Origin of the sequence: Pseudoduganella namucuonensis (genome assembly GCF_900116645.1) — a bacterium.
Classification (GTDB): Bacteria; Pseudomonadota; Gammaproteobacteria; order Burkholderiales; family Burkholderiaceae_D; genus Rugamonas; species Rugamonas namucuonensis.
Genome location: NZ_FPBO01000007.1, coordinates 170,258 through 257,395, shown reverse-complemented (window position 1 = coordinate 257,395; position 87,138 = coordinate 170,258). Strand labels below are relative to the sequence as shown.

At 67.3% G+C, this 87,138-nt stretch carries 92 protein-coding genes and 1 tRNA gene (1 of these 93 running past the window's edge); 55 read left to right on the top strand and 38 right to left on the bottom strand.

Going from position 1 to position 87,138, the window contains the following annotated elements; translation table 11 throughout:
- A partial coding sequence (locus tag BM436_RS10555; RefSeq protein WP_143133060.1) for an AMP-binding protein occupies nt 1-1,063 on the top strand: 1,063 nt, incomplete at its 5' end.
- A gap of 87 nt (nt 1,064-1,150) precedes the next feature.
- Nucleotides 1,151-1,241 (top strand) — tRNA-Ser (locus BM436_RS10550).
- 309 nt (nt 1,242-1,550) lie between these two features.
- Here BM436_RS10550 and BM436_RS10545 read toward each other — a convergent pair.
- Complete coding sequence (locus BM436_RS10545) at nt 1,551-1,865, bottom strand: hypothetical protein (protein ID WP_093555459.1); 315 nt, start codon at nt 1,863-1,865, stop codon at nt 1,551-1,553.
- 172 nt (nt 1,866-2,037) lie between these two features.
- Here BM436_RS10545 and BM436_RS10540 point away from each other — a divergent pair, with 172 nt between their 5' ends.
- Both BM436_RS10540 and BM436_RS10535 read left to right on the top strand, forming a co-directional pair.
- A complete protein-coding gene (locus BM436_RS10540) occupies nt 2,038-2,334 on the top strand; it encodes a type II toxin-antitoxin system MqsR family toxin (protein WP_093555458.1) in 297 nt (98 codons plus the stop codon).
- Between the two features lie 2 nt (nt 2,335-2,336).
- Complete coding sequence (locus BM436_RS10535; RefSeq protein WP_093555457.1) at nt 2,337-2,738, top strand: type II toxin-antitoxin system MqsA family antitoxin; 402 nt, start codon at nt 2,337-2,339, stop codon at nt 2,736-2,738.
- 57 nt (nt 2,739-2,795) lie between these two features.
- Here BM436_RS10535 and BM436_RS10530 read toward each other — a convergent pair whose 3' ends face one another.
- A complete protein-coding gene (locus BM436_RS10530) occupies nt 2,796-3,134 on the bottom strand; it encodes an AMP-binding enzyme (protein WP_093555456.1) in 339 nt (112 codons plus the stop codon).
- Between BM436_RS10530 and BM436_RS10525 the strand changes: the two genes are divergently transcribed.
- From BM436_RS10525 to BM436_RS10515, 3 genes are read left to right on the top strand one after another with little or no spacing between them, the layout of a single operon-like run.
- Nucleotides 3,124-3,726: a TonB-dependent receptor domain-containing protein gene (locus BM436_RS10525; RefSeq protein WP_093555455.1), complete on the top strand. Its 603-nt coding sequence runs from the start codon at nt 3,124-3,126 to the stop codon at nt 3,724-3,726. The genes BM436_RS10530 and BM436_RS10525 overlap by 11 nt on opposite strands.
- A gap of 31 nt (nt 3,727-3,757) precedes the next feature.
- On the top strand, nt 3,758-4,006 hold the full coding sequence (locus tag BM436_RS10520) for a hypothetical protein (RefSeq protein WP_093555454.1): 249 nt from the start codon (nt 3,758-3,760) through the stop codon (nt 4,004-4,006).
- Between the two features lie 19 nt (nt 4,007-4,025).
- Nucleotides 4,026-4,283 carry a biopolymer transporter ExbD gene (locus BM436_RS10515; RefSeq protein ID WP_093555453.1) on the top strand — a complete coding sequence of 86 codons (258 nt, stop codon included), beginning with the start codon at nt 4,026-4,028 and terminating at the stop codon, nt 4,281-4,283.
- 56 nt (nt 4,284-4,339) lie between these two features.
- Here the strand turns inward: BM436_RS10515 and BM436_RS10510 are convergent, their stop codons facing one another.
- The gene (locus BM436_RS10510; RefSeq protein ID WP_229489848.1) at nt 4,340-4,840 is read right to left on the bottom strand and encodes a septal ring lytic transglycosylase RlpA family protein; all 501 of its coding nucleotides are present in this window, start codon (nt 4,838-4,840) and stop codon (nt 4,340-4,342) included.
- Between the two features lie 168 nt (nt 4,841-5,008).
- Here BM436_RS10510 and BM436_RS10505 point away from each other — a divergent pair, with 168 nt between their 5' ends.
- Nucleotides 5,009-5,395, top strand: coding sequence for a cupin domain-containing protein (locus BM436_RS10505; RefSeq protein ID WP_093555451.1), 387 nt, complete (start codon nt 5,009-5,011; stop codon nt 5,393-5,395).
- A gap of 36 nt (nt 5,396-5,431) precedes the next feature.
- Here the strand turns inward: BM436_RS10505 and xth are convergent, their stop codons facing one another.
- A complete protein-coding gene (gene xth / locus BM436_RS10500) occupies nt 5,432-6,253 on the bottom strand; it encodes an exodeoxyribonuclease III (protein ID WP_093555450.1) in 822 nt (273 codons plus the stop codon).
- A gap of 98 nt (nt 6,254-6,351) precedes the next feature.
- On the opposite strand from xth, the gene BM436_RS10495 reads away from it, so the two are divergent.
- From BM436_RS10495 to BM436_RS10480, 4 genes are read left to right on the top strand one after another with little or no spacing between them, the layout of a single operon-like run.
- Nucleotides 6,352-7,011, top strand: coding sequence for a LemA family protein (locus BM436_RS10495; RefSeq protein WP_371859631.1), 660 nt, complete (start codon nt 6,352-6,354; stop codon nt 7,009-7,011).
- Nucleotide 7,012: 1 nt separating this feature from the next.
- A complete protein-coding gene (locus tag BM436_RS10490) occupies nt 7,013-7,918 on the top strand; it encodes a TPM domain-containing protein (RefSeq protein ID WP_093555448.1) in 906 nt (301 codons plus the stop codon).
- Nucleotides 7,919-7,920: 2 nt separating this feature from the next.
- Entirely contained in the window at nt 7,921-8,418 is a 498-nt protein-coding gene (locus tag BM436_RS10485; RefSeq protein WP_093555447.1) for a TPM domain-containing protein, read from the top strand.
- A gap of 38 nt (nt 8,419-8,456) precedes the next feature.
- The gene (locus BM436_RS10480) at nt 8,457-8,801 is read left to right on the top strand and encodes a hypothetical protein (protein ID WP_093555446.1); all 345 of its coding nucleotides are present in this window, start codon (nt 8,457-8,459) and stop codon (nt 8,799-8,801) included.
- On the opposite strand, the gene BM436_RS10475 is transcribed toward BM436_RS10480, so the two are convergent.
- Nucleotides 8,778-9,410: an acyl carrier protein phosphodiesterase gene (locus BM436_RS10475; protein WP_093555445.1), complete on the bottom strand. Its 633-nt coding sequence runs from the start codon at nt 9,408-9,410 to the stop codon at nt 8,778-8,780. The genes BM436_RS10480 and BM436_RS10475 overlap by 24 nt on opposite strands.
- Nucleotides 9,411-9,535: 125 nt before the next feature.
- Between BM436_RS10475 and BM436_RS10470 the strand changes: the two genes are divergently transcribed.
- The 3 genes from BM436_RS10470 to BM436_RS10460 all read left to right on the top strand — a co-directional run bounded on the left by BM436_RS10470 (nt 9,536) and on the right by BM436_RS10460 (nt 12,209).
- Nucleotides 9,536-9,946, top strand: a complete 411-nt coding sequence (locus BM436_RS10470; RefSeq protein WP_093555444.1) for a ribbon-helix-helix domain-containing protein — start codon at nt 9,536-9,538, stop codon at nt 9,944-9,946.
- Nucleotides 9,947-9,956: 10 nt separating this feature from the next.
- Nucleotides 9,957-11,405 (top strand): extracellular catalytic domain type 1 short-chain-length polyhydroxyalkanoate depolymerase, encoded by a 1,449-nt coding sequence (locus tag BM436_RS10465; RefSeq protein WP_307665038.1) that lies wholly within the window; start codon nt 9,957-9,959, stop codon nt 11,403-11,405.
- A gap of 66 nt (nt 11,406-11,471) precedes the next feature.
- Nucleotides 11,472-12,209 (top strand): metallophosphoesterase family protein, encoded by a 738-nt coding sequence (locus BM436_RS10460; protein ID WP_093555443.1) that lies wholly within the window; start codon nt 11,472-11,474, stop codon nt 12,207-12,209.
- A gap of 14 nt (nt 12,210-12,223) precedes the next feature.
- Here the strand turns inward: BM436_RS10460 and BM436_RS10455 are convergent, their stop codons facing one another.
- Nucleotides 12,224-13,024 carry an alpha/beta fold hydrolase gene (locus BM436_RS10455; RefSeq protein WP_093555442.1) on the bottom strand — a complete coding sequence of 267 codons (801 nt, stop codon included), beginning with the start codon at nt 13,022-13,024 and terminating at the stop codon, nt 12,224-12,226.
- Between the two features lie 104 nt (nt 13,025-13,128).
- Between BM436_RS10455 and BM436_RS10450 the strand changes: the two genes are divergently transcribed.
- Nucleotides 13,129-13,851, top strand: coding sequence for a transporter substrate-binding domain-containing protein (locus BM436_RS10450; RefSeq protein WP_093555484.1), 723 nt, complete (start codon nt 13,129-13,131; stop codon nt 13,849-13,851).
- A 99-nt stretch (nt 13,852-13,950) separates the two neighbouring features.
- On the opposite strand, the gene BM436_RS10445 is transcribed toward BM436_RS10450, so the two are convergent.
- Together BM436_RS10445 and BM436_RS10440 are read right to left on the bottom strand one after the other, a co-directional pair.
- The gene (locus BM436_RS10445) at nt 13,951-15,498 is read right to left on the bottom strand and encodes a DUF4214 domain-containing protein (RefSeq protein WP_093555441.1); all 1,548 of its coding nucleotides are present in this window, start codon (nt 15,496-15,498) and stop codon (nt 13,951-13,953) included.
- Between the two features lie 129 nt (nt 15,499-15,627).
- Nucleotides 15,628-17,781, bottom strand: a complete 2,154-nt coding sequence (locus BM436_RS10440; RefSeq protein ID WP_093555440.1) for an ATP-dependent helicase — start codon at nt 17,779-17,781, stop codon at nt 15,628-15,630.
- Nucleotides 17,782-17,894: 113 nt separating this feature from the next.
- Between BM436_RS10440 and BM436_RS10435 the strand changes: the two genes are divergently transcribed.
- Entirely contained in the window at nt 17,895-19,379 is a 1,485-nt protein-coding gene (locus BM436_RS10435; protein ID WP_093555439.1) for an ATP-binding protein, read from the top strand.
- Between the two features lie 33 nt (nt 19,380-19,412).
- Here the strand turns inward: BM436_RS10435 and gluQRS are convergent, their stop codons facing one another.
- A complete protein-coding gene (gene gluQRS, locus BM436_RS10430) occupies nt 19,413-20,399 on the bottom strand; it encodes a tRNA glutamyl-Q(34) synthetase GluQRS (RefSeq protein ID WP_093555438.1) in 987 nt (328 codons plus the stop codon).
- Nucleotides 20,400-20,601: 202 nt separating this feature from the next.
- Between gluQRS and BM436_RS10425 the strand changes: the two genes are divergently transcribed.
- From BM436_RS10425 to BM436_RS10415, 3 genes are all read left to right on the top strand, one after another.
- The gene (locus tag BM436_RS10425) at nt 20,602-22,239 is read left to right on the top strand and encodes a M28 family peptidase (protein WP_093555437.1); all 1,638 of its coding nucleotides are present in this window, start codon (nt 20,602-20,604) and stop codon (nt 22,237-22,239) included.
- Between the two features lie 183 nt (nt 22,240-22,422).
- Entirely contained in the window at nt 22,423-23,571 is a 1,149-nt protein-coding gene (locus BM436_RS10420) for an acyltransferase family protein (RefSeq protein WP_093555436.1), read from the top strand.
- A 61-nt stretch (nt 23,572-23,632) separates the two neighbouring features.
- Complete coding sequence (locus BM436_RS10415; RefSeq protein ID WP_093555435.1) at nt 23,633-24,064, top strand: hypothetical protein; 432 nt, start codon at nt 23,633-23,635, stop codon at nt 24,062-24,064.
- Between the two features lie 21 nt (nt 24,065-24,085).
- On the opposite strand, the gene BM436_RS10410 is transcribed toward BM436_RS10415, so the two are convergent.
- Nucleotides 24,086-24,448, bottom strand: coding sequence for a VOC family protein (locus tag BM436_RS10410; protein ID WP_093555434.1), 363 nt, complete (start codon nt 24,446-24,448; stop codon nt 24,086-24,088).
- A gap of 40 nt (nt 24,449-24,488) precedes the next feature.
- Nucleotides 24,489-25,223 carry a DUF4386 domain-containing protein gene (locus BM436_RS10405; RefSeq protein ID WP_093555433.1) on the bottom strand — a complete coding sequence of 245 codons (735 nt, stop codon included), beginning with the start codon at nt 25,221-25,223 and terminating at the stop codon, nt 24,489-24,491.
- Nucleotides 25,224-25,378: 155 nt separating this feature from the next.
- Here BM436_RS10405 and BM436_RS10400 point away from each other — a divergent pair, with 155 nt between their 5' ends.
- Nucleotides 25,379-25,807, top strand: a complete 429-nt coding sequence (locus tag BM436_RS10400) for a hypothetical protein (RefSeq protein ID WP_093555432.1) — start codon at nt 25,379-25,381, stop codon at nt 25,805-25,807.
- Nucleotides 25,808-25,831: 24 nt separating this feature from the next.
- Here BM436_RS10400 and BM436_RS10395 read toward each other — a convergent pair whose 3' ends face one another.
- The 4 genes from BM436_RS10395 to BM436_RS10380 form a co-directional block, all read right to left on the bottom strand.
- The gene (locus tag BM436_RS10395) at nt 25,832-26,821 is read right to left on the bottom strand and encodes an AraC family transcriptional regulator (protein ID WP_093555431.1); all 990 of its coding nucleotides are present in this window, start codon (nt 26,819-26,821) and stop codon (nt 25,832-25,834) included.
- Nucleotides 26,822-27,131: 310 nt separating this feature from the next.
- Nucleotides 27,132-27,773: a hydrolase gene (locus BM436_RS10390; RefSeq protein WP_093555430.1), complete on the bottom strand. Its 642-nt coding sequence runs from the start codon at nt 27,771-27,773 to the stop codon at nt 27,132-27,134.
- 108 nt (nt 27,774-27,881) lie between these two features.
- The gene (locus tag BM436_RS10385; protein ID WP_093555483.1) at nt 27,882-29,054 is read right to left on the bottom strand and encodes an MFS transporter; all 1,173 of its coding nucleotides are present in this window, start codon (nt 29,052-29,054) and stop codon (nt 27,882-27,884) included.
- Nucleotides 29,055-29,166: 112 nt separating this feature from the next.
- Nucleotides 29,167-30,162, bottom strand: a complete 996-nt coding sequence (locus BM436_RS10380) for an LLM class flavin-dependent oxidoreductase (RefSeq protein ID WP_093555429.1) — start codon at nt 30,160-30,162, stop codon at nt 29,167-29,169.
- Nucleotides 30,163-30,245: 83 nt separating this feature from the next.
- Between BM436_RS10380 and BM436_RS10375 the strand changes: the two genes are divergently transcribed.
- The 3 genes from BM436_RS10375 (at nt 30,246) to BM436_RS10365 (ending at nt 33,637) form a co-directional block, all read left to right on the top strand.
- Entirely contained in the window at nt 30,246-30,977 is a 732-nt protein-coding gene (locus BM436_RS10375; protein ID WP_143133058.1) for a substrate-binding periplasmic protein, read from the top strand.
- A 7-nt stretch (nt 30,978-30,984) separates the two neighbouring features.
- Entirely contained in the window at nt 30,985-32,496 is a 1,512-nt protein-coding gene (locus BM436_RS10370) for a dipeptidase (protein ID WP_093555427.1), read from the top strand.
- Nucleotides 32,497-32,758: 262 nt separating this feature from the next.
- Nucleotides 32,759-33,637 (top strand): TraB/GumN family protein, encoded by an 879-nt coding sequence (locus BM436_RS10365; RefSeq protein WP_229489846.1) that lies wholly within the window; start codon nt 32,759-32,761, stop codon nt 33,635-33,637.
- 11 nt (nt 33,638-33,648) lie between these two features.
- On the opposite strand, the gene BM436_RS10360 is transcribed toward BM436_RS10365, so the two are convergent.
- From BM436_RS10360 to BM436_RS10350, 3 genes are all read right to left on the bottom strand, one after another.
- Complete coding sequence (locus BM436_RS10360) at nt 33,649-34,164, bottom strand: hypothetical protein (protein WP_229489844.1); 516 nt, start codon at nt 34,162-34,164, stop codon at nt 33,649-33,651.
- Between the two features lie 354 nt (nt 34,165-34,518).
- The gene (locus tag BM436_RS10355) at nt 34,519-34,914 is read right to left on the bottom strand and encodes a VanZ family protein (RefSeq protein ID WP_093555425.1); all 396 of its coding nucleotides are present in this window, start codon (nt 34,912-34,914) and stop codon (nt 34,519-34,521) included.
- A 331-nt stretch (nt 34,915-35,245) separates the two neighbouring features.
- The gene (locus BM436_RS10350; RefSeq protein WP_093555424.1) at nt 35,246-36,010 is read right to left on the bottom strand and encodes an SDR family NAD(P)-dependent oxidoreductase; all 765 of its coding nucleotides are present in this window, start codon (nt 36,008-36,010) and stop codon (nt 35,246-35,248) included.
- Between the two features lie 94 nt (nt 36,011-36,104).
- Between BM436_RS10350 and pyrF the strand changes: the two genes are divergently transcribed.
- A complete protein-coding gene (gene pyrF, locus BM436_RS10345; protein WP_093555423.1) occupies nt 36,105-36,932 on the top strand; it encodes an orotidine-5'-phosphate decarboxylase in 828 nt (275 codons plus the stop codon).
- On the opposite strand, the gene sbcB is transcribed toward pyrF, so the two are convergent.
- Nucleotides 36,926-38,374 carry an exodeoxyribonuclease I gene (sbcB, locus tag BM436_RS10340; RefSeq protein ID WP_093555422.1) on the bottom strand — a complete coding sequence of 483 codons (1,449 nt, stop codon included), beginning with the start codon at nt 38,372-38,374 and terminating at the stop codon, nt 36,926-36,928. The genes pyrF and sbcB overlap by 7 nt on opposite strands.
- A gap of 88 nt (nt 38,375-38,462) precedes the next feature.
- Between sbcB and BM436_RS10335 the strand changes: the two genes are divergently transcribed.
- On the top strand, nt 38,463-39,035 hold the full coding sequence (locus BM436_RS10335) for a DUF5610 domain-containing protein (protein WP_177307097.1): 573 nt from the start codon (nt 38,463-38,465) through the stop codon (nt 39,033-39,035).
- Here the strand turns inward: BM436_RS10335 and BM436_RS10330 are convergent.
- Entirely contained in the window at nt 39,032-40,012 is a 981-nt protein-coding gene (locus tag BM436_RS10330; RefSeq protein ID WP_093555421.1) for a GGDEF domain-containing protein, read from the bottom strand. The genes BM436_RS10335 and BM436_RS10330 overlap by 4 nt on opposite strands.
- Before the next feature lie 110 nt (nt 40,013-40,122).
- On the opposite strand from BM436_RS10330, the gene BM436_RS10325 reads away from it, so the two are divergent.
- On the top strand, nt 40,123-40,902 hold the full coding sequence (locus BM436_RS10325) for a helical backbone metal receptor (protein WP_093555420.1): 780 nt from the start codon (nt 40,123-40,125) through the stop codon (nt 40,900-40,902).
- A gap of 42 nt (nt 40,903-40,944) precedes the next feature.
- Here BM436_RS10325 and BM436_RS10320 read toward each other — a convergent pair whose 3' ends face one another.
- The 3 genes from BM436_RS10320 to BM436_RS10310 all read right to left on the bottom strand — a co-directional run bounded on the left by BM436_RS10320 (nt 40,945) and on the right by BM436_RS10310 (nt 43,907).
- Nucleotides 40,945-41,310 (bottom strand): HPF/RaiA family ribosome-associated protein, encoded by a 366-nt coding sequence (locus tag BM436_RS10320; RefSeq protein WP_093555481.1) that lies wholly within the window; start codon nt 41,308-41,310, stop codon nt 40,945-40,947.
- Nucleotides 41,311-41,468: 158 nt separating this feature from the next.
- The gene (locus tag BM436_RS10315; protein ID WP_093555419.1) at nt 41,469-42,746 is read right to left on the bottom strand and encodes an MFS transporter; all 1,278 of its coding nucleotides are present in this window, start codon (nt 42,744-42,746) and stop codon (nt 41,469-41,471) included.
- A 135-nt stretch (nt 42,747-42,881) separates the two neighbouring features.
- A complete protein-coding gene (locus BM436_RS10310) occupies nt 42,882-43,907 on the bottom strand; it encodes a CDP-6-deoxy-delta-3,4-glucoseen reductase (RefSeq protein ID WP_093555418.1) in 1,026 nt (341 codons plus the stop codon).
- A gap of 12 nt (nt 43,908-43,919) precedes the next feature.
- Between BM436_RS10310 and BM436_RS10305 the strand changes: the two genes are divergently transcribed.
- From BM436_RS10305 to BM436_RS10295, 3 genes are all read left to right on the top strand, one after another.
- Nucleotides 43,920-44,825, top strand: coding sequence for an SDR family oxidoreductase (locus BM436_RS10305; protein ID WP_093555417.1), 906 nt, complete (start codon nt 43,920-43,922; stop codon nt 44,823-44,825).
- A gap of 33 nt (nt 44,826-44,858) precedes the next feature.
- The gene (locus BM436_RS10300) at nt 44,859-45,113 is read left to right on the top strand and encodes a hypothetical protein (RefSeq protein ID WP_093555416.1); all 255 of its coding nucleotides are present in this window, start codon (nt 44,859-44,861) and stop codon (nt 45,111-45,113) included.
- Between the two features lie 248 nt (nt 45,114-45,361).
- The gene (locus BM436_RS10295; RefSeq protein ID WP_093555415.1) at nt 45,362-45,601 is read left to right on the top strand and encodes a hypothetical protein; all 240 of its coding nucleotides are present in this window, start codon (nt 45,362-45,364) and stop codon (nt 45,599-45,601) included.
- A gap of 74 nt (nt 45,602-45,675) precedes the next feature.
- Here BM436_RS10295 and BM436_RS10290 read toward each other — a convergent pair whose 3' ends face one another.
- The 4 genes from BM436_RS10290 to BM436_RS10275 all read right to left on the bottom strand — a co-directional run bounded on the left by BM436_RS10290 (nt 45,676) and on the right by BM436_RS10275 (nt 51,292).
- Entirely contained in the window at nt 45,676-46,455 is a 780-nt protein-coding gene (locus BM436_RS10290) for a glycine-rich domain-containing protein (protein WP_093555414.1), read from the bottom strand.
- Nucleotides 46,456-46,615: 160 nt separating this feature from the next.
- Nucleotides 46,616-47,407, bottom strand: a complete 792-nt coding sequence (locus BM436_RS37010) for a glycine-rich domain-containing protein (RefSeq protein WP_093555413.1) — start codon at nt 47,405-47,407, stop codon at nt 46,616-46,618.
- A 135-nt stretch (nt 47,408-47,542) separates the two neighbouring features.
- On the bottom strand, nt 47,543-49,366 hold the full coding sequence (locus BM436_RS10280) for a sensor histidine kinase (protein ID WP_093555412.1): 1,824 nt from the start codon (nt 49,364-49,366) through the stop codon (nt 47,543-47,545).
- A 153-nt stretch (nt 49,367-49,519) separates the two neighbouring features.
- Nucleotides 49,520-51,292: a glutamine--tRNA ligase/YqeY domain fusion protein gene (locus BM436_RS10275; RefSeq protein WP_093555411.1), complete on the bottom strand. Its 1,773-nt coding sequence runs from the start codon at nt 51,290-51,292 to the stop codon at nt 49,520-49,522.
- Between the two features lie 134 nt (nt 51,293-51,426).
- Between BM436_RS10275 and BM436_RS10270 the strand changes: the two genes are divergently transcribed.
- The 4 genes from BM436_RS10270 to BM436_RS10255 are packed head-to-tail and all read left to right on the top strand — an operon-like array spanning nt 51,427 to nt 53,922.
- Nucleotides 51,427-51,720, top strand: a complete 294-nt coding sequence (locus tag BM436_RS10270) for a DnaJ domain-containing protein (RefSeq protein WP_093555410.1) — start codon at nt 51,427-51,429, stop codon at nt 51,718-51,720.
- A 53-nt stretch (nt 51,721-51,773) separates the two neighbouring features.
- A complete protein-coding gene (locus BM436_RS10265; protein WP_093555409.1) occupies nt 51,774-52,280 on the top strand; it encodes a hypothetical protein in 507 nt (168 codons plus the stop codon).
- A complete protein-coding gene (locus BM436_RS10260; RefSeq protein ID WP_093555408.1) occupies nt 52,280-53,050 on the top strand; it encodes a hypothetical protein in 771 nt (256 codons plus the stop codon). Before BM436_RS10265 ends, BM436_RS10260 begins: the two co-directional genes overlap by 1 nt.
- Nucleotides 53,050-53,922 (top strand): hypothetical protein, encoded by an 873-nt coding sequence (locus tag BM436_RS10255; RefSeq protein WP_093555407.1) that lies wholly within the window; start codon nt 53,050-53,052, stop codon nt 53,920-53,922. The genes BM436_RS10260 and BM436_RS10255 overlap by 1 nt, the downstream gene beginning before the upstream one ends.
- On the opposite strand, the gene BM436_RS10250 is transcribed toward BM436_RS10255, so the two are convergent.
- Nucleotides 53,913-54,845: a LysR substrate-binding domain-containing protein gene (locus BM436_RS10250; protein WP_093555406.1), complete on the bottom strand. Its 933-nt coding sequence runs from the start codon at nt 54,843-54,845 to the stop codon at nt 53,913-53,915. The two genes, BM436_RS10255 and BM436_RS10250, sit on opposite strands and share 10 nt — an antisense overlap.
- A gap of 96 nt (nt 54,846-54,941) precedes the next feature.
- Here BM436_RS10250 and BM436_RS10245 point away from each other — a divergent pair, with 96 nt between their 5' ends.
- Nucleotides 54,942-56,162 carry an MFS transporter gene (locus BM436_RS10245; RefSeq protein ID WP_093555405.1) on the top strand — a complete coding sequence of 407 codons (1,221 nt, stop codon included), beginning with the start codon at nt 54,942-54,944 and terminating at the stop codon, nt 56,160-56,162.
- Between the two features lie 6 nt (nt 56,163-56,168).
- On the opposite strand, the gene BM436_RS10240 is transcribed toward BM436_RS10245, so the two are convergent.
- Nucleotides 56,169-56,825, bottom strand: a complete 657-nt coding sequence (locus BM436_RS10240) for a hypothetical protein (RefSeq protein WP_093555404.1) — start codon at nt 56,823-56,825, stop codon at nt 56,169-56,171.
- A gap of 212 nt (nt 56,826-57,037) precedes the next feature.
- Here BM436_RS10240 and BM436_RS10235 point away from each other — a divergent pair, with 212 nt between their 5' ends.
- The 9 genes from BM436_RS10235 to BM436_RS10195 all read left to right on the top strand — a co-directional run bounded on the left by BM436_RS10235 (nt 57,038) and on the right by BM436_RS10195 (nt 66,551).
- On the top strand, nt 57,038-57,364 hold the full coding sequence (locus tag BM436_RS10235) for a hypothetical protein (RefSeq protein ID WP_093555403.1): 327 nt from the start codon (nt 57,038-57,040) through the stop codon (nt 57,362-57,364).
- 388 nt (nt 57,365-57,752) lie between these two features.
- Nucleotides 57,753-58,505, top strand: a complete 753-nt coding sequence (gene ugpQ, locus BM436_RS10230) for a glycerophosphodiester phosphodiesterase (protein WP_093555402.1) — start codon at nt 57,753-57,755, stop codon at nt 58,503-58,505.
- A 79-nt stretch (nt 58,506-58,584) separates the two neighbouring features.
- Entirely contained in the window at nt 58,585-61,194 is a 2,610-nt protein-coding gene (gene alaS / locus BM436_RS10225; protein WP_093555401.1) for an alanine--tRNA ligase, read from the top strand.
- A 199-nt stretch (nt 61,195-61,393) separates the two neighbouring features.
- The gene (locus tag BM436_RS10220; protein WP_093555400.1) at nt 61,394-61,621 is read left to right on the top strand and encodes a sulfurtransferase TusA family protein; all 228 of its coding nucleotides are present in this window, start codon (nt 61,394-61,396) and stop codon (nt 61,619-61,621) included.
- 271 nt (nt 61,622-61,892) lie between these two features.
- Entirely contained in the window at nt 61,893-62,642 is a 750-nt protein-coding gene (locus BM436_RS10215; protein WP_093555399.1) for an electron transfer flavoprotein subunit beta/FixA family protein, read from the top strand.
- 36 nt (nt 62,643-62,678) lie between these two features.
- Nucleotides 62,679-63,611 (top strand): electron transfer flavoprotein subunit alpha/FixB family protein, encoded by a 933-nt coding sequence (locus BM436_RS10210; RefSeq protein ID WP_093555398.1) that lies wholly within the window; start codon nt 62,679-62,681, stop codon nt 63,609-63,611.
- A 123-nt stretch (nt 63,612-63,734) separates the two neighbouring features.
- Nucleotides 63,735-65,525: an acyl-CoA dehydrogenase gene (locus BM436_RS10205; protein WP_093555480.1), complete on the top strand. Its 1,791-nt coding sequence runs from the start codon at nt 63,735-63,737 to the stop codon at nt 65,523-65,525.
- 98 nt (nt 65,526-65,623) lie between these two features.
- A complete protein-coding gene (locus tag BM436_RS10200; RefSeq protein WP_093555397.1) occupies nt 65,624-66,244 on the top strand; it encodes a LysE family translocator in 621 nt (206 codons plus the stop codon).
- 58 nt (nt 66,245-66,302) lie between these two features.
- On the top strand, nt 66,303-66,551 hold the full coding sequence (locus BM436_RS10195) for a type II toxin-antitoxin system CcdA family antitoxin (protein WP_093555396.1): 249 nt from the start codon (nt 66,303-66,305) through the stop codon (nt 66,549-66,551).
- A 28-nt stretch (nt 66,552-66,579) separates the two neighbouring features.
- Here BM436_RS10195 and BM436_RS10190 read toward each other — a convergent pair whose 3' ends face one another.
- From BM436_RS10190 to BM436_RS10175, 4 genes are read right to left on the bottom strand one after another with little or no spacing between them, the layout of a single operon-like run.
- Nucleotides 66,580-67,176 (bottom strand): glycine zipper 2TM domain-containing protein, encoded by a 597-nt coding sequence (locus BM436_RS10190; RefSeq protein WP_093555395.1) that lies wholly within the window; start codon nt 67,174-67,176, stop codon nt 66,580-66,582.
- Nucleotides 67,177-67,232: 56 nt separating this feature from the next.
- A complete protein-coding gene (locus BM436_RS10185) occupies nt 67,233-68,543 on the bottom strand; it encodes a GGDEF domain-containing protein (RefSeq protein WP_093555394.1) in 1,311 nt (436 codons plus the stop codon).
- A complete protein-coding gene (locus tag BM436_RS10180) occupies nt 68,540-69,376 on the bottom strand; it encodes a TIGR02285 family protein (protein ID WP_093555393.1) in 837 nt (278 codons plus the stop codon). The genes BM436_RS10185 and BM436_RS10180 overlap by 4 nt, the downstream gene beginning before the upstream one ends.
- 30 nt (nt 69,377-69,406) lie before the next feature.
- Complete coding sequence (locus BM436_RS10175) at nt 69,407-69,823, bottom strand: NINE protein (RefSeq protein ID WP_093555392.1); 417 nt, start codon at nt 69,821-69,823, stop codon at nt 69,407-69,409.
- Nucleotides 69,824-70,041: 218 nt separating this feature from the next.
- Here BM436_RS10175 and rpsP point away from each other — a divergent pair, with 218 nt between their 5' ends.
- From rpsP to BM436_RS10140, 7 genes are all read left to right on the top strand, one after another.
- The gene (rpsP, locus tag BM436_RS10170) at nt 70,042-70,287 is read left to right on the top strand and encodes a 30S ribosomal protein S16 (RefSeq protein WP_093555391.1); all 246 of its coding nucleotides are present in this window, start codon (nt 70,042-70,044) and stop codon (nt 70,285-70,287) included.
- A 39-nt stretch (nt 70,288-70,326) separates the two neighbouring features.
- A complete protein-coding gene (gene rimM / locus BM436_RS10165; RefSeq protein WP_177307099.1) occupies nt 70,327-70,854 on the top strand; it encodes a ribosome maturation factor RimM in 528 nt (175 codons plus the stop codon).
- Between the two features lie 30 nt (nt 70,855-70,884).
- The gene (gene trmD / locus BM436_RS10160; RefSeq protein WP_093555478.1) at nt 70,885-71,655 is read left to right on the top strand and encodes a tRNA (guanosine(37)-N1)-methyltransferase TrmD; all 771 of its coding nucleotides are present in this window, start codon (nt 70,885-70,887) and stop codon (nt 71,653-71,655) included.
- A gap of 77 nt (nt 71,656-71,732) precedes the next feature.
- Nucleotides 71,733-72,119 (top strand): 50S ribosomal protein L19, encoded by a 387-nt coding sequence (gene rplS / locus BM436_RS10155; protein ID WP_093555390.1) that lies wholly within the window; start codon nt 71,733-71,735, stop codon nt 72,117-72,119.
- Nucleotides 72,120-72,187: 68 nt separating this feature from the next.
- Complete coding sequence (locus BM436_RS10150; RefSeq protein WP_093555477.1) at nt 72,188-72,850, top strand: CoA pyrophosphatase; 663 nt, start codon at nt 72,188-72,190, stop codon at nt 72,848-72,850.
- Nucleotides 72,851-72,923: 73 nt separating this feature from the next.
- On the top strand, nt 72,924-73,883 hold the full coding sequence (locus BM436_RS10145) for a CobD/CbiB family protein (RefSeq protein ID WP_093555389.1): 960 nt from the start codon (nt 72,924-72,926) through the stop codon (nt 73,881-73,883).
- A gap of 190 nt (nt 73,884-74,073) precedes the next feature.
- The gene (locus BM436_RS10140; protein ID WP_093555388.1) at nt 74,074-74,418 is read left to right on the top strand and encodes a DUF3579 domain-containing protein; all 345 of its coding nucleotides are present in this window, start codon (nt 74,074-74,076) and stop codon (nt 74,416-74,418) included.
- Nucleotides 74,419-74,435: 17 nt separating this feature from the next.
- On the opposite strand, the gene BM436_RS10135 is transcribed toward BM436_RS10140, so the two are convergent.
- A complete protein-coding gene (locus BM436_RS10135) occupies nt 74,436-75,074 on the bottom strand; it encodes a hypothetical protein (RefSeq protein WP_143133056.1) in 639 nt (212 codons plus the stop codon).
- A gap of 114 nt (nt 75,075-75,188) precedes the next feature.
- Here BM436_RS10135 and BM436_RS10130 point away from each other — a divergent pair, with 114 nt between their 5' ends.
- Nucleotides 75,189-77,936, top strand: a complete 2,748-nt coding sequence (locus BM436_RS10130; protein WP_093555386.1) for a M16 family metallopeptidase — start codon at nt 75,189-75,191, stop codon at nt 77,934-77,936.
- Here BM436_RS10130 and BM436_RS10125 read toward each other — a convergent pair whose 3' ends face one another.
- Nucleotides 77,937-78,677, bottom strand: coding sequence for a GntR family transcriptional regulator (locus BM436_RS10125; protein WP_093555385.1), 741 nt, complete (start codon nt 78,675-78,677; stop codon nt 77,937-77,939).
- A 375-nt stretch (nt 78,678-79,052) separates the two neighbouring features.
- Between BM436_RS10125 and BM436_RS10120 the strand changes: the two genes are divergently transcribed.
- The 3 genes from BM436_RS10120 (at nt 79,053) to BM436_RS10110 (ending at nt 83,769) form a co-directional block, all read left to right on the top strand.
- The gene (locus BM436_RS10120) at nt 79,053-81,851 is read left to right on the top strand and encodes a TonB-dependent receptor (RefSeq protein ID WP_093555384.1); all 2,799 of its coding nucleotides are present in this window, start codon (nt 79,053-79,055) and stop codon (nt 81,849-81,851) included.
- 61 nt (nt 81,852-81,912) lie between these two features.
- The gene (locus BM436_RS10115; RefSeq protein ID WP_229489842.1) at nt 81,913-82,761 is read left to right on the top strand and encodes a cupin-like domain-containing protein; all 849 of its coding nucleotides are present in this window, start codon (nt 81,913-81,915) and stop codon (nt 82,759-82,761) included.
- On the top strand, nt 82,762-83,769 hold the full coding sequence (locus tag BM436_RS10110) for a glycoside hydrolase family 18 protein (RefSeq protein ID WP_093555383.1): 1,008 nt from the start codon (nt 82,762-82,764) through the stop codon (nt 83,767-83,769).
- A 16-nt stretch (nt 83,770-83,785) separates the two neighbouring features.
- Here BM436_RS10110 and BM436_RS10105 read toward each other — a convergent pair whose 3' ends face one another.
- The 3 genes from BM436_RS10105 to BM436_RS10095 all read right to left on the bottom strand — a co-directional run.
- The gene (locus BM436_RS10105) at nt 83,786-84,979 is read right to left on the bottom strand and encodes a DUF5009 domain-containing protein (protein ID WP_093555382.1); all 1,194 of its coding nucleotides are present in this window, start codon (nt 84,977-84,979) and stop codon (nt 83,786-83,788) included.
- A 147-nt stretch (nt 84,980-85,126) separates the two neighbouring features.
- Nucleotides 85,127-86,446, bottom strand: coding sequence for a tetratricopeptide repeat protein (locus tag BM436_RS10100; protein WP_093555381.1), 1,320 nt, complete (start codon nt 86,444-86,446; stop codon nt 85,127-85,129).
- Nucleotides 86,447-86,537: 91 nt separating this feature from the next.
- Nucleotides 86,538-87,138, bottom strand: partial view of an ABC transporter ATP-binding protein gene (locus BM436_RS10095; RefSeq protein ID WP_093555380.1) — the 3' portion only. 518 nt of this gene lie beyond the right edge of the window; only the last 601 of its 1,119 coding nucleotides appear in the window; its start codon lies off the right edge, out of view; its stop codon occupies nt 86,538-86,540.

The window sequence follows — 87,138 nt, the reverse complement described above, 5'->3', positions numbered from 1 at the left end:
CTGGTGCACCGCCGACATCGGCTGGGTCACGGGCCACACCTACATCGCCTACGGCCCGACGGCGGTGGGCGCCACGCAGATCGTGTTCGAAGGCATCCCCACGTACCCGAACGCCGGCCGCTTCTGGGAAACGGTCGCCAAGCACAAGGTCAACATCTTCTACACCGCGCCGACCGCGATCCGCTCGCTGATCAAGGCCGCCGACGTCGACCCGAAAGTGCATCCGAAGAATTACGACCTGTTGTCGCTGCGCCTGCTGGGCACGGTGGGCGAGCCGATCAATCCAGAGGCGTGGGTCTGGTACTACAAGAACGTCGGCAATGAGAAGTGCCCGATCGTCGACACCTTCTGGCAGACCGAGACCGGCGGCCACATGATCACCCCGCTGCCGGGCGTGACGCCCATGGTTCCGGGTTCCTGCACGCTGCCGCTGCCCGGCATCATGACGGCGATCGTCGACGAGGCCGGCCAGGACGTGCCGAACGGGCAGGGCGGCATCCTGGTGGTGAAGCGCCCATGGCCGTCGATGATCCGCACCATCTGGAACAACCCCGAGCGCTTCAAGACCAGCTACTTCCCCGAGGAGCTGGGCGGCAAGTACTACCTGGCCGGGGACGGCGCCATCCGCAACAAGGACACCGGCTACTTCACCATCACCGGCCGCATCGACGACGTGCTGAACGTGTCGGGCCACCGCATGGGCACGATGGAGATCGAATCGGCGCTGGTGGCGAACCCGCTGGTGGCCGAGGCCGCCGTGGTGGGCAAGCCGGACGAGACCACCGGCGAATCGATCTGCGCCTTCGTGGTGCTGAAGCAGGCGCGTCCGACCGGCGACGAGGCCAAGCGGCTGGCGTTGGAGCTGCGCAACTGGGTGGCCAAAGAGATCGGCCCGATCGCCAAGCCGAAAGAGATCCGTTTCGGCGACAACCTGCCGAAGACGCGCAGCGGCAAGATCATGCGGCGTTTGCTGAGGGTGTTGGCCAAAGGCGAGACGATTACGCAGGATGTGAGCACGTTGGAGAATCCGGCGATTCTGGAGCAGCTCAAAGAAGCATCGTGAACGTAAGAGGGAAGGGGCGCAAAAAACATTGGTACTTCTGAGAATCTTTGCTACAATGTGCGCCTCTTGCAGCGATGCGAGAGAACTGGAGAGGTGGATGAGTGGTTGAAGTCGCACGCCTGGAAAGCGTGTATAGGTTCATAGCCTATCGGGGGTTCGAATCCCCCTCTCTCCGCCAGAATGAAAAAAGGCCGCCCTCGGGCGGCTTTTTTGCATTCTGACGGAGAGAAGCAAGGCCCCTGCGGGCCTTGCGCGGGGGATTCGAAGGGCTTCCCCTACCGGGGAAGCCCTCTCCGAATCGTCAGATTGCTGCCGCTGCGCGGCAGCCCCGCGCGCCGAGGGCGCGCGATCGTATCCTCATTTCAAGTCCGAGGCGGCTCATCCAAAGTCGCCAAGCTAGCAATCCGTGATTGCGTCCGAAGTCCCGGTATTTCTGAAGTTTTTTACACGAAATCAGAAAGAATGCATTCCCGCTGCGCTTTCGAAGTCACTCCTGATCCTGCGCAACCTGCCCCGCCAACAGCTTGCTCAGACCAACAGCAATCAAGTAATGCGTCCCCGCCCACAGCACGAAGCATAATCCCCAGCCTACAGAACTAGGCATGCAAACGATCGAATAGCAAGCCTCCAACCTAAGCACCAGCGCTGGCCAAATCGTGGCGATTTCTATGAAAAGCCAGTTAAATTTAAACGCATTCCAGGCCAGCACGGCGTGCCCCGCTAGCAGCCCAACGAAAAAGAAGCACTTCAACACCCTAGTAGCGCCACCAGCACCCATGAGAACCCCTTTGGCGAAAGCCATACTGTTTCGGAAGGCTAACTGTGAGGCGTTCCCATACTTGGTTGTTGTGTTCGCGCAAAGTGGGTCCTCATCCCACGCTTAACTCCTGTCAACGTCCCATCCAAATCAGCCTCTTACAGTACGCCAGCAATCCTAACTGTACTTGTGAAAAATAACCTAGTAGGTTAAATTCATGGAAAAGCCAAAGGCGCACTACAAATTGTCGTCAGTAAGGGCGTTGGTTGAAACCGGCCACGTGCGAGTCACAAAGGTTGCCCGAGAAGGTGGCGCGGCGATGGGGTTTGATCTGGATGGCTTGTTGGCCGTGGTGAAGGGTTTGCGAACCTCGGACTTCTACAAAAGCATGACCACCCACGCAGACCATCGGGTATGGCAAGACGTATATCGTCCTGCAACGCCGCTCGGCGCCGTGTACCTGAAACTGACAGTGGTGGAGGATGTGCTCATCGTGTCTTTCAAGGAGCTATAACCATGAACTGTCCTATCTGCGGCGCAGCCGAGCTGGTGCATGACACCCGCGACATCAGCTACGCGTACAAAGGCGAGACCACGGTGCTGCCACAGGTCACAGGCGACTTTTGCCCCGCATGCGGCGAGTCTCTGCTGGGTGTCGATGAGTCACGCCGGACCATGGACTTGATGTTGGAATTTAACAAGCGGGTCAACTCCGCCGTTGTCGATCCGGCGTTCATTGTTCGTGTGCGCAAGAAGCTTCAACTCGACCAGCGCGAGGCGGCAGAGATATTTGGTGGTGGCGTCAACGCGTTTTCGCGATACGAGACTGGAAAAACCAAGCCACCGGTGGCACTGGTGAAGTTGCTGAAGGTGCTAGACCGTCATCCCCATCTGCTCGAAGAAGTCAGGGCGGAGTGACGGCGCAAGTTGACTACGCCCCCACGCCGACAGCCTTCAAGCATATCGTCCTGGCCGTCACCCCACCAGCTTCAACTCCGCCTTCCGAACCTTCTCCGAAGCGGTCTTCGGCAAGCCGCTCATGAACTCCACGTACCTCGGCTGCGCGAACCGCGGCATCTTCCGGCCCGCGTGCTCGGCGATCTCCTGCGCGGACAGCTCGGCCAGCATGATCTCGTCCTCGCCGCCTTCGATGCTCGATGGTACCCGCGAACGCGGCGATCTCCCCGATGCCGTCCACAGGGCGCGCAGACCGTGCTCGCGGTCCCGGTCGCCAGGCGGCTGCGCGATCACGAAGGCGCTGATCGCCCCCAGCGTGTTGGTGATCGTCGCGCCGCACCCGCGTATGTCCTGCAACGAGGACGACGCCGAGAACCGCTACGACACCCGCGCCGACCAGTACATGGTGACGGGCCGCGCGCAGCGGGTCGTCAACCAAGGCACCACGCTGATGGCCGAATACCAGATCGATCTTGCCCTGTCGGTCAAGTCGATCACGGCCCACCGCAAATCGTCGTCGTACGCGCCTATCGATTTCGATTCGCTCAACACGCCGCTGTTCCAGGCGCCGGGCATCCACGGCGACGACCAGACAAGCCAGGAATTCCAGCCCACCTACAGCGGTTCGACGCTGCAGGGCGTGGCCGGCGTGTTCTACATGAAGGCGAGGGTGTTCAACGAGTTCGACGTGCTGTACGGCGCGCCGACCGGTCCCCTGTCGTTGTACACCCTCGGGGATATAGACAGCGAGACCTGGGCGGCGTTCGCCGACGTCAGCTATAACGTGTCCGATACCTTCAACATCAACGTCGGCGGGCGCTATACCGATGACGGGCGCCGCGCGCGCATCTCAATTCCGATGCGAGTCTGTCGGAGACTCGGATTTCGACGCGATAGTGTTGCGTCCGGATGGCGCGGCGGCATTGACGCCCCCCGGCCGCGCCAGTAAGCTCGCTGGTTCACCAACTCAACGAATCGATATGCACTTCGCGACAATACTCAGCCTGGTCGGCGCAACCATGTGCATCGGCGTCTACACCTTGCAGCGCAGGTGGCTGATGGCCGCGGCCTGGGTCTTCTTTGGCGCCTACATCCTGTTCGACAAGGTGGTCCGCGTCCCCGGCATGCCGGCGTGGCTGGTTGAATCGTTTGTCGTCGCGTGGTTTGTGCTGGCCTTGGGCGGTGTCGTCCAAATGTTTCGCCAGCGACGAGCCGCGGCCGCGAAGTAGCTGAATCGGCGAGCGCGCATTGTCATCCGCCCCGGACATCGTCCTCATCCAGATCACCAGGGACGGCCACGTCCTGCTCAACGAGGTGGCGATGGACGACCTGGACCGCTTGCTCGCCCATCTGGAAGCCGCCGCGCTGCGCGTCCCCCTGCCTGAAGTCCATATTTGCACCGAAAACGGCGTGCCGTTCAGGCCGGTGGGCAACGTGATCCACCGGGTCGTCCGCGCCGGCCTGAACGACCGCATCAAATTCCTCGACTGGCAACGCGCCGGATAACGCGGCGCTGACGTGCCCCACTGCGCCCCCTTTTTGGTTTCCGGCTTCAGCGGCTGCTATTTCTTCGCGCGTGGCGGTTCCTCGTCGTCGGGTTTGGGTAAGTGCAGGGGCGTCACTTTCACCTTGGCCACGCCTTCCTTCCTGATGTCCAGGTCCTTCGCGGTTTGCGGGGAGACATCGATGATGCGCCCGCCGACGTAGGGGCCGCGATCGGTGATGACGACGACATCGGTCTTGCCGCTTTCAACGGTGGTCACCTTGGCCGTGGTGCCGAGCGGCAGGGTCTTGCTGGCCGCGTGGTTGCTGTCGGGTTTCATTCTTTCGCCGTTCGCCATTTTCTTGCCGTAGAACTTGCGGCCGTAGACGGACGCCTTGCCGGTCCTGGTCTTCCCGGACCGGTCGAGATGGGACTTGTGGCTCTTGCCGGCGGAAGCGGTCTTGCCCTTGTGGCGCGCCGGCGAATCGGGCGCGGCGCCGGCCTGCGCCGCCAGGAACAACGACAAGACCAGGCCGCACCACAGCCGGGTCGTCGTCATGGTTACAGGCAAAATCCTCATGGCTTGCTCCTGCTGTTGGGACACCGCATTACGCTAGGCGCCTCGGAAAACGTCGTCGGTGCGTTCGCCAACATAGGGGCGGTTCGCCACAGTCGTGGAAGGCGCGCCCGAAGACATGACCCTTATACAATATCCAGAGGGACGACACCCTTAACAGGAGATCACAGCATGTCAGGCTACAGCATTAACATCGAGGAAAAGACGCTTGCCGGTAACAACTTCCGCGAGGTGCTCTACACCACCAAGCGCAGCCAGCTGGTCATCATGACCCTGCGGCCGGGCGAGGAGATCGGCATGGAACACCACGATGGCCACGACCAGTTCATCCGTGTCGAAGCGGGCGAGGGCGTGGCGATCCTGGACGGCGAGAAGCACCCGCTGGAGGACGGCACCGCCGTGGTGATCCCGGCCGGCACCGAGCACAACGTCATCAACACGTCCACCACGGAGCCGATGCGGCTCTACACCCTGTACACGCCGCCGGAGCATCCGGACGGCATCGTCCACAAGACCAAGGCGGAGGCGGACGAGTACGAGAAGCGGCACGGGCATTAAGGGCGGGCCGGCGGCGGCCCGCGCGGCGCCTTCGCGTCAGGATGCCTTTTTGCTCCGCCGTTTGGCGGGAGCGGCGGCCACGCCGTCCAGGTCCAGCTCGATCCACGTGGGCGCGTGGTCGCTGGGTTTCTCCCGGCCGCGCACCTCCCGGTCCACGCCGGCCGCCCTCAGCGTCTCCGCTAGCGCCGGGCTGAGCAGCAGGTGGTCGATGCGCAGCCCCGCGTCGCGCCCGTACGCGTTGCGGAAGTAATCCCAGAACGTGTAGATGCGTTCGTCCGGATGCATGGCGCGCAGCGCGTCGCACCACCCCTGCGCCACCAGGCGGTGGAAGGCCGCGCGCGTCTCGGGCCGGAACAGCGCGTCGTCCACCCAGCGCTCCGGCTTGTAGACGTCGATATCGGTCGGCATCACGTTGAAGTCGCCCGCCAGCACCACCGGCGCGCCGGTCGCCAGCAGTTCCTCGGCGCGCAGGATCAGCCGCTCGAACCATTTGAGCTTGTAGTCGAACTTGGGACCGGGCGCGGGATTGCCGTTGGGCAGGTACAGGCAGGCGACCACCACGCCGTTGACCACCGCTTCGATATAGCGGCTCTGGGCATCCTCCGGGTCGCCAGGCAGCCCGCGTCCCACCTCCAGCGGCGCCTCGCCGCGCGCCAGGATCGCCACGCCGTTCCAGCTCTTTTGCCCGTGCCAGATGGCCTGGTAGCCGATCTCGTTCAGCGCCGCCTCGGGAAACTTTTCCTGCGGCGCCTTCAACTCCTGCAGGCAGGCGACGTCCGGCTGCTTTTCCCCCAGCCATTGCAGCAGCGCGGGCAGGCGGCTGGTGATGCCGTTGACGTTGAACGTGGCGATAAGCATGTTTTTCTCCGCAGCGTGTAGGTCGCCCTATTTGACCTCAGAGCGCCGGACACCGCCGCACGGCTGCCCGCGCCCTCGTATGCGCCACCGGATGAGACATGCGTATAGACTGGCCCCATCCAAAACGGCTCGGAGGACGTATGCGTAGAATCGGGATACTCATGATGCTGGCGGCGACGCTGCTGCTGAGCGGCTGCGGCTACAACACGCTGCAGTCCGGCGATGAGCAGGTCAAGGCCAACTGGTCGGAAGTGGTGAACCAGTATCAGCGCCGCGCGGACCTGATCCCCAACCTGGTCAACACGGTGAAGGGCTACGCCAGCCACGAGAAGGAAGTGCTGACGCAGGTGGCCGAGGCGCGCTCCAAGGCCAGCTCCATCCAGATCACGCCCGAACTGGTGAACGACCCGGCGGCCTTCGCCCGCTTCCAGGAGGCGCAGGGGCAGTTGTCCGGCGCGCTGTCTCGCCTGCTGGCGGTCAGCGAGAACTATCCACAGCTCAAGGCGGACGCCGGCTTCCGCGACCTGCAGGCGCAGCTCGAGGGCACCGAGAACCGCATCGCCGTGGCGCGCAACCGCTACATCAAGTCGGTGCAGGACTACAACGTGGTGGTGCGCTCTTTCCCCACCAACCTGGTGGCGATGATGTTCGGCCACAAGGTGAAGCCCAACTTCACGGTGGAGAACGAGAAAGCCATCTCCGCACCGCCCGCCGTGAATTTCGACTCGCCGCCCAAGCCGCAGCCGGCGGGAAAATAACATGGCGACCATCAGGCTCTGGCTGTTCGGCCTGCTGCTGGTGTGCGCGCAGTGCGCCCAGTGCGTGCTGGCGCAGGCCCAGGTGCCCGTGCCGGACCTGTCGCGCCCGGTCACCGATCTCGCGTCGACGCTCACCGCCGAGCAGGCGGCGCAGCTGGAGGCCAGCCTGCGCGCCTTCGAGCAGCGCAAGGGCAGCCAGGTGGCCGTGCTGATCGTGCCGACCACGCAGCCCGAGGCCATCGAGCAGTTCGCCATCCGCGTCGCCGAGAAGTGGAAGATCGGCCGCAAGAAGGTGGACGACGGCGCCATCCTCATCGTGGCCAAGGACGACCGCGCGCTGCGCATCGAGGTCGGCTACGGGCTGGAGGGCGCGCTCAACGACGCCACCAGCAAGCGCATCATCGAAGAGACCATCCTGCCGCGCTTCCGCAAGAACGATTATCACGGCGGCATCGCGGCGGGCCTGGACAGCATGATGAAGGTGATCGAGGGCGAGCCCTTGCCGGCCGCCGCGAGCGCGCCGCGCGCCAGGGAAGAGGGCGGGATCGGCGGGATGCTGCCGGTGGCGCTGGTGGCGGCCGTGGTGCTGGGCGGCGTGCTGCGCGCGGTGCTGGGCCGGGTGGCCGGCGCGGCCATCACCGGCGGCGTGATCGGGGTCGGCGCATGGCTGATCGCCGGCGCGGTCACGGCGGCGCTGCTGGCCGGCGGCATCGCCTTCCTGTTCACGCTGTTCGGCGGCGGCCGCATGGGCGGCCTGGGCGGCATCGCGATGGGCCGCGGCCACAGCGGGGGCTTCGGGGGTGGAGGCTTCGGAGGCGGTGGCTTCGGAGGTGGAGGCGGCGGTGGTGGCGGCTGGAGCGGCGGTGGCGGCGGCTTTGGCGGCGGTGGCGCGTCGGGGAGGTGGTAGCGATGGACATAGGACGGCTCATCAAGCATTTGCTCACCACGCGCGTCACGGTCAGGCGGCGCTTTCCGATGTCGTCGCTGGAGGCCATCAAGGCGGCGATCACCGAGTCCGAGCGCGGCCACCGCGGCGAAATCCGCTTCGCCATCGAACCCGCGCTGGAACCCATGCAGGTGCTGCGCGGCATGGCGCCGCGCGAGCGCGCGGTGGAGGTCTTCTCCGAACTGGGCGTGTGGGACACGGAGGAAAACAGCGGCGTGCTGATCTACGTGCTGTACGCCGACCACGCGATTGAAATCGTGGCCGACCGCGGCATCCACGCCAGTTCGGGCGTCAGCGCCTGGGAGCGCATCGCCAGCGACATGGAACGCGCGTTCGCGGCCGGCGACTACGAGGCGGGCGCCTTGCGCGGTATCGCCGCCGTGTCGGAGGAGCTGCGGCGCCACGTCCCGCGCGACGGCGGCGGTGTGGACGAATTGCCGGACGAGGTCACGCTGCTTTAAGGGGACGCTGTCGGGGGAAAGGCGGCTAGAATGCCTGCATGAAAACGAAACAACCCACATTCCCCGGGGCGATGACGGCGCGCGGCGCCGTGCTGGCCGTGCTGCTCTCCAACGAGGACCAGGCGGGCGCGGACCCGCTGCAAGGGCGGGTGTCGCTGGCCGCCATCGTCAGGCAATTGAAGCGCAAATACAACTGGCCCATCGAGTCGGGCAGCTACCCCGCCAACGCGGGCGACGGGCGCGCCACCTGGGTCACCGTCTACAGCCTGGCGCCCGAGGTGATCGCCGCCGCGATGGAGGCGGGCGGCCACGACTGGATGGAGAGCCGTCGCGTCGCCAAGGCGGCCAAGCGCCGCGCGCTATCGAAGATCCGTCACGATTGAGGCCGGCGTCCCGGTCGAACCGGCCAGGGCCGCGCGCCGCTCCAGTGAGAACCGGACCAGTTCCGGGAAGAACAGGTCGAAGCCCCTGTCGATGGCGGCGCGATGCTCGCGCAGGTCGAGCAATCCCTCGCGCAGCAGGTGGCCGTTCCTGCTCAGGCGCTGCGAAATGCGCGCCACCGTCATTTCCACCCCCTCGATGTCCTCATAGGCTGACAGCCAGTCCTGCGCGATGATGCGCGGCGCGATGTCGCGCAGGCGCTCGGGCAGCAGCGCGTCGTGCTCGGCCAGCGCCCGGTAGAAGCGCGCGATCAGTTCCTTGCGCGGCGTGTCGCTGTAGGCGTTCCAGTGCCTGGTGAGCAGATGGTCGTAATACACGTCCAGCACGATGCCGGCGTAGCGCCGCCGGCCGTCGCCGAACAGTTGCACCGCCGACCTCACCACCGGATGGGCGTCCGTGTAGCTGTCGATATTGCGGTGCAGGGTGATTTCCCGCGCCACCTCGCCCGGATACTTGCCGCCGACATCGGCCTTCACGAAGTCGCCCAGCATGGCGCCCACCATGGCTGGGCCGCTTTGGCGGGCGAGGAAGATGTGCGCGAGATAGTTCATGCGGGGATTCTATCCGGTATCACTGTTCGATGTTGCGCCCTTGTTTTTTCTTTTATGTCCTCCATATACCATCCATGTGGATGGTGTTAGGATGGTCCCATACACCGAACCAGCAAATAAAAACGATGACGACCGAGATCAAACTGAAAACAAGCGACACCGAGAAAATCACCATCAACCTGGGTCCGGTGGATCTGGGCCAGGTGGATTTACTGGTGCAGCAAGGCTTCTACGCCAATCGCAGCGACCTGATCCGCACTGCGATCCGCAACCAGCTCAACACCCACGCGGATGTGGTGCGGCAGGCGGTGGCCTTGAACGAGTTTGTGCTCGGCGTGCAAACCTACACGCGCAGGCAGCTGGAGGCCTTGCGCGACGCGGGCACCGTGCTGAACATCCGCGTGCTGGGTCTCGCCACGATCGCGCCGGACGTTCCGGCCGAGCTGGCGCTGGCCACCATTGAATCAGTCTCCGTGCTGGGCGCCTTTCACGCCAGCACCGCAGTCAAAGCCGCCCTCAAGGGGCGCATACATTAGGGCTTTTATCATGAAGATCGATACCGAATTCCTGGCCAAGATGCAGCAAGCCACCAAGACACTGATGAGCGGCGACGCCGCCGCCGCCACCGCCGCCATCCAGCGCGCGCTGGCCGGGCAAGCAGTGGACGAACCGGAGCCGGCGGCGCAAGGCCCGTCCCCCGCGATGCGCGACCTGAATCCCGCGCCCGGCTACGCCCAGGCGCGCGGCTGGACCAAGGCGGGCCGCGCGGCCGCCGCCGACGAGGCCGTCCCCGGCGCCGCGCGCCGCGCGGCATCCGGCGCCGCACCTTACGCCTCACCGGGCGCCGCGCCCCACGCCGCACCCGGCACCGCGAACGGCGCGGGTTCCGCCACGCCCGCCGGAGACGCCGCGGCGGACTCCGCCGGCGCGTCCAGCGGCCACGCGGACAGCCCCGCGCGCGCAAAGCTGCCCCGCTTCGCGGCCGAGCTTCTTGAAAAACTGGGCGTGCCCGCCAACTTCGAAGGCATGGGCGCGGACTTCAAGATGCCGGACCTGGACCTGTCGAAGTTCGACATGCCCGACTTCGACCTGCCCGGCGGTGTGCGTCCCGCGCCCGAGATCACGCTGCCGGACGGCGCGCGCTACCTGGGCGGCAGCTACGGTAACCAGGCCGGCACGCGCAGCTACAAGCTGTACATCCCCAGCGGCTACACGGGCCAGCCGATGCCGCTGGTGGTGATGCTGCACGGTTGCACGCAGAATCCGGACGACTTCGCCGTCGGCACGCAGATGAACGTGGTCGCGGAGGAGCGCCAGTGCCTGGTGGTGTACCCGGCGCAAACGCAGCAGGCCAACAGCTCGCGCTGCTGGAACTGGTTCAACGCCAAGGACCAGCGGCGCGACGAGGGCGAACCCTCCATCATCGCCGGCATCGCCCGCAAGGTCATGGATGAGTACGCCGTGGACCCGGCGCAGGTGACGGTGGCGGGCCTCTCCGCCGGCGGCGCGATGGCCGTGATCGTCGGCTCGCTGTACCCGGACCTGTTCTCGGCCGTGGGCGTGCACTCCGGCCTGCCGTTCGCCGTGGCCAAGGACCTGCCATCGGCCTTGCAGGCCATGAAGGGCGGCGGCAAGGGCAAGGGCAAGCGGCCCGGCGGCGGCCAGCCCATCATCGTCTTCCACGGCGACAAGGACGCCACCGTCCATCCCGTCAATGGCGAGCAGGTGTTCAAGCAGGGCCTGGCGGGCAAGGACGGCAGCGCCTCGCGCGACAAGGGCAGCGTGCCGGGCGGCCACCACTACACGCGCACCAGCCACAGCCACGCGGACGGCACGCCGCTGGGCGAACACTGGGTGATCCATGGCGCCGGCCACGCCTGGGCCGGCGGCAGCGCCAGCGGCAGCTACACCGACTCGCGAGGGCCGGACGCCAGCCGCGAGATGATGCGCTTCTTCAGCACCGTGGCGGCGGGTCGCAAGGACCAGCCCCAGTAAGCCGGCGTGGCCGCCGAGTGGTGAGGTAAGATGACGCGATGGCAATCAGACCAAAAAGGCAAGCTGATGAAAATCGCGATACTCTCGGACATACACGGCAACCTGGGCGCGCTGGAGGCGGTGCTGGCCGACATCGCGCGGCGCGGGGCGGACGTCACCGTCAACCTGGGCGACATCCTGTCCGGCCCGCTGCGTCCCTGCGACACGGCGCAGCGCCTGATGCCGCTGAACCTGCCCACCATCGCGGGCAACCACGAGCGGCAGATCCTGGAGCACGCGCCGGAGAGGATGGGCGCCTCCGATCTCTACGCGCACGCCGAGATCACGGAGGAGCAGCGCGAGTGGATACGCGGCCTGCCCGCGGCCCTGCGCCTTTCCGACGAGGTGCTGATGGTGCACGGCACGCCGGACAACGACCTGGTCTATTTCCTGGAGACGGTGGAGCCGGGCGGCATGCGTCCCGCCACGCACGAGGAGGCGCTGCGGCGCGCCGGCGCCGCCGAGGCGGAGCTGATCCTGTGCGGCCACACCCACGTGCCGCGCGTGATGCAACTGAACGACGGCCGGCTGATCGTCAACCCCGGCAGCGTGGGCCTGCAGGCCTACGACGACGAGCATCCGCACCCGCACAAGGTTGAGAACCACACGCCGCACGCGCGCTACGCGATCGCCGAGCGCGACGGCGAGGGCTGGCGGGTGGAACTGATCGCCGTGCCCTACGACTGGCGCGCCGCCAGCGCCATCGCCGCCCGCAACGGCCGCCCGGACTGGGCCTATGCCCTGCAGACCGGCCGCATGCCGTAGCGCGCCCGGACTGGTCAGGCGTCGACTTCCTCGCCGACCAGGAAGCTGGCGATCAGCGGGTTGACGATGGCGGCGTGGGTGAGCGGGGCCATGTGGCCGCCACGGGTCGCGACGGCGGCGGCGTTCGGCAGCGCGGCGGCCAGGCGCTCGGCCACGCGCCGCGTGGACAGCGGGCTGGCCAGGCCGGACAGCACCAGCGCCGGCATGTCCAGTTCCGCCATGTCGGCCAGCGTGGCCGGTTCGGCCAGCAGGGCCTCGAAGTCCAGTTTCACCTTGTCGATCTGCGCCGCGAAGCGCCGCCGCTGCGCTTCCGGCAGGGCGTCGAACGCGCCGGGGCGGTTCCAGTAGTCGATGAAGGTGCGCGCCGCGTCCATGCCGCGGGCGGCGCCGTGGATGCCGGCCACCACGGCCTCGATCTCGACGCGCGCGGCGTCGTCCTTCTCCAGCAGGTGGAAGGCCACCGGCTCGTACACCGCCAGCGACAGCACGCGCGGGCGCATCTGGCGCGCCAGGCGCAGCGCCGTGGCGCCGCCGTAGGAGTGGCCGACCAGGTGGTAGGGCTCGTCGGGCGCGAGCCGGCCGGCGATGGCGGCGTTCACCGCGTCCACCTCGTGGCCCAGCGTGAAGCCGCCCCCGGCGCCGGCGGCGTCGGCCGGGAAGGGCGATGTGCCGTAGCCGAGCAGGTCGACGGCGATGAAGCGGAAGCCGGCGCCGTGTTGCGCGATCAGCTCGGACCACTGGCCCTTGGAACTCATGGAACTGTGCAGCAGAACCACGGCGGGCGGGGCGGTGGCGGGTGTGGAGTGGGTGGTCATTGTGTGGCTAAATTGCAAAGGCGAACCCGCGATTATAGGCGAGCTTTCCCGCGCGGGTTACTATATTCAAGTTGATAACGTTCCGCGCCGACTCCGCCGCCGCCATGAAAAGATCCGTGCTCCTGGTCATGTCCGGTCTGCTGGCCGCCTCCTGCTGCAAGGCGCAGGAGACCATCATCGTCACCTACAGCCCCCGCCCGCCCTACCATACGCCCGCGCCGGACGGATCGCCCGTCGGCCTCACGGGCACGCCGGCGGCCGCCGCCTTCCAGGCCGCCGGCATCGCGGTCACGTGGGCGATACTGCCGACCAACCGCCAACTGGCGATGGTCAAGGACAGGCGGGCGCGCAGTTGCTCCATCGGCTGGTTCCGCACGCCCGGGCGCGAACGCTACGCCAAGTTCACCAAGCCGATCTACCGCGACAAGGCGTGGCTGGTGCTGGCGCGCGCGGACTACAACGTGCCGGACGGCGTCACGCTGGAGCTCATGCTGCAGAGCCCGGCCGCGCACTTGCTGGTGAAGGACAACTTTTCCTACGGCCCGGAGATCGACGCCATGCTGGCGCGGCTGCGGCCGTCCACGGCCGTTTCCACCGGCGGCACCGAGCAGATGCTGCAGTCGCTGCGCGCCGGCGCGGCGGACTTCCTGTTCATTTCGGAGGACGAGGGCGGCTATCTGATGGCGCAGGGCGGCGAGCGGGCCAAGCGGTTCAAGCTGCTGCGCCCGGGCGGCATGCCGCGCGGCGAGGAGCGCCACATCATGTGCGGCATGTCGGTGCCGGACGAGGTGATCGCCCAGCTGAACAAGGCGATCACCTTCAAATGAGCCGCCCGCGCAGGCCGCGCTTCTAATGCCCACCGTTTCCAGCGAGCCACCACCGCGGCACCATCGCCAGACGGCGAGTGGCATCGGGCGAGGGGTTGCTTAGAAAATGGCGTCGTTGGGGGCGAGGCCCACCAGGGCGGCGAAGGCGTGGCCGCCGTTGGCCGCCGCGATGGCCGCGTCGTCGTCGTGGGTGGCGGGGGCGATGTCCTTGATCCGCGTGGCGGCGGTGGCCGCCAGCAGCGCCGAGCCGGTGTACAAGGGCAGCAGCGCGCCGGCCGTGTCGGCCGCCATGGCGGCGGCCAGCTTGGCCACCAGCTCGCCCTGCGCCAGCGCGGCGGCCTGCCCCATCCGCGCCAGGGGGGCGTAGACGCCGGCGTCGACCCGGTCCATGCCCAGCTCCACGTTGGCGGCGCTGGCCTCCAGCAGCGAGCCGAAGGCGAGGGTGGAGGCGGCGCCCAGCTTGGCGTGGGCGGCCGTCAGCGCCGCGTTGTCGGCCAGCTTGACGGCGCGGGCCAGCAGCGCGCCAAGGGTGCCGCCGTTGTCGAGGTCGAAGGCGCCGGCGGCCACCGAGGCCGCCACCGCGCCCAGCGCGGCCTTGCCGGCCGCCAGGACGGCGAGCTGGCCCTCGCCCCCGGCCAGCGCCACCAGGGTGCGGGCGATGGCGGTCTGGACGATGTCGAGGTTGATGGAGGCTGCCTGCAGATGCTGCGCCCGCAGTTGCTCGGCCGAGCCGGGCAGGGCGTCGAAGGCCGCCGTCAGCGGCGCCGCCGCCAGCGCGTCCACGCCGGCCAGGTCGAGCGCGGCGGCGATGCGGGCGTTGGCGTCCGCCGCGCCCAGGCCCAGCGCGTCCAGCTCCTCGTACAGCGAGGCCAGCGGCGAGGCGGCGGTGGTCCCGCCCCCCACGCGCAGCATGCCCTGGTAGGCCAGCCCGGTCGTCGTGTCGACGCCGCCGGTGACGTAGTAGTCCGCCGCCGGGATGTCCGGCACCCAGCCGCCGCCGGCGGCGTGAATGAAGTTGCCGTACTCGTTGCTTTCGATGCTGGAGGCGACGCCGCCGTGGGTGATGTCCGCCCCTTGCAGATAGCCGGTGCCCTGCAGGTTCACGACCAGCGCCTTGCCGGGGGCGTGCGGGAAGTTGAATTGGCTGATCAGGTCGTTAATGCTGTCGCGCATGCCGGACACGGGCGTGTGGTCGGTCACCATCGCCAGGCCGGCCCGCATGAAGGAGAGGTCGGTGTTGCCGGCGTAGATCGCCTCGAATCCGGGCAGTTCGGTGACCAGCTGGCCGAACGCGTCGCAGTAGGCCAGCTTGTTGGCCAGCACGGTCGCGTCCCGCCCCTGCGCCCCGCCCAGCAGCGCCGGCGCGACGCGGCCGATCTCGATCGCGCCGCTGTCGACCTGCTTGCTCCAGTAAGCCACCCCGGCCGGATCGCCGGCGCGGCCGAACAGGTTGTGGTACAGCGCCTTGACGACGTCGGTGGTGGATTTGCCGGCGTACTGGTCGGCGTATTCCCGCGACGCCGCGAACGCGCCGCTGATGGCGTCGATCGACGCGTCGACCTTGACCCAATAGGCCAGTCCGACCGGCTCGGGTGGACGGCCGAAGTAGGCGATGTAGAGTTGCTGGATGTCGGCGGTGCGTGTCATGTGGTGTCCTCCCCTTGCAATGGTGGCAATTGTAGGAGGGACACCGTGAGCGAAATGTGAGCGCCGTCACATTCCCGAGTGGCTAGCATGATGGCCGGCGCGGCCGCGCCGCGTTGGCCCGCCTTGCGCCTAGTTCCTCAGCCAGCGGCGGAACGGTTCCAGGTCCGCGCCCGGTTCCACATACCAGGCCTTGCGCGGCCAGTCGAACTTGGCGCCCAGCGCCTTCACCTGCTGCGCCTCGTGGATGCCGGCGCTCAGGTAGTAGCGCGTGGGCGCGAGCGCGGCGCCGGCCGCCTCGTTGCGGGCGATGGCCTGCTCGGCGCCCGCCGCCGTCGCCGCCAGCCGCATGCGCGCGATGTAGGCGCTGCGCAGCTCCGGCTGTTCGGGCGAGAGCAGCGTGAGGCGCGCCTTGGCGCGCGTGGCCGCCACGTAGAACAGGTTCTCCTCCTCGCCCTTGTCGGCCAGCTGGCTGGGGAACTCGCCGGCCTCCAGGAAGGGCAGGATCACGTGGTCGAATTCCTTGCCCTTGGCGTTGGCGGCGCAGTCGATGGTGACGAAGTCCTTTTCCCGCTTGCGGCCGGCGAAGGCCTCGGCCGCGTTCAGGGCCTGCCAGAACTCGGCCAGCGTCTGGCCCGAGGCCGCCGCCGCCGCGATGAAGCCGGCCACCGATTTCGACACCACGCTGGCCTCGTAGGGCCGCACGAAGATGCGCTTGGCCGCCTGCTCCAGGTCCATCTGCGCGCAGATGGCGCGCAGCGGCACGTCGGCCGGCGCGGCCGGGTCCACGCCGGCCGCGTAGTCGATGGCGGCGGCGATCAGGCCGCGCGCGCCGCCGCCGCGCTGCTCGCCGCCGGCCTCGCCGTCGATGTAGAGTTTGTGGAAGTCGTTGATCAACTGCGGATGCTTGGCCACCTCGCGCTTGGCCGACTCCAGCCGCTCGGGGCCGAGCGGTAGTTCGCCGAACACGGCCAGCGCCTCGACGATGGCGGCGCGCACCTCCAGCGACTTCACCGAGGCCAGGTCGCGCAGGGCGATGGCGATCATCCCGCGCAGGAACAGGATCTCGTCGCGCTGCAGGTAGCCGGCCATGGCCGGGGTGCGATAGCCGATCTTGGCCTGCATCAGCGCGTTCTCGACGGCGATCGACTGGTGCCGGTCGCGCAGCAGGATGGCGCAGCCCTCCAGCGGGAAGCCGTCGCGCTTCCACGCCTTCACCGCCTCCACCACGCGCTCGCCGCAGCCGGCGCCGGCGCCGTAGTGCGCCTGCCGGATCTCGGTGTGCAGCGGCAGGCTCGATTCCACCGGCTTGTCCTTCAGCTCGCGCATGGCGTAGGCCAGGTGCGGGCCGTGGCGCCAGGTGTGGGTCAGCGGGTAGCGCTTCACGCCGGGATAGACCTGCGCGAAGCGGCGCTCCATGAACTCCTCGCTGGCCCCCAGCTTGGAGTGGATCACCTGGTCGACGTCGCCGGCGCCCACGAAGTAGCAGGTGGGGCGCGCGATCAGCGCGTTCAGGATGCGGAAGGCGGCCTCGTTCAGGTCGTGCAGCTCGTCGCACACCACCACCCGGTAGCCGGGCAGCGCGTCGGCGCTTTCCGGCGCCTGCGACAGCTGGCAGGCCAGATCGTAGGTGGCGTCGTAGGGGCCGCGGAACTGCACCTCCTCGTCGCCGCCCTTGCGCAACGTTTCGTACTCCAGCGTGGCCAGGTAGTCCACCAGCGGCGTCTTCAGCAGCTCGGCCGCCTCCTCGACGCCGATGTATTCGGCGTCCACGCCGTCCAGCGCCATGGTGGCCTTGAGCGTGAGCTGGATGTCGAGGAACTGGCTGAGCGCGATGTTGTGGGTGCGGATGTCCAGGTACTCCACCTTGCCCGTGTAGCGCTCGGCCACCCGCTCCAGCGCCCGCAGCGCGCAGGGCTTGAGCTGGCGCGCCTGCTCCACGCGCTCGGCCGCGCCGCCCTCGAGGCGCGCCAGCGCGGCGGTGGCGAAGTCCTCGAAGGTGGCCACCTCGACCCGGGCGGCGCTGGCGTAGGGGATGCCCACGTCCAGCAGGCGCTGGCGCATCACGTCGCGCGCCTCCGGCGTGAAGGTCAGCGCCAGGATCTGCTCGGGCGCCAGCTTGTGCGCCAGCGCCTCGCCGATGCGCAGCGCCAAGGTGGTGGTCTTGGCCGCCCCGGCGTTGGCCGCCACCAGCGCCACCTTGTTCTGGGCCTGCTGGATGGCGGTCTGTTCCGGCGTGGGGATCAGGCCTTGCGGGGTGAAGCGGGGGCGGTTGGGTTCGTTCATGCGGGGCGTCCTGTCTGCGAACCCGCATTATGCACGCCGGCGCGCGTTCCAGCCGAATCCCGTATCAATTGATACAATCGGGCCTGACACCGCTGTTGCAATGAAAGGCTAGTATGTTTTACGAGGCGACTGAGTCCCCCGAACCGGTGCTGGCGTTTTCGTCGTTCCGGTTCTATCCGACGCGGCGCATGCTGTATGACGAGGGGCGGCCGATCCGGCTGGGCAGCCGCGCCATCGACATCCTGCATGTGCTGCTGGAGCGCGCGGGCGAGACCGTCACCAAGGACCAGTTGATCGCCCGCGCCTGGCCCGACACCATCGTCGAGGAGGGCAACCTGCGGGTGCACGTGGCCGCGCTGCGCAAGACGCTGGGCGGGCGCCACATCGAAAGCGTGGTGGGGCGGGGCTACTGCTTCACCGCGCCGGTGGTGCGCGGCGGAGCCGGCGCGCCGCCGTCCACGCCGCCCGGCGGGGACGCCGCCCAGGTGGTCTACCTGCCGCAGGGCGAGGGCCTGCCGCCGCAACCCACGCGCGTGTTCGGCCGCGAACACACGGTGGCCGCGCTGGCCGAGCAGTTGGCCGAACGGCGCTTCGTCACCATCACCGGCACGGGCGGCATCGGCAAGACCACGGTGGCGCTGGCCACGGCCGAACACATGCAGCCACAGTGGCGGCAGGGCGTGGTGTTCGTCGACCTGGCGCCGCTGACGGACGCGTCCCAGGTGCCGCGGGCCTTGGCCGCCGCGCTGGTGATGGAAAACCCCGAGCGGGCCGACCTGGCGGCAATCATCGGCGCGCTGCGCAGCCACCACCTGTTGCTGATACTGGACAGCTGCGAACACCTGCTGGAGCCGGTGTCGCTGCTGGCCGAGCGGATGCTGCAGGGCGCCCAGGGCGTGCGCCTGCTGGCCACCAGCCGCGAGCCGCTGCGGGCCGAGGGCGAGTGGGTGCACCGCCTGCAGGTGCTGGAGCAGCCGCCCGAATCCGGCGCGGCCGGCATGACGCTGGCGCGGGCGCTGGCGTATCCCGCGGCGCAGCTGTTCGCCGAGCGCGTGCAGGCCAGCGCGGCGGGCGTGCGGCTGGACGACGCCGACGTGCCGCAGATTGTCGAGATCTGCCGCCGGCTGGACGGCATCCCGCTGGCGATCGAGCTGGCGGCGGCGCGCGTGGAGCTGTTCGGCGTGCGCGGCCTGGCCGTGCGGCTGGACGATTGCTGCCAACTGCTCAAGGGCGGACGGCGCACCGCCAAGGCCCGGCACCGCACGCTGGAGGCCACGCTGGACTGGAGCTACGCGCTGCTGGGCGAGCGGGAACGCAGGATGCTGCACCGCCTGTCCGTGTTCCGCCGCCGCTTCACGCTGGAGGAGGCGCTGCACATCGGCGCGGACCACGGCGGCGGGATGGAGGCGGCGATGGAACAGGCGATGGAGGCCTTGTCCAACCTGGTCAGCAAATCGATGCTGGCGACGGTGGCCGACACCGGCGCGGCGCGCTACCGGCTGCTGGAGACCACGCGCGCCTACGCGGCCGCCAAGCTGGCCGAAAGCGGCGAGCACGACGCCGTGCTGGCGCGCTACGCGGCGCTGATGGGCGCGTAGGGCGCTCAGGGCGCGTAGGGGCGAATAGGGCGGTTAGGGCGCCGCGCCGGGCGCAGCGTCGGGCGCCGCATTGGGCGGCGCAGCGGGCGTCTCGTCGCGCGCCGCGCCGCGCATGGCGCCGCGCGCGGCCAGCATCCGCGCCCACGCCGGCACGGCCTGGCGCCAGAACTCGTCGATGCTATCGGCCCGCGGGTCCAGCCCCAGGAAGCGCGCGGCGGGCAGCAGCGCCGATCTCAGCAGGCTCGCGGCCGGCGCGCCGTCGTCGAAGGCCTGCGCGCCGGTCTGCTTGGACAGCTTCTCGCCGTCCGCGTTGACCACCACGGGCACGTGCAGATAGGCCGGCAGCGGCAGGCCGAGCAGGCGCTGCAGGTAGATCTGGCGCGGCGTCGAGTCGAGCAGGTCCGCGCCGCGCACGATGTCGGTGACGCCCTGCGCGCCGTCGTCCACCACCACCGCCAACTGGTAGGCCCAGAAGCCGTCCGCGCGGCGCACCACGTAGTCGCCCACCTCGGCGGTCAGGTCCTGGCACACCCGGCCATGCCAGCGGTCCTCGAAGCAGATCACGCAATGCGGCTCCAGCGGCGTGCGCAGGCGCAGCGCGCGCGCCGCCTTGCCCGGCGCCAAGCCCCCGCGGCAGGTGCCCGGATACACCAGCGCCGAGCCGCCGCCCTGTCCCTGGCGCAGCTGCGAATCCTGGATCTCCTTGCGCGAGCAGGCGCACGGGTAGATCGCGTCGCCCAGCCGTTCCAGGGCCGCCTCGTACAGCGCGGTGCGTCGCGTCTGCCAAGTCACCTCGCCGTCCCATTGCATGCCGCACCTCAGCAACGAGGCCAGGATGTGCTGGTCGACGCCGGCCACGTTGCGGTCGCGGTCCAGGTCCTCCACGCGCACCAGCCACCGGCCGTGGCGGGCCTTGGCGTCCAGGTAGCTGGCCATGGCCGCGACCAGCGAGCCAATGTGCAGGGGACCGGTGGGGGAGGGCGCGAAACGGCCGACGTAGGGAGTGCGGGGAGGCGTCATCCGCAGAGTATCCCCGAGCCGCGCCCGGCGCGTCAACCGCGAGGCGGGCTGAGCCCCATTTGGGGCCTGGCCCCAAATGGGGCTCGGCTCGCCTCGGCGATGTTGCGGCGCGCAATGGTGGCGGCGCCGAGTTCGCATACAATGTTCGCGCGGCAAAACCGCGTCACCTATCCTCGAATTACACTTTTCGTAACAGGACACCATGCAGAAAATGTTCCCCACCCTGATCGCGACCGCACTGGCCACCAGCCTGGCGTTCGCCTTCCCAGCGCACGCGGCAGGCGGCACCACCGCCAAGGGCGCGCCCAAAGTCCAGGAAGCGCCCCTGCGCGCCCACCTCGCCTTCCTCGCCAGCGACCTGCTGGAAGGCCGCGGCACCGGCCAGCGCGGCGGCGACCTGACCGTCGCCTACATCGAAACCCAGGCGCTGGCCGCCGGCCTGAAACCGGTGTCTGGCAATAGCTACCGCCAGGCCGTGAGGATCGCCGGCGTGAAGTCGCAGCCGGCCGAGAGCTCGCTGCGCCTGGAGGCCAACGGCGCCGCGCTGCCGGCCGCCTTCGGCAAGGACTGGGTGTGGGCGCCGGGCGACGCGAAGGCCGTCCACAGCCTGAACGCGGACCTGGTGTTCGTTGGCTACGGCATCACCGCGTCGGAGGAGGGCTGGAACGACTTCAAGGGCCAGGACCTGAAGGGCAAGGTGCTGGTCATGATGGTGAACGATCCGCAGCCGACCGCCGAGGCGCCGAACCGCTTCGGCGGCAAGTCGCTGACCTATTACGGCCGCTGGACCTACAAGTTCGAGGAGGCCGCCCGCCAGGGCGCGGCCGGCGTGCTGCTGATCCACACCACGCCGACCGCCTCCTACGGCTGGAGCGTGATCCAGAACAGCTGGGACGGCGTGGAACGCTTCCAGCTGGCGCAGGGCAAGCTGGGCACCGCGCTGCAGGGCTGGATGACCGAGGACGCCGCGCGCGCCCTGTTCAAGGCCGGCGGCCAGGACCTGGACGCGCTGCGCGCCGCCGCCGAGCGCAAGGACTTCCAGCCGGTGCCGCTGAAGGCCAGGGTGGCCGGCGAGATGAAGGCCGCCGTGCGCAACCTGGAGCAGTTCAACGTGGCCGGCGTGGTGCCGGGCACCGATCCCAAGCTGAAGGATGAAGTGGTGATCTACAGCGCGCACTGGGACCACCTGGGCAAGCAGGGCACCGAGGGAGATACCATCTTCAACGGCGCCGTCGACAACGCCTCCGGCGTGGCCGCGCTGCTGGCGATGGCCAAGGAGGCCTCGGCCAGCCCGGCCAAGCGCAGCCAGATGTTCCTGTGGGTGGCGGCCGAGGAGCAGGGCCTGCTGGGCAGCGCCGCCTACGCCACCGCGCCGCTGTGGCCGCTGGCCAAGACCGCCGCCAACCTGAACCTGGACAGCCTGAACTACGTGGGCCTGACCAGCGACATCGGCACCCAGGGCAGCGAGCGCACGGACCTGGGCAGGATGGCCGAGGCCACCGCCAAGGCCATGAACATGACCATCTCGGTGGCGGCGCCCGACTTGGCCGGCGGCTACTTCCGCAGCGACCACTTCAGCTTCGCCAAGGTGGGCGTGCCGGCGTTCTCGATCGACGCGGGCAAGGAATACCTAGGCGACAAGGCCGCCGCGAAGGTGAAGACCGACGCCTACGCCAAGAAGTACCACCAGGTGACGGACGAATACGATCCGAGCTGGGACCTGTCCGGCATGACGCAGCAGGCGCAGTTCACGCTGAACCTGGGCCGCATGGTCGCCGACGCGCCCAGGATGCCCGAGTGGAAGGCCGGCGACGCCTTCGGCAAGGCCCGCGCCAAGTAATCCCACCCGGGGACAGACCCGCGACCGGCGTCCCGTGCCATTGCCGCGGCATCTGGCGCGCAGGGTCTGTCCCCGGTTTTAAGTCGCTGTTTTTTGGGGCTCTAATACCACTTCTAGTACCAGTTCACAGTATCATCTGGGGTCGCGCGTCGCTGGGTACGCGCCAGAAATAGGGACTCCGCATTGAAATCCGCACGCCTCGCCTCCTTGGACGCCTTCCGCGGCTTCACCATCGCCGCCATGCTGCTGGTGAACAATCCGGGCGACTGGGACCACCTGTATTCGCAACTGGCGCACGCCAAATGGAACGGCTGGACCTTCACCGACTGGATCTTCCCCTTCTTCCTCTTCATCGGCGGCATCTCCATGGCGTTCTCGCTGGGCCGCCAGGCCGACGCCGGCGCGGACAAGGGCGCCTTGCTGCATAAGCTGTTCAAGCGCGCGGCGCTGATTTTCCTGATCGGCCTCCTGCTCAACCTGTTCCCCCAGTTCGACCTGTCCACCGTGCGCATTCCGGGCGTGCTGCAGCGCATCGCGCTGTGCACCGCGCTGGCCGCGCCGCTGGTGGTCTACTTCACGTGGCGCCAGCTGATCGCGTGGATCGTGGGCCTGCTGGCCTTCTACAGCGCCGCGATGCTGCTGGTGCCGGTGCCGGACGCGCACGGCGTGGTTGGCGCCGGCGTGCTCGAACCGGGCCGCGACTTCGGCTCATGGCTGGACCGCCAGTTCCTCGGCGGCCATATGTGGGCCGCCGCCAGGACCTGGGACCCGGAAGGGCTGTTCACCACCATCCCCGCGCTGTGCAGCCAGTTGATTGGCGTGCTGACCGGTCGCTGGCTGCTGGCGCCGCGCAACAAGGCGGGGCAGACGGTGTGGATGCAGCTGGCCGGCCTGGCCTTCCTGCTGGCGGGCGCGATGCTGGACGTGGTCCTCATGCCGATCAACAAATGCCTGTGGAGCGTGTCCTACTGCCTGCTCATGAGCGGCTGGGCGCTGCTGATGTTCTCCGTCTTTTACTGGCTGCTGGACGCCAATCCGTCCCGCTGGCTGCGCGCCAGGGCGCAGTCGGCGATGCTGTTCTTCACCATCTACGGCATGAACGCGCTGTTCCTGTTCGCGCTGTCCGGACTGGTGGCGAAGACGCTGATGTTCACCCAGGTGGCGGGAACCGGCGACGCCCCGCGCTCGCTGGGCGCCGTCCTCTACGCCCCGCTCGAGGCGCTGCCCCTGCAGCCGGAGGCCGCGTCGCTGCTGCACGCGCTGCTGTTCAACGCGGCGATGTTCGCCATCGCCTGGTTCATGTGGCGGCGCCGCTGGTTTGTGAAGGTGTGATGGATTTGCGCGCCCTGTTCCCAGTGGGTATAGTCGGACATTCCCAAGACCGTGAAGAACAATGAACACAGAACGTAACAACTACCTGATCGCCGGCGCGGCGTTGAGCGGCTTCGCGGCGCTGCTGCACTTGGGCTGCGTCGTCTTCGGCGCGCCATGGTACCGCTTTCTGGGCGCGGGCGAGCGCGTGGCGCGGATGGACCTGGCGGGGCACTGGCTGCCCACCGCGATGGCGCTGGCCATGGCTTGCCTGTTGTCGGTGTGGGCGCTGTACGCGCTGTCCGGCGCGGGCGTGATCCGCAAGCTGCCCTATGTGCGGCTGGCGCTGTGCTTCATCACCGCCATCTACTTTCTGCGCGGCCTGGCGTTCCCGCCGCTGATACTGGTCTTCCCCGACAACAGCACGGCGTTCTGGCTGGCGAGTTCCGCCATCTGCGTGCTGTTCGGCGTGGTGCACCTGCTTGGCCTCAAACAGGCGTGGTGGAAGCTGTAGCAGGTCCCTCGCGCGGCCCCTTCAGCCCGCCGCCGGCCACTGGCGGAACACGATGCAGACGCCGGTCTTGTCCAGCACCGCGAACTCGAGCGCGCCCCATGGCCTTTGCGTGACGCGGGGGACGTTGGGATGCAGCATGTCAGGGCGTCTGGCCGCGATGTCCTTGTGGATCTCCTCGATGGTGTCGGTTTCTATCGCGATCTCCGGCCGGTCCTTGGCCGCGTATTCGGGGCTTTCCATGACATAGGCCTTGGCGCCGTCCCTGCCGACCACCGCCAGCCCGCCGTCGTGGTGGAGGATCTCGAATCCCAGGCAGTTCACGAACAGGTCGAGCCCCTCGTCCATGTGGTCGAAGAATACTTTGGGTATCAACTTCAGCATCATTTGCGTTTCTCCTGGTAGGGGCTGTTCGGGATTGTAGTGCTTATGGGACGTCGGCGCGCCGCTCCGACACCCGCCGCCAACCCGCCACGTCGACGCCCTTGGCAAGCAGCCACAAGGACAAGGCCAGCTCGGCCACGAAGGGTGGCAGCAGGATGGCGGGGAAAATGGCGCGCGCGAGGGCGGGCGCGAGCAGCATGGCGAAGCTGTTGATCAGATAGCATAGCCCCGCCAGCGCCATCAGCACGCCCAGCGCCTTCGGCAGGTAGCCGCTAAGGAAGATCAGATAGCCGCGCGCGAGACAGGCGCAGCCGAAGAAAACGAGGCCGATGCCGAAGCCAAAGGCGTGCATCCTGATCGCCACGTAGGAGAGGGCTTGCAGCTGCTCCGGCGTGAACGCCTTCAGGTAGGCGGCCTCGCCCAGCAGGAAAAGCGGCGCCAGCAGGACGAGTTTGTTGACGGCCAGGACGGCGGTCTGCACCGCCTGGGCCGCGGTCGCGAACAGCGCGAGGCCGCGGCCTACGGGTCTGAGCAACAAATACAGCAGCACCAGCACCGGCACGTCCAGGACGTGCATCAGCAGGTCCCCCGCGATGCCGGCGCGCCACAGCGCCTCCGAGGAGTGGATGTTGGCCGCGGTGGCCGCCGCGTCGCCGGACACGACGACGGTCCCGCGCACCGCCAGTTCCCCGCACACGCCGAGGGCGACGATGCCCAGATAAGCGGCGCCGCAGAGGCGGGCGTAAAGCTGCGGGGAGGGTGCGGCGGCGGCGGTCATCGTCCGGTGGCTGGTAGTTGACGGAATGGCAAATACTAGCACGGCTTTTGCAGCGCGGAAATGCAAATGCCCGCTTCGACACCGGCCGGTAGAATAGCTCAGCAGTTAAGACCCGGTGCTTGGACCCGGCAGTTTGATCCCACAAGGAGAAAAATATGCGTACACATTGCTTCAAATTGGCGATGCTCGCGGTGGCGGTATTGGCGGCGGGCTGCGCGTCCGTCCCGCAGTCCCAGCAATCGCAGGCCCAGCAGCAGGAGGAGGCGCCGCCGCCGAAGAACCCCGAGTTCGTCGGCGAAATGGCGAAGTTCAACGCGCAGTTCCCGAACGACAAGGCGACCCAGTACGAGGACGTCTCCATCGCCTTCAACAACAAGAACAAGCTCGACGAGAAGGGCGGCTGCCACGACAAATCCAAGCACCCGGTCACCATCATCCTGGTGCTGGACGCCAGCGGCAAGGTGGCCAGTTCGCTGACCGACGTGGAGAACGCGAAGGCCGCCTGCTTCCGCAATTCCTACGCCTCGGTGCAGTTCCCGCGCCCCCCGGTCGCGCCCTACCGCAAGGCCATCCTGCTGAGGTGAGCGCGCCCGCCGGGCTGTTCCCGCTCAGCGTTTCGTTGTGATCCCGTTTGAACCATCCCAGGCGCCGTCCGTCAGGCGCTCGCGCCGCGGCGCGTGGTTGAGGATGTCGGACGGGGTCATGCCGAACCAGCGCTTGCAGGCGCGGTAGAAGGCGCTCGGCTCGGAGAATCCCAGCTGGAAGGTCAGCATCTTCAGCGACAGCTCGCCGGCGGCCAGCGACTGGCGCGCCAGCTCGCGCCGGGTGTCGTCGACCAGCGCGGTGAAGCTGGTGCCTTCCTCGGCCAGGCGGCGCTGCAGCGTGCGTTCGCTCATCATCATGTGGGCGGCCACGTCCTCGCGGTGCGGCGGGCCTTTCGGCAGCATCAGCGCCACCATGCTTTGCACGCGCGCGGTGATGGTGGGCGGCTGGGCCGTGGCCAGGCCGGCCAGCACGCCGTTGCCGCGGTAGTCCGGCAGCGCCGCCACCAGGTCGGTGTCGGCGAACTCCATCACGTTGTGCGGGCGGTTGAAACGCACCGGGCAGCCGAAGGTCTCGGCGTACAGCGCGGCGTTGGCCGGCTCGGGGAAGGCGTATTCGAGCAGCACCGGCGAGGCGTCGTCGCGGCCGGCGGCGCAGCGCAGGCTGCGCAGCAGCACGCACCAGACGAAGTCGTAGCGCTGCCGCGGCACCTCGCGCTGCAAGCCGGGCAGCACCAGCCCGACCCGGGTGTGGCCGTGGCAGCGTTCGATGGTGCTCTGCACGGTGGGCGAGACCAGCATGATGTGGCCCATTACGCCCAGCCAGCCGAGGCGGTGCGGGGAGGAGATCTTCAGGCCGATCAGCGGGTCGCCCGAGTGCTCGACCAGCAGCGTCCACAGGTGGCTCAGCTTGTCCGACAGTTCCAGCGGCTCGCAGGCCAGGCCGTCGCCCTCGTCCAGGCCGGCGAGCTGGAACAGGGACTCGGCCTCCACGCCGGAGTTGGCCAGGCGCGACTTCACGCCGCGCACCAGATGCAAGGCGGATGAATAGCTCATGCGACGCCCCCGTTCATGGCGTGCCCCGCCGCGCGCCCCGTATGCGTTCGAATCATTTCCCATGTCTCCAATACGAACGATCGTGCTATTTTTATTCGGACCGTTCTTGATCTTTTTGTAATTTATTAACGCATGATTTGCGTTTCGGCAGCAGCAAAAAAAATAGAGTGGTTCCTCTATCGTGCGGCGGTGAAACGCATGCTAGCGCGACACGGGGGCGTGGTCGACTTGGAGGGGGAGGTGGGGACGGCCGCGCGTCCGGCGGCGCGGCTGTCCCTGGGGACGCGATGCGGCGCTTGGCGCCCGGTGCTTAGTGGCCGCCCTCGTTGGCGTGTTCGCCCAGGATCTGCTTGGCGTAGCGGATGCCGATGCCGTAGGCCGAGTGCGCCTTGAAGATCTCCATGCAGCCGTCGTAGGTCTCGCCGCGGGCCCAGTCGCGCTGCAGTTCGCACATCCATTGCAGCGAGTTGGTCGGCGTGGCGCCGGCCTGGATCATGCGCTGGATGGCGCGGTCGTGCGCCTCCACCGTGGTGTCGCCGCAGGCGTCCACCGGCACGAAGATCTCATAGCCCTCGGCCAGCATCTGCAGGGTCGGGAAGGTCACGCACACCTCGGTCCACAGGCCCGCGATGATCACGCGCTTGCGGCCGGTGGCCTTGATGGCGTCCTTGAAGGCCTGGTCTTCCCACGAATTCATCGAGGTGCGGTCGATCGGCTTCTGGTCCGGGAACACGGACTGGATCTCCGGGATCAGGTGGCCGCTGAAGGACTCGGCGGCGATGGTGGTGAGGATGGTCGGCACGCCGAACAGCTTGGCCGACTTGGCCAGGATCTGCGCGTTGTGCAGGATGGTGGTGCGCTCGTGAGACATGGTGCCGAACAGCATTTGCGGCTGGTGGTCGATCAGCGCCAGCACGCAGTCTTGCGGGGTCAGCAGGGTGTTGTAGGACATGGTTCTCTCCGTTTCAAAATAAGGGCTGGTCAACGGGGGAACTTTGACACTTTTACACCATTTCCGCGTCTGCTATAAGGCCAGCCGCCGCTCTGGCAAAGGAGGGAGTCAGCGCGCCCGCGCGCGCGCTCCCTTGCCGGTGAACTCGGTGGCGTAGATGGCCAGCGCGGTGGCGGGGAACAGCAGGCCGGCGGCCAGCGCGCCGCGCCAGCCGTGGGCGGCGTACATCCAGCCGCCCAGCGAGGAGCCGATCGCGCCGCCGCTGAAGAACAGCGCCATGTACAGGCCGTTCAGGCGGCTGCGGGCCTCCGCGCCCAGCGCGAAGATGGCGCGCTGGCCCGTGACCAGGCTGGCGGACACGCCCGCGTCCAGCATGATGGCGGCGAACACCAGCAGGCCCAGGTCGACGCCGCGGCCGCCGTCCGGCAGCAGCGGCGCGCCGAAGGCCAGCAGCGCGGCCAGCATGGCCACGCCGGTGGTGGAGCGGCTCTCGCCCTGGTCGGCGCGCCGTCCCGCGATGGGCGAGGCGACGGCGCCGGCCACGCCCAGCAGCGCGAACACGGCGATGCCGCTCTGCGACAGGCCGAAGCGGGGCGAGGCCAGCGCCAGCGGCACCGTGGTCCAGAACAGGCTGAAGGCGCCGAACATGCAGGCCTGGTAGGCGGCGCGGCGGCGCAGGATGGGCGTGGTCTTCAACAGATGCCACAGCGAGGCCAGCAGCGCGGGATAGGCCAGCGACGACCGCGGCTTGCGCTCGGGCAGCCGGCGGCGCAGCAGCAGCGCCAGCGCGGCCGTGGCGATGGCCGACAGCACGAAGACGGCGTGCCAGTCCAGCAAGTCGGTCACCAGGCTGGAGACGGGCCGGGCCAGCATGATGCCGAGCATCAGCCCGCTCATGACCTTGCCCACGCTCTCGCCCCGCAAATGCTCGGGCGACAGGTGGGCGGCGAAGGGCACCACCACCTGCGCGGCGACCGAGCCCAGGCCGACGCAGAAGGCGGCCAGCAGGAACTGGGCGGCGTTGCCGGCGAAGGCCGCGCCCAGCAGGGCGAGGGCGGTGGCGCCCAGCGTCGTGACGATCAGGCGGCGGTTCTCCAGCAGGTCGCCCAGCGGCACGATGAACACCATGCCGGCGACGTAGCCGAGCTGCGTCAGGGTGACGATCAGGCCGGCGGCGCCCGCCGACAGGCCGGTGGCCCGGCTGATGGGGCCGACCAGCGGCTGGGCGTAGTACAGGTTGGCGACGATGAGGCCGGTGGCGGTGGCCAGCAGCAGCACCATGCCGCGCGCGAGCGGCGGTGGGTGGGAGGTGGACAATGGCACTCCTGGTAACGGGAGGGCCATTGTAGTGTCGATCGGCGCGCCGCGCCGCCGGCCGCCGATATGGTCGGTATCAGTCGTGCGCCAGTTGGCGCCACACCTCGGACGTGATCTCGTAGGAGCGCAGCCGTTTGGCGTGGTCGAAGATCTGCGAGGTGATCATCAGCTCGTCGGCCTGGGTGCTGGCGGCGAAGGCGCGCAACTGTTCGGCGACGGTGTCCGGCGCGCCGATCGCGGCGCAGGACAGCACCGAGTCGAGCATGGCGTTTTCCTGCGGCCCCAGCGTGCCGCGGTAGCCGTCCAGCGGCGGTGGCAATCGCGTGGGGCGGCCGCTGCGCAGGTTGACGAAGGCTTGCTGCATCGACGTGGCGAGCAGTTGCGCCTCCGCGTCGGTGTCGGCGGCGAACACGTTGTAGCCCAGCATGACGTAGGGCTGGTCCAGTTGCGCCGAGGGACGGAAATTGGCGCGGTACAGGGCGATGGCCTGCGTCATCTGGGCCGGCGCGAAATGCGAGGCGAAGGCGTAGGGCAGGCCGAAATGCGCGGCCACCTGGGCGCCGTACAGGCTGGAGCCCAGGATCCAGAGCGGCACCTTGGCGCCCTTGCCGGGCACGGCGAGGATGCGCTGGCGCGGCGCGTCGGACATGTAGTCCTGCAACTCTTGCACGTCCTGCGGAAACTCGTCCGCGTCGGAGGCCAGGTTGCGCCGCAGCGCGCGCGCGGTGGCCTGGTCGGAGCCGGGCGCGCGGCCCAGGCCGAGGTCGATGCGGCCCGGGTGCAGCGCCTCCAGCGTGCCGAACTGCTCGGCGATCACCAGCGGCGAGTGGTTGGGCAGCATCACGCCGCCGGCGCCCACGCGGATGGTGGCGGTGCCGGCCGCCACGTGCGCGATCACCACCGCCGTGGCGGCGCTGGCGATGCCGGGCATGCCGTGGTGTTCGGCCAGCCAGTAGCGCCGGTAGCCCCAGCGTTCGCCGTGTTGCGCCAGGTCCAGCGTGTTGCGCAGCGAGGTGCGGGCATCGCCGCCTTCGGCGATGGGGGACAGGTCGAGTATGGAATAGGGGATCATGGCAGGCATATCGGGGCGGCGTGTCCGGATTCAATGATGGCCCTGCCGTGCGCGGGGGCTTTCCTGTAGACTTGGTATCCATCATGAAACGCTCTTGCCACCTGCTGCTGAGCACGGTGTTTGGCGTCCTCGGCGCGCTCCCGTGCTGCGCGCGCGCCGCGCCGTTGATCGTGCTGGCCGATACCGGGGCCCAGATGCCCCTGGCGGAGGCGCGCGACGGCAGGGTGGTGGCCGGCATGCATTACGACCTGGGCCAGGCGCTGGCCAAGCTCCTGGGCCGCACGGCCGTGTTCCGCAGCCTGCCGCGCAAGCGCATCGCCCAGGCGCTGGAGCAGGGCCAGGGCGACATCGTCTGCCTGTACATGGCGCCCTGGCTGCCGGGCAAGCTGCACTGGACCCAGCATTTCTTCCCCTACAGCGAGGTGGTGGTGACCAGCCGCGGCGTCGAGCGGCCGCGCGCGCTGGCGGACCTGGCCGACCAGCAGATCGGCACGGTGCTCGGCTATGTGTATCCGGACCTGGAACAGGCGCTGGGCGAGCGCTTCCGCCGCGCCGACGCGGTTTCCGGCTGGAACAACCTGCGCAAGCTGAGCCTGGGCCGCGTGCGCCACGTGTCGACGCTGACCTTGTTCGTCGATTACTACCGCAAGCAGGGGGGCAAGCTGGATATTCATCCGCCGTTGCTGGTGCGCACCTATCTCACCCAGTGCGCGGTGTCGCCCAGGAGCGGCGTCAGCGTGGACGAGGTCAATCGCGCCATCGACAAACTGTTGCACGACGGCGAACTGAACAAGATAATGGCGCATTACCGATAGGGGAAACATGCTGAAAAAACTCGCGTCCTTGGCTTTGCTCCTGCAAGCTCCACTCCTGACCGCGCCGCTGCACGCCATGCCGCTCAGCGAACCCGCCACCGAGATCGCGCGCTACGCGCTGGCGGTCTATCCCCAGCAATTGACCGCCAGCCTGGCCGGCATGGTCCGCTACAACACGGTGGCCGACCCGGCCGTGCCTTTCGACAAGAATCCACAGCACCTCGGTTTCAAGAAATTCCTGGGCGAGGAGGCGGCGCGCCTGGGCTTCGATTTCGAGGACCACGGTCACGTGCTGGTGATCGGCCACGGCGACAGTTCCGACCGCGTGGGCATCATCACGCACGGCGACGTGCAGCCGGTGAATCCGGCCAAGTGGGCCAAGTCGCCGTTCGAACTGGACGCCACCTCCGAACCGGGCCGCCTGATCGCCCGCGGCGCCGAGGACGACAAGGGGCCGATCGCCACCGCGCTGTACGCGATGAAGGCCATCAAGGACAGCGCCCTGCCGCTGAAAAAGCGGCTGGAACTGTATGTGTACATGGCCGAGGAATCGGACTGGGGGCCGTTGGAGGAATTCCTGAAAACCCATTTGCCGCCGCAGATGAACATCACGCTCGATTCCGAATACCCGGTGGTGACGGCGGAGAAGGGCTGGGGCGCGGTGACGGTGACGATGCCGGCGATGGCCGCGCCGGCCGCCGGCAAGGAACCCGTGCTGACGGAGTTCGCGGGCGGCTTCTTCGGCAGCCAGATCCCGGAGGACGCCAGCGCCGTGATCGGCAACGCCACGCGCGCGCTGGAGGCGCAGATCCGCCAGCGCGCCGCGCGCCAGAAGGGCATGCGCTACGACTACGCGTGGCAGGGGCGCGAACTGAAGGTGACGGCGCTGGGCCTGTCCGCGCACTCGTCCAAGCCGGAGGACGGCGTGAACGCCATCAGCATGCTGGCCGACGCGCTGAAGGTGCGGCCCTGGACCGGCACGCCGGCCGCTTCCATGGTGCGCTTCCTGAACGACCTGGTGGGTACCGGCCTGTATGGCGAGCGCTTCGGCAAGGTGGCCTACCGCGACGCCTTCATGGGCCGCATGACGGTGGCGCCCACGGTGCTGAAGCAGAAGGTCGGCGCCATCGAGCTCAACATCAACCTGCGGCGGCCGCGCGGCAAGCCGGCGGCGGAACTGAAGGAGCAGTTCCAGCAAGCCTTCGGCCAGTGGAAGCGCCTGCACGCGCCGCAGGCGCGCATGGCGCTGGAGATCGGCGAGCCCTGGGTGCAGACGGACGCGCCGCAGGTGCCGGTGCTGCTGGACGTGTTCGAGCACTACACGGGCGCGCGCGGCGCCAGGCCGATCTCGATCGGCGGCGGCACCAACTCCCGCCTGTTCCCGAAAGCGGTGTCCTTCGGCCCGGCCATGCCCGGCATGCCCTACACCGGCCACTCGGAACATGAATACATCACCAACGCACAGTTGCTGCTGAATCTGCAGATGTACACGGCTGTGCTGGTCGAACTGGCACGTTGACGCCCCGGGCGCGGCGTCCGCCCCGGACGCCGCGTTGTATTTGATTCCTTCCGCCAAGAAATTGGTTCCCTCGCGGCAAAATAAGTCTTACCATCAATAACAGCTAGGCCGTTTATCCCGCCTTTCCTGTTTCACCCTACACCCACCCATCGCTGATTGCCGAACCGTCAATGGACCCGGCAGGGGGAAGTTTATGCGTCGCACTTTATTGTCAATCTGTGCACTTTTGTGCGCGGTTTGCCTGCCAGGACACACCATGGACATGAGTATCAATCCTCACCTGTCGGAAGGCGCCGCGGCGCTGGCCGAGCAGGCCGCGCCGCGCCGCGGCGCACTGTACCGCGTGCAAAACGCCGGCAAGACCAGCTACCTGTTCGGCACGGTCCACGTGGGCAAGCAGGCCTTCTTCCCGCTGGAGCCGCAGGTGACCCGCGCGCTGGCCGACTCCACCACGCTGGTGCTGGAGCTGGACGTGCGCGCTAACGACCAGTTCCAGCGCGCGCTGGCCCGCTACGCCCGCTACGCGCCCGGCGATTCGGTGCGCCGGCACCTGTCGCCGGAAACCCTGCAATTGCTGGAGCAGGCGATGGCGCGCGCCGGCATGTCGCTGGCCGGCATGGAACAGTACAAGCCCTGGCTGCTGGCCAACATCCTGGTGGGCGCCGAGATCGAGCGCCACGGCTACGCGCGCAGCAATGGCGTGGAGCAGTATCTGCTGTCGACCGCGATGCGGCAGCGCAAGCCGCTGCGTGAACTGGAGAGCGCGGACTACCAGCTCAGCCTGTTCGACACCCTGGACGATGCGCAACAGGAGGCCTATCTGCGCGAGAACCTGGCCGAACTGGCCAGCGGCGTGTCGCTGAAGAAAACGGCCGGCCTGATCGACGCCTGGAGCACGGCGGACGCGCCCGGCATCAAGGCGGCGTGGAAAACGCTGGTCAGCGGCGACACCGTGTCGGCCGCCTTCATGGAGCGTACGCTGCTGGGCAAGCGCAATCCGGAAATGGCCGCCTCCATCGAGGACATCATGAAAACGGACCAAGTCGCCTTTGTGGGCGTGGGCCTGCTGCACCTGGTGGGCGACAACAGCCTGCCGGAACTGCTGCGCGAGCGCGGCTACCAGGTCGAGCAACTGTACTAGCCGCCCACCGGCTACTCGCGCTGCACCGAGCCGTTGGTGCTGCGCACGCGGTCGCCCGTCTTATAGCTGGGCATGTTTTCGACGATGACCGTCTGCGTGGTGCCGTCGTCGGCGCGCATGGTCACGCGGTAGACCTTGTCCGTCGGCGAACCCTCCCTGCTCATCGTGCCGCCCACGGCGGCGGCCCCCACGGCGCCGGCGCCCATCGCCATCGCGTCCTGCCTCAGGATGGGATCGATCGCCGTCACCACGCCGCTCCAGCTTTGCATGGTGCCGGTGGTGCTGCGCTGCGCGCCGGCCTGGTCCATGCCGGCGGCGGCCGCGCCGGCCGTGCCCGTGGTTCCCGAAGCGCTCCAGCCCCCCGGCGTGCCGGACGACCCGGACGTGGCGGCGGCGGCCGTGCTCCCCGCCGAACCCGGCGACCCGTAACTATCGGTGCCGCTGGCCTGCTTGTCCGTCATATCGGTCGTGGAACAGGCGCTCAGCGCGCACAGCACCCCTGCCAGCAAAGTGATTTTTGTCTTCATGATGAATCTCCATTAAACGAGCGGACGCTCGGTAGGTTGGAGCTGATCATCATGCCACCCGTTCCGCTCGCAGTGAGCACGATTGACGCATATCAAACTGTCGGGCTGATTGCAAAGCAATAATTGCACGTCAGAAATTCATAGGAATAGACTATGCCGACGCGCAAAACGGAATACCTCATCGAAGAGTTGATCGCGGCCCTGCACGGACCGCAAGCCAGCGCGCGCCAGCGGCACGGATTGCGACAGACCCTCTACAGCCTGGTCAGGCTGGGACGGGCGGAACAATTGATGGAAATGCGGCGCGACAGCGAACGCGCCGGCGGCCTGTGCCGGCCGGGCCCGCGCGCCAATTCAGCCGAGTACCTTGTGACGGCTCCACAGCGCCCACATCCCGCTGGCGGTGACGATGGCGGAGACGGTGTCGACCAGCCAATCAGCGACAGCGCCATGGCGATAGGGCAGGAAACTCTGGACCAGCTCGTCAAGCGCGCCCATCGCCATGACGGTGGCGACCGCCTTGACGGCGCGTAGGCCCGGACCGCCCTGGCCGCCGGTGAACAGCAGGAAAGCGAGGCCGGCGTAGGCGCAGGAATGCAGCAGCAACCCGGACGCGACCTGGCCCACGTCGGCGCGCGCGCCGGGGATGGAGCCCAGGATCAGGATCAGCAGGTAGAGCACGATGGCGGTGCGGTAGCGCAGATTGGCGTGCGCCGGGGTCAGCACCACTTGTTGGAAGAGATTGAGCATGGGGCAACGATATCATGCAGCGCAAAAAAATGCCCGCTGGTTAAAGCGGGCATAGGGGGAGGTGATTTGTCTGGTCGGTGCGCCTCGCGGCGCACCTCACTGCCACCACGCATATCGGTTGCATGTGCAGCAGGTAGAGCTAGTCTACAAGACGTATATGACGACGCCATGACATAACGCAAGAGCTTGGCGCGAAAAAAAAAGCCCGCTGGCTAAAGCGGGCTTCAAACTATTATCTTGGAGGAGAATAGTGGAGACAGGTGCATTATGCTGCGTCGCCACATATATGTCTAATTCTAAGTTTCGATAACAGACATATTCAAAACATATATCACTCCTGGACCGGCACCGTGTAGTTCAAGGCCATGCGGCCGCCGTCGACAAACAGGGTCTGGCCCGTCATGTAGCTGGCGTCGTCGCTGGCCAGGAAGGCGGCGATGGCGGCCACCTCCTCGGGTTCCCCGCAGCGTCCCAGCGGCGTGCGCGACAGGATGGTGTGGCGCGCCTCCGGGCTGCCCAGCACGGCCTTCTTGGCCAGCTCGGTCAGGATGGTGCCCGGGCCGATGCCGTTGACGCGCACCTTGTACGGCGCCAGGTTCAGCGACATCACCTTGGTCAGCTGGTTGATGGCGCCCTTGGACACCACGTACGGCACCTGGTCGGGGATCGCCAGTTCCGAATTCACGCTGGACATGTTGATGATGCAGCCGCTTTGCTGCTTCGCCATGACGCGCGCCACGGCCTGGCCGCACAGGAACATCGATTTCAGGTTGATGCGCATCACGCGGTCGAAATCGTCCTCGCTCACGTCGAGGAACAGGGCCTTGTGCGTGACGCCGGCGTTGTTGATCAGGATGTCGATGCGGCCGAACACCGCCAGCGTTTCCGCCACCAGCGCGTCGACGTCGGCCTTTTGGCTGACGTCGGCGGTGAAAAAGCGGGCCTGGTCGCCCAGCGCCTCGGCCGCCTGCGCGCCTTCCGGCTTGATGTCCACCAACATGACTTTCGCGCCCTCGGTGATCAGGCGTTGAGCGCAGGCCAGGCCGATGCCTTGTGTGGCGCCGGTCACGATGGCTACTTTTTGGGATAATTTCATGGGCTGCGTCCTCTCTTTCGGGTGATGAGGCGGATTCTACTCCAGGCCGTCACGCTATAATGCCGGGTTTGCAATCGCCTATCGGAGGGACGTCGTGACTTTTATCAATAAATTGAATGCCGCCTGGGCGGCCAACGACTCCCTGTTGTGCGTCGGCCTGGACCCGGACATGGCCAAGCTGCCGGCCAGCTTCCAGAACGACCCGAACGGCATCTACCGCTTCTGCACCGAGATCATCGACGCGACCGCCGACCTGGCCTGCTCGTTCAAGCCGCAGATCGCCTATTTCGCCGCGCTGGGCGCCGAGCGCCAGCTGGAGGACATCTGCGCCTACGCGCGCGAGCACTACCCGCACATTCCGCTGATCCTGGACGCCAAGCGCGGCGACATCGGCGCCACCGCGCGCCAGTACGCGCGCGAAGCCTACGACCGCTACGGCGCGGACGCGGTCACCGTCAATCCCTACATGGGTTCGGACTCGGTGGAGCCCTACATGGAGTGGGCGGACCGGGGGGTGATTATCCTGTGCCGCACCTCCAACGCCGGCGGTTCCGACCTGCAGTTCCTGGACGTGGGCGGCCGGCCGCTGTACCAGCACGTGGCGCGCCTGGTGGCCGACAAGTGGAACGCCAACGGCCAGTGCGCGCTGGTGGTGGGCGCCACCTTCCCCGAGGAACTGGCGCAGGTGCGCGCCATCGTGGGCGACATGCCGCTGCTGGTGCCGGGCATCGGCGCGCAGGGCGGCGACATCGCCGCCACGGTCAAGTCGGGCCGCACGGCGAACGGCGCCGGCATGATGATCAACTCCTCGCGCGCCATCCTGTACGCCGCGGAACAGCCGGGCGAGGACTTCGCCGCCGCCGCCCGCCGCGTCGCCCTGGAAACCCGCGACGCCATCAACCAGTACCGCGCCGCTCAATAACGCTGCGGGGCGATCATCTCGGCGTAGTCGTACAGCGCGCCGAGGATCTCCTCGCCGCGCTCGTCGGCCGATTCCGACAGCTGGTCGATCTCGCCGAACAGTTGCTCGACCGTGCGCGCGCCGGCGGCGCCCTCGAACAGGCGCGCGGCGCGGTGCTGTTCCCAGTGCTCCGCCTCCTGCTCGGACAAGGTCTCCGGGAAGTTGCGCGCGCGGTAGCGGAACACCAGCTCCGGCAGGCGCGGGTCGTCGAAATGCGGCGTCATCGTCGCCAGCCTGGCGGCCGGCTCGCGCCGCAGCGATTCCAGCAGGCGGCGGTCGCCGTTGCCGATGAAGCCGCCGTACAGGTCCTCGTCCACGTCCGTTTCCTCGGCCGCGCCGGGACGGTGGTAGACCTCGGCCCACACGGCGCCCAGGTCCGGCCCCGCCGCCGCGATCTGCGCGTGGCGCTTGGCCTGTTCCAGGTCCAGGCCCCAGCGCGCCGCCATCTGTGGCGACAGCGTCTTCAGGTTGGACACCAGCATCGGCGATTTGTTCAGGTGGATGCTCTTGATCGGCAGCCGCGTCACGCCTTCTGGCAGCGCGTCCGAGCGCGTGAACATGCGCAGACGGATGGTGTCCGCGTCCAGCGTGTACAGTTCACTCGGATCGTAACTGCAATCCCAGACGATGACCTCGTTCTTGTTGGTCGGATGCGTGCCCAGCGGCCACACCAGGCCGATGCAGCCGCGCTCGGCGGGGAACATGCCGGTCACGTGCAGGAAGGGCTGGCGCAGCTGCGGCGCCAGGTGCATGCCGATCTCGTCGGCCACTCGGTCCTTCTTGTGCAGCGCCAGGCAGAAATCGAACAGGCGCGGCTGTTTTGAACGGATCAGCCGCGCCAGCGCGATGGTGGCGCGCACGTCGGACAGCGCGTCGTGCGCCGCTTCGTGCGCCAGGCCGTTGGCGGCGGCCAGGTGTTCCAGCCGGAAGCTGGGCTTGCCGTCCTCGCGGGTCGGCCACTCGATGCCCTCCGGACGCAGCGCGTAGGTCATGCGCACCACGTCCAGCAAGTCCCAGCGGCCGCACTGGTTTTGCCACTCGCGCGCATACGGGTCGATCAGGTTGCGCCAGAACATGAAGCGGGTGATCTCGTCGTCGAAGCGTATGGTGTTGTAGCCCACGCCGATGGTGCCGGGCGTGGCGAAGGCTTGCTCGATGGTGGCGGCGAACTTGTGCTCGGGCACGCCCCATTCCAGGCACTGCTGGGGCGTGATGCCGGTGATCAGGCAGGATTGCGGATCCGGCAGGAAATCGGGCGCCGGCGCGCAATACAGCATGATAGGCTCGCCTATCTCGTTCAGCTCGGCGTCCGTGCGTATGGCGGCAAACTGTGCAGGGCGGTCGCGGCGCGGTTGCGCGCCGAAGGTTTCATAGTCGTGCCAAAGAAAAGTTTGCGTGCTCATGGATTCGTTCTGTTCTCGAAGTGGCGGCTACAGTTCGCCGCGCAATGGCCGATATGATAAAGGGGAATGGTGCAACCAGGAGAAAATCATGGCCGGTCCAGCTTCATTAGGCAGTCCCAAGACGGCGCAGGGCGCCCAGCCCGAACGGGTCGCCGGCAAGGACGCGGCGGCGCCGCCGCCCCGCGTGCAGGCGCGCCAGCAGCTCAACGCCTCCATCATCCAGTCTTCCATTTCGGTCGCCATCGGCGCGGGCGACGAGCCCATGGCGCTGCTCTACAAATCGGCGATGACCAGCATCAACGAGGCGCTGGCGCCCGAATTCGGCCCGGACGCGATCCAGAACGCCGCCGGCCAGGACAACTCGCCGGAGGGGACGGCCGGCCGCATCGTGTCGATGTCCACCGCGTTCTACGAGGCCTACAAGCAGCAGCACGCCGGCGAGGACGAGGCCACCGTGCTGCGGCAGTTCATGGATACGATACAGGTCGGCGTCGACCAGGGGTTCAAGGAGGCGCGCGATATCCTGCAGGGCCTGAAGGTGCTGGACGGCGGCATCGCGGCCAATATCGACAAGACGGAGGAACTGGTGCGGCAGGGGCTGGCCGAATTCGCCGGTTCGCTGCAAGGCCCGGAAAAAAACGCGGAAACGCAGCGGGCCTAGAACAGGCTTTCCTGCGCGGCGACCCGGTCGCGCCCGCCGTCCTTGGCGCGGTACAGGGCGGCGTCGGCGGTGGCGATCAGGCCATGGTCGTCCTGGCCCGGCGCCAGGCTGGCCACGCCCAGCGAGGCCGTGATGTGCGGCATGGGCGCGCGCGTGTCGCGGAACACCACGGCCTGGCGGATGCGCTCGCACAGCCGTTCCGCCACCACCACCGCCACCTTGTCGCTGGTGTCCGGCAGCAGCACCATCATTTCCTCGCCGCCGTAGCGCACCGCGCAATCGGACGGCCGCAGCGCGCCGCTCAGCACCTGGGCCGCCGCGCGCAGGGCCTGGTCGCCGGCCAGGTGGCCATGGGTGTCGTTGAACTTCTTGAAGTGGTCCAGGTCTATCATGATGAGCGACAGCGGCCGGCCCGTGCCGTGCGCGGTGGCCACCATTTCCGGCAGCAGGTCGTTCAGCCAGGCGCGGTTGTACAGCCCGGTCAGGCCGTCGATCATGGACATCTGGCGGTAGAACTCGCCCAGTTTCTGGCGCCGGCGCAGTTGCGCGTTGGCGGCGCGGATGCGGAAGGAGAGCAGGCGCAGCAGGTTGCGGGCGATGCCGTTAGACGCCTCGATCAGCTTCCACACCGTCTCGGCCTCGATCACCAGCACCTCGCTGTCCTCCAGCGCGGTGATGGCGGCCAGGTTGGCCTCCTCGTCCAGCACCGACTGCTCGCCCACGCTTTCGCCCGGCAGCACCTTGCTGATGGTGCCGTCGGCCAGGCCCGAGCGCGTGTCGCCCGCCACCGACAGCGCGCCGCGCAGCACGATGTAGAGGCGCGCGCGGCCGCCGTTGGCGACCGGCTGGCCTTGGCCGACGCCCACCACCGGGCTGTTGCCCAGCAGCCGCGCCGCCACGGCCGTGTCGGCGTCGCGGAACAGTTGCAAGTCCCCGATGTTGTATGGGGAAGCGCCGAAGGTGCTGATTTGCTTCAAGATAGATAGTCCCTGGGAAAGATAGCAAATCATAGCGCAAAGGGTCCGCCCGCTGGCACAGGAGAGTCCGCTTGTGTTTCAATACTGCGACGCCAAGACACCTTACCGACATGACCCACACCGACGCCCTCGGCCGGCGCCACGCCGCCGACCCCAACGCCCGCATCGTTTCACTGGTGCCCTCGATCACCGAACTGCTGTGCGAGCTGGGGCTGGCGCCCCGATTGGCGGGACGCACCGGCTTCTGCATCCATCCCGCCGGCGTGGTGCGCGACATTCCCAAGGTGGGCGGCACCAAGGACGTGAACCTGAAGAAGATCCGCGCGCTGGCGCCCACCCACGTGATCGTCAACATCGACGAGAACGAGAAGCCGACCGCCGACGCGCTGGCCGGGTTCGTGCCCCACGTGGTGGTCACGCATCCGCTGGCGCCGCGCGACAACCTGGAACTGGCGCGCCTGATGGGCGGCATCTTCTGCGCCGACGAGAAGGCCGAGGCCTGGTGCGCCGCCTTCGAGGCGGAATACGCCGCCTTGCGGGCCATGCCGAAGGCGCCGCCGCGGACGGTGCTGTACTGCATCTGGCAGGATCCATGGATGAGCATTTCCAGCGACACCTACATCGCGCGCATGCTGGCGGAAATCGGCTGGAGCGTGCCGGACCTGGGCGAGGCGCGCTATCCGCGCTTCGACTGGACGCCGGAACTGCTGGCGCGGGTGGACCAGGTGCTGCTGTCGTCCGAGCCCTACCGCTTCACGGAGGCGCATGTGGACGCGCTCGAGCGGCAGATCGGCAAGCCGGTGCAACTGGTGGATGGGGAAATGATGTCCTGGTACGGCAGCAGGGCGCTGCTGGGACTGGGCTATTTGCGCCAACTGGCGCGGCGCTGAGGGCCGCGCCAGCCGGCGTAAGCGATGGCTTTCAGTGTCGCGTTATTCGCTGGTTTCCTCGTCGGTCACCTCGGGCACGGGCGCGGTGGCGTGGCGCTTGTCGTACAGGCGGCCCAGGGCGCTGTCGATGGCGCGCTTGAGCTTGTCGGCGGCGCCGTTGATGGCCTGGTGCAGGGTGGCCGCGTGGGCGCTGACGGCGATCGGCTGATAGCCGTTCACGCGCGCTTCCAGCAGGCAACGGTTGTCGCCGTCCTCGGATTTGTGGCTGTTGTTGTCGCTCAGGTGCGCTTCGACCCGGCTGATGTGCTCGGCGAAACGGCCGATCGCGGCTTGTACGACGGTTTGTACATGGTCATCCAGGCCGGCATGACGTTCAATGGTCTTATCGGTATTGACGTTGATCTGCATATACTGCTCCCGTTTGTTCATCAAGGCAGGGCCGGTTTTGCCGGTCATGCAAGTCCATCTTACTCCTTTTGGGCGGACGCGCCAGTTAAGTGCACCACCGAAGTCAGGTATTGCACAAAGGCGGTGCGTTCCGCGTGGAAATGTCTAGAATGGACGGCTTAGGCGGCCTTGCCGTCTTTGCCCGCCCCGCCCGCGGCGGCCGCCTCGCGCTCGGCGTGCGGGAAGCGGTCCATGCGCGACAGCACGGGGAACAGCACCGTCCACAAGCCGGTCACCGCCAGCGTGGCCGCGCCGCCGAACACCACCGCGCGCGACAGGCCGAACCATCCCGCCGTGACGCCCGATTCGAATTCCCCCAGCTCGTTGGAGGCGCCGATGAACACGGCGTTCACCGCGCTGACGCGGCCGCGGATGGCGTCCGGCGTCTCGTACTGCACCAGCAGATGGCGCACGTAGACGCTGATCATGTCGCCGGCGCCCATCAGGAACAGCGCGGCCAGCGCCAGCCAGAAGCTGGCGGTCGAGCCCAGCACGACGGTGCCGGCGCCGAACACGGCCACGCCGCCGAACATCCACAGGCCGACGCGGCGCGTGATGGGGAAGAAGGCCAGCGCCACCGAGCACAGCGCCGCGCCCACGCCGGGCGCGGTGCGCAGCAGGCCCAGGCCGCCGGGGCCGACGTGCAGCACGTCCGCCGCCAGTGCCGGCAGCAGCGCGGTGGCGCCGCCGAACAGTACCGCGAACAGGTCCAGCGACATGGCGCCCAGCACGATGGGGCGCGACAGCACGAAGCGCATGCCCTCCATCACGCTGTGCCAGGTGGCAGGGTCCTTGTTGACGATCTGCGGCGCGCGCGTCATGCACATCAGCGCCACGGCCGCGACCAGCAGCGCCGAGGCGGCCACGAACACGGTGGGGGCGCCGTAGAAATACAGCAGGCCGCCCAGCGTGGGGCCGAGGATGACCGCGATGTGGAAGGTGGACGAGCTCAGCGCCACGGCCTTGCTGAAGCTGTCCGCCGGCACCAGGTTCATCAGCACGGCCTGGGTGGCCGGCATCATGAAGGCGCGCGCGCTGCCGAACAGCGTGAGGATCAGGAACACGGGCCACACCTCGCGGCTGCCGCCCAAGGTGAAGCCCAGCAGCAGCAAGCCGCACAGCAGCTGCGCGCCCAGGCACAGCGCGATGATGTTGCGGCGGTTGTAGCGGTCCGCCACGTGGCCGGCGGGCAGGATCAGCATCAGGAAGGGCGCGAACTGCGCCAGGCCGATCAGGCCCAGGTCGTACAGGTTGCCGGTCATCGCGTACACGTGCCAGCCGATGGCGACGTGCTGCATCTGCACGGCGAGCGTGCCGAGGATGCGGGCGGACAGGTAGAAGGCGAAATTGCGGTGCTTGAGAACGGAGAAGCCGTTCGATGAGGGGGCGGTGGGCATAAGGGCGAGAAGAGGGCGGCGGGCTGGAAGCCCTCTATTGTGCCTGAACCCGCCGCCGCCCGCAGAAAGCGGCGTCGACAGCGCCGTGGGGTCTGACCCCAAACGCGGTCGATGCCGCTTCGGGGCGGCAACTTTTTACGGGTTGGCCAGGTCGGCCTCGGTGGTGAAGGCGTCGGCGTAGAACTCGTCCTCCGGCAGCCGGCATCGCTGGACGAAGTCGCGCTTGGCCGATTCGACCATGATGGGCGCGCCGCAGGCGTAGACCTGGTGGCCGGACAGGTCGGGCAGGTCGGCCATCACGGCCTGGTGCACGAAGCCGTCGCGGCCGGTCCAGTTGTCCTCCGGCAGCGCGTTCGAGATCACCGGCACGTAGTCGAAGTTGGGCAGGTCTTGCGCCCACTGGCGGCACAGCGCGTCCATGTACAGGTCCCGGGGACGGCGCCCGCCCCAGTACAGCACCATCTTGCGCTCCGATTTGATCCCCGCCATATGCTCGACGATGGCCTTGATCGGCGCGAAACCGGTGCCCGAGGCCAGCAGCACCATGGGCTTGTCCGAGTCCTCGCGCACGAAGAAGGTGCCCAGCGGACCCTCGAAGCGCAGGATGTCGCGCTCCTTCATGGTGCTGAACACCTGGTCGGTGAACAGGCCGCCCGGCATGTGGCGGATGTGCAGCGTGATCGGGCCGCCGTCCGGCGCCGTGGCCATGCTGTAGCTGCGGCGCTTGCCGTCGCGCAGCATGAATTCGATGTACTGGCCGGCGCGGTATTTCAGCGTTTCATTGGCCGGCAACTGCAGCGAGATGACCACGACATCCGGCGCCACCTTCTCCAGCGTCGCCACGCGCGAGGGCATTTTCTTCAGCGGGTAGTCGCTGCTGCCCGCCACTTCGCGCGCCTCGATCACCAGGTCGCTGTGCGGCGTGGCGCAGCAGAACAGCGACAGGCCGGCCGCCTCTTCCTCGGGCGGCAGCGCGCGCTGCTGGTGCGCCTTGTGCGTGACGCCGCCGGCCACCACCTTGCCCTTGCAGGAGCTGCAGGCGCCGTTCTTGCAGCCGTAGGGCAGGCCGACGCCCGCGCGCATGGCGGCCGCCAGCACGGTTTCATCCTCTTCACAGCTGAACTGGTGACCACTCGGCTGAACGGTAATCTGGAACGTCATACAATCCTTGTTATGAAAAATCTCAACATTAATAAATTCTCTCGTCCGCGCCTGCTGATCCTGGGCTGCGGCGATGTGGGCATGCGCTTGCTGCCCTTGGTGCGCGGCAAGTTTCGCGTGTTCGCCGTCACCAGCCAGCCGGAGCGCTGCGCCGAGTTGCGCGCCGCCGGCGCCGTGCCGCTGGTGGCCGACCTGGACCGGCCCGCCACGCTGCGCCGCCTGGCCGGCCTGGCGCGGTATGTGGTGCATCTGGCGCCGCCCCAGCTGGACGGGACGACCGACAGGCGCACGCGGAATTTGAGCGCCATTTTACCAGCCGGCGGGCGCGTGGTTTACATCAGCACCACCGGTGTCTACGGCGATTGCGGCGGCGCCTGGATCGACGAGGCGCGCCCGGTGGCGCCGCGCAACCCCCGCGCGCACCGCCGCGTGGACGCCGAGCGGGCGCTGCGCCGCTGGAGCGTGGGCGCCGGCGCCGCCCTGTCCATTCTGCGCGTGCCCGGCATTTACGCCGAGGACCGCCTGCCGCTCAAGCGCCTGGAGCAGGGCACGCCGGCGCTGCGCGCGCAGGACGACGTCTACACCAACCACATCCACGCGGACGACCTGGCGCGGGCGATCGCCGCCGCCCTGTTCAAGGGCGCGCCGGGCCGGGTCTACAACGCGGTGGACGACAGCGACATGAAGATGGCCGACTACTTCGACGCCGTGGCCGACGCCTTCGGCCTGCCGCGCCCGCCGCGCCTGCCGCGCGCCGAGCTGAGCGCCGTGGTCACGCCGGCGCTGCTGTCCTTCATGTCCGAATCGCGCCGGCTGCGCAACACGCGGCTGAAGCGGGAACTGGGCCTGCGGCTGCGCCACGCGCGGGTTGTGGACTGCCTACAACGTGTGCAAGGCAACCGTAAGCAATCTGAGTAATAATCATCTGACAAGAACCAGGCAGGAGAGCATATGCATTCCGTACCCAACCCCACCAAAGAGCAAGTGCGCGCGTACATGAGACAGCGGGGCAGGACCCAGATGCCGCCGCCATCGCCGGCCGAGATCCGCCGGCAGCTGGGCTGGTGCCATGAAAAAGACGCGCCCTTCCTGGTCTTCCCCTCCCCGCAGTTGGTGCTCATCCTCCCCGGCACCATGGCCCAGCTCAGCGCCCTGATGGCGGTCGAGTGGATGTTCGTGGCCTCCGGATTCCGGTTCGGACATTGAATTTTCCGTGAAAATCCTCACTTGGTAATTGCTACCACACGGCGGACGCGAAAAAACTCTCAAATTCTCACTTTTTTCGCGTTAGATTAGCCGATAGGCAATAAAAGCGTGTATCATACGGCTCATGTGCTATAAAACATAGCAAAAGCCATATGGACGCTAGCGCTACCTTGCATTTTTACGGTAAATATTTTGTCAATGTGTCGTTTTTTTTCCTGAAGACGACCAGAACCTGAACGAATCTGACCATGTCTCTCAAAGAAATCACCTCTTCGGCAACTTACAATCCCAACCGCGTGCTGGACGCGATCATCGAGAAGCTGCAGCTCAAAAACGACGCCGCCCTGTCGCGTGCGTTGGAGGTGGCTCCGCCGGTGATCAGCAAGATCCGTCACAACACGCTGCCCATCGGCGCGACCATCTTGATCCGCATGCATGAAATCAGCGATTTCAGCATCCGCGAATTGCGCGAAATGATGGCCGCCTGAGCGAGGGCGCCGGAATGCGAAACGGGCCGCTACCCTTTGCCAGGTAGCGGCCCGTTTTCGTTTGGTTTAGCGCTTTACGCCGCCGGGGTCAGGCGCGGACGCTCCGTGTACATGGCTTCCGCGCCGCGGGCCTGTTGCGACGGCACGCCGGAATAGGCCACCGATGGCACGCCGGAGTAGGCCGTCTTGGCTTGCTGCGATGGCACGCCCGAGTAGGCGACGGTGGGAACGCCGGAATAGGCCGTCTTGGCTTGCTGGGTCGGCACGCCGGAGTAAGCGGTTTTCGCCTGCTGGGTCGGCACGCCCGAGTAGGCCACGGTGGGCACGCCGGAGTAAGCCGTTTTGGCTTGCTGGGCCGGCACGCCGGAATAGGCAACCGTGGGCACGCCGGAGTAGGCCGTCCTGGCTTGCTGGCCGGGCACGCCGGAATACGCCACGCTCGGCGGCACGCCCGAGTAGGCCACGTCGGCGCGCAGATAGCTTTCGCCGAAGGTGGCCTCGTACAGCTCCTTCATGCGCTCGCCCACTTGGTGGTGGACGGCCTCGTCGTCCTCGCCGCGCAGGCCGATGTAGGGGAAGTGGTGCAGGAAATAGCCGAACACGGCGTCGCAATCCGTGGCGTACTTCATGGTGTCCAGAATATGGTAGTGCCAGAACGTGTCCACGTCCTGCAGCGGCGCCGTTTGTTCCTGGGGGAAGGTCTTCATCAGGTAGAGGAAGCGGCGGTATTCGAACTCGACGGCGTTGGCCTTTTGCAGGGACCAGCCTTCGCCGGACTCCTCGTGCATCAGTTTGACTTTGATCGGTTCCAGGTCGAGGTCTGCAATGGCTTTGAAGCTTTCAGCTGAAATCATGATTGAAATCCCTTATGCACGAAGTGTTGATGTGAAGCATCGAGTCCCAGTATAGGCCGCTTGTATCTGAATGCAAGCGACGTTCAATGGTGCGTGACGGCAATTTACAACAAGAAAAAGGGCCGCTCCGGGCAGCCCCTGTCACTACCGTTTTGCTAGTTTATTGGGCAGCTTGCGTCAGCCGAGGACGTTCGGTGTAGAAGCTGCTGACGGCTTGTTGCTGGTCTTGCACGGTTGCATTGGACTCGGCCGCTTGCGTGGCCACGCCGCAAAACGCGACTTGCGTCGCCACGCCGCAGAAGGCGGATTTGGTCGCCACGCCGCAGAAGGCTGGCTTGGTCGCGACGCCGCAGAATGCCGGTTTGGTCGCCACGCCGCAGAAGGCTGGCTTGGTCGCGACGCCGCAGAAGGCTGGCTTGGTCGCGACGCCGCAGAAGGCCGGTTTGGTCGCCACGCCGCAGAAGGCTGGCTTGGTCGCGACGCCGCAGAACGCGGGTTTGGTCGCCACGCCGCAGAAGGCCGCCTCGGTCGCTACGCCGCAAAAGGCGGCGTCGTTGCCGGAGGCGCCGCGGTCCAGCGCTTCGCCGAAGGTCTCGGCGTACAGTTGCTTCATGCGCTCGCCCATGCGTTCGAGCGCCGCCGCGTCGTCGTCGCCGCGCAGGCCGACGTAAGGAAAGTGGTGCAGGAAGTAGCCGAACACCGCTTCGCAATCGACCGCGTATTTCATGGTGTCCAGGATGTGATAGTGCCAGAACGTGTCCACGTCTTCGCCGGGCGCGGTGGGCTCGTTCGGATATTTCTTCATCAGCGTCAGGAAGCGGCGATATTCGAATTCAACAGCGTCGGCGTGCTCGCGGGTCCAGCCTTCGCCGGATTCCTTGTGCATCAGTTTGACTTTAAGCGGCTCCAGGTCGAGTTCCGCGATGGCTTTGAAGTCGTCGTTCGAGATCATTGGTCGTTCCTTTCAGTGGTTGAGCAGGGGGCACTGCAGAACCGATTCTTGACTAAAAGGAATGTTTATAACTTGATTTTTGTCAACATTCGTTCAGGAAGTTCCTACACGCAACAGATTTTTCCTAAACGGTGCTTAGACCGCTTCGAGATGCGGATAGGCCGCCGCCGCCTGTTCCAGCGGCACCGAGACGTGGATGGTGGTGCCGGAATGGGGGCTGCCGGTGATCGAGCATTCGCCGCCCAGGATGCTGATGCGCTCCTCGATGCCGACCAGGCCGAAGGAGCCGAACTTGTTGCGGCTGCGCGCGTGCAGGCCGACCCCGTTGTCGCTGATGATCATGCTCAGCACGCCGTCCTGCTGGCGCAGCTCGACCCGCACCAGGCTGGCGTGCGCGTGCTGCAGCACATTGCTCAGCGACTCCTGCAGGATGCGGAAATAGGCGATGGCGCAGGTGTCGCCGATGGCGATTTCGCCGCCGCTTTCGATCAGTTCGCAGACGATGCCGGAGCGTTGCCGGAATTGCGCGATCTGCCACTCGACCGCCGCGCCCAGCCCCAGGTCCAGCACGTTGGGCCGCAGGTCGTTGATGATCTGGCGCACGCTCTTGATCGTGTAGTCGATTTGCGCCAGCGTGCAGCGGGCCCGCTCGTGCAGGCGCGGGTGGCGGTGGCTGGTGCGCGTGGTCAGCAGGTCGGCCTCGATGCGCAGCGCCAGCAGGTTCTGGCCCAGGTCGTCGTGGATCTCGCGCGCGATGCGCTTGCGCTCCTCCTCCTTGATCTGCTCGGCGTGCGCGGCCAGCCGGCGCAGCTTGTGGTGCGACAGCTGCAGCTTGGCCTGGCTCTCGCGCAACTCCTTGGTCATCGCCTTGGCCATGCGGATCGCCCGCAGGCGCGACGACGACAGGGCGTGGAACAGCGCGTAGATCAGCATGCTGCCGGCGAAACCCGTCAGCAGCGCCAGCCAGGGCAGGAAGGCGTCGAAGCGCGAATACAGCGAGCGCGTGGGCGCCGTGAAATGGGCGCGCCAGGTGCGGCCGTTGAAATCGATCGGCAGCGTGTAGGAAAACATGTCGTCGTCGGACGGCGAGGCCTTGTCCAGCTCGGCGCTGTCGAACAGCAGCGTGCCGCCGGTGGCCGAGGCCAGCGTGGCCGGATCGCTGTGCTCGCCGATGTCGTGCAAGGTCAGGCGGGCGTTGCGCACCGGCATTTCCTCCAGCGCCTCCAGCACCAGCCGGTACACGCTGAAGCCGATGCCGACCGAGCCGAGATAGGCGGCGCGGCGCTCCTCCACCGTGTCCAGCGGCACGTTCTGCCGGTACACGGGCAGGCGCATCGCCAGCGCCGGCCGCATGGCGCTGGAATCGAAGCCGATCGGCTGGCCGGAGGCGCTCAGTCCGCCCGTGTCGCGCGAGCGCGCCAGCGATTCGGCCACCGCCGGCCGCGCCGCGATGTCCATGCCGACCCGCTCCTTGAGTCCGGCGCCCGGCTCGATCAGCGAGATGATGGCGGCGTCGCGTTGCAGCACCGGCGGCTTGATCAGCAGGTCGGGGTAGTCGTCGCCGCCATGGCTGGGGCCGGTGCGCACATGCTGCTCGAACACCGCGCTCTGGCCGGCCGGCACGTGCTGGGCGAAATTGATGCTGATGATGGCGGGGAAGCTGCGCGGCAGGTCCATGCCCTGCACGTAGCGGTGGAAATTATCGCGCGAGACGGTGTCCACCGAATGGAAGAAGCTGGCGGTGCCGCGCAGCACGTCGGTGTAGGCCTTGATGCCGGTGGCGATGTTGAACTGGCTGCTGCGCGCCTGGTTGCGGAAGCGTTCGCCGGCCTCGGTCTCCAGCGACTTCAAGGTGGCGCCGTACAGCAGCACGCCGACCCCCAGCGACAGCAACAGGCCTGTCCACCACAAAGGCTTGGTCGGCGAGAACAGCTTCTTTTGTGCAAATAGCGTACGCATGCTGCAACAATGTTTCCTGACAAAAAGTCGATTGAATATATAGATTGCGGGTTAATTCCGTCAAGTATATTTTCTGACAAGCATCAGTTTTGTTGTGAAATGCGAAAAAAAACCGCCCGGAGGCGGTTTCGATCAACAGGTATCGGTTGGTGTTTATTTCGCGGTCCAGCTGTCTTTCAGCGTGACGATGCGGTTGAACACCGGCTTGCCCGGCCGCGTGTCCACCCTGTCCGCCACGAAGTAGCCGTGGCGCTCGAACTGGAAGCGCTGGTCGGCCGCGGCGTCCTTCATGCCCGGCTCCAGGTAGGCGGTCACCGTCTCCAGCGCGTTCGGGTTCAGCGAGGCGGTGAAGTCCTTGCCGCCGGCGTCCGGCTGCGGGTCGGTGAACAGGCGGTCGTACAGGCGCACCTCGGCCTCCAGCGCGGTGGCGGCCGACACCCAGTGGATGTTGCCCTTGACCTTGTAGGTGTCCGAACCCGGCGTGCCGGACTTGCTGTCCTCGAAGTACTTCACGCGCACGGCGGTGACCTTGCCGTCGCCGTCCTTGTCGTAGCCGGTGCACTCGGTCACGAAGCCGTGGCGCAGGCGCACGCGGCTGCCGGGCTGGTCGCCGATCGGCGGGTAGTAGCGGAAATAGCCCTTGCTGGGCGCCTCCATGAAGTCCTCCTCCTCGATCCACAGCTCGCGCGTGAACGGGAAGTTGCGCACGCCCATCTCGGGATGGTGCGGGTGCACCGGCGAGCTGCACGCCTCGCTGGCGCCCTCGGGGAAGTTCTCCACGATCAGCTTCAGCGGCCGCAGCACGGCGGTGGCGCGCGGCGCCTTGGGGTCCAGGTCCTCGCGCAGGCAGCCCTCCAGCGTGCTCATGTCGATCCAGCCATCGGACTTGGTCACGCCGATGCGCTCGCAGAACAGCTGGATCGCCTCCGGCGTGTAGCCGCGGCGGCGCAGGCCGACGATGGTGGGCATGCGCGGGTCGTCCCAGCCGGTCACCACGCCGTCGTCCACCAGCTGGCGCAGCTTGCGCTTGGAGGTGATCACATAGGTCAGGTTCAGGCGCGAGAACTCGTACTGGCGCGGCACCGGCATGGTGAAGAAGCCGCCGGCCGACAGGGTTTCCAGCAGCCAGTCGTAGAACGGGCGGTGGTCCTGGAATTCCAGGGTGCAGATCGAATGGGTGATGTTTTCCAGCGCGTCCGAGATCGGGTGCGTGTAGTCGTACATCGGGTAGATGCACCAGTCGTCGCCGGTACGCACGTGGTGCTCGTGGCGGATGCGGTAGATGGCCGGGTCGCGCATGTTCATGTTCGGCGACGACATCGCGTCCTCGCTGATCCTGGCGCGCAGGATGTGCTCGCCGTCCTTGTACTTGCCGGCCTTCATGTCGCGGAAGATTTGCAGCGATTCGGCGCGCGGGCGGTCGCGGAACGGCGAGTTGGTGCCCGGCGTGTTGAAATTGCCGCGGTTGGCCGCCATCTCCTCGGCGCTCTGGCTGTCGACGTAGGCGTAGCCCTGGTCGATCAGGTACTCGGCCATGGCGTACAGCTGGTCGAAGTAGTCGCTGGCGTGGTGCAGGTGCACCTCGGTGCCGGACGGGCCCTGCCAGTCCCACGAGAAGCCCAGCCATTTGACGCTGTCGATGATGGTGTCGACGTATTCCTGCTCTTCCTTGGCCGGGTTGGTGTCGTCGAAGCGCAGGTGGCAGCGGCCGTTGTAGTCGCGCGCCAGGCCGAAGTTCACGCAGATCGACTTGGCGTGGCCGACGTGCAGGTAGCCGTTCGGCTCGGGCGGGAAGCGGGTGATGACGGAAGGCATGCCCTCGCGAACATGGGTGCCGGCCGCCAGGTCGGACTCGACGATGGCGCGCAGGAAGTTCGATGGCAGCGCCGGCGCCGCGGTTGCAGGATTTTTTTTGTCGTTGCTCATGTAAAAAGGGCGGGGAAATGGGTCGAATTGCGGGCATTTTACCGCACGGGGCGGGCCCGGGCGGGACGGCTTGCGCTTTCTATAGGATAATTCGTCTTTAAAACATCAGGCATACGACCCTACGGAGTTTCCTTATGGAAAATTACTACAACGTGCTCGGTGTCGCGCCCAACGCCTCTGACGAGGAAATCAAGAAGGTTTACCGCTCGCTGGCGATGCGCTACCACCCGGACCGCAACCAGGCCCCGGGCGCGGACGCGCGCTTCAAGGCGATCGCCAAGGCTTACGAAATCCTGTCGGACCCGGTCAAGCGCGAGGAATACAACCAGAGCGTGAACCACCGCATCATCATCGACCCGGAAGCCGAGGCCTACCAGCTGTGGCGTTCCGTGTTCGGCCTGCACGGCGTGACGTTGCCGGCCGAGTAAGCAGTCTCGCGGCGCACGCGTGCGCCCGCCTCACCCAGAAAGAAGAGTACCCAATGAGAAAAGTCCACCCGGAATTCGCCTACCAGTCGCGTGAACTGGCCGGCCAGATCGACGGCATCCTGGGCGATCCGCCCGACCACAAGAACTACAAGCTGATGCTGAACGCCCTGGTGTCTGAATACGCCGGCGGCGGCGGCATCGAGGACGTCAACATGATGAGCTTCGCGCTGGTCGACGTGATCCGCTTCGACAACCCCAAGGCCATGCTGGACGAGGCCCAGGACTACGAGGACGGCGACCCGGCGCGCGTGTTCGCGCTGGCGTCGTGCCCGGACGGCGAGGCGGCGAAGATGTATGCTGCCATCGAGGAGAACTTTCCGGAGATCGGCCGCCAGGCCGTCATCACCGCCTTCCTGCACAAGCATCCGCGGCTGTGGGACGAGGACGACGTCTCGCTCGACCAGCTGGCCGAGGGCGACGATGGCGACGACGAGCATGACGACGAGGGCGGCGTCACCGACGACTTCGCCCAGATGTTTGACCAGGAAGGAGAGCATTGATGTCCGATAAAAATCTGCCCGCCATCAGCAAGCAGGTGACCGAGCTGGTCCTTGCCGGTTCGCTCAGCCACGCCGAGCAGGCCTTCGCCGACGCCGCCGACCAGTTCGGCGACTACGCGGTGGCCGAGGTGCTCGGCAGCATTCCGCCCCAGGTCACGGCGCTGCACATGGCCGGCTTCGACGGCGCCAAGATGTCGCTGGCGACGCTGCTGGTGCCGCCCAAGGCCTGGGCCGACAGCCTGGCCTTCTTCGCCGCCACCTTCCCGGACGACCTGATCGAGGACGACCCGGAGCGCCTGGCCGAGCAATTGTTCGCCCACATCCACGGCGTGGTGTTCTCCACCGAGGACGAGGAGCGCCGCCACGCGCTGCTGCAGGAGGCCTCGGCCACCGACCACGGCTGCACCGCCTTCGCCGTGCTGTTCTCGATGGCGCCCAAGGAGATCCTGGAGGTGGCCGGCGAGATCATCTCCAAGGGCCCCTACGTCAGCGGCCTGACCTCGGCCGACAACGACATCGTGCCGCTGGCCATCGCGCTGGCGCAAGCGTCCGAGGACGGCTGGGACCGTTCGCTGTTCGAACTATTCCCGGACTTCCGCCACAGCGCCGACCTGGCCGACGCCGAGTTCAGCGACGACCCGGACGACGAGCCCAAGTTCCTGCAGCGCAGCACCAAGGAATTGCTGTACCGCTTGCGCAAGCAGGTGCCGAGCACGCGCGGCGCGGCGCGCGCCGGGCGCCGCAGCATGGGCACGGGGATCTTCTCCTGATGCTGCCGGCACTCGTCAAGGAAAACCTGCCGCGGCTGACGCGCGCCATCCAGCTGCTGGCCGACGACCCGCGCGCCGACGCGGCGCTCACGCTGGCCGACGAGCTGACCGGCATCACCGCCATGGTGGCCGAGAAGTTCACCAACGACCGCACCGCCGACGGCATCGCCCGCGCGCTGCAGCTGACGGTGGGCGGCGTGTCGCTGGGGCTGGAGCAGGTGCTGGGCGTGGACAGCGACGCGGCCGCGCTGGACTTCCTGGTCGACAACGGCGCCGAGGCAGCGTTCCAGGCCGGCTTCCGCCAGGTCAAGGACCTGTCGCAGATGCCGGAGGACACGCTGATGGGCGAATACGACAACGATCCCGTGTACGCCCAGCGGCGCCTGCGCGACTTGTTCGTCGACATCTGCCTGGCCGACCCGAACCAGAACTGGTCCGGCCACGAGCGCTTCCAGACCCAGCTCAAGCAGCGCAAGGAGGTGCAGGCCATCGTGCGGCTGGCGGGCTGGCTGCGCCGCCACAACGACGGCGGCGCCGTCAGCGACACCGACCTGAACGCCGAGGGCGTGATCGCGCTGGCGATCATCTTCGCGGTGGAGGGCGGCGGGCGCGTGGTCGCGCGCGCCGGCCAGAAGGAGTTCGAGCGCTTCGTCAAGGCGGTGCGCAAGGCCAAGCCGGACTACGAGCAGGGCTGGGCCGAGCTGGTGGCCAAGGTGCCGGCGCAGCACCACCCGGTGCTGCTCGAGCGCATCGCCAGCTACCGCCACAGCTGCACCGTGCTCAAGCACATCCCCGGCCGCACGGCGATGAAGACCCTGTTCGCGGAACTGGAGAACTACGCCGGCTCCGAGCTGGAAGCCGACTACGGCTGAGCCATGGGCGCGGCCGCGGCGGACATCAGCGCCTCCTCGGCTGCCTCGCGCGCCTGCGCGATGAAGGCCTCCACCAGCGCGCCGCTGGCGTCCTTGCGCTGCGCCAGCGACAGCACGGTGTGCGCGTCCGGGTCGGCCAGCGGGCGGTAGCCCACCCCCTCCATGCGGATGCGGTCGAAAGAGCTGGGCAGCACCGAGATGCCGCAGCCGGCCGCCACCAGGCCGATGATGGTGGACGCCTCGCCCGCCTCCATCACGATGCGCGGCACGAAGCCCGCCTCGCGGCACAGCCGGAACAGCTGCGGGTACAGGCCGGTGCCGGTCGATTTCGGATACATGATGATGGGCTGGCCTTCCAGGTCGCGCACCGTCAGCGCCGGCGCGGTGAGCAGCGGCGAGCCGGCCGGCAGCACGGCCACCAGCGCGTCGCGCCGCAGCGCCGTCAGCATCACCGTGTCCGGGATCGCCGTCTCGGGCGGGCGCACGAAACCGAGGTCCAGTTCGCGGCTGTCCAGCAGGGCCAGCTGGGGCAGGGTGGCCAGCTCGCGCAGCGTCAGCGTGACGTCCGGGTAGCGCCGACGGTAGCGGTTGATGACCGCGGCGAACAGCGGCGTGAACGGCGTGGAGAAGGTGAAGCCGATGCGCAGCTCGCCCTCCTCGCCGCGTTCGGCGCGCCGCGCCGTGGCCATGGCCTGCTCGGACAGCGCCAGCACGCGGCGCGCGTCCGCCAGGAACAGCTTGCCCGCCTCCGTCAGGCGCACCCAGCGCTTGGTGCGCTCCAGCAGCCGCGCGCCCACCTCGGCCTCCAGGGCCTGGATCTGCTGGCTCAGCGGCGGCTGGCCGATGTGCAGGCGCTCGGCGGCGCGGGTGAAGCTCAGCTCTTCGGCGACGGCCACGAAGTAGCGCAGGTGGCGCAATTCCATAAGTGTTTTTAAGTATTAATAACGACTTAAATATATATTGGACAGTAATACCGCGCAATCCTAAGATGCGTCATCCCGACCCGAGGAAGACGCATCATGGCCATCGCCGCAGGCACCCCCGCTTTCAAACGCAGCAACCGCGCGCTGTTCTTCGGCGGCTTCTCCAGCTTCGCCCTGCTGTACAGCGTGCAGCCGCTGATGCCGCTGCTGGCCGGCCAGTTCGCGCTCACGCCGGCGCAAAGCAGCCTGGCGCTGTCGGTCTCCACCGCCGCGCTGGCCGTGTCGCTGCTGCTGGCCAGCGCCCTGTCGGACCGCGTCGGCCGCAAGCCGCTGATGGTGGCGGCGCTGGCCATCGCCGCCGCGCTGACGCTGGCCTGCGCCGCCGCCCAGAACTACGGGCAACTGCTCTTGATGCGCGCCGCGCTCGGCTTCGCGCTGGGCGGCATGCCGGCCATCGCCATGGCCTATCTTGCCGAAGAAATCGAACCGGCGTCGCTGGGCTGGTCGATGGGGCTTTACATCAGCGGCAGCGCCTTCGGCGGCATGGCGGGGCGGGTGCTCACTTCGGTGCTGAGCGACTTCTGGTCGTGGCGGGTGGCGATGGCGGCGCTGGGCGCGGCCGGCCTGCTGGCCGCGTGGGAGTTCTGGCGCAGCCTGCCCCGTTCGCGCAACTTCCGGCCGGTGGCCGGCGGCTGGCGCGCCCTGCCGGACGGCCTGCGCCTGCACCTGTCCGACGACGGCCTGCCGTGGCTGTTCGCGCTGGGCTTCCTGTTCATGGGCTGCATGGTCAGCGCCTACAACTACATCGGCTACCGCCTGCTGGACGCGCCGTTTGGCCTGCGCCAGAGCACCGTGGGCGCGATCTCCTTCCTCTACCTGCTGGGCATCTTCAGCTCGGTCTGGGCGGGGCGGCTGGCGGACAGGCTGGGGCGGCGCGGCGTGCTGTGGATCATGATCTTCGCCATGCTCGGCGGCCTGCTGCTCACGCTGAGCGATGCCCTGCCGCTGATCCTGGCCGGCATGGCGCTGTTCACCTTCGGCTTCTTCGCCTCGCACTCCATCGCCAGCAGCTGGGTGGGCCGGCGCGCGCAGGCGCCGCAGGCGCTGGCCTCCGCGCTCTACCTGTTCTTCTACTACCTGGGTTCCAGCGTGGTGGGCTGGCTGTGCGGCCTGCTGTGGGCCGGCGCCGGCTGGCCGGGCGTGGTGGCGCTGCTGGGCGGCTGCCTGGGTTGCGCGCTGTTGATCGCGCTCCGCCTGCGCCACTTGGCGCCGCTGCCGTCCGCCATGCCGATGGTGGTGCCGCGCGCGGCCAACTGAGCGCGCTTACTTTTCGCGCGGGCAGTTGGTGATGATGTAGGTCGCGCGCTTTTCCAGGCTGGGGTCGGGCGCGGAAACGCAGACGACGCCCAGCGCCGTCTTCATCTTGTAGACGCGGACCCGGGACGACGGGGTGGAAATCTCCTCCAGCACGGCCGGCTCGTACCACTTGGGCAGCACCGCCGCGGCGGCCTCGCGGAAGCCCCTCTCCAGGCCCGCCTGCAGCGTGTCCGCGGGCGCGACCAGCTTGTCGCGTTTGCCGCCGCGCAGTTCATGGTCGATCCGCCCGGCGCCGCGGCCCGGCTGGCGCAGCAACTGCTCCAGCGTGGGCGCGGGCTGGCCGGGCGCCGTCAAGTCCCCGGTCGCGTTGTCGGCCGGCGGCGCGGCGGACCCGGGCGCCGCGTCCTGGACGGGCGTGGCGGCCAGGGCGGGCGCACGGTCCGTCGTCGGCCTCGCCGTCGCCGGCGCCCGCTCGCGCCGGGATGGCTGCGGGCGCATGGCCTCGGGTGGCGGTGTCGCGGCGCGCGCCGCTGGTCGCGCCGGCGCCGGCAGCAGCCACTGGATCGCGTCGAGCGCCACCCCCGCAGGCGATTCCGCGCGGTGCCGCGGCGGCGCCATCAACAGCGCCAGCAGCGCCGCGTGCAAGGCGGCGGTCGTCAGCAAGGCGGTGTGTCTGCGGGGGAAATATGTCATTGTGGCAATGTAATGGATCGCCGTAAAAGTTATCTTCGCTTTAACATTTGCTTACACTCCGTGCCACATCGGCCGTTTGCGGGGCTTGAGTCCGCTCAAGCGGCGGGCCGCAACTTATGGCTGGGGTCGCTGTCCAACGCAGGCACAGGCACGCCGTGCCTGCTCACCGCAAGGAGACGACCATGTGGCAAGAATACGAATTACGGCAACGCTTCAACCGGGTGGAACGGGCGATAGGGGAGGCCGCGCAAGCCTGTTCGGCCGAGCGCGACCTGCCCGGCGAATTGCGCGACTGTATCCAGAAACTGGACCGGCAGGCCGACGCGGTCCAGCAAAACGCGACGCGGTACGACCCGGCCCAATTGCGCAAACAGCTGGCGGACCTGCAGGCGCTGGGCGAGCGCGCCCGCCGCGTGTGCGCCAACATGCCGACGCTGACGCCGCAGATGCGCAGCGCGGTCCAGCACGTGCATGACGAGCTGGCCGAGCTGCGGCAGGACTTGCACTGAATCGGGCCGGGTTGATCCGCGGCACGGGCGGGTCCGCTCCCCATCGGCGGACCCGCCCTACACCGCGCCCTGCCGCGCAGCACCGCGATCTCCTCCTCGCCGCGGCCCAGCACCTCGCGCAACGCCTCGTTCGTGCGCTGGCCCAGAGGCGGCGGCGCCGCGCCGCCGTCGGCCGGCGTGCCGGACATCCGCATCGGCCGCGCACCGGTGTCACCTTGCCGGCGAAGGTCTGGTAGGGCACGATGTTCGGATGGGCGTTGCCCCAGCGCCTTCCGTGTCATGGCTCGCCTTCGCGAAGTGTCGGCCAGGCCGCCGGCGCAAGGTCTTGTGGTATGTTTTGAACATCACCATTGCGACACGCTTTTTCACCCATCCCCGAGGGAATCCTATGTGGCCGTATCCCAAAGTGCTCGCCCATCGCGGCGGCGGCAAGCTGGCGCCGGAAAACACCATCGCCGCGCTGCGCTGCGGCCTGGCCTACGGCTTCCGCGCCGTGGAGTTCGACGTGATGCTGTCCAAAGACGGCATCGGCGTGGTCATGCACGATCCGCGCTTCGGCCGCACGGTGGCCGGCGAGGGCGCGGTGGCGCGCACGCCGGCCTCCGACCTGCTGCGCAAGGACGCGGGCGCCTGGTTCGGCCCGGAATTCGCCGGCGAGCCGGTGCCGCTGTTCACGGAATTCGTCGACTACTGCCGTTCGCAGCGCATCTGGATGAACATCGAGATCAAGCCGGCGCCCGGCTTCGACGAGGAGACCGGGCGCTGGGTGGCGCTCAAGACGCGCGCCCGCTACACCGCCGAGCTGCGCGCGGGCGACGCGGCGGCGGTGCCCCTGCTGTCCTCGTTCAGCATGGCGGCGCTGGCGGCGGCCAGGCTGGCCGCGCCCGAGGTGCCGCGCGCCTGCCTGTTCGACCGGCTGCCGCCGGACTGGCAAATGCAGGCCGCCGCGCTGGGCGCGGTGGCCATCCACACCAACCACAAGCACCTGTCGCGGCCGCTGGCCGAGGCGGTCAAGGACGCCGGCTTCGGCCTGTTCTGCTACACCGTCAACGAGCCGGAGCGGGCCAGGGAGATCGTGGGCTGGGGCGTGGACGCTTTCTGCACCGACCGCATCGATCTGATCGGCCCCGCCTTCATCTAAGCAAGACACCAAATACGGCCCGCCACATCACGTATAATCAACCCTTTGCCCTCCAAGCCAGCAACTTAGCCAACACGACATGAAATCATCTGAAATCCGCGAGAAGTTCCTCAAATTCTTCGAATCCAAGGGTCACACGATTGTCCGGTCCAGCCCGCTGGTGCCAGGCAACGACCCAACCATGCTGCTGACCAATTCCGGCATGGTGCAGTTCAAGGACGTGTTCCTGGGCCTCGACTCGCGCCCGTACTCGCGCGCCACCACCGTGCAGCGCTGCGTGCGCGCCGGCGGCAAGCACAACGACCTGGAAAACGTCGGCTACACCGCGCGCCACCACACCTTCTTCGAAATGCTGGGCAACTTCAGCTTCGGCGACTACTTCAAGCGCGACGCCATCCAGTACGCCTGGGAACTGCTGACCAAGGTCTACCTGCTGCCGGCCGACAAGCTGACCGTCACCGTCTACTTCGAGGACGACGAGGCCTACGACATCTGGGCCAACGAGATCGGCGTGCCGAAAGAGCGCATCATCCGCATCGGCGACAACAAGGGCGCGCGCTACGCGTCCGACAACTTCTGGCAGATGGCCGACGTCGGCCCGTGCGGCCCGTGCACCGAGATCTTCTACGACCACGGCGCCGACATCTGGGGCGGCCCGCCCGGCTCGCCGGAAGAGGACGGCGACCGCTTCATCGAGATCTGGAACCTGGTGTTCATGCAGTTCAACCGCGACGAGGCGGGCAACATGAACAAGCTGCCGAAGCCGTGCGTGGACACCGGCATGGGCATGGAGCGCCTGGCCGCCGTGCTGCAGCACGTGCACAGCAACTATGAGATCGACCTGTTCCAGAACCTGATCAAGGCCGCCGCGCGCGAAACCGGCGCCACCGACCTGGAATCGAAGTCGCTGCGCGTGATCGCCGACCACATCCGCGCCGCCGCCTTCCTGATCGTCGACGGCATCATCCCCGGCTCGGAAGGCCACGGCTACGTGTTGCGCCGCATCATCCGCCGCGCGTTGCGCCACGGCCACAAGCTGGGCCAGACCAAGCCCTTCTTCTACAAGCTGGTGGAAGACCTGAACCTCGAGATGGGCACCGCCTATCCGGAACTGAACGAGGCCAAGGCCCGCGTGGCCCAGGTGCTGAAGGCCGAGGAAGAGCGTTTCGGCGAAACGCTGGAACACGGCATGAAGATCCTGGAGGCGCAACTGGCCAAGGACGGCAAGAACCTGGACGGCGCCACCGCCTTCACGCTGTACGACACCTACGGCTTCCCGCTGGACTTGACGGCCGACATCTGCCGCGAGCGCGAGGTGACGCTGGACGAGGCCGGCTTCAACGCCGCCATGGAAAACCAGAAGCGGATCGCGCGCGCCGCCGGCAAGTTCAAGATGGCCGCCAACGTCGAATACAGCGGCGAGAAGAACAAGTTCGTCGGCTACGACCTGCTGGACAGCGACGCCAAGGTGGTCGCGCTGTACGCCGGCGGCGCGCCGGTGCAGGAATTGAAACCGGGCCAGGACGGCATCGTGGTGCTGAACACCACGCCGTTCTACGCCGAATCGGGCGGCCAGGTGGGCGACCAGGGCGTGCTCAAGGCCGCCGGCGGCGTCTTCACCGTGGAAGACACGCTGAAGGTCCAGCCCGACGTGTTCGGCCACCATGGCGTGCTGACCGAGGGCGCGCTGAAAGTGGGCGACACCGTGCTGGCCAAGGTGGACACCGTCAGCCGCGCCCGCACCATCCGCAACCACTCGGCCACCCACCTGATGCACAAGGCCCTGCGCGAAGTGCTGGGCTCGCACGTGGCGCAGAAGGGCTCGCTGGTCGATCCCGACAAGACCCGTTTCGACTTCAGCCACAACGCGCCGCTGACGGCCGACGAGATCGCGCGGATCGAAACCATCGTCAACAAGGAAATCCTGGAAAACCACGCCACCCAGGCGCGCAACATGTCCTTCGACGACGCCGTCAAGCACGGCGCGATGGCGCTGTTCGGCGAGAAGTACGGCGACGAGGTGCGCGTGCTGGACATCGGCTCCTCGAAGGAGCTGTGCGGCGGCGTGCACGTGCACAGCACGGGCGACATCGGCTTGTTCAAGATCATCGGCGAGGGCGGCGTGGCCGCCGGCATCCGCCGCGTGGAGGCGGTGACGGGCGAGGGCGCGCTGGCGCTGGTGCAGGGCATGGCGCGCAAGCTGAACGAGGCGGCCGCCGCGCTCAAGGCCAACCCGGAAGAGCTGACCGCCAAGATCGTCCAGGTGCAGGACCACGTGAAATCGCTGGAGAAGGAACTGGCCGCGCTGAAATCGAAACTGGCGTCCGGCCAGGGCGACGAGCTGCTCACCCAGGCGGTCGACGTCAAGGGCGTGAAGGTGGTGGCGGCGACGCTGGAGGGCGCCGACGTGGCCCGCCTGCGCGAAACCATGGACAAGCTGAAGGACAAGCTGAAAACGGCCGCCATCGTGCTGGCCAGCGTGTCCGACGGCAAGGTCAGCCTGATCGCCGGCGTCACCGCGGACGCGACCTCCAAGGTCAAGGCCGGTGAACTGGTGAACTTTGTTGCACAGCAAGTGGGCGGCAAAGGCGGCGGACGCCCCGATATGGCGCAGGCCGGCGGCACCGATGCTGCGGCGCTGCCGAACGCTTTGGCCGGTGTCGCGGCTTGGGTGGAACAGCGCGTTTAAGCGTTTTCCCCTGCGAGCATGCGGCCCGCGCGGATGCGCGGGCCGTTATCATTCCGTCCAGCTCGTTGTGTACTTGCAACGTACTATCAACTATTTTGGTGCACCGCGTCAAACATGGTGAATTGGAGTAGTATGTGACAAATCAGCACAACAAATTAGCGGGATAGTGATGAGCGATACTTTGGTTGATAACGAAATCATGGAATTTCAAAAAGAACTCGACGCGCGTGGCCTGAATTGCCCATTGCCGATTCTGAAGGCGAAGAAGGCCTTGGCGGAGCTGCAGAGCGGCGAAGTGCTGCGCATCATGGCGACCGACCCCGGTTCCGTGCGCGACTTCCAGGCCTTTGCCAAGCAAACCGGCAACGCGCTGCTGTCGCACGCGCAGTACGGCACGGAGTTCGTCTTCCTGATGCGGCGCAAGTAGGCGCGCGGCAAGCGATGTGGACCGGCGCCGCGATGGAGCGGCGCAGGTAGTTTGGCTACTTTTCGAGATGTTCCCCCGGGCCGCCAGTCGTGGCGTCCCGCCGGCAGTGCAAACCAGTGTACGAATTGACGCGATTTTTTATTTTAGATGTTTTATACTACCCAAAAAACGCACGATCGTGCTTTAATTCTGCTTGCCGCTGGAATATCTTCTATAATCTAGCCCACTTTTAGACAGAATCACCCTTATAAATTTTCCCAAAGGCATAGCTATGAAAGTCTTGGTACCCGTCAAACGCGTGGTGGACTACAACGTCAAAGTGCGCGTCAAATCCGACGGCACGGGCGTGGATATCGCCAACGTCAAAATGTCGATGAACCCGTTCGATGAGATCGCACTGGAAGAGGCGACCCGTCTGAAAGAAGCCGGCAAGGTCACGGAAGTGGTGGCGGTGTCCTGCGGCGTGACCCAGTGCCAGGAAACCCTGCGCACCGGCATGGCGATCGGCGCCGACCGCGGCATCCTGGTGGAAACCGCGACCGAACTGGAGCCGCTGGCCGTGGCCAAGCTGCTCAAGGCGCTGGCCGACAAGGAACAGCCGCAACTGATCATCCTGGGCAAGCAGGCGATCGACGACGATTCGAACCAGACCGGCCAGATGCTGGCGGCGCTGCTGGGCTGGCCGCAAGCCACCTTCGCCTCGAAAGTCGTGCTGGAAGACGGCAAGGCCGTGGTGACGCGCGAAGTGGACGGCGGCCTGGAAACGCTGTCGCTGACCCTGCCGGCCATCATCACCACCGACCTGCGCCTGAACGAGCCGCGCTACGTGACGCTGCCGAACATCATGAAGGCCAAGAAGAAGCCGCTGGAAACCGTCAAGCCGGAAGACCTGGGCGTCGACGTCACCCCGCGCCTGAAAACGCTGAAGGTCGCCGAGCCGGCCAAGCGCTCCGCCGGCATCAAGGTGCCGGACGTGGCCACGCTGGTCGCCAAGCTGCGCGGCGAAGCCAAAGTCATCTAAGCGGCCGTACCGCTCCCAACTCTTCTAGGAATAATCATGGTCGCATTAGTCATCGCCGAACACGACAACGCTAGCCTGAAAGGCAGCACCCACCACACCATCACCGCGGCCGCCCAGTGCGGCGGCGATGTCCACGTGCTGGTCGCCGGCTCCAACGCCGCCGCGGCAGCCGCGCAAGCCGCGCAGATCGCCGGCGTCTCCAAAGTGCTGCTGGCCGACGCCGCCCACTTCGCCGACGGCCTGGCCGAGAACGTCGCCGAGCAGATCCTGGCGATCGCCGCTTCGTACTCGCACATCCTGGCCCCCGCCACCGCCTACGGCAAGAACATCCTGCCGCGCGTGGCCGCCAAGCTGGACGTGGCGCAGATCTCGGAAATCACCAAGGTCGATTCCCCGGACACCTTCGAGCGTCCGATCTACGCCGGCAACGCCATCGCCACCGTGCAGTCGGGCGACAAGGTGAAAGTCATCACCGTGCGCACCACCGGTTTCGACTCCGCCGCCGCCACCGGCGGTTCGGCCGCCACCGAGACCATCGCCGCCGTCGGCGACTCGGGCAAATCGGCCTTCGTCGGCCGCGAGCTGGCCAAGTCCGACCGTCCGGAACTGACCGCCGCCAAGATCATCGTGTCCGGCGGCCGCGGCATGGGCTCGGGCGACGCCTTCAAGATCCTGGAACCGCTGGCCGACAAGCTGGGCGCGGCCATGGGCGCCTCGCGCGCCGCGGTCGACGCGGGCTACGTGCCGAACGACTGGCAGGTCGGCCAGACCGGCAAGATCGTGGCGCCGTCGCTGTACATCGCGGTCGGCATCTCCGGCGCGATCCAGCACTTGGCCGGCATGAAGGACTCGAAGACCATCGTCGCCATCAACAAGGATCCGGAAGCGCCGATCTTCTCCGTTGCCGACTACGGCATCGTGGGCGACCTGTTCGAAGTGGTTCCAGAGCTGGTCAAGCAACTGGGCTAAGCCACCGGCGGCATCGGCAATCCCAGCCACGCTGGCCGGCACCCACGGTGCCGCGCCACGTGGCTTTTTTTCACCCAAGCGCGGCACCACACGCGCGGTTTTTTGAATTCCTTGGAGAAGACCATGAGCTATCAAGCCCCCCTGAAAGACATGCTGTTCGTGATGAACGAGCTGGCCAACCTGGAGGCTGTGAGCCGGCTGCCGGGCTGCGAGGACGCGACCCCGGAAACGGCCGAGGCCGTGCTGGAGGAAAACGCGAAGTTCGTCGGCGGCGTGATCGCACCGCTGAACCACGCCGGCGACAAGGACCCGAGCTTCTGGAAAGATGGCACCGTCACCACCACCAAGGGCTTCAAGGAAGCGTTCAAGCAGTTCGCCGAGGCGGGCTGGCAGGGTCTGCAGCACCCCACCGACTTCGGCGGCCAGGGCCTGCCCAAGCTGGTCGGCACGCCGTGCGTGGAAATGCTGCACGGCGCCAACCTGGCGTTCGCGCTGGTCGCGCTGTTGTCCGACGGCGCCATCGAGGCGCTGCTGACGGCCGGCAGCGACGACATGAAGGCCAAATACCTGGAACCGCTGGTGACCGGCAAGTGGACCGGCACCATGAACCTGACCGAGCCGCAGGCCGGCTCCGACCTGGCCGCCGTGCGCTCGCGCGCCGTGCCCCAGGACGACGGCACCTACAAGGTGTTCGGCACCAAGATCTTCATCACCTACGGCGAGCACGACATGGCCGAGAACATCATCCACCTGGTGCTGGCGCGCACGCCGAACGCGCCCGAGGGCGTGAAGGGCATCTCGCTGTTCGTGGTCCCCAAATTCCACGTCAACGCCGACGGCTCGCTGGGCGAGCGCAACGACGTGCACTGCGTGTCCATCGAACACAAGCTGGGCATCAAGGCCAGCCCGACCGCCGTGCTGCAGTTCGGCGACCACGGCGGCGCCATCGGCACCCTGGTGGGCGAGGAGAACCGCGGCCTGGAATACATGTTCATCATGATGAACGCGGCCCGCTTCGGCGTCGGCATGCAGGGCGTCGGCCTGTCCGAGAACGCCTACCAGCAGGCCGTGGCCTTCGCCAAGGACCGCGTGCAGTCGCGCGACCTGGCCGGTTCGGCCGGCCCGGTGGCCATCATCAACCACCCGGACGTGCGCCGCCTGCTGATGAACATGCGTTCGCAGACCGAGGCCGCGCGCGCGCTGGCCTACGTGGGCGCCTCGCTGTACGACGCCGCCCACCACAGCGCCGACGCCGCCGTGCGCGCCGAGAACCAGGCCGTGTACGAATACCTGGTGCCCATCATCAAGGGCTGGTCGACCGAGCTGTCGCAGGACGTCACGCGCGACGGCGTGCAGGTGCACGGCGGCATGGGCTTCATCGAGGAGACGGGCGCCGCGCAGCACTACCGCGACGCCAAGATCCTCACCATCTACGAGGGCACGACCGCCATCCAGGCCAACGACCTGGTGGGCCGCAAGACCGTGCGCGACGGCGGCAAGGTCGCCAGGGGCCTGATCGCGCAAGTGCGCGCGACGGCGGCTCAGCTGGGCGAATTGCAGGGCGCCGAGTTCACCTCGATCCAGAAAAACCTGGAGCGGGGCGCGGCGGACCTGGAGGCGGTGGTGGAGTTCGTGGTGGCCAACACCAAGTCCGACATCAAGGCCGTGTTCGCCGGCAGCGTGACCTACCTGAAGCTGGCCGGCATCGTGCTGGGCGGCTGGCAGATGGCGCGCGCCGCGCTGGTGTCGCAGAAGAAGCTGGGCGCGGGCGACGGCGACGCCGCCTTCTACCAGGCCAAGATCGTCACCGCGCGCTTCTTCGCCGAGCACTTCCTGAGCACCACCGGCGGCCTGCGCGCCGCCGTGATCGACGGCAGCGGCGGCGTGCTGGCGCTGGGCGTGGACCAGTTCTAAGCCTTCCTTCCGGTGACCGACCAAGGCGGCCCGCGGGCCGCCTTTTTTACTGGCGGAAGTCCGATAGAATGGTGGGATTACCCCCACGGAGCGCCGTCATGGAACCATCCACGCTTGTCTTGTTCGTCCCCGCCTGCTTCGCGCTGAACATGGCGCCGGGCCCCAACAACCTGCTGTCGATCAGCAATGCCACGCGCTACGGCTTCCGGCGCTCGTGCACCGCCGGCGTCGGCCGGCTGGTGGCGTTCGCCGGGATGATCGCGCTGGCGTCGGCCGGACTGGCGGCGGTGCTGCACACGTCCGAGGTCCTGTTCCATGTGATCAAGACGCTGGGCGCGGCCTACCTCTTCTATCTGGCCTGGCAGCTATGGCGCGCGGGAACGGCCGACACGGCCGACACCGCCGCGCCGCCCGCCGGCCTGATGCGGCTGGCGCGCCAGGAGTTCCTGGTCGCGGCCGGCAATCCGAAGGCGATCCTGATCTTCACCGCCTTCCTGCCCCAATTCGTCGATCCGTCCCAGCCGATGGCGCGGCAGTTCGCCATCCTGGGCGCGCTGTTCCTGGTGCTGGAGATGGCGGCCATCGCCATCTATGCCTTCATGGGCACCCGTTTGCGCGGCTGGTTCGCCCAGCCGCGCGGCAAGCGCCTCTTCAACCGCGGCTGCGCCGGCCTGCTGGGCGCGGCCGGCTTGGGATTGCTGCTGTCGCGCCGAGCATGAGGTTGACGTAGATCATCGCTTGCCGGGGAAGTGATGGACCGCAATATGGAAGTGCAGCATGCTGACCCGATCCGTCCAGGCAGGGGGATTTATGGTCAGCGTCAGCTACTTCAATTTGATCAGGCACTCCGACGGGCGTGTCGAATTCGTGCCCACGCAGTCCCACGACCAGTGGGTGCGCGAGAACCGGGAGGCGTTGGAGGCTTACGCGTGGCGCATCGCCAGCGACGGCAGCGCCGCCGCGCGGTTGCGACGCTATCTGGCGGCGCAACCCGGGGCGCTGGCGACCGGCGACAGCCAGGGGTGACCCGCTCCCCCGGCCCGGGCGGTGGGGATTACTGCTTGCGGACGATGCTGCCGTTGGCGCTCTTGACCAGGTCGCCGTTGGCGAAGCCCGGGTCGTGGTCGAAGCTGTAGTCGCCCTGGGTGCCGTTGTCGTACTGGACCTTCACGTTCCACACCTTGCTCGACTTCAGGTGCTCCTCGGCCTTGTTGCCGGCGTAGGCGCCGCCGACCGCGCCGGCGATGGTGGCCAGCTTCTTGCCCGAACCGCCGCCCACCTGGTTGCCCAGCAGGGCGCCGGCCACGCCGCCGCCGATCACGCCCACCGCGCTGCCTTCGCCTTTTTTCTCGGCCACGCTCACGCCGATCACGCGGCCGCAGTCATTGCAGGCCATGGGCTTGGCGGTGGCGTTCTTCTGCGCGGCCTTGGCGGCGGCCAGAGCCTTGTTGTACTCGGCCTTCGCGTCGCGCTGGCACTGCATGCGCGCGCTGGAGTTGCCCTCCTCGGCGCACAGCTTCTTGTCTTCGGCGTACTGGGTGGCGGCGCGCTTGGTTTCGGCCGCGTAGAGTTGCTTGGCGCTGGGCTGGGCGAAGGCCGCCGAGGCGGCGCCGGCCAGGATCAGGGACAAGGTCAGGGTACGCATATTCATTTTTGGTTCTCCGGTGAAGACTGTTGGTTGTCCCAGTATAACGCCGGCCGGCGCCGTCAGTTGACGGCATCCTGTATCACTTTGTTACGGCCCTCCTGCTTGGCGCGGTACAGCGCCGTGTCGGCGCGCACCAGCAGCAGCGCCAGGCTCTCGCCCGGCGCCAGCGCCGCCACGCCGAACGAGCAGGTCTTGCGGCCCGCCACCGGGAACTCGGCGGCGGCGATGCGCTGGCGCAGCTGCTCGGCCAGCGCGGCCGCGCCCCCGGCGTCGGTCTGCGGACAGACCACCATGAATTCCTCGCCGCCCCAGCGGCCCACGCTGTCGATGCTGCGCGCGCCCGTGCCCAGGATGGCCGCCACCGCCGTCAGCACGCGGTCGCCCACCGGGTGGCCGTAGGTGTCGTTGGTCAGCTTGAAATGGTCGATGTCGATCAGCACCACGGCCAGTTCGCCGCCATAGCGCTGCACGCGCTCGGTCTCGTAGGTCAGCACCTCGTCCAGCTTGCGCCGGTTGTGCAGGCCGGTGAGGGTGTCGGTGCTGGCCACGCGCCGCAGCTCGCTGGTGCGCTCGGCCACCTGGCTCTCCAGCGTGCGGTTCATCTCCTGCAGTTCCTTGTACAGCGCGGCGTTCTCGGCCACCGAGCGGCGCAGCGTGCCGGCCATCTGGTTCAGCTTGTCCGTCAGCAGGTGCAGCTCGTGCCGGCCCCTGGCCTTGAGCGTGAACTCGCGGTCGCCGATGTTGTCGATGTTGAGCTGGCCGACGAATTCGCTCATCTGGCGCAGCGGCTGGCCCAGCGCTCGCCGGATCACGAACAGGAAGATGAACCACAGCGCCAGCGTCTTGATGACGGAGTTCACCAGGATCAGCAGGAAGCCGTATTCCACCTGGCGCAGCACCACCCGCTGGCTGGAATAGACGGTCCAGCGCCCGACCCGGTGGCGACCGCCGGCCTCGTCCACGTGGACCGCGTCGAAGCCGCGGCTGAACACGCGGTCGAACATGCCGGGCGGAGCGGTGTCCGGGACCAGCGCGCCGCCGGCGGCGGTCAGGCGCTGGCCGTCGGCGCCGGTGACGGTGCCGGCCGCGCGCAGCAGCTTGCCCTGTTCGTCCTCGACCTTGACGCCGATGACGATGGGCAGGGCCTTGACGCCGGTGAGGATGCCGCCCAGCACCTCGCCGTTGAAGCGCCACAGCGCGTCGGTGATGCCGGGGCCGAAGGTGTGGCGCATGGCCTCGATCTCGGCCGTCAGGCGCAGCTCGGTGTGGCGGTATTCCGCCGCCAGCTGCGCGCAGGTGACGGCCAGCGTCACCAGGAAGTAGCAGCCGAAGATGATGCGCAGCAGGCGCGCGGCCAGGCTGCCGTTCATTCGGGCTGCATCACATGGGTGGGATAGATGGCGCGGATGGCGCGCACCGCGTCCGGGTCCGACCAGCGCTCGACGATGGCGCGGTAGCGCGCGCCGTCGCGCTCGGCCCGCAGCACCGCGTTCACCCTGCGCACCACGCGCAGGCCCCACTCGTTGCGCGGGCACATCACGCGGCTGAGCGTGAACTCGGACGATTCGCGGATCGGCAGCGCCGCCAGTTCGCCGTCGCGTCCCAACTGGCGCGCGGAGTAGGCGCTGATGATGGGCTGTTCCACCAGGTAGTCCAGGCGCCGCGCCAGCAGCATCTGCAGCGCCTCGTTGAATTCGGAGTGGTAGGACGGGGACGGCGCCTGTTGCAGCAGCGCGTCGATGGGCGGCGTGTGGGTGCGCCCGCGCAGGAAACTGGTCTTGAGCGCCTTGTCGTCCAGCAGGGCGGCGAGCGACACGCTGTCGCCGAATTCGGCCAGGCGGTCCTTGCGCACCACCGCCTTGAACGGCAGGAACACGGCCACCGGCGCGGAGAAGTGGGCCAGCGCCTCGCGCGCCGGCGTCTTCACGCCGCCCACGAAGCACCAGGCGTTGCCGTTGCGGATTTCCTGCAGGATGCGGGGGAAGGGCGCCTGGATGTCCTGGTGCTCGTAGTCCGGCATTTGTTCGCGCAGCAGCGCGCGGATCTGGTCGAACACGCCCTGGTTGTGGTCCGGACCGGCCACCATCATGAAGGGCGCCGCGTTGAACCAGCCCCAGTTCAGCCGCTCGCCCGCCTGCGCGCCGCCGGCGGCGGCGGTGGCGAACAGCAGCAGGGCGCGCGACAGCGTGAGTAGGGACTTCATGTTGAGCGGGAAAAGTTGCGCGGCGAGTGCCTAGCCGTAAGCCCCGCCAGTGTACAGCAAGTCGAACAGGCGGGCGATGGCGGCGATCAGGCCGCCCGCGCCGACCATCAGCGTCGACACCAGGATGATGGCCAGCGGCCAGCGCGCCTCGGAGCGGCGGCCGGAGCCGGCGTTGAAGGCGGCGTCCCACTTCTCGTCGGACATCAATCCCAGCACCAGCGCCTCGAGGAAACCGATCAGCACGGAGACGATCAGCGGCAGCAGCTTGAAATAGATGTCGGCCCGCGGCGCGGCGGCCATCACCAGTCCGACGGCGGCGGCGGCGGCCACGTGCAGCCAGCCCCACGTGTCGTTTTTGCCACGCAGGTAGAAGCGGTGCAGCCCGGCGCCGCCGAGCAGGAAGGCCAGCAACGTGGCGAGGGTCTTGTTTTTGTGCGGAGTGGGCATGAACGACGGCCAAAGGGCGGAAAAACGGCAAGTATGGGACAAAACCGGGCGCCGGCCCAGCCCTTTTTATGTATAAGCCACTTGCCCTCGCCGCGCGAGTGGGGGATAATCTTCGATTGCCCCAAACCCACCCTTGTCAACATTTGCTTGATGCGCGGAGAGAAAGCACGCTATAATTTGCGGCTTTTTCCGTCTCAGCACACTTTTTGGAAATAATTATGGTCGTTATTCGTTTAGCTCGTGGAGGCGCCAAGAAGCGCCCGTTCTTCAACATCGTTGCAACCGATTCGCGCAACCGCCGCGATGGCCGTTTCATCGAGCGTATCGGCTTCTACAACCCAATGGCTTCGGGCGCTGAAGTCGGCTTCCGCATCACCGCCGACCGTCTGGCCCACTGGACCGGCGTTGGCGCGCAACTGTCCCCAGCCGTCGCACGCCTGGTGGCCGCCAACAAGGCAGCCTGAGTCTGATTGACCGGTTTGGCTGACAAGATGGCATCCGGGGTGCAAGTCCCCGAGGATCTGGTGCAGGTGGGCTTCGTCTTCGGCGCCTACGGCCTGGCGGGCGGAATCAGGGTGCGCCCTTTTTCCGACGACGCGGATGCCTTGTTGCACGCCAAAACCTGGTGGCTGGATAAACCCGGCCTGCACGATGTCGATGTGCGCCGCGCCAAGCTGCACGGCGGCGACGTCGTGACCCAGTTGGTGGGCCTGGCTGACCGCGACGTGGCGGAGGCGCTGAAGGGCGCCGGCGTCTATGTGCGCCGCAGCCATTTCCCCGAGCTGGAAACAGATGAATTTTACTGGTCCGATCTGATCGGGCTGGCAGTAGAGAATTTGCAGGGCGAACACCTGGGCGTGGTCGGCGACATGATGAGCAACGGTCCGCAGTCGATACTGCGGGTCGCTCCGGTCGCCGACGCCGAGGGCGTAGCGCAGGCCGAGCGCCTGATCCCGTTTGTCGACCGGTTCATCATCAAGGTGGACAAGGAAGCCAAGAAGATCACGGTGGACTGGGGCCTGGACTATTAGTCGCCAGCGTACCTGTGGAGCCGGATGGCGATGCAATTCGATGTCGTAACCCTGTTCCCGGAAATGTTCGCCGCGCTGACGCAGTCGGGTGTCACCCGCCGCGCCTTCGAGCAGCAACGTTGGGGCCTGTCGCTGTGGAATCCGCGCGATTTCACCACCGACAACCACCGCACCGTGGACGACCGCCCTTACGGCGGCGGTCCCGGCATGGTGATGCTGGCCAAGCCGCTGGAGGCGACCATCGCCGCCGCGAAGCGGCGCCAGGTGGACGCCGGCCTGCCGGCGCCGCGGGTGGTGTTCATGTCGCCGCAGGGCAGGCAGCTGACGCACGAACGCGTGATGGCGCTGAAAGCCGAGCCCGGCCTGGTGATCCTGTGCGGCCGCTACGAGGCGGTCGACCAGCGCCTGCTGGACCGCTGCGTCGACGAGGAGATCAGCCTGGGCGACTTCGTGTTGTCCGGCGGCGAATTGCCGGCGATGGCGCTGATGGACGCGGTGGTGCGGCAGTTGCCGGGCGTGCTGAACACGGACGCCTCGGCGGTCGAGGACAGCTTCGTCAACGGCCTGCTCGATTCGCCGCATTACACGCGGCCGGAAACGTACGAGGGCGAGTCGGTGCCGCCGGTCCTGATGGGCGGCAACCACGCCGAGATCGTGAAATGGCGCCGCCAGCGCATGCTGGAGGCGACCGCGCGCAAGCGCCCGGATTTGCTGTCCAAGGCGCGCGAGGCAGGATTGCTGACGCGCCAGGATGAAAAGTTTTTGGCGGGTTTAGAAAAACCCGTCGCAGTAGCCGAGTAGGCATTCCGCCTGCCTGTTTTAACCCCATCCTCTACCGGGCGAAGTGCGCGCCGGCATGATGGTTATTGGAGTCTTACATGAACCTGATTCAACAACTCGAGCAAGAAGAAATCGCTCGCCTGGGCAAAAACATCCCTGAATTTGCCCCCGGCGATACCGTTGTCGTCAACGTCAACGTCGTCGAAGGCACCCGCAAGCGCGCCCAGGCGTACGAAGGCGTGGTGATCTCCCGTCGCAACCGCGGCCTGAACTCGAACTTCATCGTTCGCAAGATCTCGTCCGGCGAAGGCGTCGAGCGTACCTTCCAGCTGTACTCCCCGCTGATCGCTTCGATCGAAGTGAAACGCCGCGGCGACGTGCGTCGCGCCAAGCTGTACTACCTGCGCGACCGTTCGGGCAAATCCGCACGTATCAAGGAAAAACTGCCAAACCGTCGCCCAGCGGCGAAAAAAGCAGAAGCGTAATAGCGACTGGGTTTGGGGAAAGGGGCGCCAGGGTGGTGCCCCTTTTTTGCATTTGAAGGGACTCAATGGTGGCCAAGCTCGTGTTCGACCCGCAGCAACTCCCGATAGATTCGATCGCCGGCGAACCGGCCGTGGCCCCGGAGCGCCTGGCGCCCGACTGGCTGCGCGCGCGCTTCGCGCTGCCGCCCGAGTGGCTGCCCGAAACCACCGACGAGGCCGGCATGTCGACGCGCGCCGTGCCCACGCCGGCCGCCGTGCTGGTGCCGCTGGTCGAGCGCGAGCGCGGCCTGACCCTGCTGCTGACCTTGCGCACCGCACACCTGACCGACCACGCCGGCCAGATCAGCTTCCCCGGCGGCCGCGCCGAGGACTACGACGCCGGCCCGGTCGACACCGCGCTGCGCGAGGCGGAGGAGGAGATCGGCCTGGCGCGCGCGCACGCCGACGTGCTGGGCACGCTGCCCACCTATTACACCGGCACCGGCTACAGCGTGAGCCCGGTGGTGGCGCTGCTCAAGCCGCCGTTCGAGCTGACGCCGGACCCGCGCGAGGTGGCCGAGATCTTCGAGGTGCCGCTGGCCTTCCTGATGGACGGCCTGAACCACCAGCGCGTCTCGGCCCAGCTGGCCAACGGCAAGCGCACCTTCTACGCCATGCCCTACCAGCGCTACTACATCTGGGGCGCCACGGCCGGCATGCTGCGCAATCTGTTCCACTTCCTGCGGGCTTGAATAAGTTTGATTCCGGCGGTCCTCTGCGCTATCGTAGCGGGCATTGCGGCATCGCTGATTTAAAGGACGTTTGATGACATTTCTCTCCATTCTGTGCGCTCTCTTGCTGGAGCAGATGAAGCCGCTACGCGCGGACAATCCCATCTACGCCGAGATCAAAAGCCTGGCGGTGCGCATGGAAGCCTGGTTCAACGCGGGACACGCCAACCACGGCCGCATGGGCTGGTGCCTGATGATGGGCGCGCTGGTGGTGCCGACCGCGCTGATCCACCTGATGCTGAAACACTACGACCCGTTCCTGGCCCCCTTCGCGTGGAATGTGCTGATCGTCTACCTCACGCTGGGCTTCCGCCATTACAGCCACTATTTCACCTCCATCCAGCTGGCGTTGAACGCGGGCGACGAGGCCGCCGCGCGCGCGCTGCTGGCCGAGTGGACCAGGATGGACACGGTCGGCATGGAGGCCGGCGAGATCTCCCGCGTCGCCGTCGAGAAGGCCCTGATCACCACGCACCGCAACGTGTTCGGCGTGTTCTTCTGGTTCCTGACGCTCGGCCCGGCCGGCGCGGTGCTGTACCGCGTGTCCGAATACCTGGCGCGCGCCTGGAACGAGCCCGAGCACATGCGCAACGAGGCCTTCGGCATCTTCGCCGCCAAGGCCTTCTACTGGATCGACTGGGTGCCGGTGCGCCTGACCGCCGTGGCCTTCGCCGTGGTCGGCAATTTCGAGGACGCGATCTACGCTTGGCGCAACTTCGCGCACCGCTGGAGCGACGAGGCGCGCGGCATCATCCTGGCCGCCGGCGGCGGCGCCATGGGCGTGCGCCTGGGCACCCCGCAGGAGAGCGCGCCGCGCGTGCTGCCGGCCGACGCGGCCGTGGTCGACAGCGGCGGCGACATGGAGGCCGAGGCGCTGCCGGGCGAGGAGCCGGGCGTGCGCGCGCTGCAAAGCACCGTGGGCCTGGTGTGGCGCGCGCTGCTGCTGTGGATGATGCTGCTGCTGTTGCTTTCCGGCGCAGTGTGGCTGGGTTGATCGCGAAGTTGAAAGCTGGCTGACAGAAGGCGGGCGTACAATGGCGGGCTGGCGGCGGCGCTTTTTCAAGCGCCGCCGCCAGCCCGCTTTGCGAATCGGGCTTTGCAAATCAAGTACTTACCTGCTTAGGTCTTCTATAAGATATAATACCTAAGAATTTTCCACGCACCCAGGTTCCCACAAGTCACCTATGGCCGAGTCAGCTCAACCCAAGAAAGAACTGGCCAACGAGTTCTTTATCCTAGGCCTCACGGCCGATGGCAAGCAGTTCCGCCCCAGCGACTGGGCGGAACGTCTGTGCGGCGTCATGTCCTGTTTCCGTCCCGAGGGCACGGGCGGGCCGAACGCCCACCTGCAGTTCTCCCCCTATGTCCGGCCCACCGTCATCAACGGCGCCAAGTCGGTCGTGGTCAGCCACACGCTCAGGGAGATCGAGCCGATGGCCTACCACTTCGTCGTCAACTTCGCCAAGGACAACGGCCTGCAGATCGTCGACGCCTGCTTCCTGCCCTTGCCGGGCGATCCGCAGGGCTGACGCCGCGAGCCGCAACCTTAGCCTTTGGGCGTGCCGTCCTGCTGCGCCATGCAGCGCACCAGTTTGCCCACGAAGCGGTCGCGCAGCGACGCGTACTCGTCGTAGGTGTTGAATTCGCGCACGGCCTCCGGCTGGCTCAGGATGTAGGCGGTGCCGATGGTGCCGCTGCCCTGGTGCGCGAAGCTGTAGAAGCTGAGCGGGCCGCCGGCGTCGATGCGGGACTTGTTCAGCGCCATCACCTCCACGCCGTCGCGCGTGGACACCTGCAGTTCCTGCGCGTGGTCGGTGCGGCTGTCCGAGAACAGTTCCATGTGCGCCAGCACGGCGCCGCGGTCCTGCTCGAAGCGGCCGTCGGCCGATTTCTCCAGTTTCAAATTCACCAGCGGCGCCTTGCTGCGCTGATGCAGCAGCATGCGGTAGCCGTCCGCCGTCGACACCTGCGCCGTGCCGGCCACGGTCGCCACCTCGCGGAAGCGCTTGGTCGCCGGCAGGCGGTCCATGGACGCCACGCGGAACTCGCCATCGTCGAAGCAGTGCGCCAGCTTGCCGAGCGGGTCGCCGCCGCGTTCCTGCGCCATCGCGCCCGGACAGCATACGGCGAGGGCGGTGGCGGCGGCCAGGGCCAGGGCGAGCGGGATCATGGAGCTGAATTTCATGTGCATGGCGAAAAGTGGAGACGCGCCAGTATAGCGAGGCGAGGGCCCTTCAAAATGCGTGCTTTGTCACGGCCTTACGGGGTAGGATAGCGTTTTGTCCATCTTGCCGAGTTCATGAGCCCACACCTGCCAGCGTATTTGTCCAAAGCCCCAATCACCCTGTTGCTGTGCGGCCTGGCGCTGCTGCCTCCCGCCTTCGGCGCCCCGCCCGCGGCGCCGTCCTCCATCCCGCTGCCGGCCGGCGTGGTCAAGGGACCCTCGGTGGAGGGCATCACCGAATACCGCCTGCCGAACGGCCTGAAGGTGCTGCTGTTCCCGGACGCCTCCAAGCCCACCGTCACCGTCAACGTCACCTACCTGGTGGGCTCGCGCCACGAGAACTACGGCGAGACCGGCATGGCGCATTTGCTGGAGCACATGCTGTTCAAGGGCTCGCCGAAGAACCGCAGCATCCCCAAGCAGTTCGCCGACCGCGGCATGGAGTTCAACGGCACCACCTCCTACGACCGCACCAACTACTACGAGGTGTTCCAGGCCGGCGGCGACAACCTGAAATGGGCGCTGGAGATGGAGGCCGATCGCATGGTCAATTCCTTCGTCGCGAAGAAGGACCTGGACTCGGAAATGACGGTGGTGCGCAACGAGTACGAGAGCGGCGAGAACAGCCCCTTCGAGGCGCTGCTGAAGCGCATGCAGAGCGTGGCCTACGACTGGCACAGCTACGGCCGCTCCACCATCGGCAACCGCAGCGACATCGAGAACGTCAGGATCGAGAACCTGCAGGCCTTCTACCGCACCTACTACCAGCCGGACAACGCGGTGCTGCTGGTGGCCGGCAAGTTCGAGGCGGCGCAGACGCTGGCCCTGATCCAGAAGACCTTCGGCGCCATCCCCAGGCCCAAGCGCAAGCTGCCGCCGTTCTGGACCGTGGAGCCGACCCAGGACGGCGAGCGCGGTTTCATCGTGCGCCGCAAGGGCGACCTGCAGATCGTCGCGCTGGGCTACAAGATCCCGGCCGCGCTGCATGACGACAGCGACGCCCTGAGCTTCACGTCCGAGATCCTGGGCGACACGCCGAACGGCCGCCTGCACAAGGCGCTGGTGGAAACCGGCAAGGCGGCCCAGGTGTTCAGCTTCGGCCAGACCGGCTACGCGCCGGGCCTTCAAATGATAGGCGCGGTGGTGAAGGCGGGCCAGCCCCTGGGGCCGGTGCGCGAGGAACTGGTGGCGGCGGTGGAGGGCTTCGCCAGGACGCCGCCGACCGCCGAGGAGATGGAGCGCGTGCGCCGCAATATCGGCAACAGCATCGAGAAGGCGCTGAACGACCCGCAGAAGGTGGGCGTGGCGCTGTCCGAGACCATCGCGCTGGGCGACTGGCGCCTGCTGTTCCTGGGCCGCGACAGCCTGGCCAAGGTGACGCCGGAGCAGGTGTCCAAGGCGGCCGCCGCCTACCTGCGGCGCGACAACCGCACCGTCGGCGAGTTCGTGCCGGAGGACGCGCCGCTGCGCGCCGAGATCACCGCCGCGCCCACCGTGGACAAGGTGATGCAGGCCTTCCAGGGCAAGGAGAACACGCTGGTGTCGGAGGTGTTCGATCCCAGCCAGGAGAACATCCTGGCGCGCACCGAGCTGAAAACCATAGGCGGCGTCAAGCTGGCGCTGCTGCCGAAGAAGAACCGCGGCGAGGCCGTGTCGGTGGCGCTGCGCCTGCATTGGGGCGACGAGAAGAACCAGTTCGGCAAGACGCTGGTGTCGGCGGCGGTGCAGCAGATGCTCAGCCGCGGCACCAGCAAGTACACGCGCGCGCAGCTGGCCGACGCGCGCGAGAAGCTGAAGATGTCGGGCGGCGTCAACCAGTTCGAGACCACCCGCGCCAACCTGCCGGAGGCGCTGCGCCTGACGGCCCATGTGCTGAAGGAGCCGAAGTTCGATCCGGCCGAATTCGAGCAGATGCGCCAGCAGTGGCTGGTGAGCGTGGAGGCCTCGCGCAACGAGCCGGAGGTGCTGGCGTCCGAGGCGCTGGCGCAGCACTACAACCACCATCCGAAAGGCGACCCGCGCGCGGCGATGAGCACCGACGAGACCATCGCCGGCATCAAGGCGCTCAAGCTGGAGGACCTGCAGGCCTACCACCGCGAGTTCTACGGCGCCTCGCAGGGCGAGCTGGCCATCGTCGGCGACTTCGATGCGGCCGCGGCGCAGGCGGTGGTGTCCGAGGAGCTGGCGGGCTGGCGGAGCAAGGCGCACTACGCGCGCATCCTGGACAGCAACGCGCCGGTGGCGCCGCTGCGCAAGACCATCGACACGCCGGACAAGGAGAACGGCTTCTACGTGGCGCGCGTCGACATCGACGTGAACACGGAGGACGCGGACTACCCGGCGCTGGAGCTGGCCAACTACATCCTCGGCGGCGGCGGGCTGAAGTCGCGCATCATGGACCGCATCCGGCAGAAGGACGGCCTGTCGTACGGCGGCGGCTCGGGGCTGTCGGTGAGCGACGTGGACCGCGCCAGCAACCTGGGCCTGTCGGCCATCGCCGCGCCGCAAAACCTGAAGAAGCTGGAGGCGGCGATCCACGAGGAACTGGCGCGCGCGCTGAAGGACGGCTTCACGCCGGCCGAGGTGGCGGGCGCCAAGTCGGGCATGCTGCAGCAGCGCATCCAGAACCGTTCGCAGGACGGCATCCTGGCCTCGGGCTGGGCCAACTTCCTGCACCTGAACCGCACCTACGCCTGGAGCCGCGCCTTCGAGGACAAGCTGAAGGCGTTGACGGCGGCGCAGGTGAACGCGGCCTTCCGCAAGGCGGTCGATCTCGGCAAGCTGAGCGTGGTGACGGCCGGCGACGCCAGCAAGGCGAAATAACTACGGGGTGCTCAGCTCCGCCACGAAGTCGTACATATCGCCCCTGAAGATGGAGCGGCAAAACTCCACCGCGCGGCCGTCGCGCACGAAGCCCAGCCGTTCCACCGCCAGCCCGGCGTCGCCCTCCCTGGCCTGCAGCAGATTGGCCTGTTCCGCGTTCAGCAGCAGCGCGGACAGCCGCTGCAGCGCCCGCACCGGCCGGTTCCCGGCCTGCTCCAGCGCCTCGTACATCGACACCCCCACCGCCTCCAGCGAGGGCAGGGCGCTGGCCGCGATGGTGGCGTACTCCAGGCACATCGGCATCTCGTCCGCGTAGCGGATGCGGTTGAAGCGGTACACCGGCGAGCCGGGACCGAGCCGCAGCCGCAACGCCTCCTCCGGCGTCACCGTCCCCTCCGAGCGTTTCAGCCACACGCTGCGCGGCGTGCGCCCGCGCGCCCGCATGTCCTCGGAAAAGGAGGTCAGCTTGGCGAAGTTCTTCTCGATGCGGGTGTTGATGAAATTGCCGGAACCGGCGCGGCGTATCAGCAGGCCCTCGTCGACCAGGCCGTCGATCGCCTTGCGCACCGTGATGCGCGAGACCGACAGGTCGCTGGCCAGCTGGCGCTCGGCCGGCAGCGCCTCGTCCGGACCGAAGATGCGTTTGTCGATGGCCTCGCGCAGGGCGCGCTGCAGTTGCTGGTAGAGCGGCTGGCTGCTGGTCTCGGCCAGGTGCCGCATGATCTGGGCAAGCGATGTCATCTCTGTGGTCCCCGTCGCGGCGCCTTCGCCGCGCGCCGTCGTTGTTGTCGGTGTCAACTTCTTGCGGTCCGATAATACCAAAAAAATACCTGATCATAAGCGGTTCGTGTCGATTGCACGCCATTCCAGAGGGAGGTAGCGCTATCTACGCCCGATTGTTGGCAAAGTGGTCTGTGTGGCCCAAACAACATGTGAAAAAAATACGGAAATTGGTAGTGTTCTGGTATTGGTTGGATGTATATTGGCGTTGAATTGGTTTTGTTAGTGGTTGTATAGAAGGATCTGCCGGGTGTCGCGGGGAGCGCGGCGGCCGGCAATCAAGATCCAGTCGATACGTTCGGGCTTTCACCGAAAGCTCACATCAAGGGGGAGTAAATGAAGCGCATTCAGGCAGCAAGTATCCAAGAACAACGTCCAACGCACCGCTTTAATCGCCTGACGCCGATCGCGTCGGCCGCCGCGGTACTGGTATTGAGTGTCGCCGCGCCGGTACAGGCGCAACAGGCACAAGCGGCGCCGGCGGGCGAACCGGAGGTGGTGGTCGTAAGTGGTATTCGCGGCTCGCTTCAGCAATCGCTGTCGGTCAAGCGCAACGCGGCCGCCAACATCGAGGTCATCACTGCGGAAGACGTGGGCAAGATGCCGGACAAGAACGTGGCCGACTCGCTGCAGCGCCTGCCTGGCGTGAACATCAGCTCGTCCGCGGCGGGTTCCGGCGGCTTCGACGAGAACGACCGCGTCAGCCTGCGCGGCACCGCGCCGGCCCTGACCCAGACCACCATCAACGGCCACGCGCTGTCGTCCGGCGACTGGTTCGTGCTGGACCAGGTGGGCGGCGCCGTCGGCCGTACCGCCTCGTACTCGCTGCTGCCGTCGGAAATCGTCGGCCAGGTCATCGTGCGCAAGACGCCGACGGCCGACCTGATCGAAGGCGGCGTGTCCGGCACCGTGGACGTGATCACCCGCCACCCGCTGGACTTCAAGGCGCCGCTGGCGATCGAGGGCTCGGTGCAGGCCGTGTATTCCACGCTGGCCAAGAAGACCGACCCGCAGTTCTCCGCGCTGGTGAACTGGAAGAACGAGGCCAACACGCTGGGCGTGCTGCTGCAGGGCTTCTCGGAGCAGCGCAGCCTGCGCCGCGACGGCCAGGAGCTGTTGCAGTACACCCAGATATCGCCGACCAGCCCGGTGGCGCTGGCCAAGCCGGACCTGGCCAATGTCTGGTATCCACGCCTGATCGGTTCCGCCCTGTTCGAGCAGGAGCGCAAACGCAAGGGCGGCATGGTCGATGTGCAGTTCAAGCCCAGCCGCAACTTCTCGCTGGAGGCGACCTTCTTCAGCTCCAAGCTGGAGGCGTCGAACTACAACCGCAACTACCTGACCGACATGTTCGGCAGCGGCGCCTTCGGCGGCAACGTGGTGCCCGATTCCTACACGGTCAAGAACGGCACGCTGACCTCGGTCAACTTCGTCAACAAGGGCACCGCCGCCGCGCCGCTGCGCTACGGCATCGTCGACGAGATCGTGCGCGAGGGCGCCTACGCCAAGACCGAGTTCCTGGACCTGGCCGGCAAATGGCGTCCGACCGACAACCTGACCGTCAGCGGCCAGTTCGGCAAGACCAAGGGCACCGGCGCCACCCCGTCGCAGGGCGTGTACGAGGGCGACGTCAACAACTCCGGCGTGAGCTACCAGCTCAACGGCCTGGGTTCGCCGGCGACCGTGAAATTCCCGAGCATTAACACCGCCAACTTCACCGGCACTGTGCTGGACTGGGTGTTCGGCTACAGCCCCGCCACCACGGCCGACGAGGAGACCTACGGCCAGCTGGACGCGGCCTACCGCCTGGACGGCGACAGCGTGTTCAAGGAAATCAAGTTCGGCCTGCGCGGCACGGACCACAAGCGCAGCAACTACGCCGTGGCGCAGGGTCCGAACTGGGCCAACACCGAGCCTGGCACCGCCAACACCAATCCGGCCTGGAACGGCACCACCTATCCCGGCGACTTCGCCAGCGACCTGGGTGGCGACTTCCCGCGCAATGTGTGGCAGCTGGACCGCGGCATCCTGCAAGCGTGGGGCGACCTGCACTCCAACCGCAGCACGGACCGCGTCTACTATCCGGACATGTTCAACCTGACCGAGAAGACCAAGGCCGCCTACGTGGCCACCGACCTGGAAGGCGACAACTGGAGCGGCAACATCGGCGTGCGCGTGGTGCGCACCGAGGGCCGCTCGAACGGCTACCAGATCCTGCCGAACCAGCTGCCGGGCGGTAACCTGCCGGCCTTCCCATGGGGCGGTTTCGTGCAGCAGACCCGCATCGACAACAACCACACCGAGGTACTGCCCAGCGCCAACCTGCGCCTGGACGTCGCCAAGGATGTCGTCGCCCGCCTGGCCATCTCGCGCACCATGACCCGTCCGGACTTCGGCGCCCTGGGCGGCACCGTGTCGCTGACCGACGAGACCCACACCGGCAACGGCGGCAACGCCGCCCTGAAGCCCACCCTGTCGACCAACCTGGACGGCACGCTGCAGTGGTACTTCGCGCCGCGCGCCCTGGCGTCGGTGGGCGTGTTCTTCATGGACTTGAAGGACTACGTGGGCTACGGCACCAGCCGCGCCACCTTCATCGACAGCCGCGCGTCGCAGCTCAGCGGCAAGGGCGTGTTCGCCGAGTACGTGATCACCTCGCCGATCAACGTCGGCGCCAAGGTCAAGGGCCTGGAACTGGCGCTGCAACTGCCGGTGGGCGCGGGCTTCGGCGTGGACGGCAACCTGACGCTGGCCGACTCCCAGCAGAAGTTCGGCAGCTGCCCGGCCACCACCACGGTCACCAGCACCAATCCATGCGACATGCTGGGCGCCTCGAAGGTCACCGCCAATATCGGCGGCTACTTCGAGAACGACACCTTCAACGCGCGTATCGGCTACGCGTGGCGCTCGTCCTACCTGGCGGCCCAGGACCGCGGCACGCCGCTGTACCAGGATTCGGTGGGCCAGTTGTCGGCGTCGTTCAACTACTCGATCGGCAAGAATGTCGTGCTGACCCTGAGTGGCCAGAATCTGAACAATCCGATTCTGAAGAACTACATCTACAATAAGGACCAGCCGGGGCGCTTCTACTCCAATGGCGCCCAGTACTACGCGGGCCTGCGCTTCAAGTATTGATCTTGGGCTTGATGAAAACCCCGCCGCGGCGGGGTTTTTTGCTACCTGGACTGGAATTGCGATGACGATACAATTAAGCCGCGCGGCCGAGACGAGGTCCATCGACCCGGCCATGGATTTGGCCGGCCTGGTGGCCGCCAACCAGCCGCTGATCCTGCGTGGCCTGGTGCGGCATTGGCCGGCGGTGCGCCATGGCGCGCGGTCGCCGGAGGCGCTGGCCCGCTACCTGATGGGCTTCGACCGGGGCGGCGAATCGGACACGGTGTTGATGCCGCCCGAGGCGCGGGGCCGGTTGTTCTACGCGGACGACATGCGGGGCTTCAACTTCATGCGCGCGAAGCGCAGCGTCTCGGCGGTGCTGGAGCAGGTGGCGCGCTACTCGATGTTCCCGGCCGCGCCGGCGGTGGCCATGCAGAGCGCGCTGCTGGACGACTGCCTGCCCGGCTTCGCCGCCGACAATCCCATGCCGCTGGTGGAGGCCGCCGCGCGGCCCCGGCTCTGGCTGGGCAACGAGGTGGTGACGCCGGCGCATTTCGACGAATCGCACAACCTGGCCTGCGTGGTCAGCGGCCGCCGGCGTTTCACGCTGTTCCCGCCGGAGCAGGCCGCCAACCTGCACATCGGGCCGCTGGACTTCGCGCCCACGCCCACGCCGATCAGCATGGTGTCCTTCCGCGCGCCGGACTTCGGGCGCTTTCCGCGCTTCCGCGCCGCGCTGCAAGCGGCCCAGGTGGCCGAGCTGGAGCCGGGCGACGCGCTCTACATTCCCACGCTGTGGTGGCACCACGTCGAATCGATCGGCGTGCTGAACACCATGGTCAACTACTGGTGGACCGCCCCCGCCGCCAATGGCCTGGACAAGGCCCGGGTGCTGGCGATGGCGGTCCCGCACAACCATACGAACGCATAAATGGCTAACACCACCAAGACTTTCACGATCACGAAACTGGCCGCCGCGCTGTCCCTGTCGCTGGGCTGCGGCGCCGCCGCCGCGCAGGACTATGTCTACAGCCCCTACAAACTGCTGGACCTGTATCGCGGCGGCGGCCAGGCGATCACCATCGCGCCGGACGGCGCGCCGGCGCCCTTCATCGGCTCCGGCTTCGACAAGCAGCCACTGACCTGGGCCTTCGCCAGCGGCGAGTGCGGCGAGGAGGAGTGGGGCGGGCAGCCCGGCCAGGCCGTGGCGGACGCCAACGTGGCCGCCTTCGCGGCCGCCGGCGCGCGCTACATCATCTCCACCGGCGGCCAGGGCAGGGTGTTCACCTGCGCCAGCGACGAGGGCATGGAGCGCTTCATCCAGCGCTACCTGTCGCCGCAGATGCTGGGCATCGATTTCGATATCGAGGCCGAGCAGACGCCGGAACAGGTCGACGCGCTGGTGCGGCGCATCGCCGCCGCGCAGGCGCGCCACCCGAAACTGCGCATGAGTTTCACGATCGCCACCCACGCGGCCTCCGACGGCAGCCGCCACAGCCTGAACGGGATGGGGGAAACGGTGCTGGCGGCGGTGCGGCGCGCGGGCTTGCGCGGCTACACGCTGAACCTGATGGTGATGGATTACGGTCCCGCCGCGAAGAAGGTGTGCGTGGTGCGCAAGGGCCGCTGCGACATGGGCGCCTCCGCGCTGCGGGCCGCGCGCAATGTGCACGAGAAGTACCGGGTGCCGTATGGCCAGATCGAACTGACCGCGATGATAGGCGTGAACGACGTGGTGGAGAATGTGTTCACCGTGGCCGACGCGGAGACGCTGGTGAAGGCCGCGCGCAAGCTCAAGCTGGCGGGCCTGCATTACTGGTCGCTGGACCGCGACAAGCCCTGCGCCCCGGATGTGAAAGGCGTGGACGGCGGTTGCAGCGGCATGAAGGGCGTGCCCGGCGGCGCGTATGCGCGCGCCCTGGGCCAGCCGGTGCGCTGATTTTTCAGCGCGGTTTCTAGAACTTGAGTTTCAAGCCGGCCCGGTTGGCGAGGGCCGTCAGTCCCATCATGGCCAGCGTCATGGCGGCGGCGTTCAGCAGCCCGGGGACGCCGCCCGAGGCCAGGTAGGGCCACCAGAAGCGGGGCAGGCGCAGCGCCGCCGCCAGCTGCTCCCACAGGTCCGGCGCGATATAGGCGAACAGCGCGTTCGCTCCGGCCGGCATCAGCATTGCGCTCCACGCGCCCCATCCCAGCACGTCGATCAGCACATAGAACAGCAGGAACAGCGCCAGCACCAGGCCGGCGCAGACCAGCGTGTAGGCCGCGGTCGCGTGGATCTTGTTGATGCCGTGGTAGGGCCGCAGCAGCAGGCCTGCCGCGAACAGCGCCAGCGCGAACCAGGCCATGAAGCGGATGCGGCGCCCGTGCGCGACCGGCTGGCCGTCGCCGTCGCGCAGGAACAGCCGGCCGACCACGGCGCCCGCCATCACGTTGGCGGCGGTGGAGCCCAGCACCTGCGGCACGTTCACGAATGCCATCAGCGCCCCGGGCAGGGGCAGCGCGCCCGCCGTGCCGCCCATGTAGAGCGCCACCAGCAGCGCCAGGCAGCCCGTCAGTGCCGCGCCGTCGCCGCGCGTGGCGAGGTACAGCAGGCTGCACAGCAGGTAGGCCCAGCCTATCATGCCGAGTATGCCCCACCATGTGTGCTGCAGGTGGACGGCGCTGAACTCCGCGTTGATTTCGCCGCGGAAGGCGGCCAGCAGGAACACCATCAGCGCGGCGCCCAGCCAGAAAGCGGGCGAGCGCCGGGAGCCGCCCTGGCGCCACAGCAGTATCATCGCCACGTAGAACAGCAGGAAGTAGACGGCGCGCGGCAGCAGGGCCGTGGCGGCGTCGTAACGGTAGGCGTTGGCCAGCACCACGCCGGCCACCATCAGGCTGCCCGCGCGCCACAGCAGCCTGCCGAGCAGCGCGGCGCCGAAGCGGCCGCACTCCTTGTGCAGCGCCAGCGGAATCGCCATGCCCACGATCAGCAGGAAGGCCGGGAACACCAGGTCCGGCAGCGTGACGCCGTCCGTCTTGGGGCCGGCGTGCTCCAGCCAGTGCGGTATGCCCGGCATGCCGGCGATGTAGTTCACCCAGATCATGGCGAGGATGACGAAGCCGCGGAAGGCGTCCAGGCTGGCGAGGCGGGGTTTGGCGGTTTGCATAGTGCGCTATGGTCGGCTAAAACAAAACCAGAGGCCGAATCCGGGGACAGACCCCAAGGGTCTGTCCCCGGGCTTTGCATCTGGTTTGGACAAAAAAAACCGGGCGCGAGGCCCGGTGGGTGGAGGCGGACGCTGGTCCGCGCCGTGTTACTTGGCGGCCGCCGGCGCGGCGGCGGCGGCGGTCGTCGCCGGACGGTTGTTCCACAGCAGCCAGTAGCGGGCCAGGTCGCCGCGGCCGTCGTTGCCTTGCACGGCCGACAGGATCTTGTTCGCCTCTTCCTTCTTGCCGGCCAGCGCGTAGGCGTAGCCCAGGCGCAGCTTGGCGTCTTCCGGATTCTTGGCGATGCCCTTGGCGATACCCTTTTGCATCAGGTCGATGCCCTTGTCGTACTGGCCCATGGTCACGTAGACGTAGCCCAGGTTGACCAGGCCGACGCCGTCCTTCGATTTCATCGCCGAGGCTTCGCCGGAGCCGATGTTCTTGGCGTCGTCGGCGGCGCCCTTGTTGGCCTGGTCGCGCAGCTTCTTGTGCTTGGCGGCGTCGGCGCCGGTGCCCAGCAGGCCGGCGTCGTAGCCGGTGTCCAGCGCGGTCTTCGCCTCGGTGAAGAAGCCGCCCAGCAGCGCCAGTTCGGCCAGGTCCACGTAGTCGTCGCCTTCCAGCTTGGAGATGGCGGCCTTCTTCAGGCGCAGGATGTCCAGGTCGAGGCGGGTGTTGTAGTTGGCCTTGCCGCGCGTGCGGTTCAGCAGGTCGCTCCAGTAGGCGTCGGTCGGGTGGTATTTGACCAGCAGCTCGATCGCCTCCAGGTACAGGGCGGTGTCCTTGGTCTTGATGCCGATATTGCCCAGCAGGTTCAGCTCTTCCAGTTTCGGCGTGGTGCCGGCCGCCGCGTAGGCGTCCAGGTCTTTCTTCAGCTCGGCCTTGGCGGTGGCGAAGTCGTTCTTCAGGAAGTAGGCGCGGATCACGTTGGGACGCTGCTTGGCCGCGTCGCCGCCCTCGGTGATGTAGCGGTTGTACCAGACGATGGCCTTGTCGTAGTCCTTGGTCGTGAAGTAGGTGTTGGCGCTCGCCTCGATGAAGGCCAGCTTGTCCTTCGGCGACAGGCGGCCGGATTCGATCATCGCCTCCAGCGCGGGCAGCAGCATGGCGTGGTTCTCGCTGGCGGAGGCCAGTTGCACGCGGGTCTGGTTGAGGATGAAGATTTCAAACGGCGTCAGGTTGGGCAGCGCGGCGCCCTGGTCGATGCGGGCTTGCGCCTCGGTCCAGTTCTTGGCGGCCAGCAGCGGTTTGAACTGGGCCGGGTCGATGATTTTGTACAGTTCCGGACGGATCGTATCCTGCTTTGCGGCTTCCGGAGCGGGCGCCTTCTCGGCAGCTTGTGCGGCGGTCGCGCCCAGCATGGCTGGCGCGAAGTTCAGGCCGAGGACAGCCGCGATCAGGCTGGTGCGTGCAAAACGAAACTTGGACATTGAAAATCCTTCAATCAAAGAGACAAACGCTTATTGTCCCATAAAATACCGGGTATGCAGAATTCAGCCGTGCGCGATTTTGTAACGTCTGTTACATGGCGCGGGGGCCCGTCCGGGGCAGGCTTTTCCCCTCCGCGTCGAACAGCAAACAGCGTTCCGGCGGCAGGTGCAGCCTGGCCTCGGCGCCCGGCGCCAGCGGCTCGCCCTCGGCCGGCCGCTTGACCGCCACCATCTCCGGCACGCCCGGCAGGCGCGCGTAGACGATGGACAGGTCGCCCAGGTATTCGACGTGGCCGATCGCCGCCTGGACCAGGTTCCCGCCCTCGTCGTCATCCGCCCGCAGCGCCAGGTGCTCGGCGCGCACGCCCAGCGTGACCCGGTCGCCGCGCTGGGCATTGGAGCCGTCGGCCGCCACCTCCACCAGCGCGCCGCCGGGCAGCGCCACGGCGATGAAATCCGGCGCCGCCGCCATCACCACGGCGGGCATGAAATTCATTTTCGGCGAGCCCAGGAAACCGGCCACGAACAGGTTGGCCGGATTGATGTACAGCTCGTGCGGCGTGCCGATCTGCTCGATGCGGCCGGCGTTGAACACCACGATGCGCTCGCCCAGCGTCATCGCCTCCACCTGGTCGTGCGTCACGTAGATCATGGTGGTCTTCAGCTCCTGGTGCAGACGGCTGATCTCCACC

Bases quoted from the DNA above. Each gene is read 5' to 3' on its own strand.
- BM436_RS10545 (WP_093555459.1), bottom strand. From the start codon at position 1,865: ATGGCTTTCGCCAAAGGGGTTCTCATGGGTGCTGGTGGCGCTACTAGG.
- BM436_RS10540 (WP_093555458.1), top strand. From the start codon at position 2,038: ATGGAAAAGCCAAAGGCGCACTACAAATTGTCGTCAGTAAGGGCGTTG.
- BM436_RS10535 (WP_093555457.1), top strand. From the start codon at position 2,337: ATGAACTGTCCTATCTGCGGCGCAGCCGAGCTGGTGCATGACACCCGC.
- BM436_RS10525 (WP_093555455.1), top strand. From the start codon at position 3,124: ATGTCCTGCAACGAGGACGACGCCGAGAACCGCTACGACACCCGCGCC.
- BM436_RS10520 (WP_093555454.1), top strand. From the start codon at position 3,758: ATGCACTTCGCGACAATACTCAGCCTGGTCGGCGCAACCATGTGCATC.
- BM436_RS10510 (WP_229489848.1), bottom strand. From the start codon at position 4,840: ATGAGGATTTTGCCTGTAACCATGACGACGACCCGGCTGTGGTGCGGC.
- BM436_RS10505 (WP_093555451.1), top strand. From the start codon at position 5,009: ATGTCAGGCTACAGCATTAACATCGAGGAAAAGACGCTTGCCGGTAAC.
- xth (WP_093555450.1), bottom strand. From the start codon at position 6,253: ATGCTTATCGCCACGTTCAACGTCAACGGCATCACCAGCCGCCTGCCC.
- BM436_RS10495 (WP_371859631.1), top strand. From the start codon at position 6,352: ATGCGTATAGACTGGCCCCATCCAAAACGGCTCGGAGGACGTATGCGT.
- BM436_RS10490 (WP_093555448.1), top strand. From the start codon at position 7,013: ATGGCGACCATCAGGCTCTGGCTGTTCGGCCTGCTGCTGGTGTGCGCG.
- BM436_RS10485 (WP_093555447.1), top strand. From the start codon at position 7,921: ATGGACATAGGACGGCTCATCAAGCATTTGCTCACCACGCGCGTCACG.
- BM436_RS10480 (WP_093555446.1), top strand. From the start codon at position 8,457: ATGAAAACGAAACAACCCACATTCCCCGGGGCGATGACGGCGCGCGGC.
- BM436_RS10475 (WP_093555445.1), bottom strand. From the start codon at position 9,410: ATGAACTATCTCGCGCACATCTTCCTCGCCCGCCAAAGCGGCCCAGCC.
- BM436_RS10470 (WP_093555444.1), top strand. From the start codon at position 9,536: ATGACGACCGAGATCAAACTGAAAACAAGCGACACCGAGAAAATCACC.
- BM436_RS10465 (WP_307665038.1), top strand. From the start codon at position 9,957: ATGAAGATCGATACCGAATTCCTGGCCAAGATGCAGCAAGCCACCAAG.
- BM436_RS10460 (WP_093555443.1), top strand. From the start codon at position 11,472: ATGAAAATCGCGATACTCTCGGACATACACGGCAACCTGGGCGCGCTG.
- BM436_RS10455 (WP_093555442.1), bottom strand. From the start codon at position 13,024: ATGACCACCCACTCCACACCCGCCACCGCCCCGCCCGCCGTGGTTCTG.
- BM436_RS10450 (WP_093555484.1), top strand. From the start codon at position 13,129: ATGAAAAGATCCGTGCTCCTGGTCATGTCCGGTCTGCTGGCCGCCTCC.
- BM436_RS10445 (WP_093555441.1), bottom strand. From the start codon at position 15,498: ATGACACGCACCGCCGACATCCAGCAACTCTACATCGCCTACTTCGGC.
- BM436_RS10440 (WP_093555440.1), bottom strand. From the start codon at position 17,781: ATGAACGAACCCAACCGCCCCCGCTTCACCCCGCAAGGCCTGATCCCC.
- BM436_RS10435 (WP_093555439.1), top strand. From the start codon at position 17,895: ATGTTTTACGAGGCGACTGAGTCCCCCGAACCGGTGCTGGCGTTTTCG.
- gluQRS (WP_093555438.1), bottom strand. From the start codon at position 20,399: ATGACGCCTCCCCGCACTCCCTACGTCGGCCGTTTCGCGCCCTCCCCC.
- BM436_RS10425 (WP_093555437.1), top strand. From the start codon at position 20,602: ATGCAGAAAATGTTCCCCACCCTGATCGCGACCGCACTGGCCACCAGC.
- BM436_RS10415 (WP_093555435.1), top strand. From the start codon at position 23,633: ATGAACACAGAACGTAACAACTACCTGATCGCCGGCGCGGCGTTGAGC.
- BM436_RS10410 (WP_093555434.1), bottom strand. From the start codon at position 24,448: ATGATGCTGAAGTTGATACCCAAAGTATTCTTCGACCACATGGACGAG.
- BM436_RS10405 (WP_093555433.1), bottom strand. From the start codon at position 25,223: ATGACCGCCGCCGCCGCACCCTCCCCGCAGCTTTACGCCCGCCTCTGC.
- BM436_RS10400 (WP_093555432.1), top strand. From the start codon at position 25,379: ATGCGTACACATTGCTTCAAATTGGCGATGCTCGCGGTGGCGGTATTG.
- BM436_RS10395 (WP_093555431.1), bottom strand. From the start codon at position 26,821: ATGAGCTATTCATCCGCCTTGCATCTGGTGCGCGGCGTGAAGTCGCGC.
- BM436_RS10390 (WP_093555430.1), bottom strand. From the start codon at position 27,773: ATGTCCTACAACACCCTGCTGACCCCGCAAGACTGCGTGCTGGCGCTG.
- BM436_RS10385 (WP_093555483.1), bottom strand. From the start codon at position 29,054: ATGGTGCTGCTGCTGGCCACCGCCACCGGCCTCATCGTCGCCAACCTG.
- BM436_RS10380 (WP_093555429.1), bottom strand. From the start codon at position 30,162: ATGATCCCCTATTCCATACTCGACCTGTCCCCCATCGCCGAAGGCGGC.
- BM436_RS10375 (WP_143133058.1), top strand. From the start codon at position 30,246: ATGAAACGCTCTTGCCACCTGCTGCTGAGCACGGTGTTTGGCGTCCTC.
- BM436_RS10370 (WP_093555427.1), top strand. From the start codon at position 30,985: ATGCTGAAAAAACTCGCGTCCTTGGCTTTGCTCCTGCAAGCTCCACTC.
- BM436_RS10365 (WP_229489846.1), top strand. From the start codon at position 32,759: ATGAGTATCAATCCTCACCTGTCGGAAGGCGCCGCGGCGCTGGCCGAG.
- BM436_RS10360 (WP_229489844.1), bottom strand. From the start codon at position 34,164: ATGAAGACAAAAATCACTTTGCTGGCAGGGGTGCTGTGCGCGCTGAGC.
- BM436_RS10355 (WP_093555425.1), bottom strand. From the start codon at position 34,914: ATGCTCAATCTCTTCCAACAAGTGGTGCTGACCCCGGCGCACGCCAAT.
- BM436_RS10350 (WP_093555424.1), bottom strand. From the start codon at position 36,010: ATGAAATTATCCCAAAAAGTAGCCATCGTGACCGGCGCCACACAAGGC.
- sbcB (WP_093555422.1), bottom strand. From the start codon at position 38,374: ATGAGCACGCAAACTTTTCTTTGGCACGACTATGAAACCTTCGGCGCG.
- BM436_RS10335 (WP_177307097.1), top strand. From the start codon at position 38,463: ATGGCCGGTCCAGCTTCATTAGGCAGTCCCAAGACGGCGCAGGGCGCC.
- BM436_RS10325 (WP_093555420.1), top strand. From the start codon at position 40,123: ATGACCCACACCGACGCCCTCGGCCGGCGCCACGCCGCCGACCCCAAC.
- BM436_RS10320 (WP_093555481.1), bottom strand. From the start codon at position 41,310: ATGCAGATCAACGTCAATACCGATAAGACCATTGAACGTCATGCCGGC.
- BM436_RS10315 (WP_093555419.1), bottom strand. From the start codon at position 42,746: ATGCCCACCGCCCCCTCATCGAACGGCTTCTCCGTTCTCAAGCACCGC.
- BM436_RS10310 (WP_093555418.1), bottom strand. From the start codon at position 43,907: ATGACGTTCCAGATTACCGTTCAGCCGAGTGGTCACCAGTTCAGCTGT.
- BM436_RS10305 (WP_093555417.1), top strand. From the start codon at position 43,920: ATGAAAAATCTCAACATTAATAAATTCTCTCGTCCGCGCCTGCTGATC.
- BM436_RS10300 (WP_093555416.1), top strand. From the start codon at position 44,859: ATGCATTCCGTACCCAACCCCACCAAAGAGCAAGTGCGCGCGTACATG.
- BM436_RS10295 (WP_093555415.1), top strand. From the start codon at position 45,362: ATGTCTCTCAAAGAAATCACCTCTTCGGCAACTTACAATCCCAACCGC.
- BM436_RS10290 (WP_093555414.1), bottom strand. From the start codon at position 46,455: ATGATTTCAGCTGAAAGCTTCAAAGCCATTGCAGACCTCGACCTGGAA.
- BM436_RS37010 (WP_093555413.1), bottom strand. From the start codon at position 47,407: ATGATCTCGAACGACGACTTCAAAGCCATCGCGGAACTCGACCTGGAG.
- BM436_RS10280 (WP_093555412.1), bottom strand. From the start codon at position 49,366: ATGCGTACGCTATTTGCACAAAAGAAGCTGTTCTCGCCGACCAAGCCT.
- BM436_RS10275 (WP_093555411.1), bottom strand. From the start codon at position 51,292: ATGAGCAACGACAAAAAAAATCCTGCAACCGCGGCGCCGGCGCTGCCA.
- BM436_RS10270 (WP_093555410.1), top strand. From the start codon at position 51,427: ATGGAAAATTACTACAACGTGCTCGGTGTCGCGCCCAACGCCTCTGAC.
- BM436_RS10265 (WP_093555409.1), top strand. From the start codon at position 51,774: ATGAGAAAAGTCCACCCGGAATTCGCCTACCAGTCGCGTGAACTGGCC.
- BM436_RS10260 (WP_093555408.1), top strand. From the start codon at position 52,280: ATGTCCGATAAAAATCTGCCCGCCATCAGCAAGCAGGTGACCGAGCTG.
- BM436_RS10255 (WP_093555407.1), top strand. From the start codon at position 53,050: ATGCTGCCGGCACTCGTCAAGGAAAACCTGCCGCGGCTGACGCGCGCC.
- BM436_RS10250 (WP_093555406.1), bottom strand. From the start codon at position 54,845: ATGGAATTGCGCCACCTGCGCTACTTCGTGGCCGTCGCCGAAGAGCTG.
- BM436_RS10245 (WP_093555405.1), top strand. From the start codon at position 54,942: ATGGCCATCGCCGCAGGCACCCCCGCTTTCAAACGCAGCAACCGCGCG.
- BM436_RS10235 (WP_093555403.1), top strand. From the start codon at position 57,038: ATGTGGCAAGAATACGAATTACGGCAACGCTTCAACCGGGTGGAACGG.
- ugpQ (WP_093555402.1), top strand. From the start codon at position 57,753: ATGTGGCCGTATCCCAAAGTGCTCGCCCATCGCGGCGGCGGCAAGCTG.
- alaS (WP_093555401.1), top strand. From the start codon at position 58,585: ATGAAATCATCTGAAATCCGCGAGAAGTTCCTCAAATTCTTCGAATCC.
- BM436_RS10220 (WP_093555400.1), top strand. From the start codon at position 61,394: ATGGAATTTCAAAAAGAACTCGACGCGCGTGGCCTGAATTGCCCATTG.
- BM436_RS10215 (WP_093555399.1), top strand. From the start codon at position 61,893: ATGAAAGTCTTGGTACCCGTCAAACGCGTGGTGGACTACAACGTCAAA.
- BM436_RS10210 (WP_093555398.1), top strand. From the start codon at position 62,679: ATGGTCGCATTAGTCATCGCCGAACACGACAACGCTAGCCTGAAAGGC.
- BM436_RS10205 (WP_093555480.1), top strand. From the start codon at position 63,735: ATGAGCTATCAAGCCCCCCTGAAAGACATGCTGTTCGTGATGAACGAG.
- BM436_RS10200 (WP_093555397.1), top strand. From the start codon at position 65,624: ATGGAACCATCCACGCTTGTCTTGTTCGTCCCCGCCTGCTTCGCGCTG.
- BM436_RS10195 (WP_093555396.1), top strand. From the start codon at position 66,303: ATGCTGACCCGATCCGTCCAGGCAGGGGGATTTATGGTCAGCGTCAGC.
- BM436_RS10190 (WP_093555395.1), bottom strand. From the start codon at position 67,176: ATGAATATGCGTACCCTGACCTTGTCCCTGATCCTGGCCGGCGCCGCC.
- BM436_RS10185 (WP_093555394.1), bottom strand. From the start codon at position 68,543: ATGAACGGCAGCCTGGCCGCGCGCCTGCTGCGCATCATCTTCGGCTGC.
- BM436_RS10180 (WP_093555393.1), bottom strand. From the start codon at position 69,376: ATGAAGTCCCTACTCACGCTGTCGCGCGCCCTGCTGCTGTTCGCCACC.
- BM436_RS10175 (WP_093555392.1), bottom strand. From the start codon at position 69,823: ATGCCCACTCCGCACAAAAACAAGACCCTCGCCACGTTGCTGGCCTTC.
- rpsP (WP_093555391.1), top strand. From the start codon at position 70,042: ATGGTCGTTATTCGTTTAGCTCGTGGAGGCGCCAAGAAGCGCCCGTTC.
- trmD (WP_093555478.1), top strand. From the start codon at position 70,885: ATGCAATTCGATGTCGTAACCCTGTTCCCGGAAATGTTCGCCGCGCTG.
- rplS (WP_093555390.1), top strand. From the start codon at position 71,733: ATGAACCTGATTCAACAACTCGAGCAAGAAGAAATCGCTCGCCTGGGC.
- BM436_RS10145 (WP_093555389.1), top strand. From the start codon at position 72,924: ATGACATTTCTCTCCATTCTGTGCGCTCTCTTGCTGGAGCAGATGAAG.
- BM436_RS10140 (WP_093555388.1), top strand. From the start codon at position 74,074: ATGGCCGAGTCAGCTCAACCCAAGAAAGAACTGGCCAACGAGTTCTTT.
- BM436_RS10135 (WP_143133056.1), bottom strand. From the start codon at position 75,074: ATGAAATTCAGCTCCATGATCCCGCTCGCCCTGGCCCTGGCCGCCGCC.
- BM436_RS10130 (WP_093555386.1), top strand. From the start codon at position 75,189: ATGAGCCCACACCTGCCAGCGTATTTGTCCAAAGCCCCAATCACCCTG.
- BM436_RS10125 (WP_093555385.1), bottom strand. From the start codon at position 78,677: ATGACATCGCTTGCCCAGATCATGCGGCACCTGGCCGAGACCAGCAGC.
- BM436_RS10120 (WP_093555384.1), top strand. From the start codon at position 79,053: ATGAAGCGCATTCAGGCAGCAAGTATCCAAGAACAACGTCCAACGCAC.
- BM436_RS10115 (WP_229489842.1), top strand. From the start codon at position 81,913: ATGACGATACAATTAAGCCGCGCGGCCGAGACGAGGTCCATCGACCCG.
- BM436_RS10110 (WP_093555383.1), top strand. From the start codon at position 82,762: ATGGCTAACACCACCAAGACTTTCACGATCACGAAACTGGCCGCCGCG.
- BM436_RS10105 (WP_093555382.1), bottom strand. From the start codon at position 84,979: ATGCAAACCGCCAAACCCCGCCTCGCCAGCCTGGACGCCTTCCGCGGC.
- BM436_RS10100 (WP_093555381.1), bottom strand. From the start codon at position 86,446: ATGTCCAAGTTTCGTTTTGCACGCACCAGCCTGATCGCGGCTGTCCTC.